102 protein-coding genes, 1 pseudogene and 1 CRISPR repeat array (1 of these 104 cut by a window edge) are annotated in these 109717 nt (G+C 74.2%); of the genes and pseudogenes, 52 read left to right on the forward strand and 51 right to left on the reverse strand.

What is annotated here, in order from left to right; translation table 11 throughout:
• Positions 1-308: 308 nt before the first annotated feature.
• Positions 309-587, reverse strand: a complete 279-nt coding sequence (locus tag ACIQPQ_RS14640; RefSeq protein WP_401303615.1) for a hypothetical protein — start codon at positions 585-587, stop codon at positions 309-311.
• Between the two features lie 38 nt (positions 588-625).
• Entirely contained in the window at positions 626-1426 is an 801-nt protein-coding gene (locus ACIQPQ_RS14645) for an NAD(P)H-binding protein (protein ID WP_401303617.1), read from the reverse strand.
• A gap of 87 nt (positions 1427-1513) precedes the next feature.
• On the opposite strand from ACIQPQ_RS14645, the gene ACIQPQ_RS14650 reads away from it, so the two are divergent.
• Positions 1514-1936 (forward strand): winged helix-turn-helix transcriptional regulator, encoded by a 423-nt coding sequence (locus ACIQPQ_RS14650; protein WP_401303619.1) that lies wholly within the window; start codon positions 1514-1516, stop codon positions 1934-1936.
• A gap of 102 nt (positions 1937-2038) precedes the next feature.
• Here ACIQPQ_RS14650 and ACIQPQ_RS14655 read toward each other — a convergent pair whose 3' ends face one another.
• Both ACIQPQ_RS14655 and ACIQPQ_RS14660 read right to left on the reverse strand, forming a co-directional pair.
• Entirely contained in the window at positions 2039-2605 is a 567-nt protein-coding gene (locus ACIQPQ_RS14655) for a DUF4291 domain-containing protein (RefSeq protein WP_401303621.1), read from the reverse strand.
• A gap of 74 nt (positions 2606-2679) precedes the next feature.
• Entirely contained in the window at positions 2680-3276 is a 597-nt protein-coding gene (locus ACIQPQ_RS14660; RefSeq protein WP_401303623.1) for a hypothetical protein, read from the reverse strand.
• A 213-nt stretch (positions 3277-3489) separates the two neighbouring features.
• On the opposite strand from ACIQPQ_RS14660, the gene ACIQPQ_RS14665 reads away from it, so the two are divergent.
• The 3 genes from ACIQPQ_RS14665 to ACIQPQ_RS14675 all read left to right on the forward strand — a co-directional run bounded on the left by ACIQPQ_RS14665 (position 3490) and on the right by ACIQPQ_RS14675 (position 5602).
• Positions 3490-4077, forward strand: a complete 588-nt coding sequence (locus tag ACIQPQ_RS14665) for a TetR/AcrR family transcriptional regulator (RefSeq protein WP_401303625.1) — start codon at positions 3490-3492, stop codon at positions 4075-4077.
• 72 nt (positions 4078-4149) lie between these two features.
• Positions 4150-4764: an exonuclease domain-containing protein gene (locus ACIQPQ_RS14670; RefSeq protein ID WP_401303626.1), complete on the forward strand. Its 615-nt coding sequence runs from the start codon at positions 4150-4152 to the stop codon at positions 4762-4764.
• A gap of 43 nt (positions 4765-4807) precedes the next feature.
• A complete protein-coding gene (locus ACIQPQ_RS14675; protein ID WP_401303628.1) occupies positions 4808-5602 on the forward strand; it encodes a transglutaminase domain-containing protein in 795 nt (264 codons plus the stop codon).
• Positions 5603-5682: 80 nt separating this feature from the next.
• On the opposite strand, the gene ACIQPQ_RS14680 is transcribed toward ACIQPQ_RS14675, so the two are convergent.
• Positions 5683-6252 (reverse strand): hypothetical protein, encoded by a 570-nt coding sequence (locus tag ACIQPQ_RS14680; RefSeq protein ID WP_401303630.1) that lies wholly within the window; start codon positions 6250-6252, stop codon positions 5683-5685.
• A gap of 100 nt (positions 6253-6352) precedes the next feature.
• Here ACIQPQ_RS14680 and ACIQPQ_RS14685 point away from each other — a divergent pair, with 100 nt between their 5' ends.
• Complete coding sequence (locus ACIQPQ_RS14685; RefSeq protein WP_401303631.1) at positions 6353-7114, forward strand: isocitrate lyase/phosphoenolpyruvate mutase family protein; 762 nt, start codon at positions 6353-6355, stop codon at positions 7112-7114.
• An 83-nt stretch (positions 7115-7197) separates the two neighbouring features.
• Here ACIQPQ_RS14685 and ACIQPQ_RS14690 read toward each other — a convergent pair whose 3' ends face one another.
• Positions 7198-7914 carry a DinB family protein gene (locus tag ACIQPQ_RS14690; protein WP_401303633.1) on the reverse strand — a complete coding sequence of 239 codons (717 nt, stop codon included), beginning with the start codon at positions 7912-7914 and terminating at the stop codon, positions 7198-7200.
• 183 nt (positions 7915-8097) lie between these two features.
• On the opposite strand from ACIQPQ_RS14690, the gene ACIQPQ_RS14695 reads away from it, so the two are divergent.
• The 4 genes from ACIQPQ_RS14695 to ACIQPQ_RS14710 all read left to right on the forward strand — a co-directional run bounded on the left by ACIQPQ_RS14695 (position 8098) and on the right by ACIQPQ_RS14710 (position 10450).
• Entirely contained in the window at positions 8098-8640 is a 543-nt protein-coding gene (locus ACIQPQ_RS14695; RefSeq protein WP_401303635.1) for a MarR family winged helix-turn-helix transcriptional regulator, read from the forward strand.
• Positions 8637-9083: a MarR family transcriptional regulator gene (locus ACIQPQ_RS14700; RefSeq protein WP_401303637.1), complete on the forward strand. Its 447-nt coding sequence runs from the start codon at positions 8637-8639 to the stop codon at positions 9081-9083. Before ACIQPQ_RS14695 ends, ACIQPQ_RS14700 begins: the two co-directional genes overlap by 4 nt.
• A gap of 103 nt (positions 9084-9186) precedes the next feature.
• On the forward strand, positions 9187-9561 hold the full coding sequence (locus ACIQPQ_RS14705; RefSeq protein ID WP_401304501.1) for a tetratricopeptide repeat protein: 375 nt from the start codon (positions 9187-9189) through the stop codon (positions 9559-9561).
• A gap of 244 nt (positions 9562-9805) precedes the next feature.
• On the forward strand, positions 9806-10450 hold the full coding sequence (locus ACIQPQ_RS14710; RefSeq protein WP_401303639.1) for a peptide deformylase: 645 nt from the start codon (positions 9806-9808) through the stop codon (positions 10448-10450).
• A gap of 27 nt (positions 10451-10477) precedes the next feature.
• Here the strand turns inward: ACIQPQ_RS14710 and ACIQPQ_RS14715 are convergent, their stop codons facing one another.
• Positions 10478-11908 carry a dihydrolipoyl dehydrogenase family protein gene (locus tag ACIQPQ_RS14715; RefSeq protein ID WP_401303641.1) on the reverse strand — a complete coding sequence of 477 codons (1431 nt, stop codon included), beginning with the start codon at positions 11906-11908 and terminating at the stop codon, positions 10478-10480.
• A gap of 150 nt (positions 11909-12058) precedes the next feature.
• Between ACIQPQ_RS14715 and trxA the strand changes: the two genes are divergently transcribed.
• Complete coding sequence (gene trxA / locus ACIQPQ_RS14720; RefSeq protein ID WP_401303643.1) at positions 12059-12481, forward strand: thioredoxin; 423 nt, start codon at positions 12059-12061, stop codon at positions 12479-12481.
• A 145-nt stretch (positions 12482-12626) separates the two neighbouring features.
• On the opposite strand, the gene ACIQPQ_RS14725 is transcribed toward trxA, so the two are convergent.
• Entirely contained in the window at positions 12627-13664 is a 1038-nt protein-coding gene (locus tag ACIQPQ_RS14725; RefSeq protein ID WP_401303645.1) for a LacI family DNA-binding transcriptional regulator, read from the reverse strand.
• A gap of 163 nt (positions 13665-13827) precedes the next feature.
• Between ACIQPQ_RS14725 and ACIQPQ_RS14730 the strand changes: the two genes are divergently transcribed.
• Positions 13828-14517: a TetR/AcrR family transcriptional regulator gene (locus tag ACIQPQ_RS14730; RefSeq protein WP_401303647.1), complete on the forward strand. Its 690-nt coding sequence runs from the start codon at positions 13828-13830 to the stop codon at positions 14515-14517.
• Complete coding sequence (locus ACIQPQ_RS14735) at positions 14514-15716, forward strand: FAD-dependent oxidoreductase (RefSeq protein ID WP_401303648.1); 1203 nt, start codon at positions 14514-14516, stop codon at positions 15714-15716. The genes ACIQPQ_RS14730 and ACIQPQ_RS14735 overlap by 4 nt, the downstream gene beginning before the upstream one ends.
• A 91-nt stretch (positions 15717-15807) precedes the next feature.
• Here ACIQPQ_RS14735 and ACIQPQ_RS14740 read toward each other — a convergent pair whose 3' ends face one another.
• Entirely contained in the window at positions 15808-16476 is a 669-nt protein-coding gene (locus tag ACIQPQ_RS14740; RefSeq protein ID WP_401303650.1) for a TetR/AcrR family transcriptional regulator, read from the reverse strand.
• A gap of 119 nt (positions 16477-16595) precedes the next feature.
• Here ACIQPQ_RS14740 and ACIQPQ_RS14745 point away from each other — a divergent pair, with 119 nt between their 5' ends.
• On the forward strand, positions 16596-17159 hold the full coding sequence (locus ACIQPQ_RS14745) for an NAD(P)H-dependent oxidoreductase (protein ID WP_383778697.1): 564 nt from the start codon (positions 16596-16598) through the stop codon (positions 17157-17159).
• Positions 17160-17279: 120 nt separating this feature from the next.
• Here the strand turns inward: ACIQPQ_RS14745 and ACIQPQ_RS14750 are convergent, their stop codons facing one another.
• Positions 17280-18161 carry an LLM class F420-dependent oxidoreductase gene (locus ACIQPQ_RS14750; RefSeq protein WP_401303652.1) on the reverse strand — a complete coding sequence of 294 codons (882 nt, stop codon included), beginning with the start codon at positions 18159-18161 and terminating at the stop codon, positions 17280-17282.
• 292 nt (positions 18162-18453) lie between these two features.
• Between ACIQPQ_RS14750 and ACIQPQ_RS14755 the strand changes: the two genes are divergently transcribed.
• A complete protein-coding gene (locus ACIQPQ_RS14755; RefSeq protein ID WP_401303653.1) occupies positions 18454-19395 on the forward strand; it encodes an FkbM family methyltransferase in 942 nt (313 codons plus the stop codon).
• A gap of 65 nt (positions 19396-19460) precedes the next feature.
• Here ACIQPQ_RS14755 and ACIQPQ_RS14760 read toward each other — a convergent pair whose 3' ends face one another.
• Positions 19461-20912 carry an MFS transporter gene (locus tag ACIQPQ_RS14760; RefSeq protein ID WP_383778700.1) on the reverse strand — a complete coding sequence of 484 codons (1452 nt, stop codon included), beginning with the start codon at positions 20910-20912 and terminating at the stop codon, positions 19461-19463.
• A gap of 305 nt (positions 20913-21217) precedes the next feature.
• On the opposite strand from ACIQPQ_RS14760, the gene ACIQPQ_RS14765 reads away from it, so the two are divergent.
• The 3 genes from ACIQPQ_RS14765 (at position 21218) to ACIQPQ_RS14775 (ending at position 23711) form a co-directional block, all read left to right on the forward strand.
• The gene (locus ACIQPQ_RS14765) at positions 21218-21682 is read left to right on the forward strand and encodes a MarR family winged helix-turn-helix transcriptional regulator (protein WP_401304504.1); all 465 of its coding nucleotides are present in this window, start codon (positions 21218-21220) and stop codon (positions 21680-21682) included.
• 114 nt (positions 21683-21796) lie between these two features.
• Positions 21797-23218: an amidase gene (locus tag ACIQPQ_RS14770; RefSeq protein WP_401303655.1), complete on the forward strand. Its 1422-nt coding sequence runs from the start codon at positions 21797-21799 to the stop codon at positions 23216-23218.
• Between the two features lie 46 nt (positions 23219-23264).
• Positions 23265-23711 carry a type II toxin-antitoxin system PemK/MazF family toxin gene (locus tag ACIQPQ_RS14775; protein WP_383778702.1) on the forward strand — a complete coding sequence of 149 codons (447 nt, stop codon included), beginning with the start codon at positions 23265-23267 and terminating at the stop codon, positions 23709-23711.
• Positions 23712-23741: 30 nt separating this feature from the next.
• Here the strand turns inward: ACIQPQ_RS14775 and ACIQPQ_RS14780 are convergent, their stop codons facing one another.
• Together ACIQPQ_RS14780 and ACIQPQ_RS14785 are read right to left on the reverse strand one after the other, a co-directional pair.
• The gene (locus tag ACIQPQ_RS14780) at positions 23742-24461 is read right to left on the reverse strand and encodes an epimerase (protein ID WP_401303657.1); all 720 of its coding nucleotides are present in this window, start codon (positions 24459-24461) and stop codon (positions 23742-23744) included.
• Between the two features lie 83 nt (positions 24462-24544).
• Positions 24545-25099, reverse strand: coding sequence for a TetR family transcriptional regulator (locus tag ACIQPQ_RS14785; RefSeq protein ID WP_401303659.1), 555 nt, complete (start codon positions 25097-25099; stop codon positions 24545-24547).
• 173 nt (positions 25100-25272) lie between these two features.
• Between ACIQPQ_RS14785 and ACIQPQ_RS14790 the strand changes: the two genes are divergently transcribed.
• Positions 25273-26712, forward strand: coding sequence for an aldehyde dehydrogenase (locus ACIQPQ_RS14790; protein WP_401303660.1), 1440 nt, complete (start codon positions 25273-25275; stop codon positions 26710-26712).
• Between the two features lie 233 nt (positions 26713-26945).
• Positions 26946-28427 (forward strand): aldehyde dehydrogenase family protein, encoded by a 1482-nt coding sequence (locus ACIQPQ_RS14795; RefSeq protein ID WP_401303661.1) that lies wholly within the window; start codon positions 26946-26948, stop codon positions 28425-28427.
• Between the two features lie 106 nt (positions 28428-28533).
• Here ACIQPQ_RS14795 and ACIQPQ_RS14800 read toward each other — a convergent pair whose 3' ends face one another.
• A complete protein-coding gene (locus ACIQPQ_RS14800) occupies positions 28534-29433 on the reverse strand; it encodes a TIGR02452 family protein (protein ID WP_401303663.1) in 900 nt (299 codons plus the stop codon).
• A gap of 346 nt (positions 29434-29779) precedes the next feature.
• On the opposite strand from ACIQPQ_RS14800, the gene egtA reads away from it, so the two are divergent.
• Genes egtA through egtD form a run of 4 tightly spaced genes read left to right on the forward strand, consistent with a single transcriptional unit; the run spans position 29780 to position 34261 of the window.
• Positions 29780-31087, forward strand: coding sequence for an ergothioneine biosynthesis glutamate--cysteine ligase EgtA (gene egtA, locus ACIQPQ_RS14805; RefSeq protein WP_401303665.1), 1308 nt, complete (start codon positions 29780-29782; stop codon positions 31085-31087).
• Positions 31084-32514 (forward strand): ergothioneine biosynthesis protein EgtB, encoded by a 1431-nt coding sequence (gene egtB, locus ACIQPQ_RS14810; RefSeq protein WP_401303666.1) that lies wholly within the window; start codon positions 31084-31086, stop codon positions 32512-32514. The genes egtA and egtB overlap by 4 nt, the downstream gene beginning before the upstream one ends.
• Entirely contained in the window at positions 32514-33302 is a 789-nt protein-coding gene (gene egtC, locus ACIQPQ_RS14815) for an ergothioneine biosynthesis protein EgtC (protein ID WP_401303668.1), read from the forward strand. Before egtB ends, egtC begins: the two co-directional genes overlap by 1 nt.
• Complete coding sequence (gene egtD / locus ACIQPQ_RS14820; RefSeq protein WP_401303670.1) at positions 33299-34261, forward strand: L-histidine N(alpha)-methyltransferase; 963 nt, start codon at positions 33299-33301, stop codon at positions 34259-34261. The genes egtC and egtD overlap by 4 nt, the downstream gene beginning before the upstream one ends.
• 252 nt (positions 34262-34513) lie before the next feature.
• Positions 34514-35337: direct repeats of the CRISPR family, unit length 29 nt; unit sequence GTGCTCCCCGCGCGTGCGGGGGTGGTCCC.
• A 28-nt stretch (positions 35338-35365) separates the two neighbouring features.
• Here the strand turns inward: egtD and ACIQPQ_RS14825 are convergent.
• Positions 35366-36643, reverse strand: coding sequence for an extracellular solute-binding protein (locus tag ACIQPQ_RS14825; protein WP_401303672.1), 1278 nt, complete (start codon positions 36641-36643; stop codon positions 35366-35368).
• 224 nt (positions 36644-36867) lie between these two features.
• Between ACIQPQ_RS14825 and ACIQPQ_RS14830 the strand changes: the two genes are divergently transcribed.
• Positions 36868-37083, forward strand: coding sequence for a dodecin (locus tag ACIQPQ_RS14830; protein WP_383778719.1), 216 nt, complete (start codon positions 36868-36870; stop codon positions 37081-37083).
• Positions 37084-37113: 30 nt separating this feature from the next.
• On the opposite strand, the gene ACIQPQ_RS14835 is transcribed toward ACIQPQ_RS14830, so the two are convergent.
• Positions 37114-37611, reverse strand: a complete 498-nt coding sequence (locus ACIQPQ_RS14835) for a hypothetical protein (protein ID WP_401303674.1) — start codon at positions 37609-37611, stop codon at positions 37114-37116.
• Positions 37612-37739: 128 nt separating this feature from the next.
• On the opposite strand from ACIQPQ_RS14835, the gene rpmF reads away from it, so the two are divergent.
• The 3 genes from rpmF to ACIQPQ_RS14850 all read left to right on the forward strand — a co-directional run bounded on the left by rpmF (position 37740) and on the right by ACIQPQ_RS14850 (position 41577).
• The gene (rpmF, locus tag ACIQPQ_RS14840; protein WP_383778722.1) at positions 37740-37910 is read left to right on the forward strand and encodes a 50S ribosomal protein L32; all 171 of its coding nucleotides are present in this window, start codon (positions 37740-37742) and stop codon (positions 37908-37910) included.
• A 103-nt stretch (positions 37911-38013) separates the two neighbouring features.
• On the forward strand, positions 38014-39048 hold the full coding sequence (locus ACIQPQ_RS14845; protein ID WP_401304507.1) for an MsnO8 family LLM class oxidoreductase: 1035 nt from the start codon (positions 38014-38016) through the stop codon (positions 39046-39048).
• Between the two features lie 186 nt (positions 39049-39234).
• Positions 39235-41577 carry an ATP-binding cassette domain-containing protein gene (locus ACIQPQ_RS14850; RefSeq protein WP_401303676.1) on the forward strand — a complete coding sequence of 781 codons (2343 nt, stop codon included), beginning with the start codon at positions 39235-39237 and terminating at the stop codon, positions 41575-41577.
• Here the strand turns inward: ACIQPQ_RS14850 and ACIQPQ_RS14855 are convergent.
• The 5 genes from ACIQPQ_RS14855 to ACIQPQ_RS14875 all read right to left on the reverse strand — a co-directional run bounded on the left by ACIQPQ_RS14855 (position 41561) and on the right by ACIQPQ_RS14875 (position 47071).
• Positions 41561-42499 carry a lysophospholipid acyltransferase family protein gene (locus ACIQPQ_RS14855; RefSeq protein WP_401303677.1) on the reverse strand — a complete coding sequence of 313 codons (939 nt, stop codon included), beginning with the start codon at positions 42497-42499 and terminating at the stop codon, positions 41561-41563. The two genes, ACIQPQ_RS14850 and ACIQPQ_RS14855, sit on opposite strands and share 17 nt — an antisense overlap.
• A complete protein-coding gene (locus ACIQPQ_RS14860) occupies positions 42499-43308 on the reverse strand; it encodes a GNAT family N-acetyltransferase (protein ID WP_401303679.1) in 810 nt (269 codons plus the stop codon). Before ACIQPQ_RS14860 ends, ACIQPQ_RS14855 begins: the two co-directional genes overlap by 1 nt.
• Positions 43309-43701: 393 nt before the next feature.
• Positions 43702-44451 carry a succinate dehydrogenase/fumarate reductase iron-sulfur subunit gene (locus tag ACIQPQ_RS14865; protein WP_401303681.1) on the reverse strand — a complete coding sequence of 250 codons (750 nt, stop codon included), beginning with the start codon at positions 44449-44451 and terminating at the stop codon, positions 43702-43704.
• Complete coding sequence (locus ACIQPQ_RS14870; protein WP_401303682.1) at positions 44448-46397, reverse strand: fumarate reductase/succinate dehydrogenase flavoprotein subunit; 1950 nt, start codon at positions 46395-46397, stop codon at positions 44448-44450. The genes ACIQPQ_RS14865 and ACIQPQ_RS14870 overlap by 4 nt, the downstream gene beginning before the upstream one ends.
• A gap of 2 nt (positions 46398-46399) precedes the next feature.
• Entirely contained in the window at positions 46400-47071 is a 672-nt protein-coding gene (locus ACIQPQ_RS14875; RefSeq protein WP_401304508.1) for a succinate dehydrogenase, read from the reverse strand.
• 132 nt (positions 47072-47203) lie between these two features.
• Between ACIQPQ_RS14875 and ACIQPQ_RS14880 the strand changes: the two genes are divergently transcribed.
• Positions 47204-48088 (forward strand): LysR family transcriptional regulator, encoded by an 885-nt coding sequence (locus ACIQPQ_RS14880; protein WP_383782111.1) that lies wholly within the window; start codon positions 47204-47206, stop codon positions 48086-48088.
• A gap of 31 nt (positions 48089-48119) precedes the next feature.
• Here the strand turns inward: ACIQPQ_RS14880 and ACIQPQ_RS14885 are convergent, their stop codons facing one another.
• From ACIQPQ_RS14885 to ACIQPQ_RS14900, 4 genes are all read right to left on the reverse strand, one after another.
• Entirely contained in the window at positions 48120-48545 is a 426-nt protein-coding gene (locus ACIQPQ_RS14885; protein WP_401303685.1) for a DUF4440 domain-containing protein, read from the reverse strand.
• A complete protein-coding gene (locus ACIQPQ_RS14890; protein WP_401303686.1) occupies positions 48542-50677 on the reverse strand; it encodes a putative bifunctional diguanylate cyclase/phosphodiesterase in 2136 nt (711 codons plus the stop codon). The genes ACIQPQ_RS14885 and ACIQPQ_RS14890 overlap by 4 nt, the downstream gene beginning before the upstream one ends.
• The gene (locus ACIQPQ_RS14895) at positions 50674-51486 is read right to left on the reverse strand and encodes an SAM-dependent methyltransferase (RefSeq protein ID WP_401303688.1); all 813 of its coding nucleotides are present in this window, start codon (positions 51484-51486) and stop codon (positions 50674-50676) included. Before ACIQPQ_RS14895 ends, ACIQPQ_RS14890 begins: the two co-directional genes overlap by 4 nt.
• Before the next feature lie 309 nt (positions 51487-51795).
• Complete coding sequence (locus ACIQPQ_RS14900) at positions 51796-52782, reverse strand: SCO0930 family lipoprotein (protein WP_401304511.1); 987 nt, start codon at positions 52780-52782, stop codon at positions 51796-51798.
• A 314-nt stretch (positions 52783-53096) separates the two neighbouring features.
• Here ACIQPQ_RS14900 and ACIQPQ_RS14905 point away from each other — a divergent pair, with 314 nt between their 5' ends.
• The 3 genes from ACIQPQ_RS14905 (at position 53097) to ACIQPQ_RS14915 (ending at position 55217) form a co-directional block, all read left to right on the forward strand.
• On the forward strand, positions 53097-53696 hold the full coding sequence (locus ACIQPQ_RS14905) for a hypothetical protein (RefSeq protein WP_401303690.1): 600 nt from the start codon (positions 53097-53099) through the stop codon (positions 53694-53696).
• Between the two features lie 19 nt (positions 53697-53715).
• Positions 53716-54480, forward strand: a complete 765-nt coding sequence (locus ACIQPQ_RS14910) for a hypothetical protein (RefSeq protein WP_401303692.1) — start codon at positions 53716-53718, stop codon at positions 54478-54480.
• A gap of 209 nt (positions 54481-54689) precedes the next feature.
• Positions 54690-55217: a hypothetical protein gene (locus ACIQPQ_RS14915; protein WP_383782099.1), complete on the forward strand. Its 528-nt coding sequence runs from the start codon at positions 54690-54692 to the stop codon at positions 55215-55217.
• Positions 55218-55381: 164 nt separating this feature from the next.
• Here ACIQPQ_RS14915 and ACIQPQ_RS14920 read toward each other — a convergent pair.
• Positions 55382-55777: pseudogene (locus ACIQPQ_RS14920) on the reverse strand (hypothetical protein); the annotation flags it as partial.
• A gap of 622 nt (positions 55778-56399) precedes the next feature.
• On the opposite strand from ACIQPQ_RS14920, the gene ACIQPQ_RS14925 reads away from it, so the two are divergent.
• Positions 56400-57071: a class F sortase gene (locus tag ACIQPQ_RS14925; protein WP_383782718.1), complete on the forward strand. Its 672-nt coding sequence runs from the start codon at positions 56400-56402 to the stop codon at positions 57069-57071.
• Positions 57072-57096: 25 nt separating this feature from the next.
• Here the strand turns inward: ACIQPQ_RS14925 and ACIQPQ_RS14930 are convergent, their stop codons facing one another.
• The gene (locus ACIQPQ_RS14930; protein WP_401303695.1) at positions 57097-57930 is read right to left on the reverse strand and encodes a polysaccharide deacetylase family protein; all 834 of its coding nucleotides are present in this window, start codon (positions 57928-57930) and stop codon (positions 57097-57099) included.
• Positions 57931-58071: 141 nt separating this feature from the next.
• Positions 58072-61341 carry a bifunctional lysylphosphatidylglycerol synthetase/lysine--tRNA ligase LysX gene (lysX, locus tag ACIQPQ_RS14935; protein WP_401303697.1) on the reverse strand — a complete coding sequence of 1090 codons (3270 nt, stop codon included), beginning with the start codon at positions 61339-61341 and terminating at the stop codon, positions 58072-58074.
• Positions 61342-61428: 87 nt separating this feature from the next.
• On the opposite strand from lysX, the gene ACIQPQ_RS14940 reads away from it, so the two are divergent.
• Complete coding sequence (locus tag ACIQPQ_RS14940) at positions 61429-61890, forward strand: universal stress protein (protein ID WP_383780058.1); 462 nt, start codon at positions 61429-61431, stop codon at positions 61888-61890.
• 102 nt (positions 61891-61992) lie between these two features.
• Here ACIQPQ_RS14940 and ACIQPQ_RS14945 read toward each other — a convergent pair whose 3' ends face one another.
• A complete protein-coding gene (locus ACIQPQ_RS14945) occupies positions 61993-63159 on the reverse strand; it encodes a CapA family protein (protein ID WP_401303699.1) in 1167 nt (388 codons plus the stop codon).
• 335 nt (positions 63160-63494) lie between these two features.
• On the opposite strand from ACIQPQ_RS14945, the gene ACIQPQ_RS14950 reads away from it, so the two are divergent.
• The 3 genes from ACIQPQ_RS14950 to ACIQPQ_RS14960 all read left to right on the forward strand — a co-directional run bounded on the left by ACIQPQ_RS14950 (position 63495) and on the right by ACIQPQ_RS14960 (position 65573).
• Positions 63495-64052, forward strand: a complete 558-nt coding sequence (locus ACIQPQ_RS14950; RefSeq protein WP_401303701.1) for a sigma-70 family RNA polymerase sigma factor — start codon at positions 63495-63497, stop codon at positions 64050-64052.
• 241 nt (positions 64053-64293) lie between these two features.
• Complete coding sequence (locus ACIQPQ_RS14955; RefSeq protein ID WP_401304514.1) at positions 64294-64746, forward strand: hypothetical protein; 453 nt, start codon at positions 64294-64296, stop codon at positions 64744-64746.
• A 173-nt stretch (positions 64747-64919) separates the two neighbouring features.
• Positions 64920-65573 carry a zf-HC2 domain-containing protein gene (locus tag ACIQPQ_RS14960; RefSeq protein WP_401303702.1) on the forward strand — a complete coding sequence of 218 codons (654 nt, stop codon included), beginning with the start codon at positions 64920-64922 and terminating at the stop codon, positions 65571-65573.
• A gap of 101 nt (positions 65574-65674) precedes the next feature.
• Here the strand turns inward: ACIQPQ_RS14960 and ACIQPQ_RS14965 are convergent, their stop codons facing one another.
• Together ACIQPQ_RS14965 and ACIQPQ_RS14970 are read right to left on the reverse strand one after the other, a co-directional pair.
• Positions 65675-66538 (reverse strand): Fpg/Nei family DNA glycosylase, encoded by an 864-nt coding sequence (locus tag ACIQPQ_RS14965; RefSeq protein ID WP_401303704.1) that lies wholly within the window; start codon positions 66536-66538, stop codon positions 65675-65677.
• 52 nt (positions 66539-66590) lie between these two features.
• Complete coding sequence (locus ACIQPQ_RS14970; protein WP_401303706.1) at positions 66591-68678, reverse strand: SpoIIE family protein phosphatase; 2088 nt, start codon at positions 68676-68678, stop codon at positions 66591-66593.
• A gap of 123 nt (positions 68679-68801) precedes the next feature.
• On the opposite strand from ACIQPQ_RS14970, the gene ACIQPQ_RS14975 reads away from it, so the two are divergent.
• Positions 68802-70226: a lipase maturation factor family protein gene (locus tag ACIQPQ_RS14975; protein WP_401303707.1), complete on the forward strand. Its 1425-nt coding sequence runs from the start codon at positions 68802-68804 to the stop codon at positions 70224-70226.
• 131 nt (positions 70227-70357) lie between these two features.
• Here ACIQPQ_RS14975 and ACIQPQ_RS14980 read toward each other — a convergent pair whose 3' ends face one another.
• Positions 70358-70519 carry a hypothetical protein gene (locus ACIQPQ_RS14980; RefSeq protein WP_383780125.1) on the reverse strand — a complete coding sequence of 54 codons (162 nt, stop codon included), beginning with the start codon at positions 70517-70519 and terminating at the stop codon, positions 70358-70360.
• Positions 70520-71038: 519 nt separating this feature from the next.
• On the opposite strand from ACIQPQ_RS14980, the gene ACIQPQ_RS14985 reads away from it, so the two are divergent.
• A complete protein-coding gene (locus ACIQPQ_RS14985; protein WP_401303709.1) occupies positions 71039-71524 on the forward strand; it encodes a hypothetical protein in 486 nt (161 codons plus the stop codon).
• A 35-nt stretch (positions 71525-71559) separates the two neighbouring features.
• On the opposite strand, the gene ACIQPQ_RS14990 is transcribed toward ACIQPQ_RS14985, so the two are convergent.
• The 5 genes from ACIQPQ_RS14990 to ACIQPQ_RS15010 form a co-directional block, all read right to left on the reverse strand.
• Positions 71560-73038: an SDR family NAD(P)-dependent oxidoreductase gene (locus ACIQPQ_RS14990; RefSeq protein ID WP_401303710.1), complete on the reverse strand. Its 1479-nt coding sequence runs from the start codon at positions 73036-73038 to the stop codon at positions 71560-71562.
• 144 nt (positions 73039-73182) lie between these two features.
• A complete protein-coding gene (locus ACIQPQ_RS14995) occupies positions 73183-74502 on the reverse strand; it encodes a wax ester/triacylglycerol synthase family O-acyltransferase (protein ID WP_401303712.1) in 1320 nt (439 codons plus the stop codon).
• A 164-nt stretch (positions 74503-74666) separates the two neighbouring features.
• Positions 74667-75887, reverse strand: a complete 1221-nt coding sequence (gene glgC / locus ACIQPQ_RS15000) for a glucose-1-phosphate adenylyltransferase (RefSeq protein ID WP_383780083.1) — start codon at positions 75885-75887, stop codon at positions 74667-74669.
• A gap of 51 nt (positions 75888-75938) precedes the next feature.
• Positions 75939-77108 carry a glycogen synthase gene (glgA, locus tag ACIQPQ_RS15005; protein WP_401303713.1) on the reverse strand — a complete coding sequence of 390 codons (1170 nt, stop codon included), beginning with the start codon at positions 77106-77108 and terminating at the stop codon, positions 75939-75941.
• Between the two features lie 44 nt (positions 77109-77152).
• Positions 77153-78022: a (2Fe-2S)-binding protein gene (locus ACIQPQ_RS15010; protein WP_401303714.1), complete on the reverse strand. Its 870-nt coding sequence runs from the start codon at positions 78020-78022 to the stop codon at positions 77153-77155.
• A gap of 247 nt (positions 78023-78269) precedes the next feature.
• Here ACIQPQ_RS15010 and ACIQPQ_RS15015 point away from each other — a divergent pair, with 247 nt between their 5' ends.
• Positions 78270-79517, forward strand: coding sequence for a DMT family transporter (locus ACIQPQ_RS15015; protein WP_401303716.1), 1248 nt, complete (start codon positions 78270-78272; stop codon positions 79515-79517).
• Positions 79518-79568: 51 nt separating this feature from the next.
• Here the strand turns inward: ACIQPQ_RS15015 and ACIQPQ_RS15020 are convergent, their stop codons facing one another.
• On the reverse strand, positions 79569-80807 hold the full coding sequence (locus ACIQPQ_RS15020; RefSeq protein ID WP_401303718.1) for a transglycosylase family protein: 1239 nt from the start codon (positions 80805-80807) through the stop codon (positions 79569-79571).
• 277 nt (positions 80808-81084) lie between these two features.
• On the opposite strand from ACIQPQ_RS15020, the gene gndA reads away from it, so the two are divergent.
• Entirely contained in the window at positions 81085-82524 is a 1440-nt protein-coding gene (gene gndA / locus ACIQPQ_RS15025; RefSeq protein WP_383780098.1) for an NADP-dependent phosphogluconate dehydrogenase, read from the forward strand.
• A 407-nt stretch (positions 82525-82931) separates the two neighbouring features.
• Here gndA and ACIQPQ_RS15030 read toward each other — a convergent pair whose 3' ends face one another.
• The 3 genes from ACIQPQ_RS15030 to ACIQPQ_RS15040 form a co-directional block, all read right to left on the reverse strand.
• Complete coding sequence (locus ACIQPQ_RS15030) at positions 82932-83285, reverse strand: GNAT family N-acetyltransferase (protein ID WP_401303720.1); 354 nt, start codon at positions 83283-83285, stop codon at positions 82932-82934.
• 86 nt (positions 83286-83371) lie between these two features.
• Positions 83372-83827, reverse strand: coding sequence for an aspartate 1-decarboxylase (gene panD / locus ACIQPQ_RS15035; RefSeq protein WP_401303722.1), 456 nt, complete (start codon positions 83825-83827; stop codon positions 83372-83374).
• A 200-nt stretch (positions 83828-84027) separates the two neighbouring features.
• The gene (locus ACIQPQ_RS15040; protein WP_401303725.1) at positions 84028-85032 is read right to left on the reverse strand and encodes a LysR family transcriptional regulator; all 1005 of its coding nucleotides are present in this window, start codon (positions 85030-85032) and stop codon (positions 84028-84030) included.
• 179 nt (positions 85033-85211) lie between these two features.
• Here ACIQPQ_RS15040 and snpA point away from each other — a divergent pair, with 179 nt between their 5' ends.
• A complete protein-coding gene (snpA, locus tag ACIQPQ_RS15045; protein ID WP_401303727.1) occupies positions 85212-85874 on the forward strand; it encodes a snapalysin in 663 nt (220 codons plus the stop codon).
• Between the two features lie 135 nt (positions 85875-86009).
• Here snpA and ACIQPQ_RS15050 read toward each other — a convergent pair whose 3' ends face one another.
• The gene (locus tag ACIQPQ_RS15050) at positions 86010-87002 is read right to left on the reverse strand and encodes a LysR family transcriptional regulator (RefSeq protein WP_401303730.1); all 993 of its coding nucleotides are present in this window, start codon (positions 87000-87002) and stop codon (positions 86010-86012) included.
• Between the two features lie 165 nt (positions 87003-87167).
• Here ACIQPQ_RS15050 and speB point away from each other — a divergent pair, with 165 nt between their 5' ends.
• Positions 87168-88121, forward strand: coding sequence for an agmatinase (speB, locus tag ACIQPQ_RS15055; RefSeq protein WP_401303732.1), 954 nt, complete (start codon positions 87168-87170; stop codon positions 88119-88121).
• Between the two features lie 121 nt (positions 88122-88242).
• The gene (locus ACIQPQ_RS15060) at positions 88243-88911 is read left to right on the forward strand and encodes a Type 1 glutamine amidotransferase-like domain-containing protein (RefSeq protein ID WP_401303734.1); all 669 of its coding nucleotides are present in this window, start codon (positions 88243-88245) and stop codon (positions 88909-88911) included.
• Between the two features lie 64 nt (positions 88912-88975).
• On the opposite strand, the gene ACIQPQ_RS15065 is transcribed toward ACIQPQ_RS15060, so the two are convergent.
• Complete coding sequence (locus ACIQPQ_RS15065) at positions 88976-89605, reverse strand: TetR family transcriptional regulator (RefSeq protein ID WP_401303737.1); 630 nt, start codon at positions 89603-89605, stop codon at positions 88976-88978.
• 106 nt (positions 89606-89711) lie between these two features.
• Between ACIQPQ_RS15065 and ACIQPQ_RS15070 the strand changes: the two genes are divergently transcribed.
• The 3 genes from ACIQPQ_RS15070 (at position 89712) to ACIQPQ_RS15080 (ending at position 94120) form a co-directional block, all read left to right on the forward strand.
• Positions 89712-90542 (forward strand): SDR family NAD(P)-dependent oxidoreductase, encoded by an 831-nt coding sequence (locus tag ACIQPQ_RS15070; protein ID WP_401303739.1) that lies wholly within the window; start codon positions 89712-89714, stop codon positions 90540-90542.
• A 214-nt stretch (positions 90543-90756) separates the two neighbouring features.
• The gene (locus tag ACIQPQ_RS15075; RefSeq protein WP_401303742.1) at positions 90757-91968 is read left to right on the forward strand and encodes a metallophosphoesterase; all 1212 of its coding nucleotides are present in this window, start codon (positions 90757-90759) and stop codon (positions 91966-91968) included.
• A gap of 172 nt (positions 91969-92140) precedes the next feature.
• Entirely contained in the window at positions 92141-94120 is a 1980-nt protein-coding gene (locus ACIQPQ_RS15080) for a sigma-70 family RNA polymerase sigma factor (RefSeq protein WP_401303745.1), read from the forward strand.
• 356 nt (positions 94121-94476) lie between these two features.
• Here ACIQPQ_RS15080 and ACIQPQ_RS15085 read toward each other — a convergent pair whose 3' ends face one another.
• Genes ACIQPQ_RS15085 through ACIQPQ_RS15095 form a run of 3 tightly spaced genes read right to left on the reverse strand, consistent with a single transcriptional unit; the run spans position 94477 to position 97032 of the window.
• On the reverse strand, positions 94477-95286 hold the full coding sequence (locus ACIQPQ_RS15085; protein WP_383780120.1) for an ABC transporter ATP-binding protein: 810 nt from the start codon (positions 95284-95286) through the stop codon (positions 94477-94479).
• Positions 95279-96193 (reverse strand): ABC transporter permease, encoded by a 915-nt coding sequence (locus tag ACIQPQ_RS15090; RefSeq protein WP_401303748.1) that lies wholly within the window; start codon positions 96191-96193, stop codon positions 95279-95281. Before ACIQPQ_RS15090 ends, ACIQPQ_RS15085 begins: the two co-directional genes overlap by 8 nt.
• Positions 96190-97032 carry an ABC transporter permease gene (locus tag ACIQPQ_RS15095; RefSeq protein ID WP_401303750.1) on the reverse strand — a complete coding sequence of 281 codons (843 nt, stop codon included), beginning with the start codon at positions 97030-97032 and terminating at the stop codon, positions 96190-96192. Before ACIQPQ_RS15095 ends, ACIQPQ_RS15090 begins: the two co-directional genes overlap by 4 nt.
• Before the next feature lie 257 nt (positions 97033-97289).
• Here ACIQPQ_RS15095 and ACIQPQ_RS15100 point away from each other — a divergent pair, with 257 nt between their 5' ends.
• Positions 97290-98942: a CocE/NonD family hydrolase gene (locus ACIQPQ_RS15100; RefSeq protein WP_401303753.1), complete on the forward strand. Its 1653-nt coding sequence runs from the start codon at positions 97290-97292 to the stop codon at positions 98940-98942.
• A 28-nt stretch (positions 98943-98970) separates the two neighbouring features.
• Positions 98971-100167: a thiolase family protein gene (locus ACIQPQ_RS15105; RefSeq protein WP_401303755.1), complete on the forward strand. Its 1197-nt coding sequence runs from the start codon at positions 98971-98973 to the stop codon at positions 100165-100167.
• A 98-nt stretch (positions 100168-100265) separates the two neighbouring features.
• Here ACIQPQ_RS15105 and ACIQPQ_RS15110 read toward each other — a convergent pair whose 3' ends face one another.
• The 3 genes from ACIQPQ_RS15110 to ACIQPQ_RS15120 are packed head-to-tail and all read right to left on the reverse strand — an operon-like array spanning position 100266 to position 103233.
• Positions 100266-101312: an alcohol dehydrogenase catalytic domain-containing protein gene (locus ACIQPQ_RS15110; protein WP_401303757.1), complete on the reverse strand. Its 1047-nt coding sequence runs from the start codon at positions 101310-101312 to the stop codon at positions 100266-100268.
• The gene (locus ACIQPQ_RS15115) at positions 101309-102295 is read right to left on the reverse strand and encodes a VOC family protein (protein WP_401303760.1); all 987 of its coding nucleotides are present in this window, start codon (positions 102293-102295) and stop codon (positions 101309-101311) included. Before ACIQPQ_RS15115 ends, ACIQPQ_RS15110 begins: the two co-directional genes overlap by 4 nt.
• The gene (locus tag ACIQPQ_RS15120) at positions 102286-103233 is read right to left on the reverse strand and encodes a fumarylacetoacetate hydrolase family protein (protein ID WP_401303761.1); all 948 of its coding nucleotides are present in this window, start codon (positions 103231-103233) and stop codon (positions 102286-102288) included. Before ACIQPQ_RS15120 ends, ACIQPQ_RS15115 begins: the two co-directional genes overlap by 10 nt.
• A gap of 143 nt (positions 103234-103376) precedes the next feature.
• Here ACIQPQ_RS15120 and ACIQPQ_RS15125 point away from each other — a divergent pair, with 143 nt between their 5' ends.
• The 4 genes from ACIQPQ_RS15125 (at position 103377) to ACIQPQ_RS15140 (ending at position 107035) form a co-directional block, all read left to right on the forward strand.
• On the forward strand, positions 103377-104219 hold the full coding sequence (locus tag ACIQPQ_RS15125) for an amidohydrolase family protein (protein ID WP_401303763.1): 843 nt from the start codon (positions 103377-103379) through the stop codon (positions 104217-104219).
• A gap of 106 nt (positions 104220-104325) precedes the next feature.
• Positions 104326-105078: an SDR family NAD(P)-dependent oxidoreductase gene (locus tag ACIQPQ_RS15130; RefSeq protein ID WP_401303766.1), complete on the forward strand. Its 753-nt coding sequence runs from the start codon at positions 104326-104328 to the stop codon at positions 105076-105078.
• A gap of 9 nt (positions 105079-105087) precedes the next feature.
• Entirely contained in the window at positions 105088-105900 is an 813-nt protein-coding gene (locus ACIQPQ_RS15135; RefSeq protein WP_401303768.1) for an enoyl-CoA hydratase-related protein, read from the forward strand.
• Between the two features lie 79 nt (positions 105901-105979).
• Positions 105980-107035: a zinc-binding alcohol dehydrogenase family protein gene (locus ACIQPQ_RS15140; protein WP_401303770.1), complete on the forward strand. Its 1056-nt coding sequence runs from the start codon at positions 105980-105982 to the stop codon at positions 107033-107035.
• A 78-nt stretch (positions 107036-107113) separates the two neighbouring features.
• Here the strand turns inward: ACIQPQ_RS15140 and ACIQPQ_RS15145 are convergent, their stop codons facing one another.
• A complete protein-coding gene (locus ACIQPQ_RS15145; protein ID WP_401303771.1) occupies positions 107114-108031 on the reverse strand; it encodes a TrmB family transcriptional regulator in 918 nt (305 codons plus the stop codon).
• Between the two features lie 99 nt (positions 108032-108130).
• On the reverse strand, positions 108131-109717 hold the 3' portion of the coding sequence (locus tag ACIQPQ_RS15150) for a (2,3-dihydroxybenzoyl)adenylate synthase (RefSeq protein WP_401303773.1). It continues 63 nt past the right edge of the window; the window shows 1587 of its 1650 coding nt (coding positions 64-1650); its start codon lies off the right edge, out of view; the stop codon is at positions 108131-108133.

A 109717-nucleotide genomic window follows, 5' to 3' on the forward strand; every position in this document is an offset into this window, starting at 1 on the left:
CACCCCCCAGGTCATGCCTTCGACAGGGGGGAACAGTCATGCCGGGCCCGGAGGCCAGCGGCCCTCTTGCAGGACCGCGGAAAACATAACGGGGGTCACCGCGGCGAGGGGAGCCGTGCCGACGTCCCCCCGCGTCACGGGGCCCGGCGCACGGCGGACCTCCCCGGCGGCGTACGGGGTCCGGTGCGGGTGGAACGGTGGCGCTGCACGTGCGGCTCGTTCAGGGGCCCGTCCGGCGGTCCGGCCCTGGGGCGTGAGGGAACGTAGCACGGAACACACCCGCGGGAAACACATCCGCACGGAATCACTCAGGAACCACCATCGGCGGGGATGCCGCACCGCGCGAAGGCACCGCGCGCCCGTACGCCCGGAGAGGCGACCGCAGCCGACGAGCCCCCCGCCCCGCCCGGTTCCAGAGCCTGCGGTTCCACGACGCCGTCCAGCATGGTCAGGGTCCGCTGGACGGTACGGCCGGTGACGCAGGAGGGGCCGGGGCCGTGCAGGCCGCGCAGGCCGCGCACCGGCTCGTCGCCCTGGAGCAGCAGCCGGACCCGCCGGAGCGTGATCCTGGCGGCGTCCGCCGTCAACTCCGGCGCACCGGTGGTTCCGCCGGTGGTCCGCTCGCTCAGTGCACGGGGACGGCCGCCGCGGCGACGGCGAGCGGGTCCGTGAGCGGGCGGCCGAGCAGGTGCGCGAGGTCGGGACCGGGGGTGCCGAGGAAGCCGTGCCGGACGGCGGTCGCGATCGAGGCGAGCATCGGCGGCTGGAACGGCAGCAGCGTCCGGTCCGCAAGGAGCCGGTCCCGGTACTCGCCCAGGCCGATGGTCCGGTGCGCGACGCCGAGGTGGCGGGCGACGTCGGCGGCGGTGATCGGTTCGCCGACCAGGTCGTAGCTCCGGCCCGCGTGGGCGGCGGGATCGGCGGCCACGACGGCGGCGGCCTCGGCCAGGTCCGCCCGTGCCACGGCGGCGAGCGCTCCCTCGCCGAACGCCGACTCCACACCGTCGGCGGTCCGGGTCAGGAGCGCGCCGAAGAGTTCGGCGTAGAGCCCGTTGCGCAGGACGGTCCACCCGAGTCCGCTCGCCTCGACCAGGCGCTCGGTGGCGCGGTGGGCGAGCGCGAAGGCGAGGTGGTCGCCGCCGCCGGTCAGGCTGGTGTAGACGACGTGGCGCACGCCGTCGCGGACCGCGGCGGTCAGCACGGCCCGGTGCCGGGCCACGACCCGGTCGTCCTCGGCGTATCCCGCCGAGACGAGGACCAGCGTGGACACGCCGACGAGGTCGAGGCTCGCGGGGTCGTCGAAGTCGAGTCGCCGCTGCCCCTCCCCGGGCGATCGGGTGCCTCCCTGGGCGGGCGCGTGGCGCCGGGCCAGTGCCTGGAGCGTGCGAGAGGCGAGGTGTCCGCTCGCCCCGGTGACCATGATCATTGCGGTTCTGTCTCCCACCGTGGTTCTCTTCGGTAACTAGGGTGAGATCCTCGACCGGCCCGGACGGGCCCACAAGGAGGCAGTCCTGTGTCAGTGACGCACACCGAGGTAACCACCGGACCCGCCGCGCTCGAACCCTGCGGACAGCGGGATCACCCCGACTGCGGCATCCGTGACGTCCTCGACCGGGTCGGCGACAAGTGGTCGGTGCTCGTCATCGTCGAACTCGCGGGCGGCCCGCGGCGGTTCAGGCAGCTCCAGCGCGCCGTCGAGGGGATCTCCCAGCGCATGCTGACGCTCACGGTGCGCCGGCTGGAACGGGACGGGCTGGTCCTGCGGACCGTGCACCCGACCGTGCCGGCCCAGGTCGACTACCGGCTGACCGAGACGGGGACGAGCCTGACCCACCTCGTCAAGGCCCTCGCCGACTGGTCGCTCGCCCACCGCGCCCCCATCGCGCAGGCCCGCGCGTCCTACGACCGCGCCCACCCCGACCACGAGATCCGCTGACCGGCGACGCGCCACTGACAGCCCACGCCCCGCCGTCCCGCGCTGCGTTGTGCGGTGCTGTGCGGTGCGGTGAACAGGACGGGGTGCCGGGTGCCGTCGCCCTCACCCGCCCGGCGAGATGACGTTCTCCACCGCACGCGGCACGGGGTAGACCCGCTCCGGCGGGAACAGGCGCCGGGCCTTGTCGGCGTGCCCGGTCCGGATCAGCTCGGCTGCCTTGCGGACCTGGGGTGTGAGGTCGGTGAGACCGACCGTCCACTCGTCGGTGAACGTACGGATGAGGTGGCGGCCGATGCCGACCTGGATGCTGTAGTGGTTCAACGCGGCTCCGCGTGACGAGCGTTCCGGGTCCCACTGGACGTGTACGGCCGCCCGCGCCACGGCCGCCGGATCGGCGGTCGTCAGCACGGCGCGCGACAGGGCCTCCTCCCAGCCCTCGCGGGTGATCCGCACCGCGAGCACCCGCTCCTGGCCGGGCTTGCGGGCCCAGTTGCTGCGGTGCATCAGCCACAGGAACGACGGCTTGATCCACGTCATGCGGTGGAACGAGAACGGGGCGACGAAGCGCCCCGCCCGCAGGGCCGCGTCGGCGATGGCGGGCGCGTACGCCTGGTAGACCACGATCGTGCGCGCGTCGTGGTCGGCACGGATCTGGTGTCGGGGTGTCACCCGCCGCACTCTGTCAGCCGGTCCGGGAGTGCGGCGAGCCGTTTTCGGCCGCACCGCACCGGCCGGGCCGCTGTCTAGCGCGGGGACCTCGCGCCCACGCGGGCCCGCCCCAGCCGGAGTGCCGACACGAGGAAGAACACCCCGCCCAGGAAGGCGTACCCCGCCAGGGAGCCGAGGGAGGCGTCGTCCGCGCCCGCCTGGGCGGCGAAGGACGCTCCGGCGAGGGTGGAGATGGCGCCGCTGGCGATCATCGGCCACTGACCTCCCATGCCGCGCCGCAGGACGCCCACGACCAACTGGACCAGCCCCGCGGTGACGGCCCACGCGCCCCAGACCCGCAGGACGGCCGGGATGCCGGAGGCCGCCGCGGCGGCCAGGCCCGCGGTGGTCAGCGCGCTGAGCACGATGTTCGCGTAGAGCCCGCGGACGGGTCCGCTGCTCGCACGGGCGGACCGGACGTCCACCACCGCGCACGCCAGATCGAAGAGCGGATAGATCACCAGCAGGGTCACGCTCAGCGCGCTAAGGGAGTCGGCGGAGACGAACAGCAGACCGGCCCAGACGGCGGCGAACGCGAAGCGCAGGAAGTACAGGCGGCGCAGCGCCGCGCTCTCGACGGCGGTCGGCGCGGTGGCCGGGGCGGGGGTGGGGGCTGCGAACGAGGTGTCCATGGCGGGCCTTTCGGTGACGGACGGCGGCTGCCTCCCACGAAGCGCCGGAGAGAAGGAGGCAGGTGGAAGGTGGAAGGTGACGAGATCAGGGAGGTTGGGGGATCGAGGAGTCAAGGGAGAACGTTCTGTCTCGTCTCTCGTTCATCTAACGGCGGTCGCCACCCCCCTGTCAAGACCGAACGTTCTCCCTTGCCGGTTTGGTACGGTGGCGGCATGAGCGCGAGTACTGGAGGCCGGGGTCCGTCCGAGGCGCGGGCGAAGCTGCTCGACACGGCGACCCGGATCTTCTACGCCGAGGGAATCCACTCGGTCGGCGTGGACCGGATCATCGCGGAGGCCCAGGGCACACGCGCCACTCTGTACCGGCATTTCAAGGGCAAGGAGGACCTGGTCCTCGCCTACCTGGAGCGGGCCGACCTGGGCATCCGGAGCCAGGTCGGCGCCATCCTGGCCCAGGACCTTCCGGCGGCCGACACGGTGCGCGCCGTCGGCCGGTACGTCGCCGAGGGCATCCGGTCCCCCGGCTTCCGCGGCTGCGCCTTCCTGAACGCGGCGGCCGAGTACCCCGATCCGGCCCACCCGGTCCACCGGGCCGTACTCGCACACCGGCAGTGGTTCCTGGAGACGGTCACGGATCTGATGGAGGGCGCGGGCTGTGCGCCCGCCGATGCGGCGGGCCGCCACTTCGTGATGCTCCGGGACGGCGCGATGGCCGCCGGGTGCCTCTTCGACCCGGAGCTGATCGGCGAGACGCTCCTCCAGGGAGTCGAGGGCCTCCTGCCCGACCGACCGTCCGAATGACCGACTGACCGAGCGTCCGACAGGACGAAATGCGGATGCGGTGACCGGGTGGCCCTCCCTACGCTCGGCCCCATGCGCCCCGCACCCGCCGCCCTGCTGAACGTCATCGATGTGGAAGCCACCTGCTGGGACGGGCAGCCGCCGCCCGGGTCGGTGCACGAGATCATCGAGATCGGTCTCACCGTCGTGGATGTGTCGGCCGGGCGCCGGGTGTCCCGGCACCGTCTCCTGGTCCGCCCCACCCGGTCGAGGGTGAGCGCCTTCTGCACCGAGCTGACGGGACTGACGCAGGCCGAGGTGGACCGCGGCGTCTCCTTCGCCGAGGCCTGCCGGGTCCTCGTCGCCGAGTACGCGGCGGGAGAGCGGCCCTGGACGAGCTGGGGCGAGTACGACCGCCGTCAGTTCGCCCGGCAGAGCCAGGCCGACGGGGTCGCCTACCCGTTCGGCTATCCCACCGAGCGCACCCACACCAACGCCAAGGCCGTCTTCGCCACCGCCCACGGGCTGCGCAGGAAACCCGGCATGGACCAGGCCCTCACGATCGCCGGGCTGCCTCTCGAAGGACGGCACCACCGCGGGGAGGACGACGCGTGGAACATCGCCGCCCTCGTCCTCGATCTGCGGGACCGCGGGGCATGGCCGGAGCCGGTCGCGGACCCCGCCTCCCCGGGTGGTCCGACGGGGTGATCCCGCCCGCGGACCCGCTCGGACGCGGGCGTACGCTCCCCGCATGACCTGCGCGATCCTGACCCCCTGGTGGCGGCGCCGCCTCGGCCGGACCCACGCGGCGGACGCCGCGGGACCGGCGGCCGACGACGCGCGCCTGCTGGCCGACACCCCGATCCTGGACTGGCGGCACGGACGGGTGCGGGCGCTGGCGGACCGGGCCCGCGCGGCGGCGGTGCCGGGCGGCGGCGACCGGGCGTTCCTCGTCGCGGCGCACCGGCTCGTGTCGGCCGGGATCAGCCCGGTCTACGCGATGGACGACGAACAGCCCGTGTCACGGACCCTCGCCCTGGGCCGGGGTTCGTGCAGCCAGCGGCTGGCCGTGCTGGAGGCGGTGGCACGCTCCGGTGGTGTCCCGACGCGCGTGCGCGGCCTGCTGATCGACGGCTCCTTCTGGTACCCGCGCTTCCCCCGGCTGCGTCTCCTCGTCCCCGACCAGGTCGTCCTGGCCTGGCCGGAGTTCCACGTCGACGGGGTGTGGACGGCCGTGTCCGAGCTGTACGCCAGCCTCGACGAGCTGCGGGCGCGGAATCCGCGCGGGTTCACCAACGCAGGCAGCCAGACCCTGTTCGAGGCGCTGTCCTCCACCGCCGTCGACTGGGACGGCACCGCCGGCCTGTGCGGGCCGCAGGGCGCCCCGGACAGCGGCTGCGGAGACCACGACCTGTCGGCCGCCGTACGGGCCGACCTGGGCCGTTTCGCCTCGCGTGACGAACTCTTCGCCCGGCACGGGCAGACCCTGAGCGCGACGGCGCGGGTGGTCGCCGGACCGTTCCTGAACCGGCGCGCAGCGGCCTGAACGACGGCGGGCACCGCCCCCCGTGACGACCGGTCACGGACGCGCCCTCACCCCCCACCCCCCCCCAATCCCCCAGTGCCTCAGTCCCCGACGACGATCGTGCCTATCGTCGATTCCGGGCCGGGCCCGTCCGGGCGGTCGACCGTCCACCAGCCCAGGACGTCCGGGTACTCGGGCTGCGGGACCGCCCGCCCTTCGGGCGTCATGAGGCGCCCCTGGTACGCCTGCGCGTACCGTGCCCGGATCTCGTGGACACCGGGGGCGTCGGGCACGACGATGTCGCAGGCTATCTCGACCCACTCGGCCGGGCCCGGGTTGTCCTCGGCCAACGCCTCCACGGGCGTACCGGAGTTGACCACCCGCAGGCCGCCCCCGCTGCGCTGCTTGCCGTTCCACACCGACGCCTGGGCGCGGTCCTCCCCCGCCAGCCCGACGATCACCTGGTTGATCGCGTTGCCGCATCCCCCGCAGTCGTGGAGCAGCGCGAACCGCACCTCGTACGCGCCGCCTCGCCGCACCGTCACCACGTCGCCCCGGCCGTCGATCCGGACGTCGCGGATCGTGAAACGGGAGGGCTCCGTCATGACGGCACCGGGCGTCCGGGCGGTGGTCGGGCGGTCCTGGCCGTGCCGTGTCTTGTCGTCGTTCATGCGACCAGTGAACAGGGGACCACTGACAATCAGGACGTCGCGGTGGCGCGGTCCCGTCGATGCGTCCTGCCGGACCCGGCCGGGGAGTAGCGTCCTCACCATGGACTCTCGCACCGTCGTCGAGCGCGCTCGACACCTCAGGAAGCTGCACGCCGACCACACGCCGCTCGTCCTGCCGACCGTCTGGGACGTGTGGTCCGCGCGGACGGCCGCCGCCGCGGGCTTCCCGGCGCTGACGATCGGCAGTCATCCGCTCGCCGACTCGCGCGGGGCCGAGGACCACGAGGGACAGACCTTCGAGGAGGTCCTCGCCGCGGTCCGGCCGATCATCGCGGCGGTGGACGTGCCCGTCTCCGTCGACCTGGAGGCGGGGTACGGGCAGGAGCCCGCGGATCTCGTCGCCGGACTCGTCGAGGTCGGCGGCGCCGGACTCAACGTCGAGGACACCGTCCACTCGGACGGCAGGCGGGTGCGCACCACGCAGGAACACGCCGCCTACATCGCCGGGGTGCGCGCGGCGGCCGACGACGCGGGCGTCCCGGTCTGGGTCAACGGGCGCACCGACCTGTTCCTGCACGCGGAGGACGCCTCCGCCGTCCTCGACGAGGCGATCGAGCGGCTGCGCGCCCTGGAGCGGGCGGGCGCCGACAGCGTGTACCCGGTGCGCATCCAGGACGACGACGCCCTGCTCGCCGCGGTGGTCGACGCCGTCTCCGTCCCCGTCAACTCCACGGCCCACCCGGTCCGGCACGACCTGGAACGCTTCCGCCGTCTCGGCGTCGGCCGCATCACCTACGGCCCGCTCCTCCAGCTCGCGGCGACCGACGCGATCAAGGACATGATCCGGCCCTGGGCGCCGTAGTCCGCACCGCCCGGCGCGCAGTCCCCCCAACCCCCTACCCCCTACCCCCTACCGGCTACCGGCTACCGGCTACCGGCTACCGGCTACCGGCCCAGCTCGCCCCGTACCCGCCACAGGTCGCGCAGCAGCGCGATCTCGGCCATGTGGTGCACCAGCTCCAGGTTGGAGCCCCACACCACGGAGACGTACGGGTCGTTCGGGTCGGAGCCGTAGGGGTACTGGGAGAAGCCGACCGTGTCGAGCTGTTCTTCGGTGACGGCACCGACGCTCTCGCGCCAGCGGTCGAGGGTGGACCAGAAGCGGTCCAGGGCCAGGCTCGCGGACGGCGTGAAGTCGATCAGCTGCCGCGGCTCGCGCCGTGCGCCGAAGGTCCACTCCCACTGGCCCGCGAAGCAGGAGTGCAGGTGGGCGAGGCGCCACGCGATGGTGGTGACCGGCGTCGCGTCGGGCTCCGGCTCGCCGGTGTGGGCGAGGACCTCCTCCACCCGTGCCACGCTCACGCTCCAGTCCGCGGCGATCTCCTCGACGGTCATCCCGGAGGCGACCTGCCGGCCGATCTCGGCGTACTCGTTCGCCGGGATGTCCGGGGCGCCCAGGTCCAGCACCCACGCGCCGGGGCCGTAGGCCCGCGGCGTCACCGCTTCCTCCCGCCGCCGCAGCGACCAGCAGCCGGGCACCGGCTCCCACAGGAACTCCTCGTCCCCGAGCCCCTTCAGCCGTACCTCGGCCATCTCCCGGGCCTGGTCGAACTGCTCCATCAGCAGCCCCAGCCGGTCGGTCCTCGGCCCTTCGGTTCCCACGGTCCGCTCCCCTCGTCGCCGCGGGCCGCGCGCCACTGCCCCGACGGAAGGTACTGACTTCCGGCGCGGACCGCGACCGGGTTTCCGCGCCCTGAGAACGGGCTTTCCCGCCCCGCTTCCGGCCCCTCCGGCACCCATTCAAAAATAGTAGCCATGACTACTGTAGCCATGTACGGTATCGACATGAGCAAGGGTCCCGAAGGGCCCACGCCGGGCTATCTGGTGTGGCGCCTGTCCACGAAATGGCGGGTGGCGGTCGACCGGGCCGTGGCGCCGCTCGGTCTCACCCACGCGCAGTACACGCTGGTCGCGTCCCTGTACGGGATGCGGCGCGGCGGCGAGCGGCCGAGCCAGCGCCGCCTCGCCGACCACACCGGCCTCGAACCGCTCTACGTGTCGAAGCTGGCGCGCGCCCTGGAGGCGGCGGGCCTGATCGAACGGGACCGTGACCCGCGCGACCCGCGTGCCGTGCGGCTGACGCTCACCGAGCGGGGCGAGGACGTCACCCGGCGGGCCGTCGAGGTCGTGCACGGTCTACTGGAGCGCCTGACGGAGCCGCTGGGCGGTCTCGACAGCGCCCGCACCCGTGCGTTCGCCGCCGACCTGACCACCCTGCTCGCCGTCCCCCTCGACACCGAACCCGACCCCGCGCCCGGCCCTCCGAGCGGGCGCACGCCCCCTTCCGTCACCGCATCCACGACCGAACCGAAGGAGCCGACGTCATGACAGCCACCACGCCCACGCCTCCGCCCGTCGGCGGGCGGACCATCGGCCTGGCCCACTACGCCGGGCGCGCCGTCCTGGAACGCGTCCTCGCCCGGCACGGACTGACCTTCCCGCAGCAGATCACCCTCCGGCACGCCGTCGTCGCCGGGGCGCCCGTGGACCGGGACACCCTCGTCGCGCGGGTCTCCGGCGAGCTGAAGAACGACCCGGCCGAGACCGCGGCGGCCGTCGCGGACCTCCTCGCCCGCGGACTGCTGTCCACCGACGACGGCCCGCTGACCGTGACCGGCGGCGGGCGCGCGCTGTACGACGCGGTGGGCGTGGAGACGGGCGCGGTGGCGGCCCGGATCTACGCCGGCATCCCCGCCGAGGACCTGGCCGCCACCGCGCGCGTACTGGCGCAGGTGACCCGCCGCGCGGACCAGGAACTCGCCGCCCTCTGAGCCGCACCGCCTCCCCGCGCGGGGTACTGGAATATTCAACCAACCCGGTCGGTTCCGGTGAGCGAAGGAGGCAACAGTGGACACCACGTACGAGACCGGCGAGATCTACGAGAGCTTCGGCACCGGTGACAGCGCGGCGGCCTACTACTCCCACGGCACCCCGGCGGAGCGGTGGGAGCGGGCGGAGCAGTTCTTCGAGGCGAAGGACTACACCGCGGCCGCCCGGGTCCTGGTCGGCCTCGTCGAGGAGGTGCCGGAGCAGACCGGGCCGCGCCTGCTGCTGGCCCGCGCCTACTACCACTCCGCCCAACTGCGCCGCGCCGAGGCGGAGTTGCGGGTCATCGTCGAGCGGGACCCGGTGGAGGGGTACGCCCGGCTGATGCTGGGCCGCACCCTGGAGCGGCAGAGCCGGCACGCGGAGGCGGCGCCGCACCTGCGGCTCGCCTCGGCCCTGGCGGGTGACTTCCCGCAGGACTGACCGGCGCCCGACCCGTCACGCGAACGGCCCCCACCGGCAGCCGACCGGCGGGGGCCGTCCCGCGTGTCACGGTCCGTGAGACCGGGGTCTGACCGTGGCCACGGTCGATGCCTGAGCGGGTTCCGGCCGTGCTGTCATGGCGTTTCAGCGGGGGCGGTCCAGTGGTCGGAGCAGGGCCGTGTCCGGTTGCCGGGCGTCGAAGCGACCCGCGTCGTGCTCGTGGCCGCCGTGGCATCCTGGCCGGATGGCATCTCCCCGTCCCCGTGTCCCCCTCGCCGAGCGGATCGAGGAACTCCTCGCGCCCGGCGGCCCGTTGCCGATCGTCGCGGCGGGCGATCCGGTCCTGCGGGCCGGCACCCCGCGCTACGACGGCGACCTCGACCCCGCCCTGCTGGCCCGTTTCGTGACCGCGCTGCGCGTCACCATGCACGCGGCGCCCGGTGTGGGCCTGGCGGCGCCGCAGGTGGGGGTGGCGCTGCGGATCGCGGTGATCGAGGACCCCGCGCCGGTGCCCGAGGAGGTGCGGGTGGCGCGGGGGCGGGTGCCGCAGCCGTACCGGGTGCTGGTGAACCCGTCGTACACGCCGGTCGGGACGGGGCGCGCGGCCTTCTTCGAGGGCTGCCTCAGTGTGCCGGGGTGGCAGGCGGTGGTGGCCCGGTCCGCGCGGGTGCGGCTGACCGGCGAGGACGAGCACGGGCGGGCGCTGGACGAGGAGTTCGCCGGGTGGCCCGCCCGGATCGTGCAGCACGAGACGGACCACCTCGACGGCCTGCTCTACCTGGACCGGGCCGAACCGCGCTCTCTGTCGGCCAACGCGGCCGTCGCGGAGCGGTGGGCGCAGCCGACCCCGGCGGAGGCGGCCCGGCAGCTCGGCTTCGAGCTGCCGTGACCGCCCCGGACTCCCTCTGGCGGCCGGTCAGTTGTCGCGGAACGCCTCCAGCAGGCGCAGCCACACCTCGCTGAGCGTCGGGTACGACGGGACGGCGTGCCAGAGGCGGGAGAGCGGGACCTGTCCGGCGACGGCGACGGTGGCCGAGTGGATCAGCTCGCCGACGCCGGGGCCGACGAAGGTGACGCCGCGCAGGATCTCCTGCTCCAGGTCGACGACCATGCGGGCGCGGCCCTTGTAGCCGTCGGCGAACAGGCCCGCCCCGGCGACCGAGGAGAAGTCGACGTCGACGGCGCGGACCCGGTGGCCCGCCTGCTCGGCCTCGGCGAGCGAGAGCCCGACGGCGGCGATCTCCGGGTCGGTGAAGACGACCTGGGGCACGGCGTGGTGGTCGGCGGTGGCGACCCGCGGCCCCCACGGGCCGTCCTCGGCGGTGTCGCCCGCCGCGCGCGCGGCGATCGCGGCGCCCGCGATGCGGGCCTGGTACTTGCCCTGGTGGGTGAGGAGCGCGCGATGGTTGACGTCGCCGACGGCGTACAGCCAGTCCGTGCCGGTGACGCGGAGACTGTCGTCGGTCTCCAGCCAGGAGCCGGGCTCCAGGCCGACGCTCTCCAGGCCGATGTCCTCGGTGCGCGGGGCGCGGCCGGTCGCGAAGAGGATCTCGTCGCCCTCGACACGGTCGCCCTGGTCGGTGACGGCGACGACGGTGCCGTTCTCGCGGGTCACCGACTCCACCGACACGCCGACGCGGACGTCGACGCCCGCCTCGGTGAGCGCCTCGGCGAGGAGTTCGCCCGCGAAGGGCTCGTTGCGCGGCAGGAGGCCCTTGCCGCGGACGAGGAGGGTGACGCGGGAGCCGAGGGCCTGCCAGGCGGTGGCCATCTCCACGGCGACGACACCGCCGCCGACCACGATCAGGCGGCCCGGCGCGGCCTGCGCGCTGGTCGCCTCCCGGCTGGTCCAGGGCTTGACCTCGGCGAGGCCCGGCAGGCCGGGCAGCAGGGCGCGGGTGCCGGTGCAGACCGCGACGGCGTGCCGGGCGGTGAGGGTGGTCACGGTGCCGTCGGGGGCGGTGACCGTCACCGCGCGGGGTCCGGCGAGGCGGCCCTGGCCGCGGTACAGGTCGACGCCGATGCCGTCCAGCCAGGCGAGCTGGCCGTCGTCGTGCCAGTCGGAGGTCTCGTAGTTGCGCTTGGCGAGCACGGCCGGGGTGTCGAGGTCGCCCTGGACGAGGGGGGCGAGGCCGGGCACGCGGCGGGCGTCGGCGCGGGCGATGACCGGCCGCAGCAGGGCCTTGCTGGGCATGCAGGCCCAGTAGGAACACTCGCCGCCGACGAGTTCGCTCTCCACGACCGCCGTGGTCAGACCGGCCGCGCGGGCGCGGTCGGCGACGTTCTCCCCCACCGGGCCGGCTCCGAGCACCACGACGTCGTACGTGTTGGTTTCCGTTTCCGTCATGGGGCCAGTCTGGTGGGTGGTGTGCGGGGTGGCCACACGGGTAGGGGCGCGGAATACGGGACCGGCCGCGCGCGTTGTCGCCGACGGTTTCGCCCCCTGCCGGGACGCGCCCGCCAGGAAGCACCGGGAACGGGAAGAGGACATCACGTCATGAGCAGCACCGTGGAGCTGACCAAGGAGAACTTCGACGCGACGGTCACGGACAACGACTTCGTCCTGATCGACTTCTGGGCGTCCTGGTGCGGGCCGTGCCGTCAGTTCGCGCCCGTCTACGAGAAGGCCGCGGAGGCCAACCCCGACCTGGTCTTCGGCAAGGTCGACACGGAGGCGCAGCCCGAGCTGGCCGCCGCCTTCGCCATCCAGTCCATCCCCACGCTGATGATCGTGCGGGAGCGCGTCGCCGTGTTCGCCCAGCCGGGCGCGCTGCCGGAGGCCGCCCTGACGGACCTCATCGAGCAGGCCCGCAAGCTGGACATGGACGAGGTCCGCAAGTCCGTGGAGCAGCAGCAGGCGGAGCAGGGCACGGAGAGCGCCGAGGGCGCGCAGGGTGCTTCGCAGGAGCGCGGCGCGTAGTCCGGCCCGCGGCACACGCACGCGCAGGGCGCCCCGGCGGTGGTACGACGCCGGGGCGCCCTGTCGCGTAGCGGGCGGGTTCGCGGGGCGCCGCTCCGCCTCCGGCGGCCGGAGCGGCCCACCCGCCGGGCCGCGCGGCGGCGGCTCAGCTGGAGTCGCGGTGGATCAGCGTCGCCCCGGAGAGTTCGTGCGACTCGGGGGCGGCGCCGGGGGTGCGGACCGCGCGGTCGACGAGGTCGGCGAGGCGGCGCCCGGAGGGCAGGACGATACGGACCGTGCTGAGGCGGGGGCGCAGCAGGCGGCCCAGCATGAGGTCGTCGGCGCCGACCACCGCGATGTCCTCGGGGACCCGCACGCCCTCGTCGTGGAGGGCGCACATCAGCAGCATCGCGTATTCATCGTTGTAGGCGAAGACCGCGTCGAGCCCGAGCGCGCGGCAGCGGGGCACGAGGGCGGCCGCGGACTCCTCGGTGTAGGCGAGGGGCAGCGGGGTGACGGTGGCGTCGGTGCCGTGCAGGCCCTCGCGGACCCCGGCGAGTCGGGGCTCGGAGAACATGCGCAGGGCGGGCAGTTCGGGCATGAGGACCCCGAAGCGGCGGCGGCCGCGGGCGTACAGGTGGCGGGCGGCGAGACGGCCGACGACGCCGTGGTCGGTGAGCAGGGCGTGCGCGCCCTCGACGGGTTCGGGGCCGATGGTGACCACGGCGCGGGCGCCCGAGCGTTTGAGGACGTCCACGCCCTCCTGCCCTAAGCCGGGGACCGGTGCCAGGACGGCGACGGGCCGCAGTTCGGCCCAGGCGCGGGCCGCCTCGTCGCCGTGCAGTCCGCCCGCGCCGTACTGGACGACCGTGTAGTCGAGGCGGCTGAGGGCGGCCTGGAAGTCGTGCACGAAGTTGTTGTAGAGGGTGCCCGCGTAGGCGGGCGGGGCGGGCATCAGGACCATCCGGCTGTGCCCGGCGCGCAGGCTGCGGGCGGCGGCGTGCGGGACGTATCCGAGGTCCTTGGCGGCCTGGTGGACCCGGCGGCGCGTGGGCTCGCTGATCCGTACGGCGCCGGTGTTGTTCAGCACGTAGGAGACGGTCGCGCGCGAGACGCCCGCCAGACGCGCGACGTCGGCACTGGTGGGCACGGAGCGCGGCGCCGACGGCGGTGTCGGCGCGGGCGTGTTCGGTATCTGCACCATGACGAGGGCATCTTGACAGAAGCGCGGGCCGCGTGGCTCGGCCGGGACGGGAAGGCGCCGCTTGTCGGGAATCTCCTCGCCTCCGGGGCGCGGTCTACGCGCGTTCGACGAACATGTTCGTCACGAACTTGTTCGTAGCGAACATGTTCGTTACGGTGGAGGCATGACAGAGAGCCGTGACACCCCCCGCAGCCGCCGCGAGCGGCCCGCCAAGCCCGCCCTCAGCCGGGCGGCGATCGTGGCGGCGGCGCTCGACGTCCTGAACACGGAGGGGCTGCGCAAGGTCACCATGCGCCGCCTCGCCGAGGAACTGGACACCGGACCCGCCTCGCTCTACGTGTACGTCCGCAACACCGCGGAGCTGCACGCCGCCGTCCTCGACGAGCTGCTCGGCACCGTCGGCCCGGCGCCCGCGGACGGGACCTGGCGCGAGCGGCTGGAGCGGGTGCTCACGGCGTACACCCTGATGCTGGTGCGCCATCCCGAACTGGCCCGGTCCGCGCTCACCGCCCGCCCCAGCGGGCCGCACTACCTGGCGCTGATCGAGACCCTGCTCGGCCTGCTGGACGAGGGCGGCGTACCGCCCGCGCAGGCCGCCTGGGGCGTCGACCTGCTGCTCCAGCACGCCACGGCGGACGCCGCCGAGCACGCCGAGCAGACCCCCGCCGAGGAGTGGGACGCCCTGACCCGCGCCCTGCACGGCGCGGACCCGGCCACCCACCCGCACATCGCCGCGACCGCGGGCGAGTTGCTCTCCGGACACCCGGAGGAGCGGCTGTCCTGGGCGGCGCAGGCACTCATCACCGGCATCGCGCGGACCGCCGTGTCCCGCCGACCCGAGGAGCAGTCATGAACACCGCCACTTCGCACACCCCCGTACCGCACGAGCCCACCCCCGCACCGCACACCCCGCCCGCCGAGAGCGCGCACCACCCGGTGGTGATCGTCGGCGGCGGGCTCGGCGGGCTCACCCTCGCCCGCGTCCTGCACGTCCACGGCATCGCGTCCCTCGTCCTCGACCTGGAGGCCTCGGCCGACGCCCGCACCCAGGGCGGGATGCTCGACATCCACGAGGAGTCCGGGCAGGAGGCGCTGCGCGCCGCCGGGCTGCACGCCGACTTCGAGGCGCTGGTCCTCACCGGCGGCGAGGCCACCCGCGTCCTCGACCGGCACGGCGTCGTCCGCTTCGACGCCCCCGACGACGGCGACGGCGGCCGCCCCGAGGTCGAACGGGGCGCCCTGCGCGACCTGTTGCTCGGCTCCCTCCCCGAGGGCATCGTCCGCTGGGGCGCGAAGGTGACGGGCGCCCGCCCGCCGGGCGGCGGACGCCACGAGGTCGCCCTCGCCGACGGGTCCCGCCTCACCACGGACCTCCTGGTCGGGGCCGACGGCGCCTGGTCGCGTGTGCGGCCGCTGCTGTCCGACGCCCGGCCCGCCTACACCGGGGTGTCCTTCGTCGAGGGCGACCTCCTGGACGCCGAGGTCCGCCACCCGGAGAGCCTGGCCCTGGTCGGCACCGGGTTCTCCTTCGCGCTCGGCCCCGGCAAGGGCTTCCTCGCCCACCGCGAACCCGACGGCAGCCTGCACGTCTACACCGCGCTGCACGTCCCCGAACAGTGGCTCGACGGCATCGACTTCACCGACCCGGCGGCGGCCAAGGCGGCCGTCCTCACCGAGTTCGAGGACTGGGACGGGCGGCTGCGGGCCCTCCTCGCGGACGCCGACGGCCCGCTGGTGCCGCGCCGCATCCACGCCCTGCCGGTCGGCCACCGCTGGGAGCGGACACCGGGCGTGACGCTGCTCGGCGACGCCGCCCATCTGATGTCCCCGTTCGCGGGCGAGGGCGCCAACCTGGCCATGCTGGACGGCGCGGAGCTGGCGCGGGCGCTGGTGGCGCACCCCGGCGACCCCGAGGCCGCGCTCGGCGCGTACGAGGAGCGGCTCTTCCCGCGCAGCGAGCGGGCCGCGGCCGATTCGGCGGGCAACCTCGTGGACCTCTTCCGCGCGGACGCGCCGCAGGCCGTGCTGGACCTCTTCGCCGCCCACGCCTGAGCCCACCGCGCCGCGGGCACGGGAACGCGACCGGCGCCCACCCACCCGGGCGGAACGGCGAGCCAGGGCGAACGGCGAGCCGGGACCGGGCTCAGCCCGCCGCCGTCACCCGCTCGACCAGGTCCGTCCAGCCCGCCTCCAGCCGCGCCGCGGGCATCCCGCACTGGTGGACCAGGTGGTGGACGAGCACCGGGTTGAGATAGCCCAGCAGGGTGTGCGCGAGGAGTTCGGCGTCGCACTCCGGCGCCGCCTGGCGCAGCAGCAGGACCAGATGCCCGTGGTGCAGCCGCCGTACGCCGAGCAGGAACCGGCGGTCCGGGCCGGGCTCGGCGGCGAGCTGGAGGTCGAGTTCGTCGACGCAGCGCCGCAGGAACGCGATGCCGAACGCGCGCAGCCGCTCCAGGGGTTCGGCGCCCGGCCCCATCGGCGGCGGCCCGCTGAGGAACGCCGCCTGGAACTTCTTCTCCGAGTGGTCGAGGAGCGCGGTGAGCAGCCCGGTCCGGTCGCCGAAGCGCCGGAAGACCGTGCCCTTGCCGACGTCGGCCGCCGCCGCGACCGCCTCCATGGTGACCCCCGCCACCCCGTGCTCGGCGATCAGCCGGGCGGCCGCGTCCAGCAGCCGGGCGCGGTTGCGGGCCGCGTCGGCGCGCAGGCAGGGCTCGTCGTCGTCGGCCCCGAACGGGAGCGACCCGAGCTGGAGCAGGTCGGGCTCGCCGAGGGGCACTTCTGGCCGGGGGAAGGGCGGCAGCGCGGCGGACATGAACTCAGCGTAAAGCACGGGAATGAAACTGGACCACGGTCCGGTTAGGGTGCTAGAAAGTTAAACGGACCCCGGTCCGTATTCATGACGGCAATGTTTCAGTCCCCTGGAGTGCACCCATGTCTGTCCGTATCCTCGCCCTCGTCGGCAGCCTTCGCGCCGGTTCGACCAACCGCCAGCTCGCCGAGGCCGCGGTGAAGGTCGCGCCCGAGGGCGCCGAGGTCGACCTCTTCGACGGTCTGGCCGACGTCCCGTTCTACAACGAGGACATCGACGTCGAGGGCAGCGTCCCGGCCGCCGCCGCCCGCCTGCGGGAGGCCGCCGGCTCCGCCGACGCCTTCCTGCTCTTCTCCCCCGAGTACAACGGCACGATCCCGGCCGTGCTGAAGAACGCCATCGACTGGCTGTCCCGCCCGTACGGCGCCGGTGCCTTCGGCGGCAAGCCGGTCGCCGTGGTCGGCACCGCGTTCGGCCAGTTCGGCGGCGTGTGGGCGCAGGACGAGGCCCGCAAGGCCGTGGGCATCGCGGGCGGCAAGGTCATCGAGGACCTCAAGCTCTCCATCCCCGGCTCGCTGACCCGCTTCGCCGAGACCCACCCGTCCGACGACGCCGAGGTCGCCGCCCAGCTGACCGAGGTCGTGTCCCGGCTGCACAGCCACGCCGGTGAGGCCGCCGCCGCCTGAGCCCGGCGGCGTAGCACGGTGTGACGCGCACAGGGGGACCGAAGGGGTCCGGAGCCTTCCGCTCCGGGCCCCTTCGTCATGGTCGCGCCCCCGCCCGCCCAACCCGTCAGCGCAGGTCGGTCAGCGCAGGTCGGCGAGGTGCTGTACCGCGGGGGCGACGAACCGCTCGATCCAGCCGGAGGTCTCCGCGCGGCGCGGTCCGAGGATGACGGTGTCGATGTCCAGCCCGGCGTACCCGGCGATCTCCTTGCGGAAGGCGTCGAGGTCCTCCGCGTCGGCCGCTTCGCCCGAGTAGGTGAGGGTCTTGAGGACGGTGTCGTAGGCGCGGCCCTCCGTCTCGCAGTGGCCGCGCAGCACGTCCAGCTTGTGGCGGACCTCCTCCGGCGTGGAGGCGAACAGGTTGCAGGCGTCGCCGTAGCGGGCGACGAGCCGCAGCGTCTTGCGCTCGCCTCCGCCGCCGATCAGGATCTCGGGGTGCGGTGTGCTGACCGGCGGCGGCACGCACAGCGTCTCGGCGAGCCGGTGATGACGGCCCTCGAAGGGCCCGTTCCGCTCCGGGTCCCACATCTGCCGGACGATCAGCAGGGTCTCCTCCAGCCGTTCGAACCGCTCGGCCAGCGGCGGGAACGGCACGCCGAGGCCCGCGTGCTCACGGTCGTACCAGGCCGCCCCGATGCCCAGCCAGGCCCGGCCGCCGGACAGCACGTCGAGGGTCGTGGCGATCTTGGCGAGCAGGCCGGGGTGGCGGTACGTCACCCCGGTGACCAGCGCGCCGAGCCGGACCGTGGAGGTGTGGGCGGCGAGGAAGCCCAGGGTGGTGTACGCCTCCAGCATGGGTTCCTCGGCGCCGCCGTTGAACTCCATCTGGAAGTAGTGGTCCATCACCGACAGCCGGCTCACGCCCGCCGCCTCGGCGGCCGCCCCGGCGGCGGCGAGTTCGGCGGCGGGGGCGGGTCCGCCGCCGGGACCGCCGAACCGGTTGATGTGTACGCCCACACGCATGTCGGTCTCCGTTCACGGGTTCTGGGGTCGGGGGCACGGGGGTTCCGGCCTCGGGAGCACCGGGTCATGGGGTCGGCACGCCGACGCGCCGGGGTTTCCGGCCACCGGTTCCGGGTTCCGCGCCGACCGCGCTCTCCGACTCCGACGACGCTATGCGTTCGAGTGTTCTCCAGGTCAAGGCGGGGCGCGCGGAGTCGGGGCCGAGAAGGGGACGTAAGAAGCTGGTTACCGGTGTGACGAATGACGTCGAACCCGGCGACCGCACCCCGTCCCGTCTGATAGGGCTGGCCGGATGCAGACCCTCTATCGACGACTCCTGAGGCTGATGCCGCGCCTCGGCGTTCGGGTGACGGACCTCGCTCCGGGCACCGCGCTGGTCTCCCGGTCCCCGCGTCCGCCCGCGGTGACCACCGTGGGCGACAGTGTCTGGGTCGTCCGGCGCGGCAAGGCCGCGGCGCCGGGCGGCGGCCACAGCACCGTACGGCTCGGGCGGACCGGGGCGACACTGCTCCTGGACCGGGCCGCGCGCGGCGACGAGCGCGGGGTGCAGCTGGCGGCGGCCGAGCACCTGTGCTCCTGGCACGTGGCGGCGATGCTCGACCTGTACGGCGTGAACGTCGTCCTGGACGTCGGGGCGAACCACGGCCAGTACGCGCGGCGGCTGCGCCGGGCCGGGTACCGGGGCAGGATCGTGTCGTTCGAGCCGACCTCGGCGGCCTTCGCCCGGCTGGAGGAGGCGGCGGCCGGGGACCCGGACTGGTTCACGTACCGCTACGGGCTCGGCCGGGAGGAGACGACCGCCGAGATCCACACCGGCTGGAACACCATGAACTCCCTGCTGGACGCCAGCGACTACGGCCGCGACCGCTACAGCCGCTTCACCACGCGGGACACCGAGGAGATCCGCGTCCGCCGCCTCGACCAGGTGCTCGACGAGGCGCTGGCCGGCCTGGACGACCCCCGGCCCTTCCTGAAGATGGACACCCAGGGCTACGACCTGGAAGTGTTCGCCGGGGCCGGGAAGCGGATCGGGGAGTTCGCCGGGATGCAGTCCGAGGTCGCCGTGCTGCGGCTCTACGAGGGCAGCCCCGGCATGGGCGAGGCGGTCGCGGCGTACGAGGCGGCCGGGTTCGGCATCACCGGGATGTACCCGGTGACCCGCGAGGCGACCACCGGGCGGGTGATCGAGTTCGACTGCGTGCTGATGCGGGCGGACGCGGCCCCGGCCCCCTGACCGGCCCGCCGCCCCGCTCGGGAGCGGGCGGCGGCGCGGGAGGGCCGGAGGCCGCCTCCGGTGGTTCAGACCGCGGCCTGCTCCGGCTCGTCCGCCGCCCGGTCGCCCACCGGGGCTGCCGGGGCCGGGCGGGCGGCGGGGATCGCGGCGGCGATGGCGGCCGAGACCAGCGCGAGGGCGCCGCCGACCAGCAGCGCGGTGCGGAAGCCGTCCTCGGAGGCGAAGGTCCGGCCGCCGAGCGTGGTGGTCATCTGGGCGAGGATCACGCCGATGACGGCGGCGCCGACCGAGGTGCCGAGGGAACGCATGAGGGTGTTGAAGCCGTTGGCGGCGGCGGTCTCGGAGAGCGGGACCGAGCCCATGATCAGCGCGGGCATGGAGCCGTAGGCGAGGCCGACGCCGCTGTTGATGACGATGCCGACGACCATCAGGCCCCAGGCCGAGCCCATGAGGACCATCGACAGGCCGTACCCGGCGGCGATGACGAGGGCGCCGCTGACGAGGGTGACCTTCGGGCCTCGGGCATTGGTGAGCCGCCCGCCCAGCGGGGAGACGAACATCATCATGATGCCGCCGGGCGCCATCCAGAGACCGGCGGCGAGCATCGACTGGCCGAGGCCGTAGCCGGTGGCCTCGGGGAACTGGAGCAGCTGCGGCATCACCAGCATGCTCGCGTACATGGCGAAGCCGACGAAGACGGACGCCAGGTTGGTGAGGAGCACGCGCGGGCGGGCGGTGGTCCGCAGGTCGGTCAGCGGGTCGGTGGTGCGGATCTCCCAGAAGCCCCAGGCCACGAGGGTCACGACGGCCGCGGCGAACAGGCCGAGCGTGGTGCCCGAACCCCAGCCCCAGTCGGCGCCCTTGGAGACGGCGAGCAGCAGACAGACCAGGCCGACGCCGAGGCCGAGCGCGCCCGGCAGGTCGAAGCGCTGACCCCGGGCGGCGGCGGGCACGTCGGGGATCAGGAACCAGATCAGCGCCGTGACGAGGACGGCGAGGGCGGCGGCGCCCCAGAACAGCGCCCGCCAGTCGGCGTACTGGGCGACCGCGGCGGCGACCGGCAGGCCGAGGCCGCCGCCGATGCCCATGGAGGCGCTGACCAGCGCGATGGAGGGGCTGAGCCGCTCGGCGGGGACGACGTCGCGCAGCAGGGCGATGCCGAGCGGGACCACGCCCATGCCCATGCCCTGGAGGCCGCGCCCGACGATCATCGTGACCACGTCCGAGGCGAGCGCACAGACCACCGAGCCCACGACGAGCGGCACCGCGCAGACCAGGAGCATGGGCCGCTTGCCGACCAGGTCGCCGAGGCGGCCCACGACGGGCACGCAGACGGCGGCGGCGAGCAGGGTGACCGTGATGACCCAGGCGGCGTTCGAGGCCGAGGTGTCCAGGATCTCCGGGAGGTCGGCGATGAGCGGGGTGACCAGGGTCTGCATGATCGCGGCGGTGATGCCGGCGAGCGCGAGCGTGGCGACCACGCCGCCCGCTCGGGAGGCGGGCTGGGGGGCGTCCATGGGCGGACTCCTCGATGTCTCGACGCCGCGGACGGCGGGAGAGGACAGTGGGCGTGCATGACAGTGGATGTGCATCATACATATGGCATGCATCAAGCACGCTGCGCGGTGGCCGCACGGCCGCGTGCAAGGATGGAACGGCCGCCGACCCGAGCCCCGCGCGGCCGTACGGACGGGCGGCTCGTACGGACGGAGGGCGCGGGCGGATGCGGCACACGGGACGGACGGCGGACACGGCGGACACCCGACACACGCGGCGGACGCGGGGCCCGGCGCGGCCCACGGAGCAGGTCGAGTACGAGCAGATGCTGCTCAGCCGCCACACCTTCCTCAGCCGTCGCGGGGGCCGCCGCCTGGACGCCGTGCTGGAGCGCAGCGCCTACATCCTGCTGAGCCGCATCCGGGTCCAGGGGCCCCTGTCCATCGGGGAGTTGAGCGACGCCTTCGCGCTCGACGCCTCCACGCTGAACCGGCAGACCGCGGCGGCGGTGCGCGGCGGCCTGCTGGAGCGCATCCCCGATCCGGCGGGCGGGATGGCCCGCAAGTTCCGGCTCACCGCCGAGGGCGGGCGCCTGCTCGACGAGGAGCGGGAGGGGATCGTCGAGGTCCTGGACCGGGTGATGGCCGACTGGCCGGAGGCGGACATCGCCGCGTTCGCGACCTATCTCCAGCGCTTCAACAACGGCATCGAGGCGATCGGCGGACGCCCGTGGCCCCGCCCGGAGGACGGCCCGCCGGACACCGACGGGGGTCCCACGCACAGCGCCTGACGATGCGTCAGGCGTCGCGGCCGACGGCAACCCGCCGTCGCGCGCGGAACGTTCCCCTGCGGGCCACCAGAGATTACCGTTCGGTAGACAACGTGCTCCCGGAGGTGTCCCGCAATGACGCTCGACCGTTCCGCAGGCCTGACGGAGACCGCGCGGGCGCTGGCCGTCGGTGAGGTGTCCTCCCGCACGCTGGTCGAACGCGCCCTGGCGCGGATCGAGGCGACGCAGGGCACCCTGAACGCCTTCCGAATCGTCCGGGCCGAGGCCGCCCTCGCCGAAGCCGACGCCGCCGACCGGGAGTTGGCGTCCGGTGCCCGCAGGCCCCTGCTGGGGGTGCCGGTCGCGGTGAAGGACGACATGGACGTGGCGGGCGAGCCCACCGCCTTCGGCTGCGCGGGCGCCTATCCCCCGGTCGCGGAGGACGGGGAGGCGGTACGGCGGCTGCGCGCGTCCGGCGCGGTGATCGTCGGCAAGACCAACGCGTGCGAGCTGGGGCAGTGGCCGTTCACCGAGGGCCACGCCTTCGGCGACACCCGCAACCCCTGGCACACCGGGCACACCCCCGGCGGCTCCTCGGGCGGGTCGGCGGCGGCCGTCGCGGCGGGCCTGGTCCCGGCCGCGCTGGGCTCGGACGGCGCCGGTTCGGTCCGTATCCCGGCCTCCTGGACGCACCTGGTCGGCATCAAGCCGCAGCGCGGGCGGGTGTCGACCTGGCCGCGCGGGGAGGCCTTCCAGGGCATCACCGTCAACGGCACCCTGGCCCGTACGGTGGCCGACGCGGCCCTCCTGCTCGACGCGTCCAGCGGCAACCACGCCCTCGACCCGCACCGGCCGCCCGCCGTGGACGCCTCGGCGGCGGTGGGCCGCGACCCCGGCAGGCTGCGGATCGCGCTCGCGCTGAAGCCGCCGTTCACCGCGGTCCCGGCCCGGCTGCACCCCGAGGTGCGCGGCCCGGTCGTCGAACTCGCGGCGAGACTCGCCGCGTTGGGGCACACGGTCGAGGAGGCGAACCCGCCGTACGGGCAGATCGGGCTCACCTTCGTGCCGCGGGCCACCGCCGGGATCGCGGAGTGGGTGGCGGACGCCCCGTTCCCCGAACTCCTCGACCCGCGCACCCGCGAGGCCGCCCGCCTCGGCCGGCTGCTCAGCGGGCCCCCGCTGCGGGCGGCGCGCCGCGCGGAGGCGGTCCTGCACCGCCGGATCGGCCGCTTCTTCGAGACGTACGACGTCGTCCTCGCGCCGACGACGGCCGCTCCCCCGCCCCGGATCGGGGCGATGGCGCACCTCGGCGGGTTCGCGACCGACCGGGCGATCATCGCCGCGTGCCCGTACGCCTGGCCGTGGAACGTCCTCGGCTGGCCCGGCGTCAACGTGCCCGCCGGGTTCACGCCGGACGGCCTGCCGGTCGGGGCGCAGCTCCTCGGCCCGGCGCACAGCGAGCCGCTGCTGATCGCGCTCGCCGCGCGCCTGGAGGACGAACTCCGCTGGTACGAACGCTGGCCGGAGCCCCTGACGACCGACTCCCCGGTGGGCTGAACGGTCCGCGCGGTCGGGTCGCGGGGGCGCGGTCTAGGGTGCCCCCGTGACGACATCGACCGACGGACACGTCCCGGGCCGCTCCGGCCCCTCCGCGACGACCGAGGCGGACCCCCGCGAGGTCGGCCGGGTGCGTACCGAGTACGCGCCCGCGCACGACGGCGACCCCGATCCCGGCGAGATCGTGTGGACGTGGGTTCCTTATGAGGAGAACGACGGGCGGGGCAAGGACCGGCCGGTCCTGGTCGTGGCCCGCGAGGCGGCCGGGACCCTGCTCGCCGTGCAGCTCTCCAGCAGGCGGCACGACGGCGACCGCGAGTGGGTGCCGATCGGCAGCGGCCCCTGGGACCGGTCCGGCCGCGACTCGTGGGTGGCCGTCGACCGGGTCCTGCGGCTGCACGAGCGGGGGATGCGCAGGGAGGCCTGCGCGCTGGACCGCATGCGGTTCAACTCGGTGGTGCTGCGCCTGCGGGAGCGGTACGGCTGGCGGTGAGGCGCGGCCGGGGCGGGCCGCGCCGCCCGCTCAGGGTTCGCCGAGGCGGTTGATGTCCCGGCTGTACAGGACGCGCTCGCTCCGGTCGGCCTGCCCGGGGTGGCGGGCGACGGCGAGCATGGCGCGGCCGAGGTGGTCGGTGGTCGTGGTGTGGCCGGGGGCGAGGCGGTGCAGCAGGGGGTACAGCCAGGACGTCAGGCCGTAGACGACGCGGTAGGCGCGGGTGCGGGAGACGGCGCCGCGGCGGGGCCGGATGTAGCCGGGCCGGAACATCCAGGCGTCCATCGGCAGGGCGAGCAGCGCGTTCTCGGTGCGTCCCTTGACGCGGGCCCACATGGTCCGGCCGCGCTCGGTGCTGTCGGTGCCCTCGCCGGAGACGTAGGTGAAGGTGAGGCCGGGGTTGGCGGCGAGGAGGGTGCGGGCCGCCTCCAGGGTGAAGTCGTGGGTGACGCGGGTGTACGCGGCCTCGGTGTGGCCCGCGGCGGACACGCCGAGGCAGTAGAAGCAGGCGGTCACTCCGGTGAGCCGGTCGGCGACGGGTGACAGGTCCGCGAAGTCCTGGTGGACGATCTCGGTGAGCCGGGGGTGGCTGACGCCCAGCGGGCGGCGGCCCACGGCGATCACGCGGGCGACGCCGGGGTCCTCCAGGCAGGCGTGGAGCACGCCGTGCCCGACCATGCCGGACGCGCCGAACACGACGACGTCCATGGGTGCCGCGGGTTCGGCCGTGGAGGCTCGGGGGTCGGTCATGGGCGCTCCGAAATCGGTCATCGATGCTCCGTTGTCGGTCTTGGGCGCTCCGGAATCGGCACGGGTGGCCCGGTCGGGGCGGATCACATCCGCAGGACGGCGGTGGCGGCGGCGACGACTGTGGCGCGGCGCCGGGCCCGCTCGGCGTCCGTGGCCGCGCCGGGCACCACGGGGGCGTTGCCGAGCGAGAGCAGAACCATGAGGTCGCGCAACTCCTCGGGGGCCAGCGTGCCGGGGACAAGGCCCTCGCGCTGGGCGCGGGCGATGGCGGCGGCCTTCTCCCGCTGGGCGTCCTCGACCACCTGGGGCTGGGCCAGTTCGGGCCGTTCCAGTTGCCGCCACGCCGTGAGGCGGACCACCTGGGGGTGCGCCTCGTAGTAGTCGTAGAGGCGGCCCGCGTAGCCCGGCAGGTCGGCGGGGTCGATGGGGACGGCGTCGACGATCTCCGTGACCAGGCGGCTGTAGACGGTGTCGAACAGGTCCGTCTTGCTGCCGAAGTAGCGGTACAGCAGGGCGTTGTTGACGCCCGCCGTGGTGGTGATCCGGTCGACGCGGGCACCGGCGATGCCGTGCCGGGCGAACTCGTCGGTGGCGGCCTCCAGGATCTTGCGCCGGGTCTCGTCCGCGTTGCGTGCCATGCGCCCACTGTAAGTAAGTAGGCACCCACTTGCAAAGTCACCCGGACGGGCCTACGGTCGAATAAGTAGGTAACCACCTACTTCCTTGATGTCGGGTGTGCGGTCTTCCCCCCCGCCCCGGCCCCTCTCCCCCGGCGGCCCGTCGTGCCGCGGGGCCTGTACGAGAAGGCGTCATGACCGATTACGAGCAGCTCTACATCGGCGGCCACTGGGCCGCCCCCTCCGTCGACGCGCGGATCGAGGTCCGCTCCCCGCACGACGGGTCGCTGGTCGGCCGCGCCGCGCAGGCGGGCCCGGCCGACGTCGACGCGGCGGTCGCCGCGGCGCGGCGCGCGTTCGACGAGGGTCCGTGGCCGCGGCTGTCCCCGGCGGAGCGCCGGGCGGTCGTGGCCCGCTTCGACGCGCTGCACGCGGCGCGCGCCGAGGAGATCGCCGCGCTGATCACGGCGGAGAACGGCACCCCGGCCTGGTTCACCCGCTCGCTCCAGGGCGCGCTCGCCGAGCAGACGGGCGCCTATCTGAGGGCGTCGGAGGGCTTCGGCTGGGAGGAGGAGGTCACGAGCCCGTCCGGTGCCCGTTCGCTGGTCCGGCGGGAGCCGGTCGGGGTCGTCGCCGCGGTCATCCCGTGGAACGCGCCGCACCAGTCGGCGCTGGTCAAGGTGGTTCCGGCGCTGCTGGCGGGCTGCACGGTCGTGCTCAAGCCCGCGCAGGAGACACCGCTGGACGGGCTCCTGCTGGGCGAGCTGTTCACCGAGGCCGGATTCCCCGAGGGCGTCGTCAGCGTGCTGCCCGCCGACCGGGAGACCAGCGAGTACCTGGTCGCCCACCCGGGCGTCGACAAGGTCGCCTTCACGGGCTCGACGCGCGCCGGACGCCGTATCGCGGCGCTCGCCGGTGAGCAGCTCAAGCGGGTCAGTCTGGAGCTGGGCGGCAAGTCGGCGTCGATCGTCCTGGACGACGCCGACCTCGACGCGGTGGTCGCGGCCGTGCCGTTCATGGCGTTCACCAACAACGGGCAGTCCTGCGTGGCCCACACCCGGCTGCTGGTGCCGCGCTCCCGCTACCAGGAGGTCGTCGGCGCGGTCGCGGCGGCCGTGGAGAAACTGACCGTCGGCGACCCGGCCGACACCGCGAACTTCGTCGGACCGCTGGTCACCGCCGCGCAGCGGGACCGGGTGGAGTCCTACATCCGCTCCGGCCTCGACGAGGGCGCCCGCCTGGTCGCGGGCGGCCCCGGCGCGCCGGCCGGGCTGGAGGGGGGCAACTACGTCCGGCCGACCGTCTTCGCCGACGTCGACAACGCGATGCGGATCGCCCGCGAGGAGATCTTCGGCCCGGTTCTCGTCCTCATCCCCTACGAGACCGAGGAGGACGCGGTCCGCATCGCGAACGACTCGCCGTACGGCCTGGGCGGCGGGGTGTGGAGCGGCGACCCGCGGCGCGCGCTGGCCGTGGCCCGGCGGATCAGGACCGGCACCTTCGTGGTCAACGGGGCGCCGTCCGGCTTCGACGCGCCCTTCGGCGGCTACAAGGCCAGCGGGGTCGGCCGCGAGTTCGGCGCCGTCGGCCTCACCCAGTACGTCGAGCACAAGTCGATCGCCGTGGCGGCCTGACGCGTCCCCGGTGGCCGGGGCGGGGCGGGCCGCGCCGCGAGGCCGCGTGACGCACGCCCGCCCACCGGTCCGGACCCCCTGACCACCGCCCCGCAGGCCGACCTCCCACCGCCCCCTGCCCGCTGCCCGCTGCCCGCTGGCACCCTCCGCCCCCACCCCGATCAGCCCGCACCTCCTCTCCCCCCACCCGCCCCGGACGCCGACGCGCCCACCAGTTCACGGAGTTGACGGACATGACGTCTCTCACCACCCTCGCCCTGACCGACCCCGTCGCGGACATCGACCGGATCTTCCGGGCGCAGAAGGCGGCCTGTTCCCCGGCGCACCCGCCGGCCTACGCCGAGCGCATGGACCGGCTCGACCTGCTCGAAGGCATGCTCAGGGCCCACTGGACGAGCATGGTCGACGCGCTGGTCGAGGACTTCGGGCACCGCAGCCGCGACCAGATCCTCAGCGCCGACATCGTGCCGCCGCTGCTCCATCTGCGGCACGTGAAGCGGCACCTCAAGCAGTGGATGAAGCCCCGGCGCCGCTCCTCCGGCGTCCTCGGCCTCACCGGCGTACGCAGTCGTCTGGTGTACGAACCGCTCGGTGTCATCGGGGTGATGTCGCCGTTCAACGCGCCCGTCAGCCTCGCCCTCGATCCCGCGATCGAGGCCCTGGCCGCCGGGAACAGTGTCATGATCAAGCCGTCCGAGTCGACGCCCCGGCTCACCGCGCTGCTCAGGCGGCTCACGGCCGAGGTGTTCGACGAGCGGACCCTGGCCGTCGTCGAGGGCGACGCCCGGGTCTCCGCGCACTTCGCCGCGCTGCCCTGGGACACGTTCGTCTTCACCGGCGGCACCGAGGTCGGCCGACGCGTCCTGGCCGCCGCGGCGCCCCACCTCACGCCCGTCATCCTCGAACTCGGCGGCAAATGCCCCGCGTTCGTCCTCCCGGACGCCGACATCGACGCCGTCGGCGCCAAGATCGCGCAGGGCCGCCTCGGCAACGGGGGCCAGGTCTGCCTCGCCGTCGACTACGCCCTCGTCCCCCGCGCCGCCCTCGAACCGTTCCTCGACGCCGTGCTCCGCAAGAACGCCGCGGACTTCCCCACCCTGCACGGCAACCCCGAGGTCTCGGCCATGATCGACCAGCGGTCCTACGACCGGGTCACCGCCCTGGTCGACGAGGCCCGCGCGAAGGGGTTCCGCGTCGTCCGCCCCGACCTCTACGCCGACGAGCCGCCGACCTCGGTGACCCGCCAGCTCCCCCTGACGATCGTCGTCGACCCCGACGAGAGTCTGCGCCTGCACCGGACGGAGGTCTTCGGGCCGGTCCTGTCCGTCCACACCTACGACACGCTCGACGAGGCCATCGGCATCGTCGACGCCAAGGACAAGCCGCTCGGCCTGTACGTCTTCGGGCACGACCGGCGCGCGATCGACACCGTCGTGCGGCGCACGTCCAGCGGCGGCGTCTCCGTCAACGACCTCGCCCTGCACGCCCTGTCCGACAGCATGGGCTTCGGGGGCGTGGGCCCCAGCGGCATGGGCCGGTACAAGGGCGGCGAGGTCGGCTTCGCGGCGTTCAGCAACCCCAAGTCGGTCGTGTACCAGAGCCGTCTGATGGCGCGGCTCAGCGCGAACGCCGTACCGCCGTGGACGGGCGACCGGCAGCGCAACGCCGTCCTGCGCCTCGTGGGGCTGAAGAATCCGGCGCGGAACGGGGGCTGAGCGGACCTGGCGTCTCTCGGTACGGTCCGCGGCGCTGCGGTCTCCCGGTACGGTTCCGAGGCGCCGGGACCCCTCGTACGGTCCGAGGTCCCCGGGGGCTCGTCGGTCAGGTCCCGGCGCCGTGGCCCTCGGGGACGGGCCGCGCGTCGAACGCCCGCTCGAACGCGCCGCGCACCGTGTTCCCCGGTGTCCGGTCCAGGACGCCGAAGACCACGTGGGTGAAGGTGCCCGCGAAGCGGGCGCCGGGGGCGAGCAGGCCGCGGAAGGCGGCGGCGACCTGGGCCGGGTCGTTGCGGAAGACGCCGCAGCCCCAGGCGCCGAGGACCAGGCGGCGGTAGCCGTGGGCGGCTGCGGTCTCCAGGACGCGCTCGGCGCGGACGGCGAGGACGCCGGGCAGCTCGGCGGCGCGCTCGGGAGCCGTACGGAGCACCACTCCGGCGTTGGGCGCGGCGGCGGTGAGGAAGCCCGCGGCGTACGGCTCGGGCAGGAAGGCGCCGCGGTCGTCGCGGAAGACGGGCACCGCCGGGGAGTGGATCACCCGATCGGTGTAGAACGGGTCCCGGTGCGCGCGGTGGTGGTCGTAGAACTCGGGCGCGCGCAGCAGGCAGGTGTGGAGCGCGGACCCCCGGCAGAGGGCCTCCTCCTGGGCCTGGGCGCCGTTGAGGTAGCCGCCGCCGGGGTTGCGGGCGGAGGCGAAGTTGAGGACGGCGACCGGGTCGGCGGGCCGGTCTCCCGGCGGCGGGGCCGGATGTCCGGTGACGAGTCTGCGGGCGGCGTCCAGGCTGCTCTCGCCGGTGACCTCGATCCGGGCCGGGACGGACGCGGGCCCCGGGACCGGCCCGGCCGACGGCACGGTCACCGGCCCGGGGCCGTGCATCCGTGTCCCCGCCCGCGCGGCCTCGATCGCCGCGGCGAGGGGCACCTCACGGCCGTCGGGGGCGCGGTAGGCGCCCGCCGCGACGGCCGCCTCGGTGTCGCGCGCGACACCGCGCAGCCGCGCGCTCACGGCGCCACCCCCGTGGACGCCGTGCGCGTGCGGGGCGCGGCCCCGCGCACTCCCCCGGACACTCCCGCCGGGCACCGGCCCGGCTCCCCCGTCGTGCTCATGCACGCATCGTCAGCGATGCTGGACGGGCGGTGCAACTGGGTTTCCCCGGACGGGGCAGACGACAGTGACGTACCGGGAACGGCCCGGGACCGACCGGGAAAGGGAGATTACGTGTCCCGAACGCCCCTCATGCGCACCCTTGTGCGAATCGAGGCGAGCGTCTTGGGTGGGATGAGCAAGCCGGTCCGGCACCACCGACGCCGGACCGGTGGCATGGTGGAATCTCAGGAGGATCGATCCCCACATGTCTGACATATCGAGCGACACTTCGGGGAGCGACTGTACGACACCTCGTACGTCACTCTCGGAGGCCGAGGTGGAGGCCCTGGTCAGGGGCATCTGCTTCAAGACCGGCCCGCCCCGCACGGTCGGGGTCGAACTGGAATGGCTCGTCCACGAGCTGCGCGACGCGCGGCTCCCCGTGACACCCGAACGACTCGCCGCGGCCTACGCCGCGCTGGAGACGGTGCCGCTGAACTCGGCGCTCACCGTCGAACCCGGCGGCCAGCTGGAACTCAGCTCGCCGCCCGCCGCCTCCCTCATGGAGTGCGTGACCCTCGTCTCGGACGACCTGGACGCGGTCCGGGCCGTCCTGCGTGAGCGGGGTCTCGCCCTCGCCGGGATCGGCACGGAGCCGTGGCTCCCGCCCCGCCGGTTCCTGCACGAACCGCGCTACGACGCGATGGAGGCGTATCTCGGCCGGACCGGCCCCGCCGGGCGGGCCATGATGTGCACCTCCGCCTCCGTCCAGGTCTGCCTGGACGCCGGGTTCGAGGAGCCCGGCCCGCTCGGTCTCGGGCGGCGCTGGTGGCTCGCGCACACCCTGGGCGCGGTCCTGGTGGCCGCGTTCGCCAACTCGCCCCTGCTCAGCGGCACCGACACCGGGTGGCGGTCCACCCGGCAGCTGCTGTGGGCGGAGATCGGTCCGGGCCGCGCGGGAGCGCCGCCCCTGGACACCGAGCCGCGCACGGCGTGGGCCCGGCACGTCGTGGACGCGCCCGTGATGTGCGTACGGCGCGACAGCGGGCCCTGGGAGGTGCCCGACGACCTGACCTTCCGGGAGTGGACCCGCAGCGGATCGCCCACCCGGGCGGACCTCGACTACCACGTGTCCACGCTGTTCCCGCCGGTCAGACCCCGCGGTCACCTGGAGCTGCGCATGATCGACGCGCAGCCCGGCGAGGACGGCTGGATCGTGCCGCTCGCGGTGACGACGGCCCTGTTCGACGACCCCGAGGCCGCCGAACGCGCCTACCGCGCGGTGAAGCCGCTCGCCGAACGGTCCGGTCCGCACCCGGCGCCGCACAACCCGCTGTGGAGCGACGCCGCCCGCGACGGACTGGCCGACCCGGAACTGCGGGAGGTCGCCGTCACCTGCTTCCGTACGGCGCTGGAGGCCCTGCCGGGGCTCGGCGCCACCGAGGCCGTGACCGACGCCGTCCGCGCCTACCTGGACCGCTACGTCCTGCGGGGCCGCTGCCCCGCCGACGACCAGCTCGACCGCCTGCGCGGGGCCGACGTCCGCGCACACGGGAAGGACATCCGCACATGACCGACCCCACCCCCGACACCCCCCGCACCGCCGACGCCGCCGGCCCGCCCGGCGGACCGGGCGCCGTCGACACCCTCGACACCCGCGAGCCCCTCGACGGGCACACCCCGCTCACCGCGCTCGACGCCGACGCGCTGCGCGAGCGCGCCCTGCGCACCCTCGTCACCGCCCGCGAGCGCACCGCGCTGCTCACCGACTGCGTGGAGGGACCCGACCTCACCGCCCAGCACTCCCCGCTGATGTCGCCCCTGGTCTGGGACCTGGCGCACATCGGCAACCAGGAGGAGCTGTGGCTGCTGCGCACGGTCGGCGGCCGCGAGCCGATGCGCCCCGAGATCGACAGCCTCTACGACGCGTTCGAGCACCCGCGCTCCGAACGGCCCTCGCTGCCGCTGCTGGCGCCCGCCGAGGCGCGCGGCTACGCGGCGGAGGTCCGCGGACGCGTGCTGGACATCCTGGAGTCGGCCGACTTCCACGGCACCCGGCTCACCGAGGCGGGCTTCGCCTTCGGGATGATCGCCCAGCACGAACAGCAGCACGACGAGACGATGCTGATCACCCATCAGCTCCGCAAGGGCCCCGCGGTGCTCTCCGCGCCCGACCCGGAGCCGGTCCCGCTCTTCACCGGACCGGCCGAAGTCCTCGTCCCGGGCGGCCCGTTCACCATGGGCACCTCCACCGAGCCGTGGGCGCTCGACAACGAACAGCCCGCGCACCGGCGTGAGGTGGCCGCCTTCCACATCGACACCACACCGGTCACCAACGCCGCCTACCAGGCGTTCATCGACGACGGCGGCTACGACGACGCCCGCTGGTGGACGCCGGAGGGCTGGGCGCACGTGCGCCGCACCTCGCTGCGGGCACCGCTGTTCTGGCAGCGCGACGGCAAGCAGTGGCTGCGGCGCCGGTTCGGCGTCACCGAGGTCGTCCCACCGGACGAGCCGGTCCTGCACGTGTGCTGGTACGAGGCCGACGCCTACGCCCGCTGGGCCGGGCGGCGGCTGCCCACCGAGGCCGAGTGGGAGAAGGCGGCCCGCTTCGACCCGGCGACCGGCGGCTCCACCCGCTACCCGTGGGGCGACGCCGATCCCGGCCCCGAGCACGCCAACCTGGGCCAGCGGCACCTGCGGCCCGCCCCCGCCGGAAGCTATCCGGCGGGCGCGTCGCCGCTCGGGGTACGCCAGTTGATCGGTGACGTGTGGGAGTGGACGTCGAGCGACCTGGCGCCCTACCCGGGGTTCCGGGCGTTCCCGTACAAGGAGTACTCGGAGGTGTTCTTCGGGCCGGAGCACAAGGTGCTGCGGGGCGGTTCGTTCGCGGTGGACCCGGTGGCCTGCCGGGGCACCTTCCGCAACTGGGACTATCCGATCCGGCGGCAGATCTTCTCCGGGTTCCGCACGGCCCGCACGGCCGCCGGGGCTTCCTGATGTGCCGTCATGTGGCGTACCTGGGCCCGGAGGAGCCGCTCGGGCGGCTGCTGACGGAGCCGCCGCACGCCCTGTACCGGCAGTCGTGGGCGCCCCGGCGGCAGCGGCACGGCACGGTCAACGCCGACGGTTTCGGGGTGGGCTGGTACGCCGACGGCGATCCGGCCCCCGCCCGCTACCGCCGGGCCGGGCCGATCTGGGCGGACCTGTCCTTCGCCGACCTCGCCCGCGTGGTGCGCAGCCGCGCGGTGCTGGCCGCCGTACGGGACGCGACGCTCGCCGGGGCCGACGCGGAGGCCGCGGCGGCGCCGTTCGCGGCCGGGCCCTGGCTGTTCAGCCACAACGGGGCCGTCACCGGCTGGCCCGCGTCCCTCGCGGGCCTCGCCCGGACCCTGCCCGCGGCGGACGTGCTGGCGCTGGAGGCCCGCAACGACTCGGCGCTGGTCTGGGCGCTGCTCCTGGCCCGGCTGCGCGCCGGTGACCCCATGGGGCAGGCCCTCACGGACCTCGTGCCCGAGGTGGCCGCCACGGCGCCCGGGTCCCGGCTCAACCTGCTGCTCACCGACGGTACGGCGATCGCCGCCACGGCCTGGGGCGACAGCCTCTGGTACCTGGCGGAGCCCGGCCGCGCGGTGGTGGCCTCCGAGCCGTACGACGACGATCCGCGCTGGCGGGAGGTCCCCGACCGCACCCTCCTGACGGCGACCCGCACCGAGGTCCTGCTCACCCCCCTCAAGGAGTCGAGCGGGGCCGCGGCCCCCGTACCACCCGAGGAGACCCGCACGTGAGTCCCTTCCAGATCACCCGCACCCTGCCCGAGGACGCCACGGAGGCCGCCCTGCGCTCCGACGTCCTGCGCGGCCTCACCACCGACCCGAAGACGCTGCCGCCCAAGTGGTTCTACGACGCGCACGGCAGCGAACTCTTCGAACGGATCACCGAGTTGCCCGAGTACTACCCGACCCGCGCCGAGCGGGAGATCCTCGTGGACCGGGCCCCCGAGATCGCCGCCGCGTCCGGGGCCCGCACCCTCGTGGAACTCGGCTCCGGCTCCTCCGACAAGACCCGGCACCTCCTCGACGCGCTCACCGACCTGCGGGTCTACGTGCCCGTCGACGTCAGCGAGAGCGCGCTGACCCTGGCCGGACAGGCCCTCGTCGCCGAGCGCCCCGCGCTCGAAGTCCACGCCCTCATCGCCGACTTCACCGCGTCGCTGGCCCTGCCCGAGACACCGGGACCCCGGCTGGTGGCGTTCCTCGGCGGCACGATCGGCAACCTGCTGCCCGCCGAACGGGGCGCGTTCCTCGCCTCGGTCCGGGCGCTGCTGCGGCCCGGTGACGCGCTGCTGCTCGGCACCGACCTGGTGAAGGACGAGGAGGTGCTGGTCCGGGCGTACGACGACGCGGCCGGGGTGACGGCCGCGTTCAACAAGAACGTCCTGGCCGTCGTCAACCGCGAACTCGGCGCCGACTTCGACCCCGGCGCCTTCGACCACGTCGCCCTCTGGGACCCGCGCGCGGAATGGATCGAGATGCGCCTGCGCGCCCGCCGGACCCAGACCGTCAAGGTGCCCGCGCTGGACCTCGCGGTCGACTTCGCGGCGGGCGAGGAACTGCGCACCGAGATCTCCGCGAAGTTCCGCGAGGAGGGCGTCCGCACCGAACTGGCCACGGCGGGCCTGGCCCTGACCCACTGGTGGACCGACCGAGCAGACCGCTTCGCCCTGTCCCTGTCGACGGTCCGCTAAGCCCGACCTGCGCGGCCCTGCCCCTCCGAGTCAGGGGCAGGGCCGCGCGCGTGCCGGGTGAGGGCCCTCGCATTCCCAGAACGGCTTGCCACCCGTCCGGGCCGAAGCTTGGATGGTCTCCGCACCGTGGCGATCCCCTCGATGCGTAGGGCGACCGGACGGAGCGACATTGCCCGAAATGCACGAATTGCCGGACCGATCGAAGGTGGCCCAGAACGGGTTGGGCGTGAGACAAACGCGCAGCTCAGGAAGGTGCTCCCCGCGCGTGCGGGGGTGGTCCCCATAGGGGGTCGCCCGGCTCGACAGCCCGCCCCGTGCTCCCCGCGCGTGCGGGGGTGGTCCCAAGAAGATGGCGTCCAACTCCACCATCTCCAAGTGCTCCCCGCGCGTGCGGGGGTGGTCCCCCGTCGTGGGACTGCTCCGGTCTGGTCTCGGCGTGCTCCCCGCGCGTGCGGGGGTGGTCCCCCCCGGGTGCGCACCACAGGCGATCAATGGCTGTGCTCCCCGCGCGTGCGGGGGTGGTCCCCTCGCGGCTGATCGGCTCCCGATTCCGGGACTGTGCTCCCCGCGCGTGCGGGGGTGGTCCCGGACTTAGCCACCGCAGAGGCCGAACTCGGCCGTGCTCCCCGCGCGTGCGGGGGTGGTCCCCCGCCACCACACCAACACCCGAGGACGCCATGGTGCTCCCCGCCCGTGCGGGGGTGGTCCCGTGCGCAGGCTGGAGGTGATGGTGGTGCGCATGTGCTCCCCGCGTGTGCGGGGGTGGTCCCATGGAGTGGTAGCCGAACCCCGGGTCGCTCGCGTGCTCCCCGCGCGTGCGGGCGGTGGTCCCGGGTCGCTGTACAGGTGGACCCAGCCGGTGGCGTGCTCCCCGCGCGTGCGGGGGTGGTCCCGGACCCGGTACTGGACCGGGACGTAGTAGACGGTGCTCCCCGCGCGTGCGGGGGTGGTCCCGGCAAGACGCTTCGCGTCAAGAACATCTCGCAGTGCTCCCCGCGCGTGCGAGGGTGGTCCCTTCAGCTCTGGTCGCCGCCGGAGTTTCCTTCGGTGCTCCCCGCGCGTGCGGGGGATGGCACCTGGCCAACCTCGAAAAGCGCTCGCCCCTCACCCCACCGTCAAAGCCTTCGTGACCTCCGCCGAAGCCTTGCGGGACTCCTTCTCGGGGTTTGCTCCGGTCAAGACTCTTGTCATGTAGGCCTTGATCGGGTTGTCGGCCTCGACCGCGGCCCATTCGGGGGTGCTGGGGGTGGCGCGGCCTTGGGCGGCGCCCGCGGCCATGGCGGCGACGCCCTCCTCGCTGGCGACGGCGGGGGAGAGTTTCGCCTTGTTGGGGACGTAGTTCATGCTGCGCGCGAGGTCCGTGTTCCACTCGGCCCCGGCGAGGGCGGCGACCACCGCGACGGCGCCCTTGCGGCGGTCGGTGTTGCGGGGGATGACGAGGTCGGAGCCGCCGATGAAGACGGCGCCGGGTTTGGTCGTCGTCTTGCCCGGCACCGGGAAGAAGCCCAACTTGCCCTCCAGTTGCGGGTTCTGCTGGAGGACGACGCGGGCGAGGCCGGGTACGGCGACGATCTGGGCGGCCTCGCCCGCCGCGAACACACCGGACTGCGGCGGGTGTTCCTCGTCGGCGTCGACCGGTCCGTCGCCGAGGGCCTGGAGTTGCCGGTAGAACTCCATGCCGCGCAGCGCGGCCGGGGAGTCGAGGGCGCCCTCCCACCGGCCCACGCCGTCCTCGGTGGCGAGGTCGCCGCCCTCGTCCCAGATGAACCCGGCCAGGGTGTACCAGTCCTGTCCGGCGAGGTAGATCCCCTGGTGTCCGGCCGAGTTGAGCTTCTCGGTGACCGACAGCCACTGTTCACGGGTGCGCGGCGGGGCGGTGATCCCGGCCTGCTGGAACAGGTCCTTGCGGTAGATCACGACGCGGTTGGCGGCGTACCAGGGGATGCCGTACTGGTGGAACCGGCGCTGTCCCGGGTCCGCGAGGCCGGGCAGCCAGTCCTCCTTGCCCCACTTGGCGACCGACTCCAGGGTGAGGTCGAGCAGCCGGTCGCCGTCGACGTACTGCGGCACCTGGGTGTTGCCGACCTCGATGACGTCGGGCCCGCCGTCACCGTCGCCGTCGGCCTCCAGCGCGGTCTGCACCTTCTCGCCGATGCCGGTCCACTCCTGGATGCGGATGTCGAGGTCGAGCCCGGGGTTGTCGCGCTCGAAGTCCGCGGTGAAGCGGTCGAGGAAGTCCTTCGAGGCGCTGTCCTTCATCAGCCACACCGTGACGGTCTCCCGGTCGGAGCCGCCCAGACCGGGCACCGCCCCGCAGGCGGTGACGAGGGAGGCGAGGGGGACGGACGCACAGAGGAGGGCGAGGAGGCGACGACGTCTCACGGGGGTCCTGTTCTGCCTGGTGGACAGGGGTGGGGAACCCGCCGTGGGGGGAACGGGCGCGGTGGCCCGCACGGGTGAGCAGGATTTTGGTATGGACCAATCCATAGGTCAAGAGGGACCAAGCACCCCATCCCGACGCCTCGCGCTCCGCCGCAGCTTGGGGCACGGTGGAGTGACGCGTGACACATCCGACATCTCCCGTCACGCCCGAGAGGAGCACCCGCATGTCGAACCACACGTACCGGGTCACAGAGATCGTCGGCACCTCGCCGGACGGCGTCGACCAGGCGGTCCGCAACGGCGTGGCGCGCGCCGCCCAGACCCTGCGCAACCTGGACTGGTTCGAGGTCACACAGGTGCGGGGCCAGATCGAGGACGGGCAGGTGGCCCACTGGCAGGTGGGCCTGAAGGTGGGCTTCCGCCTGGACGAGCAGGACTGACACGCCGTCGGCGCGGCGAACCGTCGCCCTTCAGGTTCGCCCCTCCCGCCCCTGCGCGGAGCGCAGCGTGGCGGAGGGGGCCGCCCAGCGTGCCCGGACGACGGTGAACCCGGCCGCCTCGGCGTCGTCGCAGACCGTCTCGTCGTCGTCCACGAGGAACCGCACCTCGCGTCCGCGCGCGAGGCGGCGCAGGAGTTCCAGCTTGGTACGGCGGGCCGGCCTGCGGTCGCCGTCCCGGCGCATGAACACGCGACCCTCGGGCAGCCCGTGCCGGGCGAGCCACTCCAGGGTGTCGGTCCGGCAGCGTTCGGGCCGCCCGGTCAGGTAGACGACCTCGCAGGCCCGCGCGCTCTCGCGGGCCAGCGCCACGCCTTCCGGGATCGGCGGGTCGTCCGGCGCGGCGGCGAAGAAGGCGTCCCAGTCGCGAGGCCGCCGCTCCAGGAACGGCTGGCGGTGCGCGGTCGCGGCGAGGGTGTTGTCCAGGTCGAACACGGCGAGCGGCGGCGAGGCCTCACGGGGGTCGGTCACGGACACCACCCTAGGCAGGCCCACCGCCGCCCCCCTCCCGGCTTGAATTGTTAATGGCATCCATTTTCAGATAGCGTCCTCGGTGCCCGTCCGGCTCCGCCGGTACCAGGCTCCCGAGGAGGATCACCATGGCCGTACCCAAGCGGAAGATGTCCCGCAGCAACACCCGCCACCGCCGCGCGCAGTGGAAGGCGAGCACGCCCGCGCTCGTCCCGATCACGGTCGACGGCGTCCGGCACCTCGTCCCCCAGCACCTCGTACGGGCCTACGAGCGCGGCCTGCTGCACCCCGAGAACTGACCCCGCCCCGGCGGCGGCACGCGGACGCGGGCATCGGACGCGGGAATCCCGGCGCGCGTCACGCGTTGAACACCGTGTGGACGGTGTGAGCGGCAGCGACGACATGAGCGGTACGACCGGTGCGGGCGGCGTCTTCGACGGCGTCCGGTTCTCCGTGCTGGACCGGTCCCGCACCCGCGAGGGCCGACCGGCCGGCGAGGCGCTGCGGGACACCGTCGCGTTCGCGCGGGAGGCCGAGGCGCTCGGCTACCACCGTTTCTGGGTCTCGGAGCACCACGGGGTGCCCGGCGTCGCCGGTTCGGCGCCGACCGTCCTCGCGGCGGCCGTCGCCGCCGCCACCGCCACGATCCGGGTCGGCACGGGCGGCGTCATGCTGCCCAACCACCGTCCGCTGGTGGTGGCCGAGCAGTTCGGTGTGCTGGAGTCCCTGTTCCCGGGGCGGATCGACATGGGCCTCGGCCGCTCGGTCGGCTTCACCGACGGCGTCCGCAGGGCGCTGGGCCGCGACCGGGACGACGCCGACGCCGAGGACTTCGCCGCCCAACTCGACGAACTGCTCGGCTGGTTCACCGGCGGCTCACCGACGGGGGTGCGCGCCCGGCCCGCCGAGGGCCTCACCGTGCCGCCGTTCGTGCTGGCGATGAACGAGGGCGCCCGTATCGCGGCGGAGGCGGGCCTGCCGATGGTGATCGGCGACCTGCGCGACCGGGACCGGATGCGGCGCGGCGTCGACGCGTACCGGGCCGCCTTCCGGCCGTCCCCGTGGGCCGCCGAGCCGTACGTCGTGATCTCCGGGACGGTGGCGGTCGCCGCGACCCCCGAGGAGGCGGCGCGGCTGCTGGTCCCCGAGGCCTGGTCGATGGCGTACTCCCGCACGCACGGCACCTTCCCGCCGCTGCCTCCGGCCGAGGACGCCGAGCGGCGGCCGATGACGGCCAAGGAGCGCGGCTTCTACGAGTCGGGGCTGCGCGGCCAGCTCGCCGGGACCGAGGAGCAGGTCGCGCACGAGCTGGCGACGGTGGTGAAGGTGACCGGCACGCAGGAGGTGCTGGTCACCACGAGCACGTACGACCGGGCGGCGCTGCTGGACTCCTACCGGCGCCTCGCCGCGATCGCCCGGCTCGGCGGAGCCGCCTGAGGCACCTCGCCGGACCGGCGGGGCCGGGTGCGCCGGACGGGGCGGTGGCCCGCCGGAAGGCGGACCGGTGCCGTGCCGGAGGGGCGGACCGGCGGCGCGCGTAGGATCGTGGGGTTTGTCCGACCGGCGTGCGCCCTCGTACGGGTGGTCCGCCGCAGCGCCACCGACCGTACGGAGCCGCCTGTCATGCCGAGCCCCCACGACGCGTTCGTCCGGGTCCGCGGTGCCCGCGAGCACAACCTCAAGGGCGTCGACGTCGACATCCCGCGTGACGTGGTCGCCGTGTTCACCGGGGTGTCCGGCTCGGGGAAGTCGTCGCTGGCGTTCGGGACGGTCTACGCGGAGGCGCAGCGCCGCTACTTCGAGTCGGTGGCGCCGTACGCGCGGCGGCTGATCCACCAGGTGGGCACGCCGAAGGTGGCCGGGATCAGCGGGCTGCCGCCCGCCGTGTCGCTCCAGCAGCGGCGGTCCGCGCCGACCTCGCGGTCCTCGGTGGGCACGGTCACCACCCTCTCCAACTCGCTGCGGATGCTGCTGTCCCGCGTGGGCGACTACCCGCCGGGGGCGGAGCGCCTCGACTCGGACTCCTTCTCCCCGAACACCGCGGCGGGCGCCTGCCCGGAGTGCCACGGCCTGGGTGTGGTGCACGGCACGACGGAGGAACTCCTCGTCCCCGACCCGTCGTTGTCGATCCGGGAGGGCGCGATCGCGGCCTGGCCGGGTGCCTGGCAGGGCAAGAACCTGCGGGACGTCCTGGACGCCCTCGGTCACGATGTCGACGTGCCGTGGCGTGAGCTGCCCGCCGCGGAGCGGGAGTGGATTCTGTTCACGGACGAGCAGCCGGTGGTGACGGTGCACCCGGTGCGCGACGCCGACCGTATCCAACGGCCGTACCAGGGAACGTACATGAGTGCCCGGCGGTATGTGCTGAAGACGTTCGCGGACTCGAAGAGCGCGACGCTGCGGGCGAAGGCCGAACGGTTCCTGAGCAGTGCGCCGTGTCCGCTGTGCGGGGGCCGGAGGCTGCGGGCGGAGGCTCTGGCGGTGACCTTCGCGGGCCGGACGATCGCCGAACTGGCCGCGCTGCCGCTGACGGAGCTGGCGGACGCCCTGGACGGCGCGGTCGGCACCGCCCGGGTCCTCACCGACGACCTGCTCGCCCGGATCGGCCCGGTCGTCGAACTCGGCCTCGGCTACCTCAGCCTGGACCGCCCGGCCCCCACCCTGTCGGCCGGCGAACTCCAACGCCTGCGCCTGGCCACGCAGTTGCGGTCCGGCCTGTTCGGCGTGGTGTATGTCCTCGACGAGCCGTCGGCGGGACTGCACCCGGCGGACACCGAGGCCCTGCTGACGGTGCTGACCCGGCTGAAGGAGGCCGGGAACTCGGTGTTCGTGGTCGAGCACCACCTGGACGTGATGCGGGCCGCGGACTGGCTGGTGGACGTCGGCCCGGCCGCGGGCGAGCACGGCGGACGGGTGCTGCACAGCGGCCCGGTCGCGGACCTGGCGTCGGTCACCGCGTCGGAGACGGCCCGCTTCCTGTTCGGCCGGGCGCCCCGCCCGGAGCGCCGACTCCGGGCGCCGCGCGGCTGGTTGACGGTCGGCCCGGTCACCCGGCACAACCTGCGCGGGGTGACGGCCGAGGTCCCGCTCGGCGTGTTCACCGCCGTCACCGGCGTCTCCGGCTCGGGAAAGTCCACCCTCGTCGGCGAGGTCACCGAGCGACTGCCGGGCGTGGAACGGCTGGTGGTCGTCGACCAGCGCCCGATCGGACGCACCCCGCGCTCCAACCTCGCCACCTACACCGGCCTGTTCGACACCGTCCGCCGGGAGTTCGCCGCCACCGAGGAGGCCCGGCGGCGCGGGTACGGCGTCGGCCGCTTCTCCTTCAACGTGGCGGGCGGGCGGTGCGAGACCTGTCAGGGCGAGGGGTTCGTCAGCGTCGAACTCCTCTTCCTGCCCAGCACCTACGCGCCCTGCCCGGACTGCGGCGGCGCCCGCTACCGCCCGGACACGCTGGAGGTGACCTACCGGGGACGGAACGTGGCGGAGGTGCTGGACCTGACCGTGGAGGCGGCGGCCGGGTTCTTCGCCGACGTGCCCGGCGTCGCGCGCAGCCTCGCCGCCCTGCTGGATGTGGGGCTCGGCTATCTCCGGCTCGGCCAGCCCGCCACCGAATTCTCCGGCGGCGAGGCCCAACGCATCAAGCTGGCGGGCGAGTTGCAGCGGACCCGGCGCGGCGACACGGTGTACGTCCTCGACGAGCCGACGACCGGACTGCACCCGGCGGACGTGGCGGTGCTGATGCGGCGGCTGCACGGGCTGGTCGACGCGGGGCACACGGTGATCGCGGTGGAGCACGACATGGCGGTCGTCGCCGACGCGGACTGGGTGATCGACCTCGGCCCCGGCGGCGGCGACCGCGGCGGGCGCGTCGTCGCGGCCGGCACGCCGGCCGAGGTGTCCCGCGCGGCGGACAGCGCCACCGCCCGCCATCTCGAACGCGCCCTCGTCAGCGGGACCGGCTGACCGGACGGGGCCGCGGAAGCGCCGGCCGCGGCCGGACCCGCGGGCCGCGCGCCGGACCCACGGCCGCGGACGGCGGGGCGTGCCCCGCTCCCCCGCCCCCGGCAACCCCCTCGCCCCCCACGGGCGCGTCGCCCCCGCGCGCGTCGCCGCCCTCCCCCGCCGCCTGGGCCGCGCGGGCCAGGGAGCGGCGGTCCGGGTGGGTGCCGGGCGCGAGGGGCGGCCGTACCTCCACCTCGGCGACCAGGCCGCGGGTGGTGACCACCCGCCACAGGGACGCGGCCAGGGAGTCCTCGCCGACGTACGCCGGGGCGGTGCTGGCCGCGCCCGTGGCCCGGAGGTAGCGGATGCGGACCGGCAGGACGGGCACCCCGGCGTCCAGGGCGGCCTGGAACACGGCCCGCCGGAACGTGCCCCGGGCCCGCCCGCACCAGGTGCTGCCCTCGGGGAAGACGCCCACGGCGGTCCCCGCGCGCAGCAGGGCGGTGATGTCGGCGACCGTGTCCGGCAGGGTGCGCAGCCGGTCCCGGTCGAGGAAGACGACCCCGCCGCGCGCCGCCAGCGGGCCCGCGACCGGCCAGCGCCGTATCTCCGCCTTGGCGATCATCCGGGCGGGACGGACCGCCGCCAGGAGCGGGATGTCCAGCCAGGAGATGTGGTTGGCGACCAGCAGCACCCCGCCGGACGGGGCGGCGGGGCCGGTGAGGCGCAGCCGGACCCCGGCCGCCCGCACGATCGCGCGGGCCCACCCGCGCACCGCGCCCGCCGGGACGAAGCGCCCGGCGGGCAGCAGGGCGATCCCGGCCAGCACCAGCGCGACGACCGCCGCGAGGCGCAGCACGCCGCGCGGGACGGCGCCCGCCCGCGCCGCCCGGTCCACGCACGCCTCGGGGGTGCAGGGCGCGCTGGGCAGCCAGCCGCTCATCAGGCCGGGACGAGGGAGAGGAAGTGCTTCAGGTAGCGCGGGTTGACCCGGCGCATCGACAGCAGGACGTAGAGGTCGGCCACCCCGAAGTCCGGGTCGTGGGCGGGCTCGCCGCACACCCAGGCGCCCAGCCGGAGGTAGCCGCGCAGCAGGGCGGGCAGTTCGGTGCGCGCGGCGGGCGACGTGGACGTCCCCGCCGTGGACGTACCGGCCGTGAGCGACCCCGCCGTCGGCGCCCAGGGCAGCAGCGGCCGGACCCGGAACTCCTCCGGCGCGAGGTGCTTGTCACGGACCCGGTCCCAGGTGGCGGCGGCGGTGGCGCCGCCGTCGGCGAGCGGGACGGAGCAGCAGCCCGCGAGCCACTCGTGGCCCCGGTCGACCATGTAGCGGGCGATCCCGGCCCAGATGAGGCCGATGACTGCGCCGTCGCGGTGGTCGGGGTGGACGCAGGACCGGCCCACCTCGACGAGTCCGGGCCGGACCCGGTCCAGCCGGGTGAGGTCGAACTCGCTCTCGGAGTAGAGCCGTCCGGCGACGGCGGCGCGCTCCGGGGGCAGCAGCCGGTAGGTGCCGACGACCTGCCCGCCACCGGTCTCGCGGACCAGGAGGTGGTCGCAGTGGGCGTCGAAGGGGTCGACGTCGAGACCGGGCTGCGGGGAGGCGAGCAGGGCGCCCATCTCCCCGGCGAAGACGTCGTGCCGCAGCCGCTGGGCGGCGCGCACGTCGGCCTCGTCGCGGGCCAGGGTGACGGTGTAGCGGACGGGTGCGGCGGGCTGCGGGGGGCGAGCGAGGGTGGAAACGCCGGTCATGGCTCTCTCCTGGACACACACGCAAGGGGGACGGAGCGGGTACCCCTTGTTTCTGCCGAGCCCGGTTGGCGTGTACGTGACGGGTGCCAGGAGCGCGGGTGTGGGATTGCTGAATGCCAGGAGCGAACGGCTGTACGACCGGAGAACGCGGGCCGCTCCGCCGGGAAATCCCGGGAAGCCGGGGAGCGCCTGGGCCCGACGGCGGCGGGGTCCGGCGGGGCTCCGGAAGCACACCGACGGGCCGGGGCCGGGACACCCTCACAGGGGGGCGTGCCGGAACACACAGACGGGCCGGGGATGAGCACCACTCCCGGCCCGCCCGTCCGCACGGTCGGCGAACGTCTGTGTGTCCCGCGGTTCCCGGACCGCGGGACTTCTCCCTTGCCCGATCGGCTAGCGCCTGCCCGCCTTCCGTGTCGCGCGCAGCCACTCCTTGTTCATGCCGGTGATGGACATGAGGGGGATGCCCTTCGGGCAGGCGGTGGCGCACTCCCCGGCGAGGGTGCAGCCGCCGAAGCCCTCGGCGTCCATCTGGGCCACCATGTCCAGCACCCGGGTCTCCCGTTCGGGCGCGCCCTGCGGCAGGACGTTGAGGTGGTTGACCTTGGCGGAGGTGAACAGCATGGCCGCGCCGTTGGGGCAGGCGGCCACGCAGGCGCCGCAGCCGATGCACTCGGCGTGCTCGAAGGCGAAGTCGGCGTCGGGCTTCGGCACGGGCGTCGCGTGCGCCTCGGGGGCGGCGCCGGTGGGGGCGGTGACGTAGCCGCCGGCCTGCATGATCCGGTCGAAGGCCGACCGGTCGACGACGAGGTCCTTGACGACGGGGAACGCGGACGCCCGCCACGGCTCGATGTCGATGGTGTCGCCGTCCGCGAAGGACCGCATGTGCAGCTGGCAGGTGGTGGTGCGCTCGGGGCCGTGGGCGTCGCCGTTGATGACGAGCGAGCAGGCACCGCAGATGCCCTCGCGGCAGTCGTGGTCGAAGGCGACCGGGTCCTCGCCCTTGAGGATGAGTTCCTCGTTGAGGGTGTCCAGCATCTCCAGGAAGGACATGTCGGAGGAGATCCCGTCGACCTCGTACGTGGACATGGCGCCGTCGGCGTCGGCATTGCGTTGGCGCCAGACGCGCAGGGTGAGCTTCATGCGTAGCTCCGCTGGGTGGGGTGGACGTACTCGAAGACGAGGTCTTCGCGGTGCAGGACGGGCGGCGCGCCGGTCTCGGTGAACTCCCAGGCCGCCGCGTAGGAGAAGTCCTCGTCGCGGCGGGCCGCCTCGCCGTCCGGGGTCTGGGACTCCTCGCGGAAGTGGCCGCCGCAGGACTCGGCGCGGTGCAGCGCGTCGAGGCACATCAGCTCGGCCAGCTCCAGGTAGTCGACGATGCGGTTGGCCTTCTCCAGCGACTGGTTGAACTCCTCGCCGGTGCCGGGCACCTTGATGCGGCGCCAGAACTCCTCGCGGATCTGCGGGATGCGCTCCAGGGCCTTGCGGAGTCCGGCCTCGCCGCGGGCCATCCCGCAGTACTCCCACATGAGTTCGCCGACCTCGCGGTGGAAGGAGTCGGGCGTGCGGTCGCCGTCCACGGACAGCAGCAGGTTCAGCCGGTCCTGGGACTCGGCCACCACCTCCTGCACGACGGGGTGTTCGTCGGTGACGGGGTCCTGGTGGGGGTTGCGGGCGAGGTAGTCGTTGATGGTGGCGGGGAGCACGAAGTAGCCGTCGGCGAGGCCCTGCATCAGGGCGGACGCGCCGAGCCGGTTGGCGCCGTGGTCGGAGAAGTTGGCCTCGCCGATCGCGAACAGGCCGGGGACGGTGGTCTGGAGGTCGTAGTCGACCCACAGTCCGCCCATCGTGTAGTGCACGGCCGGGTAGATCCGCATCGGTGTCTCGTACGGATTCTCGTCGGTGATCCGCTGGTACATGTCGAAGAGGTTGCCGTACTTGGCCTCGACGGCCTTGCGGCCCATCCGCGCGACGGCGTCCGCGAAGTCGAGGTAGACGCCCTGCCCGCCGGGGCCGACGCCGCGGCCCTCGTCGCACACGTTCTTCGCGGCGCGGGAGGCGATGTCGCGGGGGACCAGGTTGCCGAAGGAGGGGTAGATGCGCTCCAGGTAGTAGTCGCGCTCGTCCTCGGGGATGCGGTCGGCGGGGCGGGTGTCGCCCTTGGCCTTCGGCACCCAGATCCGGCCGTCGTTGCGCAGCGACTCGCTCATCAGGGTCAGCTTGGACTGGTGGTCGCCGGTGCGCGGGATGCAGGTGGGGTGGATCTGGGTGAAGCAGGGGTTGGCGAAGAGGGCGCCGCGCCGGTGGGCGCGCCAGACGGCGGTGGCGTTGGAGTTCATGGCGTTCGTCGACAGGTAGAAGACGTTGCCGTAGCCGCCGCTGGCGAGGACGACGGCGTCCGCGAAGTAGGTGTCGATCTTCCCGGTGACGAGGTCGCGGGCGACGATGCCGCGGGCGCGGCCGTCGACGACCACGAGGTCGAGCATCTCGGTGCGGGCGTGCATCTCGATGTTCCCGGCGGCGATCTGCCGGGACAGGGCCTGGTAGGCGCCGAGGAGGAGCTGCTGGCCGGTCTGGCCGCGGGCGTAGAAGGTGCGGGAGACCTGGACGCCGCCGAAGGAGCGGGTGTCGAGCAGGCCGCCGTACTCGCGGGCGAAGGGGACGCCCTGGGCGACGCACTGGTCGATGATCTCGACGGAGATCTGCGCCAGGCGGTGCACGTTGGACTCGCGGGCGCGGAAGTCGCCGCCCTTGACGGTGTCGTAGAACAGGCGGTGGATCGAGTCGCCGTCGTTGCGGTAGTTCTTCGCGGCGTTGATGCCGCCCTGGGCGGCGATGGAGTGGGCGCGGCGCGGGGAGTCCTGGTAGCAGAACTGGACGACGTGGTAGCCCTGTTCGGCGAGGGTGGCGCCGGCCGAGCCGCCCGCGAGGCCGGTGCCGACCACGATGACGGTGTGCTTGCGCCGGTTGGCGGGGTTGACGAGCCTGGCCTCGAAGCGGCGGGTGTCCCAGCGCTCGTGGACCGGCCCGGCGGGGGCCTTGGTGTCGGTGACCGGGGTGCCGGTCGTGTAGTCGGCGTAGGAGGTCATGGTCAGCTCACCACTCCGGTCATGACGCCCACGGGTACGGCGATGAATCCGGCCGTGAGCAGCAGCGCGAGGACGTCGGCACAGGTCTTGAGGGCGCGGTCGCGGGTCCGGCTGCCGACGCCGAGGGTCTGGGCGGCGCTCCAGAAGCCGTGCCGGACGTGCAGGCCGAGGGCGAGCATCGCGGTGATGTAGATCGTGTTGCCGTACCAGGTGGAGAAGGTGTCCACGACGTTCTGGTAGGGCTTGCCCTCCTCGAAGCCGCCGGGGTGTGCCGTGCCGGTGGTCAGGTCGAGGATGTGCCAGACGATGAACAGGGCGAGGATGACGCCGCCCCAGCGCATGGTGCGGGTGGCGTAGCTGGTGCGGGCCTTCTTGTGGACGTATTTGCTCGGGCGGGCCCGCAGGTCGCGGCGGCTGAGCTGGTAGGCGGAGACGATGTGCGCGACGACGGCGACGACCAGGGCGACGCGGATCAGCCAGAGCGTCCACTCGTAGTGCATGAACGGTTCGCCGACGGTGCGCAGCCAGTGCGCGTAGTGGTTGAACTCGCCGGACCCGAAGAAGATCTTCAGGTTGCCGATCATGTGGACGACCAGGTAGAGCAGCATGATCAGGCCGCTGACGGCCATCACGGTCTTCTTGCCGACGGAGGAGTCCCACAGAGTGCGCGCCATGGACGGCCGTCGGTCCGTCCGCGTTGCCAGTGCCATGTCCAGGACGCTAGGGCCGAAGAGCCCCATCAGTCCAAGACATGGTCCGGCTCGTTCCGATAGCCGTCCCCTATCGTGGCTGCCTATGCTGGTCGGATGCAGCTCCAGCAGCTCCAGTACTTCGTGGCCGTCGCCGAGACCCGGCACTTCACCCGGGCCGCCGAGTCGGTGCACGTGGCGCAGCCCTCGCTGTCGCAGCAGATCAAGGCGCTGGAGCGGGAGCTGGGGGCCGGTCTGTTCCTGCGGGCGCGCGGCAACATCACCCTCACCGACGCGGGCGAGGCGCTGCTGCCGCTGGCCCGGCGCATCCTCGCGGACGCCGAGACGGCCCGGTACGAGGTGCAGGAGCTGGTGCAGCTGCGCAGCGGCCGGGTCAGGCTGGGGGCCACGCCGAGCCTCTGCACGGGCCTGCTGCCGGACGTGCTGCGCGCCTTCCACGACCGCTATCCCGGCATCCGGCTGATGGTCGAGGAGGGCGGCTCGCACGACCTGGTGCGCGAACTGGCGCGCGGCGCCCTGGACCTGGCGCTGGTGGTGCTGCCGCTGCCGACGCCGTCCCCGGCGCTGACCACGGTGGAGCTGCTGCGCGAGGACCTGGTGGTGGTGTCCGCGCCGGAGGCCACCCGGCCCGGCCACGGCCGCGGCTCGGTCCGTATCGCCGACCTGGCCGACGAACGGATGGTGATGTTCCGGCACGGCTACGACCTGCGGGAACTCACCGTCGCCGCGTGCCGGGCGGAGGGTTTCGAGCCGGACTTCGCGGTGGAGGGCGGCGAGATGGACGCGGTGCTGGGCTTCGTGCGGGCCGGTCTGGGGGTGGCCGTCGTGCCGCGCATGGTGGCCGCCCGCTCGGGCCACGGCCTGCGCGTCACCCCGCTCGCCCGGCCCGGCCTGCACCGGGCGATCGCGCTCGCCCACCGCAGCGACGTGGCGCCGCCGCGCGCCGCCCGCGAACTCCAGCGGATGCTGCTGGAACGCTGAGGCGCGCCGCGCCGGAAGGGGCCCGGTGGCGCTACGGCATCGGCGTGCCCTGGTGGTAGTACATCCGCCACTCCGTCCCGCCCTCACGCCTGCGCCACAGCGAGCTGTGCCGGGCCCGGCGGCCCTCGAAGTCGGTCTCGTACGTCAGGTGGACCAGGCCGGGGGCGAGCAGCACCCCGGTGATCTCGGAGGGCTCGTAGCGGGGGCCGTCCGCCGAGCCGCCCGGGTGGGAGGCCAGCTCGGCGACCATCTCGGCGTACGTGTAGCGCCTCCCGGAGGCGCCGACCTCCACGAACTCGGGGTCGAGGAGGCGGGCGGGCCCGGTGGCCGAGGCGCGGACGGCGGGGTCCAGGAGGGCCCGTTCGCCCGCGACGGCGGCGGCCACCGCCTCGGCCGCCCCGGCGTCCGCCTCGCCGGCCGTCCCGGAGTCCCCGGGGCCCGGCGCGCCCGTGCTCATCCGGTGGCGTCCACGAGGGCCAGCTCGTGCAGCCGGTCCGGCGGGCCGGGGCGGGCGTAGTACCAGCCCTGGGCCGTGTCGCAGCCGAGGATGCGCAGCTGCTCGGCCTGCGCGCCGGTCTCCACGCCCTCCACGGTGACCGCGAGGTCCAGACTGTGGGCGAGCGAGACGATCCCCTCGACGATCTTGAGGTCGACGGGGTCGGCGGGGAACTGCTGCATGCTCTGGGTGAAGGAGCGGTCCAGCTTGAGGACGCTCACCGGCAGGCGGCGCAGGTTGGCCAGGTTGGAGTAGCCGGTGCCGAAGTCGTCCAGGGCGATGTCGACGCCCATCTCCGCGAGGCGGCGCAGCGGCTTGAGCAGGTCGTCGTCGGCGCCGATGAGCGCGGACTCGGTGACCTCCAGGCAGAGCGCGTCGGGCGACACCCCGGCCCGTTCCAGGATGTCCACGGTGTCCTGCACCAGGCCGGGGTGGGTGAGCTGGCAGGGCGAGAGGTTGACGTTGATCCGCAGCGGGCCGCCGTCGCCGTTGCGCTCGCGCCACTCGCGGGCCTGCCGCACCGACTGCTCCAGCACCCAGCGCCCGAGCGGCACGATCAGCCCGGTGTGCTCGGCGAGCGGGATGAACCGGTCGGGGCCGAGGACGCCGTGCTGCGGGTGCAGCCAGCGCACCAGCGCCTCCGCGCCGCGCACGCTGCCGTCGCCGAGGTGGACCAGCGGCTGGTACTCGATGAAGAACTCGCCCCGGTCCAGGGCCGCCGGGAGGGCGGTGGTCAGGCCGTGCCGGGTGATCGCGCGGGCGTCGGCCTCGGGGTCGGCCAGCTCGTAGCGGTTGCCGCCCGCCGACTTGGCCCGGTACATCGTGATGTCGGCGCTGCGCAGCACCTCCGCCGGGCTGCGCTCGCCCGCCGGGCCCTCGACGATGCCGATGCTGCCGCGCACGGTCAGCTCCCGGCCCTCGATCCGGACCGGCGCCACCAGGACGTTCATGATGCGGGCGGCGAGTTCGTCGACCTCGCGGCGGGTGTCCGGGCCGGTGGTGAGGGCCACGAACTCGTCGCCGCCGAGCCGGGCGACCATCTCGCCGGGCGCGGTCGCGCAGGACTGGAGCCGGTCGGCGATCTCGACGAGCAGCCGGTCGCCGGCGGCGTGGCCGAGGCTGTCGTTGATGGTCTTGAAGCCGTCGAGGTCCAGGTAGCACAGGCCGAACCGCTGCCCCTCGCCCGCCGCGAGGACCTTCTCCAGGCGTTCGAAGAACAGGGTGCGGTTGGGCAGGCCGGTCAGCGCGTCGTGCGTCGCCTCGTACCGCAGCCGCAGGTTGAGCAGCCGCCGCTCGGTGGTGTCCTCCATCAGCGCGAGCTGGTACTCGGGGCGGCCGTCGGGGTCGCGCAGCAGGGAGACGGTGAGGTTGGTCCACAGGGCGGTGCCGTCGGGCCGGTAGAAGGCCTTCTCCACGTGGTAGTGCTCGCGTTCGCCGCGCACCAGCTCCTCGTAGAGCCGCCACACCTGGGGGGCGTCCTCGGGGTGGGTCCACTCGCTGACGTTGTGGCCGCGCAGCGACTGCTCGGCGCCGCCGAACATGCGGGTGAGCGCCCCGTTGACCTGGAGGATCTTCCCGTCGAGGTCGGCGATGGCGATCCCTATCGCCGCGCCCTCGAACACCGCGCGGAAGCGGGCCTCGCTGGCGTGCAGCGCCTGCGCGACGACGCCCTGCGCCTGGAGCGCGGCGCGCGCGATGGACTCCTGCTCGGCGAGGGTGCGTCGGCGCAGCCGCTCGGCGAACCCGGCGGCCAGGGCGTGCTGGAGGCGGGAGCAGCGGGTGCGCAGCTCCTCCTGGGGGCCGTCGCCGCCGCAGTAGAGCACCAGGTAGGCGTCGACGCAGTCGAGGCTGTGGCTGAGGGCGTCCGGGTCGGTGCAGTGCGCGTCGACGAGGGCGGCGCCGACGTCGCGGGCGGCGTGCGGGTCGAACGTCCGGGCGAGCAGCGCCTCGCTCAGCAGCCGGGCCAGCGGCAGGAGTTGGTCCTCGAACTCCGGGCGGGTCAGGGACGTCGAGGTCACCGGGAAGACCGCCCGGCTCCAGATCGTGGCGAACCGCCGCAGTCTGTCCTCCGGCCCGTCCGGCGCGGCGGTCACGATGTACGCCCCACGCCCGCGAACCCGGAGAAGGCGTACGGGTCCTCGTCCTCCGGAGCCGTCTCCGGCCGCCAGCGCGCCATCGGCACCAGTCCCGGTTCCACCATGTCGTACCCCTCGAAGAACCGCGCGATCTCCTCGCGCGAGCGCATGATCAGTGGGTTGCGGATGTCCTTGTAGACGTCCACCAGGCCGTCGGTCCGCTCCGCGGGCAGCGGAATGCCCTCGTACGAGGCGTGCGTGAGCACGAGCAGGCTGCCGGGGGCGAGCGCGGCGCCGAGTTCGGCGACCACGGCGCAGGGGTCGTCCGCGTCTTCCACGAAGTGCAGTATGGCAACGAGGAGCAGGGCCACGGGCCGGTCGAGGTCGAGCAGCCGCTGCACCTCCGGGGCGGCGAGTATCTCGCGCGGCTTGCGCAGGTCGGCGGCGACCACGTCGGCGTCGGCGTTGCCCGCGAGGACGGCGCGGCTGTGCGCGACGGCGACCGGGTCGTGGTCGACGTAGACGACGCGGGCGCCGGGGCGGGTCTCCTGGGCGATCTCGTGGACGTTGCCGAAGGTGGGGATGCCCGAGCCGATGTCGAGGAACTGCGTGATGCCCTCGGCCGCCGCGTACCGCACCGCGCGGCGCATGAACGCCCGGTTCGCCTGCATGATCTTGGGGAGTCCCGGCAGGAACTCCATCGCCTTGCGGGCCGCTTCCCGGTCGACCTCGAAGTTGTGCGAACCGCCCAGGTAGTAGTCGTAGATCCGCGAGACACTGGGCACCGAGATGTCGATGCTCCGTGGAGCCCAGGCAGGACGCTCCATCTGTTCTCTCCAAGGCGTAGGCGATCCGGTGTTCGAGCAGAGGCTACTGATCGCCCGCCAAAGGAGCGAGCAGAAACGGAAATTGACCGTCCGTTCCCGGTCACTGCCTGCGGCACGTGCCGGATCGGCCGCCCCGGCGGGGATCGACGAACCGTACCCGACGCGCTGCGGAGCGTCGCGGCTGCGGGCGCGCGGACCGTCCGGGGGACCACGCACAGGGGTCCGCCCCCTCCGTGCGGCGCGGAGGGGGCGGACCGGGGGCCGGACGTGCCGTCGCAGGTGCGGTGATCTGCCCTGGGGAGGCGATCGCTACTGCTTCGGCGCGCCGACCAGCTTGCCGTCGGGGGCGACGGCGTACCAGGTGCCGCCGACGCCCTGACCGTTGATGTCACCGGGGGCCTTGTCACCGGCGAAGGTGTAGATCGGCGAGCAGTTGACGGTCATCTGCTTGACGCCGTCGGGCCGGGTGAAGCTCATCAGGCCCTTCTTCTGGACGCCCTTGGTGTCGTTGGTGGCGACGGGGGCGACCGCGGGCCACTTCTCGATGCAGGCGCCGAGGCACTCGGTCACCGGCTTCGGCCACGCCTTGTCCTTGACGAAGCGGTAGACCGTCATGCCGTTGCGGTCGACGACGATCTCGCCGAGGTTGGGGTCGGTGCGCACGGAGAGGCCGGGAGCCGCCGCCGTGCCGCCGCCACCGCCACCGCCGCCGGTCGACTTGGCCTTCTTGCCGTCGGGGGCCAGCGCGAACCACTTGCCGCCCACGCCCTGGCCGCTGGTGTCGCCCGCCTTGGCGTCCTTGGCGTAGCGGTACACCGGCCAGCCGTCGACGGTGAGTTGCTTGCTGCCGTCGGTGCGGGTGACCTCGCCGAGCAGCGACTTGTCGATGCCGTCACCGGCGGTGGCGTCGTCGGCGGGCACCGGCGGCCAGGTGGTGGCGCAGTCGCCGTCACAGCTGGACTTGGGGGGTTCCGCGGTGTCCGCGTCGAAGCGGTAGAGCGTGTTGCCCTCGCCGTCGATGAGGATCTTGCCGAGGTCGTCGCTGACGGAGACGGCGAGTTCACCGGCGCCCGTGCCGGTCTGGGTGCCGGTCCCCGCGCCGACGCCGCCGCCGACCGGCGGGGCCTCCGTTCCGGCGCCGACACCGCCGGTGGCGCCCGCGGTACCGGCCGGGGCCGTGATGCCCACGTTCTGGCTGGCCGCCGAGCCGCCGCTCTCCGTCCCGCACGCCGTCGTGAGGGCCAGCACGGACACGGCGCCCGCCGCCAGTGAGGCGCTCCGCCAGGACGTCTTCATCGTCAACTCCCCGATCATCACAAGGGTGTCGCAGCGCCCTGCTGCGCCGCCGCACGGTCCTGAGTACGCACAAAGGCGGTCGTTGTGTTCAACGCGGCGCGGAGAACTTTTTCCGGACCGGCCGGGAGATCCCCTCCTCGCACACCCGTGCGGCGGACCGCGCGCCCGCGTGCTCGGTGCCCAAACCCCGGGCGGCGGACTTCCCCCGATCGGGGCAATCGTCCCGCTCGCGGGCGTGCGCCCGCGCGCAAAGCCCCATGATCGGGCTCGTGCATGGTTCCCGACCGACCCGATCCGCCCTGGTGACACGGGCGTTGGCACTGACCGCCGTGGCATGGCTGCTGGCCGCCGCCCCGGCCGGGACCGCGGTGGCCGACGCCTGCGCGTACGCGTCGACGGGCCCGGACGGGACCGAGGCGGTGGCGGTCGCCGGACACCTGTCCTGGCCGATCCCGCCGGGCTGCCACAGCCCGAAGCCGACACCCCCGCCGAAGCCCACCCCGCCGCCCGAGCCCGAGCCCGAGCCCACGCCGCCGCCGCCGACCCCGAGACCGACTCCGAAGCCCACCCCGCCCGCCGAGCCGACCCCGCCGCCGACACCCACGCCGAAGCCGCCCCCGAAGCCCCGGACCCCGGCCCCGCCGCCGAAGGCCCGCCCCGCTCCCCCGCCCGCCCCGCGTCCCGCGGCCCCGCCGCCGCCCGCCCCGGCGCCGCCCCCGAAGCCCCGGCCCGCGCCGGAGCCGACCCCGGCCCCGACGCCCCCGCCGAGCCCGTCCGCGACGCCCGTGAGCTATCCGGAGTACCGGGCCCAGCCTCGCCGGGCGCCCACCCGGAACGGCCCCTCGCCGGTCACCTACGTCCTGCTGATCACCTTGCCCGCCGTGGTCGCCGTCGCGGCGCTGCGGCCCCGCTGACGCCTCCAGGAGGCATCTCTTGCCGGAATGGCTTGTTCTCACCCTCGCGATGGTCGCCGCCTGCTCGGTGGTGATCGCCGTCACCCTGGTCCGGCACCGCGCCGCGTCCGACGACGAGGACCCGACCGAGACCCCGGACGTCATCGAGTACATGACGATGTGGATCGGCGTCGTCTACGCCATCGTCCTGGGTCTGGCCATCGCGGGCGTGTGGGAGGCCCGCAGCGTCGCGCAGGACCACGTGCAGGCCGAGGCCCAGTCGCTGCACGAGATCTCGGAGCGGGTGCGGGTGTACCCGCCCGCCGTCCGTGACCGCATTCGGGACGACGTCAACGCCTATGTCGGACACGTCGTGACCACCGAGTGGAAGGCGATGGCGGACCGGGACGAGGTGACCGACCGCGGCGACGCGCTGCTGGAGCGGGTCCGGGTGGACCTCACCGACTACGAGCCCGCCTCCGACTTCGAGGCGCAGGCCTACCAGCCGCTGCTGGACCAGATGGCCGCCGCCGACCAGGCCCGCACCAACCGGGCGAACTCGACGGGGGCGACCATGCCGGGCGTGGTGTGGTTCGGGCTGCTGGCGGGGGCGGTGATCACCATCGGCATGGTGTTCGCCCTCCAGATCCGGCGCACGGCCCGGGAGCTGATCCTCGCCGGGCTGTTCTCCGCGCTCATCGCCTTCCTGCTCTTCCTCATCTGGGACTTCGACGCCCCCTACAGCCGGGGCGTCACCGCTTCGGCCGAACCCTTCCTGCATCTTTTCCCGGGCGTCGACCGCTGAGCCCGCGCCCGGCCCGGAGCGCACGCCGCCACGCCGTACGGGTCCCCCGGACGCCCCGCGAGGGTCCCCCGTGCGGCCCTCCGGGGGCTTCGGGCGGCGCGGTACGGATCGCGGGCGGACGGAGCTGTTCCTAGCGTCTCGGTCATCGAGGTGCCGGCGTCCCCCCTGCGGAAACGGTCCGCGGCCGCCCCTCGGGACCGGAGGAAACCATGCACGCGATACGTGTCGCGTCGGCCGCGGTGCTGGGTGTCGGCGCCCTGGCCCTGTCCACGGCCCTCTCCGCGCCGGCCTCCGCCGCCGAGGGCGACGTGACCCCGTTCGGCTACAGCGTGTCCCCGACCACGATCGCCGCGGGCGGTCAGGTCACCCTCCGGATCGACCGCGAGCGCGGCGGCTGCAAGGGCGCGGCCACCATCACCTCGGGCATCTTCGCGTCGGTGCGGATCGCCGCCGACCGCTCCACGGCGACCACCAGCATCGACTACGACGTCCGGGCGGGCACGGCCTACCGGGTCAACTTCAGCTGTGACGGGGTCAGCGGCTCGACGGACGTGACGGTCGCCGGGGACCGCCCCGCCACCACCGCCCCGGTCCCGCGAGGGGTGCACGCCGGTGAGGGCGGCAGCCTCGGCGGGTTCGACGCGAAGGAGATCGGCCTCGGTGCCGCGCTCATCGCCGGATCGCTGGGCACCGCGTACCACTTCACCCGGCGGCGCTCCGGCGAGGACGGCGCCTGACGGGCCCGCGGGTGCGTCCGGTGCGCGCGGTGTCCGGCGCGGACGACGCCTTCGCCCCGGCTCCTCCTGCGAGGAGCCGGGGCGAAGGCGGGTGCGGTGCGGGCCGCCGGGCCGGGGCCACGAGGGTTCCCGGCCCGGCGTCGGGCCGGGAGCCGGACGGGCTGTCAGGCGCGGCGCTCCGCGCGGCGGCGCATCCAGAAGACGCCGCCGCCGATCGCCGCCGCGGCCACGAGCCCGCCGCCGATGGCCACGTCGGTCGGGGTGGCGCCGCTGGTGGTGCTGCCGCCGAGACCGCCGCGGACACCGCCGATGACACGGAAGGCGGTGGCGTTGGTGAGGGTCCGGCCGTTGCAGTGGGCGGTGATGCTGTGCGTGCCGGGACGCGCGTCGCTGTTGACCGTGACGGTGGCCTCGGCGGTGTTGTGGGAGCCGAGCAGCGCCCGGAGGTTGGTGGTGCGGAAGGCGTCGGAGCTGACGGTGCCGCCGTTGCGGCAGCCGTCGACGGTGACGGTGAGCTGACCGCCGCGGGGGACGACGCCGGGCATCGCGACGATGTTGCTCAGGAAGTCGCCGCCGTTCCCTCCGTTGCCACCGCCGTTCCCGCCGTTGTTGCCGCCGTTGTTGCCTCCGTTCCCGCCGCCGTTGCCTCCGTTGTTGTTGCCGTTGCCCCCGTTGTTGTTGCCGGTGTTGTTGCCCCAGTCGGTGTTCCCGTTGCCGTTCCCGGACCAGGCGGTGTCGCTCTGGCTGCCGGGGTTGGGCGGCATGCCGTCGGCGACGGCGGCGGGGGCGGCGAGCCCGAGGACGGCGGCCGCGGTGGCCGCGGCCGCCAGGGCGCGTGAGTTTCGCATGTGATCCTCCGCGGAAGGCGCCCCGGGGCCCGTCCCCGGTCTGTCGGCGAGAGAGCACCTCCCGGCTCGACCCTCAGGGGCCCCTCCCGGCCCCGCATGTCGGGGCTGGTCCGTCCCGGTGAGCCGACACGCCGACAGCGGTCACCGCGCGGCGCCATCACCGCAGGTCACGGACCGTCAGAAATTTCCTGGGGATGCCGACTCGGATGGCGCACCGGACGCCGGAGGGGCCACCCGTTCGCCCCCTTCCCCGTCGCCGCATCGCGGCGGGGCGCTTAGCGTTCTCGTAGGCGCGAAAGGACGGGGCGACGGCCGCGTCGGAAGGGGATGGCGAATGTCTGGCTACGAGCTGTCCGGCACGGCGGAAGAGGAGGAGCGGCCGAGGAAGCGCGCCCCGTGGGGGGTGATAGCGCTGGTGCTGCTCACCGGACTCGCGCTCATCCGCAACGGTTCGGGCGAGTTCGACTCCGGCCCGCCCCAGCCCGCCTCGGCGGCGGCGGCCGACGGCCGCGTCACGCAGGACACCTTCGGCCGGACCCCGCAGGCACTGCCGTTCGCGGAGCCGGACCGGGTCCGTATCCCGGCGATCCAGGTGGACGCCCCGGTCACCCAGGTCGGCCTCGACGCGGACGGCTGGGTCGGTGCCCCGCCCCCGGAGGACCCGAACCTTGCGGGCTGGTTCACCGGCGCCGTCTCCCCCGGTGAGAAGGGCACGGCGGTCGTCGTCGGCCACGTCGACAACACACAGGGCCCCGCGGTCTTCTACGGCCTGGGCGCCCTGAAGAAGGGCAACCACGTCGAGGTGGCCCGCCGGGACGGGAAGACCGCGGTGTTCGAGATCTACGGCGTCGAGGTCTTCGAGAAGAACAACTTCCCCGGCGACCGCGTGTACGCCTCCAAGGGCGCGCCCGAACTGCGGGTCATCACCTGCGGCGGCGGGTTCTCCCAGGCGAACGGCTACGACGGCAACGTGGTCGCGTTCGCCCGCCTGACCGAGGTCCGCTGACCGGACCCCGGCCGGGCGGGGCGTCTCAGGCGTCCTGGCGGCGCGGGACGGTGAGGTGGTAGCCGGAGTCGAGGAGCCGCGGGAGGTAGCGGCGCAGGGCCTGGACGGACTGGGAGCGGTCGCCCCCGGCGTCGTGGGAGAGGACCACGACACCGGGGGCGGCGCCGTTCTCGACCCGGTCGACGATGGTCTTCGTGCCGGGGGTGGTCCAGTCGAGGGTGTCGACGGTCCAGGCCAGCGGCTCCATGCCGAGTTCGGCGCCGAGCTGGAAGGCGGTCCGGTTCCAGGCGCCGTAGGGGGCGCGGAACCAGCGGGGGCGTTCCCCGCAGCCGTCCTCGACGGCGTCACTGGTGCGGGTCATCTCGGAGCGGATCTGGCGGCGGCTCAGGTCGGTGAGGAGGGGGTGGGACCAGGTGTGGTTGCCGATGACGTGGCCCTCGTCGGCCATCCGGGCCAGGAGGCGGGGGTTGTAGGACGCCATCTCGCCGCAGACGAAGAACATCGCCCGTACGTCGTAGGCGGCGAGGGTGTCGAGAATGCCCGGCGTGTAGCGGGGGTCGGGTCCGTCGTCGAAGGTGAGGACCATGGTCCGGCCGCGGCCGGAGATCCGCAGCAGGGGCTCGTGGCGCACGGGGAGGCGCTCGGCGGTGCGCGGGGGGCCGTAGCCGGTGAGCGGCTGGAGGCGGTAGGCGGAGGGCTTCTCGGCGGCGCGGGCGGGGGCTCCGGCGGCGGGGGCGGCCGGGCGGGCCGGGGCATCGCCGGTGCCGCGGGCGAGCAGACCGGCCGTGACCGCCGCGCCGGCGGTGGCGACGCCGGCGGCGAGCGCCCCGCGCCGCGTGAACAACTGATCCTTCTGCATGTGTCATCAGTCGCCCGGCACCGGCCCGACGCACCACGGCGACACCGGGGCGGCGGCACGATTCCACCCGCACGGCGCAGCCGGGAGGGTCCCCGGCGCGCCCGGTCGGGCCGGGGTGGGCGCGTCACCCGGTGTCCCGTCTCAGCGGCGGCGGACCAGCGGGAAGGGAAGGGTCTCGCGGATCGTCAGGCCGGTGAGGAACATGACGAGGCGGTCGACGCCGATGCCGAGTCCGCCGGTGGGCGGCATGCCGTACTCCAGGGCGTCGAGGAAGTCCTCGTCGAGTTCCATCGCCTCCGGGTCGCCGCCCGCCGCGAGCAGGGACTGTTCGGTGAGGCGGCGGCGCTGCTCGACGGGGTCGGTCAGTTCCGAGTAGGCGGTGCCGAGTTCGGTGCCGAAGGCGACGAGGTCCCAGCGTTCGGCGAGCCGGGGGTCGGCGCGGTGCCGGCGGGTCAGCGGGGAGACCTCGGTGGGGAAGTCCTTGTAGAAGGTGGGGAGTCGAGTGCGTTCCTCGACAAGCCGCTCGTACATCTCCAGGACGACGTCGCCGCGCCCGTCGTCGGGGGTGTAGGGGACGCCCGCGCGGTCGCAGTGGCGGTGCAGGACGGCGAGGTGGGTGTCGGCGTCGACCTCCTCGCCGAGCGCCGCCGAGATCGCGCCGTAGACCGTGCGGACCGGCCACGGCCCGGAGATGTCGTGTTCCTGGCCGTCGCGGACGATGCGGGGGCTGCCGTGGGCGGCGGTGGCGGCGGACTGGATCAGTTCGCGGGTGAGGTCGAGCATCACGTCATAGTCGGCGTAGGCCTGGTAGGCCTCCAGGACGGTGAACTCGGGGTTGTGCTTGAAGGAGACGCCCTCGTTGCGGAAGGTGCGGCCCAGTTCGAAGACCTTCTCCAGGCCGCCGACGCAGAGCCGCTTGAGGTACAGCTCGGGGGCGATGCGGAGGTAGAGGTCGAGGTCGTAGGCGTTGATGTGGGTGACGAAGGGGCGGGCGTTGGCGCCGCCGTGGATCTGCTGGAGCACCGGGGTCTCGACCTCCAGGTAGCCGCGGTCCAGGAGGTGGTCGCGGACGGCGCGGATCGCGGTGGAGCGGGCCCGGACGACGTCGCGGGCGGCGGGGCTCGCGATCAGGTCGAGGTGGCGCAGCCGCACCTTGGTCTCGGGGTCGGTGAGGCCGCGGCGTTTGTCGGGCAGCGGGCGCAGGCACTTGGCGGTGAGCTGCCAGGAGGTGACGAAGACGGTGGGTTCGCCCCGGTCGCTCGGGGCGGCGTCGCCGGTGGCGCAGATCTGGTCGCCGAGGTCGGTGTCGGCGCGGAACCGGCCGAGGCCGCCGCGGTCGCGGGTGAGGGCGAGCTGGTGGTCGCCGGACCAGTCGCGCAGGGTGACGAAGATGATCCCGCCGAAGTCGCGGACGCGCAGGACGCGTCCCGCGACGGTGACGTGGTCGCCGGGGCGGACGTCGGCGAGGGCGTGGGTGGGGGCGGGGACGCCGACCGGGTAGGGGTCGGTGCCGTCGGCGCGCAGCCGGTCGAGGGTGCGGTGGCGGACGCGGACCTGCTCGGGCGGCCCGCCGACGGTGCGTTGCGGCCCGGTCGGCGCGTCGGGCGCGGGCGCCGCGAGGACCGGCGGGGCCGCTCCGGCGGCGGCCCGTTCCCCGCCCTTCGGCCGCCGCTTGCCCCACAGCGTGCGCAGGGACGGTACGGAGACGAAGCCCTCCGCGATGCCGGAGGCGAGGCCGACGCGGGCGAGGGACCCGGCGTCGGCGTAGCACAGGAAGCGGGGGTACCACTCGGGGCGGTACTTGGCGTTGGAGCGGTAGAGGGCCTCCAGCTGCCACCACTTGGAGAAGAACAGCAGCAGGCGGCGCCAGAGCCGCAGCACGGGTCCGGCGCCGATGCGGGCGCCCTCCTCGAACGCGGAGCGGAACACGGCGAAGTTCAGGGAGATCCGGCGCACGCCCAGCTTGCCCGCGGCGGCGCACAGCTCGGCGACCATGAACTCCATGACGCCGTTGGGGGCGCCCCGGTCACGGCGCATCAGGTCGAGGGAGACGCCGTCGGTGCCCCAGGGGACGAAGGAGAGCACGGCGAGCAGGCGCCCGTCGCCGTCGAGGGCCTCGACGAGGAGGCAGTCGCCGTCGGCGGGATCGCCGAGGCGGTCCAGGGCCATGGAGAAGCCGCGTTCGGTCTCGGTGTCGCGCCAGGCGTCGGCGCGGTCGATCAGCTCCTCCATCTCGGCGTCGGTGAGCGTGGCGTGGCGGCGGACCCGGCAGGTGGCGCCGGAGCGGCGGACGCGGTGGACGGCCTGCCGGGTGACGCGCATCTCGCGGCCGGACAGGTCGAAGGAGGCCACGTGCAGGATCGCCTCGTCGCCGAGCTGGAGGGCGCCGAGCCCGGCGCGGGCGTAGGCGCGGGCGCCGTCCTCGGAGGCGCCCATCACGGCGGGCGCCCACGCGTGCCGGCGGGCCACGTCGAGCCAGGCGGCGATGGCGTGCGGCCATGCCTCGCGGTCGCCGACGGGGTCGCCGCTGGCCAGGCAGACACCGGCCTCGACGCGGTAGGTGACGGCGGCCTTGCCGCTGGGCGAGAAGACGACGGCCTTGTCGCGGCGGGTGGCGAAGTAGCCCAGGGAGTCCTGGGCGCCGTAGGAGGTCAGCAGGGCGCGGATGCGGGGTTCCTCGTCGCCGTGCAGGGCCGCTTCCATGCGCTGGGAGCGGAAGAGGGTCGCGGCGGCGTTCAGCAGGGCGAGCGCGCCGAAGAGGCCGAGCAGGAAGTACAGGGGGTGGGGCGGGCGGCCGTCGAAGGAGCCGGTGGAGACCAGGCCGCCGAGGACCCGGTTGGCGGCCCAGCCGAGGCGCTGTCCGGCGGGCAGGGTGCCGGGGAAGAGGGCGACGAGGCCCCAGCCGACGAGGACCGCGAGGACCAGCCCGGCGGCGAGGACGGCGAGGGCGCGCCGTACGGCGGCGCGGCGGGACGCGGCGTAGAACTCGCCGCGGGCGAGGATCAGCGCGCCCAGCGCGAGCGCGCACACGACGAGGGAGGGGATCGAGTCGACGTACAGTCCGGCGACGACGCCGAGGACGTCGGCGAGGACGCACAGGCCGAGGTAGACGACCACCAGCCACCAGGCGACCTTCTTGCGGGCGGCGGTGGCGGCGGCGAGGAGGAACAGGAAGACGGCGTACGCGAGGTTGGCGCTGACCGGGACGATCAGCAGGTCGAGCCAGCGCACGACCGGGCGCAGCAGGGAGCGCAGCGGCGGGATGATCGCGAGCAGCACACAGAGCGTGCCGAGGGCGCCGAGGAATCCGGCGAAGATCTCGGGCACCCGGGCGAGGAGTCCGGAGCCGGGCGGCGGCCGGGTGGGGCCGGTGCTCTCCCTGGCCGGGGCGGTGTCCGCGCGGGCGCTCATGTTCCGACTGTAGGAAGAGCCCGGCGGTCGCGCCCGTCGAGCGGCCCGCCCGGCGGGCGCGGCGGGGTGTTCGATAGCCTCGGCGCCGTGACGGAACAGCACGCGACCCCGTTCGAACGGGGTACGGACGGCCCGAAGGTGATCCTCGTCGGGGTGGACGGCTCCGACTCCTCGATGCGGGCCGCGGCCTACGCGGCGGGGCTGGCCCGGCGCCAGCACGCCCTGCTGGCCGTCGTGTACGTGCAGCCGCCGATCTCGGGCGGCGCCGTGCTGGGCGCGCCGATCGCGGAGACCACCGGGGAGATCGCCGACGACCTCCAGGCGCAGATCCGCGAGTCGGCGGAGCAGTTGCGCGGCACGTTCGACGTGCGCTGGGAGTTCCACACCTTCCGCGGCGACCCCTACGGCGGGCTGGCGCAGGCCGCCGACCGGCTCAAGGCCGACGCGGTGGTGGTGGGCGCCTCCGAGCAGGCGGGGCACCGGATCGTCGGCTCGGTGGCGGTACGGCTGGTCAAGGCGGGGAAGTGGCCGGTGACGGTGGTGCCGTAGCCGTCGGCGGCTGACGGTCTTGCCGTAGCCGCCGACGGCACCCGCGGGCCGGGTGGCGGGTGCCGGAACACGGGTGCCAGTGTGGCGGGTGCCGGGGCGGTGCTACTCCCCCATCACCAGCCCGTCCTTCGCCGCTCCCCGGCTGAGGACGACGTCGCGGATGCGGTCGCGGACGCCCTGGACCCCGGCGCCCTGGGCGAGGGCCTTGTTCAGGTCCACGACGCGTCCGGCGTCCACGTCGAAGAGCTGCGGAAGGAACTCGGCCCGGCGGACCTGCCAGCGACCGCCCTCCTCGGCGGGCGGGGCGAAGGTGAAGCGGGCGACGGTGGACTGGTTGCCGCGCGGGTCGAGCGCACCGGCGGTGTTCGTCGTCTGCCCGGCGACCTGGTCGCCCAGCCCGTAGACGACCCAGGTCCCGTTCACCTTCTCGTACGCCTGCGGCACATGGGCGTGGGTGCCGAGGACGAGGTCGATGTCCGGGCGGCCGTCGGTGCGGGAGGCGGTGAGCGTGCGGGCGAGGCCGAGCTGGCGGTCGTCGGGGGCGTCCTGCCAGGCGGTGCCCCAGTGCAGGGACACGACGACCACGTCGGCCCCCCGCTGCCGGGCCAGCCGGGCGTCGCCGAGGACGCGGTTCTCGTCGATGAGACCGACCGCCCAGGGCTGCCCCTCGGGCAGCGGCAGCCCGCCCGTGTCGTAGGTGTAGGCGAGGTGGGCGACCTTGGCGGGGCCCGCGCGCAGCAGGGTGACGGTGGCGGCCTCGGCGGCGGTGTGGGCGGTGCCCGCGTGCCGGACGCCCGCGCCGTCGAGGGCGTCCAGGGTGCGGCGCACGCCGTCGGGCCCGGCGTCGAGGCTGTGGTCGGAGGCGGTGGAGCAGCCGTCGTAGCCGGTCGCGGCGAGGGCGTCGGCGAGCGGGGGCGGCGCCGTGAGGGCGGGGGTGCCGGTGGACGCGGGGGTGCCGGTGGGGGTGGTCTCGGTGCCGACGACGGCGTCCAGGTGGCAGAGGGCGAGGTCGGCGCCGGAGACGACGGGCCGGACGCCGTCGAGCATCGGACGGAAGTCGTGGCCCGTGCCGCCCGCGTCGAACTGGGCCCGGTCGAGGACGGAGGTGTGCGGCAGGACGTCGCCGGAGGCGACGAGGGTGAAGCCGCGGGCCGCCGCCGGGGCCGCGTGGCCCGGCGGGCTCTCGGGTCTCCGGTCGGCCTGGCACGCGGCGGCGGCGCCGAGGACGACCGTCAGGGCCAGCGCCACCTGGTGTCTGCGAGCGAGCACCGGATCACCCCGTCTCATCTGATTTGTCATATTTGCGCACATCCCACTCCTAGCGGATGGCGCGGCGCGCACGGACCCGGCGCTCCCGCCGACGGCCCCGGATGCCCGCGATCGGCGTAGCCGGACCCGCCGGCACCGCTCCGGCGGCACCCGCCCCGCCCCGACCGCTCGGGGCGACGGGCCGCCCCGTTCCCCGCCGGTCCCGACCGCTCGCGGCGACGGCCGCCTCGCCGCCCCGACCGTTCGTCGTACCGTTCACCGACGCGTTCGACCGTCCGTCGCAGACCCGTGTGCGCGACCTGTCCGAAAGGGGCGGGCTGGGGTGCCATACGCGCATGACCGCCGGAACCACGCTCAGGACACCGACGACCGGGTCGACGACCGCCGAACACGAACTCGCCGCGCTCCAGCGCGAGCACGGCAGGCCGCTCTTCGCGCTGCTGCTGCGGCTGTGCGACGGCGACCGGCAGCGCGCCGAGGACCTGGTCCAGGAGACGCTGGTGCGGGCCTGGCAGCACCCCGAGGCACTGCGCGCCGACGCCTTCGAGTCGGTGCGGCCCTGGCTGCTCACCGTGGGGCGGCGGCTGGCCATCGACGCGCGGCGGGCCCGGCAGGCCCGGCCCGCCGAGGTCGGGGACGCGGTGCTGGAGAACGCGCCGGTCTGCGGCGACCACGCCGACCGGGCCACCGCCGCCCTGGACGTGCGCGAGGCGGTGAAGACCCTCACGCCGGAACACCGCGACGTCCTGGTGCTCGTGTACTTCCAGGGGGCCAGTACGGCGGAGGCCGCCGAGGTCCTGGGCATCCCGCCCGGCACCGTCAAGTCCCGCGCGTTCTACGCCCTGCGCGCCCTGCGCCGGGTCCTTCCGGGGTACGCGCCCGACCTGGACTGAAACCGACACTCAGGTCAAGCCTCCGTAAAGCCCCTTGCCGAGTAGCCCTGTTGAGTAATCGGGTGTCCTTATCCGTGTTCCGGATGAGGGGTCCGGCGGCGGGTCACAGGCACGCACCGGAGGAGGGCGGAAAGGGATGCCGCACAGAGGTGGACAGGGCGAGCACGGTGCCGACGGCACGGACGGGACCGACGGCGGTGACGGCACCGGCCGTGCCGACGGCGCCGAACTCGTCGTGCCGATGGCCTGGTTGTACGCCGAGTACATCGCCGACGAACTGCTGCGCACCGGCGATCTGATGCCGCCGACGTCCTTCGAGTTCCGGGCGGGCCGCGACGCGCTGGCGCTCACCATCTTCCTCTCCGACACCGACGGGGAACTCCCCGGCATCCGGGTGGTGACCCAGCTGGACACCTGGCTGTCGCTGACCGCCTACGACCAGCCGTGGCAGGACTGGGTGGCCGAGCGGATGGACCAACTCACCGCGGAGACGGCCGAGTCGGGGGGTACCGGCCCGGATCTGGAGCTGGCCGCGGCGGCCTGGCGCTGGCTGGAGGAGACCGAACTGCTGGCGCCGGACCTCGACGCGGTGCCCGGCGGTGTGCCGCCCGGGGAGAGCGAGGGGAACGAGGTCTGGACCCCGGCCTGGCAGCTCGGCCTGCCGCTGGGGCACCTCGCGATCCATCTCTTCTAGGCCGTCCGGGATTTCTTTCGAGGTCGCGCGGAATCCGACCAATCCGCGGGCCCGACGGCTCCGAACGTCTCCGGTCACGATTCGGTACGTGACTTGAGTGATTCGACGGCCCGGTGCGTACCGGTGGGAGCAAGGAGTAACCCCACTGGCACTCAACGGCACGAGGTTTCGGCATGAGGTCCCTGGAGAGGCATCGCGACGTCGGCGCGTACGCGCTGGGCGTGCTGGACGAGGCGGAGGCCTTCCGATTCGAGGACCACCTCATGGAATGTCCTCAATGCACCGCGCACGTCACGGAGTTCGGGGCCACCACCCGCCAGATGATGCTGTACCGGCGGGCCACCCCGCGCACCGTGCACCCGTTCGCCGGTCCCGGACCGCACCTGCTCGACCGGCTGCTGGCCGAGGTCGCCGCCCGGCGCCGCCGGGTCGGCCGCCGCCTGCTGTACGCGGTGGCGGCGGCCGTGGTCGTCGCCGTGGGCGGCCCCGTGCTGGCGATGGCGGCGGGCGGGGGCGGTGACGAACCGGTCCGCCTCACCGCGACCGACCCGAAGTCGGGGGTGTGGGCGCAGGTGACCACCGAGGACCGGGTGTGGGGCAGCTCGGTGGAGCTGAAGGTCAAGGACGGTGCCGGACCCCGGCCCTGCCGCCTGGTGATCATCGGCCACGACGGCTCGGAGCAGACCGTCACCAGTTTCACCGTGCCCGACCACGACGCCCGCCCCAACACGATGATGGGCGGCGCCGCCAAGCACGCCGACGAGATCGCCCGCTACGAGGTCCGCACCAGCACCGGCGAGACCCTGGTCGCCCTCGACCCGAAGTGACCCGCCCGGCCGGACACCGCCGGCGTGCGCGGCTCCGCGGCCACGTCCCCACGGATCACCGGCCCCCGTCGGCCCGCCTCTCCCCTGACTTCTGACTTCCCCTACTTCAGCAGCCGTGACATCCGCCGGTCCGCCAGGGGCTTGCCGCCGGTCTGGCAGGTCGGGCAGTACTGGAGCGAGGAGTCGCTGAAGGAGACCTCGCGGACGGTGTCGCCACAGACCGGGCAGGCCTCGCCGGTCCGCCCGTGGACGCGCAGCCCGCTCTTCTTCTCGGCCTTGAGCCGCCCGGCCGCGACGCCGCGCGAGCGTTCCACCGCCTGGGTGAGGGTGTCGCGCAGCGCCGCGTACAGCGTGTGCGTCTCCTCGGGCGTGAGGGAGGCGGCGAGCTTGAACGGTGACATCCGGGCCGCGTGCAGGATCTCGTCGCTGTAGGCGTTGCCGACGCCCGCGATCAGGGACTGGTCGCGCAGGGCGCCCTTCAGCTGCCGCCGCTCGTTCTTGAGCAGCGCCGCGAACCGCTCCTCGTCGAAGCCGTCGGCGAGCGGGTCCGGACCGAGCCGCGCCACGCCGGGGATCTCCCCCGGATCGCGTACGAGGTACACGGCGAGCCGTTTCTGGGTGCCGGCCTCGGTCAGGTCGAAGCCCTCGCCGGTCTCCAGGGCGACCCGCAGCGCGAGGGGACCCTTGCCGGGGCGGGGCGGCCCGTCGGGGAGCCGGTCGCGCCAGTGCAGCCAGCCCGCGCGGGCCAGGTGGGTGACGAGGTGGAGTCCGTCGGCGGTCTCCAGGTCGAGGAACTTGCCGTGCCGGTGCACGGCGGTGACCTCGCCGCCCTCGACGGCTGTGAGGGGCGGGTCGTAGGTCTTCAGGACGCTGATCGCGACCGGGAGGACGCGCACAATCTCGTGGCCGGTCAGGTGCTCGGTGAGGAAGTCCTTGAGCGCCTCGACCTCGGGGAGTTCCGGCATACGTCCAGGGTGCCACCCGGCGGCCCGGCCATCAGGTCGGCCGCGGCGCGCCTCAGGTCGGCTCGGGCACCACGAACTCGCACCACACGCACTTGCCGCCGCCGCGCGCCTCCACGCCCCACGCGTCGGTCAGCAGGTCGACCAGGAGCAGTCCGCGGCCGGAGACCCCGGACTCCCCGGCCTCCCGACGGCGGGGCAGCGCGCTGGAGGAGTCCTCGACCTCGACCCGCAGCCGCCGGTCGGCGCCGCCCAGCACCCGCAGGGTGACGATCGCGGCGCCCTCGGTGTGCATGAGGGCGTTGGTGATCAGCTCGTCGGCGACCAGTTCGATCTCGTCGGCGCGGTCCCGGGCACCCCAGGAGCGGACGGCGGTGCGGATCAGGTGGCGGGCCTCGGTGAGGGCCTCCGGGTCGCCGGGCGCGACGTGCTGCTGGAGGCGGCCCCCGGCCCGCGCGGGCTCCAGTCCGGGGCGGCGCAGCAGCAGGAGGGCGACGTCGTCGTCGCCGCCGCGCTCCTCGGCCACCTCGATCAGCCGGTCGGCGAGGGCGCGGACGTCCTGGGGGGCGTCGGCGATCAGGTCGGTGAGGGCGCGCATGCCGTCGTCGAGGTCGGCGCCGGGGGTCTCGACGAGTCCGTCGGTGCACAGCAGGAGGGTGTGGCCGGGGTCGATCTCCAGGGTGGCGACCGGGTACTCCAGGCTGCCGAACTCGGCGGACAGGCCGAGCGGCAGGCCGCCGGGGACGCAGACGCGGCGGCAGGTGCCGTCGGTGGAGCGCACCAGCGGGTCGATGTGCCCGGCGCGGACGACCTGGACGACGCCGGTGGCGAGGTCGGCCTCCGCGTACAGGCAGGTGGCGAAGCGGTCGGTGTCGAGTTCGTGGAGGAAGACGGAGGCGCGGGCCATCACGGTGGCCGGGGTGTGGCCCTCGGAGGCGTAGGCGCGCAGCACGATGCGGAGCTGGCCCATGACGGCGGCGGCGTGCGTGTCGTGGCCCTGGACGTCGCCGATGACGGCGCCGACCCGGCCGCCGGGCAGCGGGATGAGGTCGTACCAGTCGCCGCCGATGTCGCGGCCGTGGAGGCCGCCGATGGGGGCGGCGCGGTAGCGGACGGCGACGTCGGCACCGGCCACGCTGGGGATGGTGCGCGGCAGCATCGCCTGCTGGAGGGTCTGCGCGACGTCCTTCTCCTGCTCGTAGAACATGGCGCGCTGGAGGCTCTGGGCGATGCTGCTGCCGAGGGCGACGAGGATGTTGCGTTCCTCCGGGGTGAAGCCGTGCCGGTCGCTGTAGAGGAGGCCCATGGCGCCGATCGGGTTGGCCTGCACGATCAGCGGGAGGTAGGCGGCGGAGGTGATCCTGAGGTCGGTGAGGTGCGGCCACAGGACGGGGTAGCCGTCGGCGAACTCCTCGGCCGACTCGATGAAGCGGGGGGTGAGGGTGCGGACCACCTCGCTCATCGGGTAGGGCTCGTCGATGCGGGTGATGTCGGTGCCGGGCACGAAGCTGCCCGCGGGGCCCTCGGCGATCAGCCGGATGCGGCCCGCCTCCACCAGGCCCATGACAAGGCTGGTCGCGCCGAGGTGGGTGAGCCCGCGGGTGTCCTTGAGGACGTCGATGACGTCCCGGACGGTCCGGGCGTGGGCCAGGGCGGCGGTGGTGAGCTGGACGACGTTGGTCTGTTCGCGGCGGGCGATGTCGAGGGCGTCCTCGTCGCGGCGGGCGGCGAGGTCGGCGAGTTCCTCGGTGGCGTCGCGGATGATGCCGATGATGCGGCGGGGCAGTCCGGAGTCGTCGCGGTGGATGTGGCCCTGGGTGTGGGTCCAGTAGAGGCTGCCGTCGCGGCGGCGGACGCGGAAGTAGCAGCCGTAGTGCTCGCTGCCGTCCTTGATGGCCTGGGCGACGAGGGCGTCGAGGCGGACGCCCTCGGCGGGCGGCACCCGCATCGCCAGGGTCTCCGGGTCGCCGTCGTACTCGTCGGGGCGGACGTCGAAGATCTCGTACGCGCGGGGGTCCATGGCGAAGACCCCGGAGTCCAGGTCCCAGTCGAAGCTGCCCATGCCGTTGAGCGCCAGGATCGGGTCCGGATCGCGGGGCCAGTCGTCCGGGAGGGACAGCGCGCTCGCTCCCCGATCAACCATGGGGCCACCTTGCCAGGAAATATCCGATTCTTCGACCGGGAGGGGACAGGGGGGTGACCGGGGCCGGGCGTGGAACACGGAGGGGGAGCACCGAGAGGGACAGGGACCTGGAGAGGCAGGGGCGTGGAGTGGTTCGCGGCACCCGGTGACTGGCTGGGACGGCTGCTGTTCCAGCGGGCGCTGGCGGCGGTGTACGGGGTGGCGTTCCTGACGGCGGCGCTCCAGTTCCGGCCGCTGATCGGGGAGCGCGGGCTGCTGCCGGTGCCCGCGTTCGTGGCGCGGACGCCGTTTCGGCGGGGGCCGAGCCTGTTCCGGCTGCGGTACTCGGACCGGTTCTTCGCGGGCTGCGCCTGGGCGGGGTGCGCGGTGGCGGTGGCGCTGCTCGCGGGGGTGGACGGGCTGGTGCCGCTGTGGGCGGCGATGCTGCTGTGGCTGCTGCCGTGGGCGCTGTACGTGTCGGTGGTGAACGTGGGGCAGACCTGGTACGGCTTCGGCTGGGAGTCGCTGCTGCTGGAGGCGGGGTTCGTCGCCGTGCTGCTCGGCAACGACGAGGTGGCCCCGCCGGTGGTCGTCCTCTTCCTGCTGCGCTGGGTGCTGTTCCGGGTGGAGTTCGGGGCGGGCCTGATCAAGCTGCGCGGCGATCCCTGCTGGCGGAACCTCACCTGCCTCGACCACCATCACGAGACGCAGCCGATGCCGGGCCCGCTGAGCTGGTTCTTCCACCGTCTGCCCCGGCCCGTGCACCGGGTGGAGGTGGCGGCCAACCACGTCACCCAGCTCGTGGTGCCGTTCCTGCTGTTCGCGCCGCAGCCGCTCGCCACGTGGGCGGCGGCGCTGATGATCGTCACGCAGCTGTGGCTGGTCCTGTCGGGCAACTTCTCCTGGCTGAACTGGCTGACCGTGGCGCTGGCCCTGTCGGCGGTGCGCCCGCCGGGCGTCTCCGGACGGCCCGCTCCCCCGGCGCCGCTCTGGTACGAGGTGGTGGTCCTGGCGGTGTCGGCGCTGCTGGTCGTCCTGTCGTACCGGCCGGTGGTGAACATGGTCTCGCCGCGGCAGGTGATGAACCGCTCGTACGACCCGCTGCACCTGGTGAACACCTACGGCGCCTTCGGCAGCGTCGGCCGGGTCCGTCACGAGGTGGTGCTGGAGGGCAGCCGGGACGAGGTGCCGCGCGCGGACGGGGACTGGGAGGCGTACGAGTTCCGGGGCAAGCCGGGCGATCCGGGGCGCTGGCCGCGCCAGTGGGCGCCCTACCATCTGCGGCTGGACTGGATGATGTGGTTCGCGGCGCTCTCCCCCGCCTACGCGGGGCCGTGGTTCGGGACGCTGGTGGAGCGGCTGCTGGAGGGCGATCCGGCCACGCTGCGGCTGCTGCGCCGCTCCCCGTTCCCGCCCGGCGCTCCGCCGCGGTGGGTCCGGGCCCGGCTGTTCCGCTACCGGTACACGACCTGGCGGGAGCTGCGGGAGACGGGCGCCTGCTGGGAGCGGACGGTGGTGTGGGAGTATCTGCCGCCGACCCGGCTGAGCGGGCCGCGCGGGGATCAGTAGCCCGGCCAGGCGGTCGGCGCGCCGCGAGGGCGCGGGAGCGCGACGGTGCGGTCCGGGGTTTGCATGGGCGTGGCCGGGGCGGGTGCCGGGGCGACGCCCACGCGTCCTGCGATCGCGCGAGATCCTGGGCGTCAGTCGACGCTGGGCAGGATGTGGGGCTCGTTGAGGTCGTCCTCGTATCCGGCGAGGCGGATGGGGGCGGACCGGGCCCACACGTCGAGGCTGCCGATCTCTCCGGGCCTGCGGCCCGCGCGCTCCGTGCGTTCCTTGGGGCGCTGATCGCGATTCGTCATCTCCGGTGTCACCGCGCACTCCTTATGTGTCGGTCACCCTCGGGGCGGGCCGGTCGGTCTGCCGATCCGGCGCGTGACGCCCCACAGGGTCTGGCTCGAGGGCTGTTCGGACGCGGTGGCGCCGGTGTCTCTTGCAGGAGCGGGCCGTTGTGAACCGGCTTGTCCCATGACGGACAGTGGGTGGGGGTGGCACTCCGTCCTGCGGTCCGTCGGCAACAGACTAACCAAATGAGCGGGTGGTCGCTCGATAGCGCTGAAAATTTGAGGTAACCATGGCACGTCACCTAGATGTCCCCGCAGGTGAATTGAACCCTTTCGGCGGTTCTGGCACCCCTTGACCTTCACTCGGACGGCGTAGCGCCCCGCCCCCCCGACCTCCCCTCGGCACCGGCCCGCCCCCCTTCCGGCGGGTGGCCGCCGACCCCATCGCCGCGCAGTTCAGGTGCCGTTGGCCCGGCCGCAAGGTGACCGTGCTGAGCTGACGTGCCGCTGGGACCGACGCGCGGGGAGGACGGACGCATGGAGCTGCGCAGCGTCGAGGAGCTGATGGACCTGCTCTCCACGGGGCAGGGCGTACGGGACGCTCCGGGCCGGAGAGCGCCGGGCCGGGGCGCGCCGGGGGTCGATGTGCACGAGCACGCGCTGCGGACGGCCGCGCTGCTGCGCCGAAGTCGCCCCGCTGACAAGGAACTCCAGGTGACGGGTCTGGTGCATCCCGTCGGGCGGCTGCTGCGTCCGGCCGACCCGGCGGGCGGCGCGGCACGGGCCGCCGACGCCGTACGGCCGCTGCTGGGCGCGCGGGTGGCGTGGCTGGTGGGGCGGCAGCCCTGGCCGGGGCCCGCCGAGCACGACGATCTGGTGCGGCTGCGGCAGGCGGCCGAGGACGCGCGGACCGGGGCCTTCGACGCGGGCGTGCTGGAGGACTGGCGCACGGTGCTGGAGCTGGTGGCGGCGCGGGTCTCCCCGCTCGGGACGGCGGGCCGGGACGCGTACGGCGGCCGGTGACCGGGCCGCCCTACCCCCGAAGTCGCCTCAGCGGCCTACCACTTGCCGGGCGCGTAGTCCTTGAGGAAGACGCCGTACAGGTCCTCGCCCTGCTCGCCGCGGACGATCGGGTCGTAGACGCGGGCGGCGCCGTCGACCAGGTCGAGCGGGGCGTGGAATCCGGCCTCGGCGAGGCGGACCTTGTCCGGGTGGGGGCGCTCGTCGGTGATCCAGCCGGTGTCGACGGCCGTCATCAGGATGCGGTCCTTCTCGAACATCTCCTGGGCGCTGGTGCGCGTCAGCATGTTCAGGGCGGCCTTCGCCATGTTGGTGTGCGGGTGCCCGGCGCCCTTGTAGCCGCGGTTGAACACCCCTTCCATCGCGGACACGTTGACGATGTAGGTGCGGTCGGCGGCGGCCGCGGCCATCGAGGCGCGCAGGCGGCTGATGAGGATGAACGGCGCGGTGGAGTTGCAGAGCTGGACCTCCAGCAGCTCGACCGGCGTGACCTCCTCCACCGACTGGATCCAGCTGTTGGTGTCGTGCAGGTCGGGCACGAGGCCGCCCGCGTCGATCGCCGTCCCGGCCGCGATCCGCTCCAGGGACGCCGAACCCGACACCAGCGCCAGGTCGGTGACCTCCTGCGCGGTCAGCGCGCCGCCCCCGGCGACCGGCAGCGCGGCGACGGCGCCGGAGCCGAAGGTGCCGATCACCTCGGCGGCGGGCAGCTCCCCGGCGGGCAGCGGGCCGGACTCGGCGGTCAGCAGCTCGCTGTAGGCCTCGGGCGAACGGCGTACGGTCTGGGCCGCGTTGTTGATCAGGATGTCGAGCGGGCCCTCGGCGGCGACGGACTCGGCGAGCGCGACCACCTGGGCCGGGTCGCGCAGGTCGATGCCGACGATCTTCAGCCGGTGGATCCAGTCGGCGCTGTCGGGCTGGGCCTTGAAGCGGCGGATCGCGTCGTTGGGGAAGCGGGTGGTGACGGTGGTGTGGGCGCCGTCGCGCAGCAGCCGCAGCGCGATGTACATGCCGATCTTGGCGCGGCCCCCGGTGAGCAGGGCGCGGCGGCCGGTGAGGTCGGCGCGGGCGTCGCGGCGGGCCCGGTTCTCGGCGGCGCAGTTCTGGCAGAGCTGGTGGTAGAAGTAGTCGACCTCGACGTAGCGGGTCTTGCAGGTGTAGCAGGAGCGGGGCCGCTGGAGTATCCCCGCGATCTGGCCCTGCTCGGTGACCGACGACGGCAGGATGCCCTCGGTCTCGTCGTCGATGCGCTGGGCGGAGCCGGTCGCGGTGGCCTCGGTGACCGCCTTGTCGTGGGCGGTCTTCGCGGCGCGGCGGTCCTGGCGGCGGCGCTGCTTGACCGTGCGGTAGATGCCCGCGGTGGCCCGGCGCACCGCGATCGCGTCGGGGTGGTCGACGTCGATCGTGTCGAGTTCCGCGAGCACGGCGAGGCAGACCGCGAGCCGCTCCGGGTCGATGCCCGGCCCGTACACGACCTCGTCCGTGATCGTCGCCGAGCCGTCCTCTGTCACCGTCATCGCGCTGCCGTTTCCCTGCTGACCCGAGCGGCGCTCCGACCGCGCCCGCCTTCGAACGGGGAAGTGTACGGAGCGGCGGGCCCGTCCTCCAAACCCGTCCCGGTCGGCGGTCGCGGGCCGGGCGGCGGCGTACGGCCCCGCCGGTCAGCAGTCGCAGGCCGCGCGGAGCGTCTCCACCTCGGTGGTGAGCGCGCGGGCGAACCGGTCGAGGTCGGGGACGGCCTCGGCGTCGGCGACCAGCCCGAAGTGGACGCGGCCCCGGTAGGTGGAGATCGCGACGGCGAGGGACTGCCCGCGGGCGAGGGGGGCGTAGGGGTAGACCTCGGTGACCGGGTGGCCGCCGAGGGTGAGGCCGATGCCGGGCAGCGGGACGCTGGTGACGAGGATGTCGAACCAGAGCCGGGCGGCCTGGCCGACGAGGGGGCCGCCGATGCGGTGGCCGAGGGCGGGCACGTGGTCGGCGAGGAGGGCGACGGCGCCCGCGCCCCGGCCGGGTCCGGCGTCCTTGTTGCGGTCCATGGCGGTGCGGACGGCGGCGAGGCGGCCGAGCGGGTCGGGCTCGTCGACGGGCAGCCGCATCAGGTAGCCGGAGAGCCGGTTGCCCTGGGGGTGGGCGGTGCGCGGGCGGCGCTGGGAGACCGGGATGAGGGCGCGCGGGCTGACCCCGGCGCTGCCGTCGCCGCGCTCGTCGAGCCAGCTCCGCAGGGCGCCCGCGACGACGGCGATCACGACGTCGTTGACGGTGCCGCCGACCGCCTTGCGCACCCGGTGCACGTCGTCGAGGTCGACGGCCACCCCGGCGGTGCGGCGGGTGCCGGTGGGTGCGGCGGTGAGGGCGCCCGTGGAGCGCATGCCGAGGGTGTGCACGGCGACCGAGGCGCCGATGTCGAGGGCGCGGCCGACGTCGGAGAGCGCCCCGCGCAGCAGACCGGGCAGGCGCCGTACGTCGGGGAGCCGGGAGGGGGCGGGCGCGGCGGGCCGGGGGCGGCGCGGGGGGAGGTCCATCGGGTCGAGGACGGCGGCGGCCAGGGTCAGGGCGCGCAGCCCGTCGGCGAGGGCGTGGTGGAACTTGAACAGGACGGCGAAGGAGTCGCCGTCGGCGGCGGGCAGGACGTGCGCCTCCCACGGGGGACGGCCGCGCAGGAGGGGCTGCTCCATGAGGCGTCCGGCCGCGTCCTGGAAGTCGTCGGTGGGCAGGTGCAGCCGGACGTGGTGGCGGGGGTCGAACGCGGGGGCCGGTTCGCGGACCGCGCCCCCGAAGGCGGTCGGCTGCCAGACGTCGCGGATGCGCATGCGCAGGCCGGGGACGGCGGCGGAGCGCCCGGCGAGCAGGTCGGCCGCGTGCGCGGCGGCGGTGGCCGCAGGTGCGGCGAACACGCCGAGCGCGCCGAGGTGCATGGGGTGCGCGGGGGACTCGATGTTCCAGAACGCCAGGTCGAGTGGTGCGAGCGGATCAGCAGTCACGGCCTTGCCTCGCGTCGGCGACGGGATGGACCTGCCAGTCAATCCCGTCCGGACGATCACGGTCAAGCACGCTCGTGCTACGCACAGTTAACAGCGGATTACGGGTGCGCCGGACGGAGCAACCCGGCCCGGCGGCCCGCCCCGGCGGACTCCGCGGCCCGCCGTCAGGTCACGCGCTGGCCCTTGCCGAGCGCGATCACCCCGTTCGCCGACACCGAGTACAGCTCGGCGTCCCGCTCCGGGTTGACGCCGATGGTGGCGCCGGGCGGCACCTCGACGTTCTTGTCGAGGATCGCGTTGCGCACCACCGCGCCCCGCCCGATGTGGACGTTGTCGTGGAGGATCGAGCCTTGGACGACCGCGCCCGGGTCGACCAGCACCCCCGGCGAGAGCACCGAACGGGTGACCTGCCCCCGGATGAGGCATCCCGCGCTGATGATCGACTCGCCCGCGATGCCGCCCGCGTTGAACCGGGCCGGGGAGAGCTGGTTGGAGTGGGTGTAGATGGGCCAGGTGCGGTTGTACAGGTTGAACGCGGGCCGCTCGGCGATCAGGTCCATGTGGGCGTCGTAGTACGCGTCGAGGGTGCCGACGTCGCGCCAGTACCCCTGGTCGCGGCTGGTCTCGCCGGGCACGTGGTTGCCGCTGAAGTCGTACAGCTGGGCCTCGCCGCGCGCGGTGAGCTGGGGCAGGATCGAGCCGCCCATGTCGTGCACGGAGTCCTCGTCCTCGGCGTCGCGCTGGAGCGCCTCGATGAGGGCCTTCGTGGTGAAGAGGTAGTTGCCCATCGACGCGAACACGGAGTCCGGGGCGTCCGCGAGGCCGGGCGGGTCGGCGGGCTTCTCCAGGAAGCCCTCGACGGTCTGCCCGTCCGAGCCGGGGGTGATCACGCCGAACGAGGAGGACTCGGTGCGCGGGACCCGGATACCGGCCACGGTGACCCCGGCGCCGCTGTCGATGTGCTGGGCCAGCATCTGGCGCGGGTCCATGCGGTACACGTGGTCGGCGCCGAACACGGCCACGTACTCGGGGCGCTCGTCGTAGATCAGGTTGAGCGACTGGAGGATGGCGTCCGCGCTGCCCAGGTACCAGCGCGGGCCGAGCCGCTGCTGCGCCGGGACGGGCGTGACGTAGTTGCCGAGCAGGCTCGACATCCGCCAGGTGGTGGTGATGTGCCGGTCCAGCGAGTGCGACTTGTACTGCGTGAGCACGCAGATGCGCAGGATGTCGGCGTTCACCAGGTTGGACAGCACGAAGTCGACCAGGCGGTACGTCCCGCCGAAGGTGACCGCGGGTTTGGCGCGGTCCGCGGTCAGGGGCATCAGCCGTTTGCCCTCGCCGCCCGCGAGCACGATTCCGAGGACCGAAGGCCCACCACGACGCATGGCCGCTCCCCTCACCCAGTTGTGATCCATGCCTGCCCCGCCCGGGGCGTACTACGCCTGTTTGACGATCTCCTCGTACAGACGGGCGGTCCGGCGGGCCACCGCGTCCCAGCCGAACTCGGCCGCCGCCCGCTGCCGGCCCGTCTCGCCCATGCGGCGCGCGGTGGCCGGATCGCCGAGGACGGTGTCCAGGGCGCGGGTGAGGCCGGCCTCGAAGGCGGCGGCCGCGCCGTCGCCGTCGCCGAGGGGTACGAGCAGTCCGGTGACGCCGTCCTCGACCACCTCGGGGATGCCGCCGACGCGGGAGGCGACGACGGGCGTGCCGCAGGCCATCGCCTCCAGGTTGACGATGCCGAGCGGCTCGTACACGGAGGGGCAGACGAAGACCGCGGCGTGCGTGAGGAGCTGGACGACCTCGGAACGGGGCAGCATCCGGGGAATCCAGTGCACGCCGTCGCGGGCCCGGCTCAGTTCCTCGAACAGCTCGCGGAACTCGCGGTCGATCTCGGGGGTGTCGGGGGCGCCCGCGCAGAGCACGACCTGGACGCCGGGGTCGATGTCCCGCACGGCGCGCAGCAGGTGCGGGACGCCCTTCTGGCGGGTGATGCGGCCGACGAAGAGCACGTACGGGCGGGCGGGGTCGACGCCGAGCCGGTCGAGGACGTCGGTGCCGGGGTCGGGCCGGTACAGGGCGGTGTCGATGCCGTTGTGCACGACGTGCACGCGGGCCGGATCGAGCGTGGGGTAGCAGGCGAGGACGTCGTCGCGCATGGCGCCGGAGACGGCGATCACGGCGTCGGCGGCCTCGACGGCGGTGCGTTCGGCCCAGCTCGACAGGGCGTAGCCGCCGCCGAGCTGCTCCGCCTTCCAGGGGCGCAGCGGCTCCAGGGAGTGGGCGGTGAGGACGTGCGGGACGCCGTACAGCTCCTTGGCGAGGTGCCCGGCGAGGTTGGCGTACCAGGTGTGGGAGTGGACCAGTTCGCGGCCTTCGAGGGCGGCGGCCATGGCGAGGTCCACGGAGAAGGTGCGCAGCGCGTCGTTGGCGCCGTCGAGGGCCTGCCAGGGCCGGTGGCGCAGAACGCCGTCGGCGCGGCCCTCGCCCCAGCAGTGCACGTCGAGGTCGACCAGCTCGCGCAGTTCGCGGGCGAGGAACTCGACGTGGACGCCCGCTCCTCCGTACACGTCCGGGGGGTACTCCCGGGTCAGCAGTCCCACACGCACCCGGAACCCCCTGGTCTCGCACGACGGTCGTTCCCCTTCATGATTCACCCGGAGAGGGGCCGGGGGGAAGAGCGCGGGGGTGTGGAGAAGCAGCAGTCGCCGCAGACCCCGCCGCCGGGCACCCGGTAGTAGAGGCAGCAGCTGTGGCGGCGGAAGGCGGTGCCGGTGAGGCGGCCGGTGTCCGCGAGGAGGGGGTGGGCGAGCAGGTCGGCGGTGAGCGCGCGGGTCCGGGCGACGAGGTCGGGGCGGCCGTGGGCGCGCGCGTGGGCCTCCAGTTGGCGGGCGGTCCCGGCCAGCGCGGAGGCGGCGTTGCCCCGCAGCAGGCCGGGCGCGACCGGCAGGCGGCGGCGCAGGGCCGCGGAGAGGGGTTCCAGGTGGCCGTCGAGGACGGTGGCGGCCAGGGTCGCCGCGTCACCCGGTCCGGCCGCGCGGACCTCCGCCAGCAGGAGGTCGTCGGGGGCGCTGCCCTCGGGGTCCCAGCGCAGCCGGGACGGCGCCAGGTCGGGGACGCGGCCGTAGAGCACGGCGCAGCCGAGCGCGACCGACCAGAGGCGGGCGGCGAGCCCCTGCTGCGCCACGGAGGCGGCCACCCGGGCCTCGGGGGTGCGCAGCGCGGCGGCGACCCGGCGGACGCGGCGGGTCAGGGGGTCGGTGGAGGCGCGGGGGGCGGCGGGGGTGCGGGGGTCACCGGGGGCCTCCAGTGTGCCTGGGTGCGCCGGGGTGCCGGGGTCGTGGTCGGGGCCGTCCGGTGCAGGGGGCAGGTAAGCGGTGGCCAGGGTGGGCGGCAGGGGCCCCGGGGGCGGGTCCGCCTGGGCCGTCCCGGACCGGTTCGCGGGCCCGGTGCGCAGGGCGAAGTAGGCACCGAGGGGGCGCAGCGCGGCGAGTTCGGGGTCGAGGCCGACGGGTGAGTCCACGGGTGAGTAGTACCAGGCTTCTCGGGGCCGGATCAGGGGTGTCCCCGACGGGAGGTCCCCCCGGACGTCCACCCGGACGCCCACCCGGGGGAGGACAGTGGTCCCTTCGTACTCCATCGGCAGTAGGACCCATTGGGTGCTCAGGGACGACGACGGGAACAGATCCACAAGGCATCGTGTTGGTCATGAGAGCCGACCGTTCGCCGCGCCGGGCCCCGGAGCCCCGCCCCACGCAGAGGAGCAGCACATGAGTGCCCTCGCGTTGTCCGTGGTCCTGTCGCTGGTGTCGGCCGTCGCCTACGCGGGCGGAGCAATCGTCCAGGAGCGGGTCGCGGAGTCCTCCCCGGACGAGCAGTACGCGCCGCTGCGCCGCCCCGGCTGGTGGGCGGCGGTCGCGCTGAACGGCCTCGGCGGTCTGCTGCACGTGGTGGCGCTGGCCTACGGCCCGCTGAGCCTGGTGCAGCCGCTGGGCGCTCTCACCATCGTCTTCGCGCTGCCCATGGCGGCGCTCTTCGTGGGCCGCCGGGCCGGGGCGACCGCCTGGCGCGGCGCGATCATGGCCACGGTCGGTCTGGCCGGTCTGCTCTCCCTGGTCGGCGCCTCCGACGCGCAGTCGCTGAGCACCCCGCAGCGGGTGGGCGCGGCCGTCGTCACCGGGGGCGCGATCGTCGCGCTGATGGTGGCCGGGCGGGCCGCGCACCGGCATCCGGCGGTGCGCAGCATGCTGCTGGCGACGGCGTCCGGCATCGCGTTCGGCATGTCGTCGGTGTTCACCAAGACCGTGGCGGTCGACTGGACCGGCGGGGTGTCGGCGGGCGACGTGCCGTCCCTGGCCGTGATCGGCGTGCTGGCCACGGCCGGGATGCTGCTGTCGCAGGCCTCCTACCGGGGCGCGGGCCTCGCCGCCCCGCTGGCCACGCTCACCGTGGTGAACCCGGTGGTGGCGGCCGCGGTCGGCATCACGATGTTCGGCGAGACGTTCCGCTACGGCACCACGGGCACCGCGCTCGCGCTGAGCTGCGGGGTGGTGGCGGCCGGCGGGCTGATCCTGCTGACGACCGAGCGGCTGGCGCGGGACACCTCGCGCGAGGCCGGTGCGGCGGCGGAGCGGGGTGAGCAGAAGACGGCGGCCGTCCCGACCGGGGGCGTGTCCGGCGTCACGGCCGATCTGATCGCCGCCTTTCCGGAGCAGCAGGCGGCGTCCGGGCAGGCGCTGGACGCGGGCCCGGTCCCGGCGGGACGAGCGGCGGGCGCGCTTCCGGAGACGTTCCGGGCCGCGGGCCCGGTGGCGGCGCGGACGGCGCCGGACACCCTTCTGATCCCGGCGCCGGACCGCACCCGGGACGCGGCCCCGGCGACGGCGCCCGCGGCGGTCCTGCCGGGCTCGGCGCTCCAGGACTCGGCCGCCCCGCTGCCGCTGTTCGGCCCGTTCTACGGCGGCCCGTACGTGCCGATGCCGGTGGTGAACCGGCACCGGGTCCGCGTCAAATCCTGAGCACCGGGCGGCGGCGCGGTCGCGCGCCGGACCGCCCGGTGGGCGGGCCGGTCAGAGCCGTACGCCGCCCGCGCGCAGATAGGCCACCGGATCGACGTCCGATCCGAAACCGGGCCCGGTCCGCACCTCGAAGTGCAGATGCGGGCCCGTGCTGTTGCCCGTGGAGCCGGATCTGCCGAGCCGCTGCCCGGCCGCCACGGACTGGCCGTCGCGGACCGAGATCGCCGACAGGTGCGCGTACTGCGAGTAGTGGCCGTCGGGGTGCCGGACGACGACCTGGTAGCCGAAGGAGCCGCCCCAGCCCGCGCTGACGACCTCGCCCGAGCCGATCGCCTTCACCGAGGTCCCGGTGGCGACCGGGAAGTCGACCCCGGTGTGGTAGCCCTTCGACCAGGAGGAGCCCGACGCGTGGTACGGGGTGCCCGTCCCGGCGTCGACGGGCGCGACCAGCGAGCCGCCGGAGGTGGCCTTCCGCTCGGTGCTCCGCTTCTTCTCCGGGGCCCGCGCCTTGGTCTCCTTGCGCTCCGTCCGTTCGGCGGCCTTCTCCTTGGCGGGCGCCTTCGCGGGGGCCTTGACGGCGCCCGAGGCGTGCACGGAGAGCCGCTGGCCGGGCACGATCAGGTCGGGGTCGGCGCCGACGGTCGCCCGGTTCGCGGCGTAGAGCCGCGCCCAGCCGCCGCGGACGTCCTGGTCGTCGGCTATGCCGGAGAGGGTGTCGCCGCGCACCACGGTGTACATCTCGGCCTTGCCCGCCCGCGACTGGGGCGTGCTCTGCGGCTGGACGTCCTTCAGGGAGGTCTTCGCGCTCTTGGCGCTCTCGCCCTTGCTGCTCTTGCTCGCGGCGGCGCTCTTCCCGCCGGTGTCCTTGCGGGTCTCCGACCGGCCGCCCGGGTCGATGTCCGGTTCGCCGCCGCCCCGCGTGAGGCCCGCGCGGACCGAGCAGGCGGGCCAGGCGCCGGGCCCCTGACCGTCGAGCACCTTCTCGGCGATCGCGATCTGCTGGTCCTTGCTGGCGAGGTCGGCGCGCGGCGCGTACCGGGTGCCGCCGAACGCCTCCCACGTGGACTGGGTGAACTGGAGCCCGCCGTAGTAGCCGTTGCCCGTGTTGATGTCCCAGTCGTTGGTCGACTCGCAGGCGGCGACCTTGTCCCAGGTGTCCACGTCGGCCGCCTGGGCGGCTCCGGTGCCGATCAGAGGGAGCGCGATCCCGGCACCTCCCGCGGTCACGGTGAGCGAGGCCCGGTTGATCCTGTTCGGCTGGTACCGGCGGTGCCGGCCGCGTACGGCCATGGGAGATCCCCCTCGACATGCGTCAGGAGCGGCAAAAGTAAGGGCTGCTCACTGCCCGTGACAAGACGACTATCGGCCGCACTGGCTCAACCCCGGCGGTTCACGGGTCCGTTGGGCGACGGGTGAGGCGGGTGGGGCTCCTGGTGCGTATCTGTGTACGCGACTTCACGCGCGTAGCACGTGCGGTCGGCGTACCGGCGCGCCAGGATGGTCCGCAGGACGGGACCGGCGGACGCGACCGGCGCCAGTGAGCACAGATTTCGAGGAGCCAAACCGGATGACTACTTCAGCCCAGATCGGTGTCACGGGACTCGCGGTGATGGGCCGCAACCTGGCCCGCAACTTCGCCCGAAACGGCTACACGGTGGCCCTGCACAACCGGACGGCGGCGAAGACGCACGCCCTGGTGGAGGAGTTCGGTGACGAGGGCTCCTTCGTGGCCGCCGAGACGGCCAAGGAGTTCGTGGCCGCGCTGGAGCGCCCCCGCCGCCTGGTGATCATGGTGAAGGCGGGCGAGCCGACGGACGCGGTGATCAAGGAGTTCGCGCCGCTGCTGGAGCCCGGCGACATGATCATCGACGGGGGCAACGCGCACTTCGCTGACACCCGCCGCCGGGAGCGGGAACTGCGCGAGCAGGGCCTGCACTTCGTCGGCGCGGGCATCTCCGGCGGCGAGGAGGGCGCGCTGCACGGCCCGAGCATCATGCCGGGCGGCTCGGTGGAGTCGTACGGCTCGCTGGGCCCGATGCTGGAGAAGATCTCCGCGAAGGCGAAGGACGGCGCGCCGTGCGTGACGCACGTCGGTCCCGACGGCGCCGGCCACTTCGTGAAGATGGTCCACAACGGCATCGAGTACGCCGACATGCAGCTGATCGGCGAGGCGTACCAGCTGCTGCGGGACGTGGCCGGGTACTCCCCCGCCGAGATCGCGGACATCTTCCGCACCTGGAACACCGGGCGGCTGGACTCGTACCTGATCGAGATCACCGCCGAGGTGCTGTCGCACGTGGACGCGGCGACGGGCAAGCCGTTCGTGGACGTGGTGACCGACCAGGCGGAGCAGAAGGGCACCGGCCGCTGGACCGTGCAGATCGCGCTGGACCTCGGCGTGCCGGTGTCGGGCATCGCGGAGGCGGTCTTCGCCCGCTCCCTGTCCGGTCACGCGGGCCTGCGGGAGGCCTCGCGGGGTCTGCCGGGCCCGACGCCGAAGGCGCTGGACAAGGCGGAGGCGCAGGCCTTCGCGGACCGCGTCGAGCAGGCGCTGTACGCGTCGAAGATCGTGTCGTACACCCAGGGCTTCCACGAGATCGCGGCGGGCAGCGAGGAGTACGACTGGGACATCGACCTCGGCGCGGTCTCCGCGCTGTGGCGGGGCGGCTGCATCATCCGGGCCGCGTTCCTGGACCGCATCCGCGCCGCCTACGACGCCCGCCCGGACCTGCCGAGCCTGCTCTCCGACGAGACGTTCGCCGCCGAGATCGGGGCGGCGCAGGACGCCTGGCGCGAGGTGCTGGTCGCGGCGACCCTCCAGGGCGTGGCCACGCCGGGCTTCGCGGCGGCGCTCGCCTACTACGACGCGCTGCGCGCCGAGCGGCTGCCCGCGGCGCTCACGCAGGGCCAGCGGGACTTCTTCGGGGCGCACACCTACCGGCGCGTCGACCGCGACGGCTCGTTCCACACGCTGTGGGGCGGTGACCGCTCGGAGGTGACCGCGTAGCGGAGACCGGGCGTCGGGACGGCAGACGGAAGGCGGGCGGTGTCGTGGCGGACACCGCCCGCCTTCCGTGCGTGTGCGCCGGGTGGCGCCCGGTGGCCTACGACAGCGGGGGTCCCGGCTCCGGGGACGGCACGGGCTCGGGGTCCGGCGGGACCGGCGACGGGTCGGGGACCGGGGTCGGTGGCATCGGCGGGGGCGTGGGGTCCGGGCCCGGCGGCGGCTCGGGGGGCGGTACCGGGGTGGGGTACGGGTCCGGGCCGGGCACGGGCGAGGGGGGTGTCGGTTCGGGGTACGGCTGAGTCATCGGGTCCTCCGGGCCAGTGGCGGTTCTCTCGGCTCTGGATCACTCCCCCGCCTACCCGGCGGGACGAGGGACACTCGCCCCGCCGGACCCCCGCTCCCCTGGCTCAGAAGCGGCCGGGATGGGCGCGCAGCCAGTCCTTGGCGGCGGTCAGCAGCGCCGGGTCGGCGGCCGGGGCCTCCTCGGGGTGGCGGGCGGCCCACTTCACGACGTACGGGCAGAGCGGCGCCACGGGCACGCCGTCGCGGGCGGCGAGGGCGTACAGCTCGCGGGCCAGGGCTCCGGCGATGCCCTGGCCCTCGTGGGCGGGTTCGACGACGGTGTGCACGGGGACGAGGGCCGCGGCGGGCTCCTCCAGCACGAAGTACTCGATCCGCCCGACGACCTCACCACCACCGTCCCCGCCCAGCGCCTCCAGCCGTCCGGCCGGGCGGTCGTCACGAATCCGGATGTCACTCATGGGCGCGCTCCTCGTGGTGGCGGTGTCGTCTGGGTGCCGTACCGGTGCGGGTGCGGGTAGGGCGGTCGGTGGAGGCGTGCGGTCGCTCAGCCGGCGGCCGCGGCCGACCGCACGGGCGGGACGGTCCGGACGACCGCCTGCGGGCCGCGCTCCTGGTCGGACCCCGGCACCGGCTCCCCCGGGTCGGCGCCGAGGGCCACGACACGGTTGTCGCGGTCCACGTGCACGATCCGGGGCTCCAGGGCACGCGCCTCGGCGTCGGTCACCTGAGCGTAACTGATGATGATCACCAGGTCCCCGGGGTGCACGAGGTGCGCGGCGGCCCCGTTGATCCCCACCACCCCGGACCCGCGCTCCCCCTCGATCACATACGTCTCCAGCCGCGCCCCGTTGTCGACGTCGACGATGTGCACCAGCTCCCCCGGCAGCAGATCGGCGGCGTCCAGCAGGTCGGCGTCGATGGTCACCGATCCCACGTAGTGCAGGTCGGCCTGGGTGACGGTGGCGCGATGGATCTTGGACTTGAACATGGTGCGCAGCATGAAGGAACTCCCACAAGTAGGCTCCCTGCCCGCGTCCTCGCAGGTCAAGGGCTGTCTCATAGTCACGACGCCCCAAGCCTACGCAGCGTTCCCGGAGGAACGGCCGTGATCACGGTCACGCGGACGGGCTGGGCGGGGGTCGGGAGCCGGGGCGCCGGGCCGGAAGCCGGACCGTGCATCGCCGCGCGCCGACCGCGTCGTCAGGCCCCCACCACCGCCGCCCCGCCGCCTCCGGCCTCCTCCGGGGTCCACGTCTCCTCGCTTCCGGCCGACAGGGACTGTTCGCGGGCGAGCCAGGCCAGGTAGGGCGGGGACTGGCGGGCCGCTTCCCAGTAGGCGGCCTCCAGTTCGGGGTAGGTCTCGTCGAGTTCTGTCTCGGTGCGGGCGGCCAGGAGGAGGCGGACGCCGATGGGGTCGCCCGCCAGGGGGCGGACGGCGAGGTCGGGGCGGGGGCCCGTGGTGGGCTGGCTGACGGTGACCACCTCGCCCGTCGCGGCCAGCGAGTACGCGGTCAGGTAGTCGCCGTGCAGGAGGTCGGCGTCGAGGCCCGCCTCGCGCAGCACCCGGGACACGCCGTCCCACTCGCCGTCCACCGAGGCGTCCACCATCCACCGGTCCCCGGCCAGGTCGCGCAGCGCCACCACCGGGCCCGAGGCCGCCGGATGGTCGGCGGCGAGCGTCACGAACTGGGGCTCGCGCTCCATGAGGACCCGTACGCACAGCCCGGCCGGGACGCGCAGCGGGCTGCCCTCCACCTCGTGGACGAACGCCAGGTCGAGCCGTCCTTCGGCCAGCAGCCGCAGCAGCGAGTTCGCGGACACGTCCACGGACAGGCTGGGCTCCACCGCCGGCACCCGGCCGCGCAGGCGCCGCAGCCAGCCCGGCAGGGCCCGGCTCGCCGTGGCACCGATCCGCAGCCTCGGCCCCTCCGCCGCGCGGGCGGCGGCGGCCCTCGTCTCGGAGACGATCGCGGTCAGCTCCGCGACCAGCGGCCGGGCCCTGCTCAACACCAGCCGCCCGAGCGGAGTGGGCCTGCTGCCGGTGCGGTCACGGCTGAACAGGGCGCCGCCGAGGGTCTGCTCGATGCGCCGCAACTGGGTGCTCAACGAGGGCTGAGCCATGCCGAGTTCACGCGCCGCCCGGTGCAGGCTCCCGGCGTCGGCGACGGCACACAGCACCCGCAGGTGCCTCACCTCCAACTCCATGCGCAGAGCGTACGGGCGTCATCCGGGCCGTACCAGATGTTCAAACACCAACGAAACAGTACGAGTTGGGGGCCGATAGCTCGGCGCTATCCCCACTTGGCATCATTCCGGGGCGCTCCCGCTGACCCACACTCATGGCGTCCGGTCGTTCACACCCCACACGAACGAGGAACCCCCACATGACCATGTCCCGGATTCCCCAGAGACTGGTGGCGCTCGCCCTCGGCGTCGGCCTGGCCTCCGCCGCGCTGGGCACCGCGGTCCCCGCCAGCGCCCAGACCCCCACCGACGCCCCGGTCTCCCGCTACGCGGGCTCCGCCGAGGAGGCCAAGAACAACAAGGCGTTCTTCGAGGCCGTGCTCGCCTCGGCCGCCCAGAAGAAGGCGGCCGACCCCAGCCTGCGGGTCGTCACCGTCTACTACAACGCCGCCCAGGCGCCGAGCTTCCGCTCCCAGATATCGAGTTCCACCTCGATCTGGAACAGCTCCGTCTCCAACGTCAAGCTGGCCGCCACCTCGGGCACCGGCGACTTCTCCTACTACGAGGGCAACGACTCGCGCGGCTCCTACGCCTCCACCAACGGCCACGGCAGGGGCTACATCTTCCTCGACTACGCGCAGAACCGGCAGTACGACTCGGTCCGCGTCACCGCGCACGAGACCGGTCACGTCCTCGGTCTCCCGGACCACTACAGCGGCCCGTGCAGCGAGCTGATGTCGGGCGGCGGTCCCGGCACGTCCTGCACCAACCGCTACCCGAACGCGGCCGAGCGCTCCCGCGTCAACCAGCTCTGGGTCAACGGCCTCGCCGCCGCCGTCAAGAAGCTGAACGCCGCTCGCTGATCCCCCCACGGCACCACACACGGAGCGGGTCGTGCCCACCGGCACGGCCCGCTCCCGTGCGTGCAGGAGGCGGCGGGACCGGGACACCGCGATGGGGGCAGGGCGACCGGGGACACGGCGACCGGGACACGGCGGTCAGGGGCCCAGTGGTCGGCCCTGCGCCGGGTCGCCAGCGCGAACGCCACCGCCACCTCCACCGGCACCGGCACCGGCACCGGCACCGGCCGGAAGTGTCACGCTCCGTTCGACCAGCAGCGCGGCCATCGCCTCGACCGCGGGTGAGGTGTCCGCGGCGCGGGTGGTGAGGTGGATGTCGTGGGTGAGACCGCCGGGTTCGGACACCTCGACGAAGGCGACTCCGGGGTGGGGCACGGCGGCCAGTCCGGGGACGAGGGCGACGCCGAGGTCGGCGGCGACCATCCGGAGGACGAGTTCGTAGCGGTCGGAGCGGTAGGCGATGTCGGGCTCGAACCCCTCGGCGCGGCACAGGAGTTCGGTCGCGGCCTGGAAGCCCGTCTCGGCCAGCGAGCCCAGCCAGGTCGCCCCGGCGAAGTCCCGCAGCCGGGCCCTCGTGCGGCCGGACCGCTGGAGGTGGGGCGGTACGGCGAGCACCATCCGGTCGCGGTGCAGGAGGAGTTGGCGCAGTCCCGCGTCCGCGTCGGGCCGGGGCAGCCGGCCGTACCGGTGGGTGACGGCGAGGTCCAGGTCGCCCGAGGCGACGGCCGGGAGGGAGTCCTCCGGTTCGGCCTCGGTGAACGTGAGGCGGACATCGCCGTACCGTCGCCGGAAGGCCGTCATCGCGGGGAGGACGAGGTCGGCGGCCACGCTGGGGAACGACGCGACACGGAGCCTGCCGCCGCGCAGCCCGGACACGGCGTGGACGGCCGCCTCGGCGGCGTCGAGTGCGGCGAGGACCCGGTGGGCGTGTTCGATGAGGACCCGGCCCGCCTCGGTGGGGCGCACGCTGCGCGGCGTCCGTTCCAGCAGGGCGACGCCGAGGTCCTGTTCGAGTGCCGCGAGCTGCTGCGAGGCGGCGGAGGGCGTGCAGCCCGCGCGCTGGGCCGCCCCGGCGATGGAACCGGTCCTCGCGACGTCGCGGAGCAGGCTGAGCCGTCGGGCACTGAGCATCGGCCCACGCTACCCCAGACCGTACAAGCATCAGTTCTTCTTGCGCTCAGAGGAAGGCGTACGGGGTTCTTCCGGCGGCCGGTTCCGGTGAGGCTGGCGGTCCGTCGTCCGGCGGGAACAGCGGCGGCGTGCCGCCCGTCGGCGGACGAGAGAGGAAGGACCCCGATGTCTCATCCGACTCCTGTCGGTCAGCGCGACACCTCCGTCGTGCCTCGCTACGCCGGTCCCGGCACGTTCGCCCTGCTGCCCCGCCTGGACGAGGTGGGCGGGGCGGACGTGGCCGTCCTCGGCATCCCCTTCGACGGCGGGACGAGTTTCCGTCCGGGGGCGCGGTTCGGGCCCGCCCACATCCGCGAGTGCTCCCGCCAGCTCCACCCCTACCACCAGGTCCTCGACGTCTTCCCCTTCGCCTCCCAGCAGGTGGCCGACGCGGGGGACGTCGCGGTCGGCCCGTACGACATCGGCCGGGCCGTCTCCGCGATCGAGGCGGCGGCCCGCGACCTCACCGGCGGCGGGACCCGGATCGTCGCGCTGGGCGGCGACCACACCGTCGCGCTGCCCCTGCTGCGCGCGGCGGCCGCGGTCCACGGCCCCCTCGCGGTGCTGCACTTCGACGCGCACCTCGACACCTGGGACACCTGCCACGGCGCCCGCCTCTGGCACGGATCGCCGTTCCGCCGGGCCGCCGAGGAGGGGCTTCTCGCGGCGGGCCACTGCCAGCACGTCGGCACCCGGGGCGGCGTCCACCACCCCGGCGAACTCGACGACGACCGCGCGGCCGGGTTCGACATCATCGACAGCGAGGCGTTCCAGCAACGGCCCGTCGCCGACGTCGTCGACCGCATCCGGCGGCGCCTGGGTGACCGGCCGGTCTACGTCTCCGTGGACATCGACGTCCTGGACCCCGCGCACGCCCCGGGAACCGGTACGCCGGAGGTGGCGGGTCTCACCACCCGCGAACTCTTCCGCACGCTGCGCGGGCTGGCCGGTCTGGACATCGTCGGCTGCGACGTCGTGGAGGTCGCCCCGGCCTACGACCACGCGGACCTCACCGGCCTGGCCGCGGCCCACACCGCCTGGGAACTGATCACGCTGATCGCCCGCGGCGAGCCCCGGTGAGCACGCCTGACCGACTCCGTCACGGCGGGCCGTACGCGGGCGGCCGGAGAGGGTCGGGTCTCGCCCGGCGCCCGGCGCGAAAACGTTTGCGCGTGCTGTTCGGGCGTGTTTGGGTCGTGCGATGAACCTTCTGCTGACGGCGAGCGGCCTGCGCAACGAGACACTGCGGGACGCGCTGCGGGACATGGTGGGCAAGCCGCTCGGGTCGGCGAACGTCGTGTTCGTCCCCACCGCCTCGGTCGCCGAGAGCGGGGACCACGGCTGGGTCCTCCAGGACATGAACCGGCTGCACGGGCTCGGCTGGCGGGAGTTCGACATCCTGGAGCTGAACGGCCTGCCCCGCCACCTGGTGCTCGACCGGCTGCGCCACGCCGACGTCGTCCACGTCGAGGGCGGCAGCCACTACCACCTCGCGCGCAGCATCACCGGCAACGGCCTCGCCGAGGACTTCCGGGAACTGCTGGAGAGCCGGGTCTACGTCGGTGTCAGCGCCGGTTCGATGATCTTCAGCCGCCATCTCACCGCGCACTCCGCCGAGGTCATCGGGGACGCCGCGGACCTCCACGTGCTGGGCGCGACCGACGTGGAGCCGCCGTTCGGCCTGTTCGACTGGTATCTCAAGCCGCATCTCGACTCGCCCGACTTCCCCGAGCGGAACGACGCCTGGGCCGACCGCATCGTCGAACGGGCGGACTTCCCGATCTACTTCATCGACGACGAGACGGCCGTCCGCGTCCGGGACGGCGAGGTGGACGTCGTGTCGGAGGGCCGCTGGCGGTTCCACCCGTAGCCACCGGGTCACCGGAGCGTTCTGTACGTTCGGGGCCCTCAGGAACAAGGAGACGCAGGCCGCCCTACGCGTGCGGCGCGCCCTGGGTGCGGGGGACGACGGTCGCCATGGCGCGGTCGACGGCCTGGGCGAAGCTCGCCCGCGGAGCGGAGGCGAGCCACGCGTGCTGCCCGGCCACGAGGCAGCCGAACGCGGCGGCGGTCAGGGCGCGGGGCGTCGGGTCGTCGGCGGCGTACGGGCTGCCGGACGCCTCGGCGCGGGCCAGGAGTTCGGTGACCACGGCGTCCTGAAGCTGCTGGAGCTTCTGGAGGTAGCCCGCGAGTAGGGCGGGGGTCTCGAAGACCATCCGGTGGACCGGCTCCACCATCTCCTCGTGGCCCGGCGTCTGCGCGAGGGTCACCAGGACGTCGAACACCCGGCGCAGGGACGTCCAGACGGGCTCGTCGGCCGGGCGGGCGCGCAGCGCGTCGAGCAGGTCGTCGACGACGAGGTCGAACTTGCCCAGGACGATGTGTTCCTTGGTGGCGAAGTAGCGGAACACGCTGCGCTGCGACATGCCCACCGCCGCCGCGATGTCGTCCACCGTCGTGGCCTCGAAGCCGCGCTCGACGAACAGCGCGTTGGCGGTCTCGGCGATCTCCTTCTGCACGGCCCTGCGGGTGCGCTCGCGGAGATCGGGCTGCTGGTCGCTCATGATGCGCCGATCCTAGCAGCGACAGGCGCACGTGACAGCGACTGACAGACCAGGCGTATGCTGACGCCGTCATCCTCCGGGACCGTTTCCGCAGCAGGGGCAGACCATGGACCAGCAGAAGACCGTCGTCATCACCGGTGCCAGCGACGGCATCGGCGCCGCCGCGGCCCGGCGGCTGCACGCGGAGGGACACCGCGTCGTCGTCGTGGGCCGCTCCCCGCAGAAGACACGGGCCGTCGCCCGGGAGATCGGCGCGGACCACCACGTCGCCGACTTCACCCGCCTCGACGAGGTACGCGCGCTCGCCGCCGCTCTGGACTCCGCGTGTCCCCGGATCGACGTGCTCGCCAACAACGCGGGCGGTGTCTTCGGCGACCGGGTCAGGACCGCCGACGGGTTCGAGACGACGTTCCAGGTCAACCATCTGGCGCCGTTCCTGCTGACCCGGCTGCTCCTGGCGAAACTGGCCGCCTCCCGTGCGACGGTCCTCCAGACGTCGAGCGTCGGCGCGCGCCTGGCCGGGAAACTGGACGTCGACGACCTGAACCACGACCGGAACTTCACCCCGGTACGGGCCTACAACGCCGCGAAGCTGATGAACATCCTCTTCACGCGGGAACTGCACCGCCGCCACCACGGGGACGGCATCTCCGCCGCCGCGTTCCATCCGGGGAACGTCGCCACGAGTTTCGGCACCCGCTCCGAGAGCAGGCTGATGCGGTTCGTCACCACCAACCCGCTCACCCGGTCCCTGCTCATCGCCCCGGAGAAGGGCGCAGAATCCCTGTTCTGGCTCGCCACGAGCCGCCCCGGCGTCGACTGGGAGCCCGGCGCCTACTACGAGAAGCGCAAGCCCGCCCGGCGCGTCAGCGCCCAGGCCCGCGACACCGACCTGGCCCGCCGCCTGTGGGACCGCTCCGAGGAACTCCTCGCGTGACGCGGGAAAAGCCGGGCCGCACCCGGAGGGCCACCGCCACTGCCACCGCCTCCGGCTGACCCCCACCGCCGTACGCGCGGCGGCACACTGGACAGCAGACGCGCGCCCGGTCCGCCGGGCGCGGGCCCCGGTCCGGTCGGCGGGACTCCGGTCGGCCGGTCCGAGGGGACCGGATACAGTGCGCCGGACGGCAGCCCGGCCCGGGAAGGTACACGTGACCGACACCAGCGACACCCATCCCGGTGACAGCCGGGCCCCCGCGGCGGAGCCGAGCCCGCTGCTGCGGCGCGCGATGCGCCTCCTCCCCCTGGTCGCGCCCCTCCTGCTGTGGGCCGTGCCCTGCTGGGTCCTGCTGCACGGCGGCCAGCACTGGCCGCTGCCCGTGACGCTGGCCGGCACCGCCGTGTTCGCGCTCGGCCTCGTCGCCATGCCGCTCGCGATGGTGCGCGGCCACGGCAGGCGCCAGCAGGACGGGGCGGCGATCCTCGGTGACACCCTGCTGGGCGCGAGTTGGGTGCTGTTCACCTGGTCCGTGCTGCTCGGTGTGCTGCTGCGGCTCGCCCTGACCCTCGCCGGGGTCGGGGAGGCCGAGGACCGGGCCCGGATCGTCGCCTGGGCCGTCATCGGCGTCAGCGCCGTCCTGCTCGGCTGGGGGTACGCCGAGGCCCGCCGGGTGCCCCGCGTACGGCGGCTCGACGTGGAACTCCCGCGCCTGGGCGCCGGGTTGGACGGCCTGCGGGTCGCCCTGATCACGGATACCCACTACGGGCCGCTCGACCGGGCCCGCTGGTCGGAGCGGGTGTGCGAGACGGTGAACACGCTCGACGCCGACGTGGTCTGCCACACCGGTGACATCGCCGACGGCACGGCCGAGCGGCGCCGCGCCCAGGCCGCTCCCCTCGGCACCGTGCGCGCCACCCGGGCGCGGGTCTACGTCACCGGCAACCACGAGTACTACAGCGAGGCGCAGGGCTGGGTCGACCTGATGGACGAGCTGGGCTGGGAGCCGCTGCGCAACCGGCACCTGCTGCTGGAGCGCGGCGGCGACACCCTGGTGGTCGCGGGCGTGGACGACGTCACCGCCGAGGCGTCCGGCCTGGCGGGGCACCGCGCCCACCTGGCCGGGGCCCTGGCCGGCGCCGATCCGGACCTTCCCGTGCTGCTCCTGGCGCACCAGCCCGCGTTCGTCGGCCGGGCGGCGGCGGCCGGGGTGGACCTCCAGCTGTCCGGCCACACCCACGGCGGCCAGATCTGGCCCTTCCACCACCTGGTCCGGCTGGACCAGCCCGCCCTCGCCGGGCTCAGCCGCCACGGCGCCCGCACCCTCCTCTACACCAGCCGCGGCACCGGCTTCTGGGGCCCGCCGTTCCGTGTCTTCGCCCCGAGCGAGATCACCTTGCTCGTGCTCCGCGCCCCGCGCCGGTGACCGGAGCGGACCGATAGCCGTAGGGTCTCCGGCGATCCGTGCGCGGGATTTTCGTTGTCGCGCCCGTGTACGGACGTCTCCCATAGTGGACGGGCACTGCTCGGCCCGTCCGCGCCCGTCCCGCAGGGGGCGTGGCGCCTCCAGGGGTTCGACTTGAGGGAGTCGTCGGTTCATGCGCCAAGACCACGGACCCGGCCCCGGCACCGCGCTGGTGTCGGCCGCCCGTTCCGGTGATCCACGGGCGGTCGAGGAGCTGGTCGCCCAGTCCCTGCCGCTCGTCTACAACCTCGTCGGCCGTGCCCTGGACGGGCACCAGGACGTGGACGACGTCGTGCAGGAGACGCTGCTGCGGGTGGTGCGCAGCCTCGACGGGCTGGAACGGCCGGAATCGTACCGATCGTGGATGGTGGCCATCACTGTGCGGCGGATACGCGACTGGATGAGGGACCGGAGCCAGGAGCGCCGCACGCGCGAGCCGATGGAGGCGGCGGCCCTGCTCGCCGACCCCGCCTCGGACTTCGCGTCCCTCACCGTGCTGCGGCTCGCGCTGGACGACGACCGCCGGGAGGTCGCCGAGGCGACCCGCTGGCTGGACGGGGACAGCGGGGAGCTGCTGTCCCTGTGGTGGCTGGAGGAGAGCGGGCAGCTGAGCCGGGCGGAGGTGTGCGAGGCGCTCGGGCTGTCCGGGCGGCACACGGCGGTACGCGTCCAGCGGCTGAAGGAACAGCTCGACGTGGCCCGTACGGTCGTGCGGGCGCTGGCGGTCCAGCCGCCCTGCCCGGAGCTGGCCGAGCTGACGCGCCCCTGGGACGCCGTGCCGAGCCCGCTGTGGCGCAAGCGGATCGCCCGGCACATACGGGGCTGCCGCCGCTGCGGCGCGGCCCAGGGGCGGCTGCTGCCGGTGGCGCGGCTGCTGACGGGGCTGCCGCTGCTGGTGCCGCCCGCGGGTCTTCACCGGGCGGTGCTGGAGGCCGTCGTACGGGACACGGCGACGGCCGCCGCGGCGGGACCGGCGGCGCACGGCGGCGGGGACGTCACGCCGGGGACCGGCCGGAGCGGTGGGCGGCACTCGGCGGGGCGGCACCACCGTGCGCCCCGGACCGGGGCGGCCCGGCACGCCCGTACCGTCGTGGCGGCCGTCGCGACCGCGACCGTGGTGCTCGGGGCGTGGGCCCTGCTGCCGTCGCGGGACGGCGGGAGCGGCGCGGACACCGCGGCGGCCGACCGGCTGCCCCGGTCGGCGCCCGGCACGCTCACCCCCTCCCCCACCCCGGGCACGGCCTCCCCGTCGCCGTCGGCGAGCCCGTCGGCGAGCAAGGGCACGCCGAAGGCGTCGCCGTCGTCACGGGCGAAGGCCACCCCGTCGGCGGCCGGTACGCGCGCGGCGGCGGTGCCGGAGGCCGCGACGCCCGTGGTGTCCACCCGGCGCAAGGGCGTGGGCGTCTGGTCCTTCCCCGGCGCGCGGAGCGCGCTCGACCGGTCCGGCGCGGGCTGGTACTACACCTGGTCCACCGACCACCCCCAAGTGGCGGGCGGCAGCGCCGAGTTCGTGCCGATGATCTGGGGTGCCGACAACGTCACCCCGCAGGCCCTGGCGCGTGCGAAGGCGGCGGGCCCGTACCTTCTCGGGTTCAACGAACCGGACTTCGCGTCCCAGGCGAACATGTCCGTCGAGCAGGCCCTCGACCTGTGGCCGCGCCTGGAGTCGACCGGCAGCAAGCTCGGCAGCCCGGCCGTGGCGTTCGGCGGGGACCGGTCGGGGAGTTGGCTGGACCGTTTCATGACCGGCGCCGAACAGCGCGGCCTGCGCGTCGACTTCATCACCCTGCACTGGTACGGCGGCGACTTCCGCACCGAGGCGGCCGTCAGCCAGCTGCGCGGCTACCTCGACGCCGTCCACCAGCGCTACCACAAGCCCATCTGGCTCACCGAGTTCGCCTTGATCGACTTCTCGCAGGGCACCCGGTACCCGACCGACGGCGAACAGGCGGCGTTCCTGACCTCCGCGACGAAGATGCTCGCCGGGCTGCCCTACCTCCAGCGGTACGCCTGGTTCGGTCTCGGCACCGACGAACAGGGCCCCGGCACCACCCTGTTCCGCGGCGACGGCGCGCTCACCCCGCAGGGGAGAGCGTTCCGCTCGGCGCGGTGACCGCCCGCGCCACCCCCCGGTCACGCGGCGGGCGCGGCTCAGGAGGTGGCCAGGAGTCCGCCCGCCGCGCGGTCGTGGCGCGTGGCCAGGAAGCCGGGAACGGAAGGGGACGACGGCGGCCGCCCTCACGCCCGCCGTCGTCCCCGTCCCACCCGGCCCCGTACGCCGCGCGCCCCACGGCGCGCGGCGTCCCGCGGGCGGCGGCGCGCCCACACCCGCACCGCGCAACCCACGGCGCGCGGCGTCCCGCGGGCGGCGGCGCGCCCACACCCGCGCCGCGCCCGCGTCCGGGACGTCCTCGGCCGGCCCGGAGGCGGCCGGCCCGGAGGCGGCCGGCCCGGAGGCGGCCGGGGTCTTCAGCGGACGGCGGTTCCCGCGTCCACGGCGTCGCCCACGATCAGTCCGTGGACCTGCCTGCGGTAGCGCTGGTAGGCGGCGGTGGCCTTGACCTCGACCTCCTCGCGGGGGCGGGGCAGGTCGACGGTGATGTCGGCGACGATCTCGCTGGGGCGGGCCGACAGGACGAGGACACGGTCGGCGAGGAAGATCGCCTCGTCGATGTCGTGGGTGATCAGCAGGGTGGCCAGGCCGAGTTCGGCGCTGATCGAGGCGGTCATGGCCTCCAGGGCGATACGGGTCTGCGCGTCGACGGAGGCGAAGGGCTCGTCCATCAGCAGCAGCCGGGGGCGGGTGGCGATGGCGCGCGCCACGGCGACCCGCTGCTGCATGCCGCCGGAGAGCTGCCACGGCGCGTGCTGCATGACGTCGGCGAGGCGGACCCGTTCCAGGGCGGCGGTGGCGCGGGCGGCGCGCTCGGACTTGGGCAGGGCGCTCAGTCCGAACTCGACGTTCTGGCGGACCGTCAGCCAGGGCAGCAGGCTGCGGTTGTACTCCTGGAACACCACGGACAGCCCCTCGGGCACCCCGTCGACCGGTTTCCCCGCGTAGTGGAGCGTGCCGCGGTCCGGGGCGAGGAGGCCCGCCAGGCAGCGCAGCAGCGTGGTCTTGCCGCAGCCGGAGGGGCCCACCACGGCGATGAACTCGCCGTCGGCCATGGTGAAGGAGATGTCGCCGACCGCCGGGGTGCTCGTCCCGGAGCGGTGCGTGAAGCTCTTGCCCAGTCCGGAGACGGCCAGCAGGTCCCGGCTCCCGGTGGCGTCAGTCATGGTCGCGCCCTTTCATTCCGTCGAACCACGACAGAGCACGGCGCTCCACCGCGGAGAAGGTCAGCGTGAGCAGCCAGCCCGCGAGGGCCAGCAGGAGGACACCCGCGTACATCGGCGTCATGGCGTACATCCGCTGGCTCTGGAGGATCAGGAAGCCGAGGCCGGACGAGGAGGCGACCATCTCGCTGATCACCATCACGATCAGGGAGACCGCGAGGCCGATCCGCAGACCGTTCATGATCTGGGGCAGGGCCGCGGGGACCACGACGCGACGCAGCACGGTGAGGCTGCCGCCCGGCGTGTAGACGCGGGCCGTCTCCACGAAGCCCGGCTCGACCCGGCGGACACCGTCGGTGGTGCTCAGCAGCACCGGCCAGCAGGTTCCGGCGGCGATCACGGCGATCCGCAGCGGGGTGCTGGCGCCGAACGCGACGACGGCCAGCGGGACGAGGGCGGGCGGCGGGACCGCGCGCAGGAACTCCAGCGACGGCCGCAGCCAGGGGTCGAGCCACCGCCACCAGCCGAGGGCCACCCCGAGGAGGATGCCGACGACGGAGCCCGCGGCGAACCCGGCGAGGGCGCGGGCGATCGACGGCAGGACGTCGCGGGTGAGTCCGTCGCCGGTGACGATGGTGCCGACCTCCTTCAGGACGTCCCCGACGGGCGGCAGCAGGCCCGTGGTGTCCTGGCGGCCGGCGATCTCCCACAGCACCAGCAGCAGGGCGAGGAAGCCCCAGCCCCGCAGGCGGCGGGCGAGCCGTCCGCGGGCCCGGAGCCCGAGCCGCCCGCGCAGCCGGGCGAGCCCGCCCGGCGGTGCGGCGGGCGGCGGGGGCGGGGCGGCGGCGCGGGCCGGGGCCGGGCCGTCGTGGGCGCGGGCCCGCACGGGCTGACTGGGCGATATGTTCATCGGCGTTCCTCTGTGCTGTGCTGCTGCCATCCGGCGAGGCGGAGTTCGGCGGCGGCGAAGACGGCGTTGACGATGAGCCCGAGGACGCCCGAGACGAGGACCGCGGCGAAGGCGGCGGCGGTGTGGCCGCCCTGCTGGGCGTCGACCAGATAGCGGCCGAGTCCCGGGGTGCCCGCCACGATCTCGGCGGCGACGGCCACCACCACGCCGAGGGACGCGGCCGTCCGCAGGCCGGTCAGGATGGCGGGGGTGGCGGCCGGGACCACCACGCGGACGAGGAGGGCGCCGGGCGACAGCCGGAAGGTGCGGGCGCTGTCGAGCATCACGGGGTCGAGCGCGCGGACGCTGTAGCGGGTCTGGATCAGGACGGGCCAGACGCAGGCGAACGCGACGAGGAAGACCTGCATGGTGAGGTCGAGGCCGAACAGGACGACGGCGACGGGGACGAGGGCGACGGACGGCACCGGTCGCAGGAACTCGACCACGACCTCGGTCAGGGTGAACGCCGTCCACGACTTCCCGACGAGGATGCCGAGGGGGACGGCGATCACCGCCGCCACCGCCAGCCCGAGCGACCAGGCGTGCAGGGTCTCCAGGGTGGCGCGGGTGAGCGAGCCGTCGCCCACGCCGTCCGCCACCGCGGCCAGCACGCTCCCCACGCCGGCCGTGTCGGCGGCGGGCAGGACGCCCGTGGCCCGCAGGATCTCGTAGACGCCCGCCAGGGCGGCGAACCCGGCCGCTCCCCGGGCGGCCGCCAGGACCGTCCGGGCCGGGCGCCGCCGCCCGGAGGGGTCCGCTCCGCCGGGGCGTCCCGACGGCACCGCGGTGATCGATGTCATGTGTGACGGCTCCCTTCGTACACGGGCATGTGCCCGACCCGTCTTCTACCTACCAACTCCGGTAGGTAGCTTCGGGCACTCCTCATCTTGCGTCACAATCGCGGAGACCACCAGAGGCAGGCCCGGATTCAGCCGAACAGGCGACGTGAAGCGACCGGCCATGACACACGACGGACACACGATGGACCATTCCCTACCTACTCACGTAGTGTGCAGGCAGCGTCTGGTTGGGCGAAGGCACGGCGAAGGGAAACACGATGCACGCACCCGTCGAACTCATCCACATGACGGACGTTCCGGTGCCGATGCGCGACGGGACCGTCCTGCGGGCGGACGTCTTCCGGCCCGCGGGCCCCGGCCCCGCGCCCGTGATCATGACGCACGGCCCGTACGGCAAGGACATCCACTTCGAGGACTTCAACGCGCACGCCTACTCCCTGGTGACCGAGCGCGGCCGGTACATGAACTGGGAGACCGTCAACCCGGAGTGGTGGGTGCCGCGCGGGTACGCGGTGGTCCGGGTCGACCAGCGCGGCACCGGGAAGTCGCCCGGCCGGATGGAGTTGCAGGGCCCCGGCGAGCACCGGGACTACTACGACGCGATCGAGTGGGCGGGCACCCAGGACTGGAGCACCGGCCGGGTCGGCCTGCTCGGCATCTCGTACTACGCGATCGGGCAGTGGCACGTCGCCGCGCTCCGCCCGCCGCACCTCGCGGCGATCGTGCCGTGGGAGGGCGCCTGCGACCTGTACCGGGAGTGGGCACGCCACGGCGGCATCCTCAGCAACTCCTTCACCGACGCTTGGTGGCCCCGGCAGATCACCGGCAACCAGCAGGCCCTGGACCCCGGCGACGACAACCCCGGGCGGGCGGTCGCGGGCAACGCCGAGCTGCCGCGGGAGCTGCGCGAGCACCCGTTCGCCGACGCCTACTTCCAGGAGCGGGAGGTGGACCTGTCCCGGATCGAGGTGCCCGTCCTGTCCTGCGGGAACTGGGGCGGCTACTCCCTGCACCTGCGCGGGAACATCGAGGGCTATCTCGGCGCGGGCTCGGCGCACAAGTGGCTGGAGGTGCACCAGGGCAACCACTTCACGCCCTTCTACGCCGAGGAGTCCCGCGAGTACCAGAAGCGGTTCCTCGACCGGTGGCTCAAGGACGACGCCGACGCCTGGCCCGACGACGAACCGCCGGTGCGGCTGTTCGTGCGCACCGCCGACGGCGGCGCCTTCCGCGCCGAGCGGGAGTGGCCGCTCGCCCGGACCCGGTGGCAGCCCTTCCACCTGGACGCCCGCACCGGCTCGCTCTCCCCCGAGGGCGACGGGCCGCGGGAGAACGCCGAGACCTCCTACCCGGCGCCGGACGGGGCGGTCACCTTCCTCACCGCACCCTTCACCGAGGACACCGAGGTCACCGGCCCGCTCGCGCTCCACCTGTGGGCCGAGACCGACACCGCCGACGACATGGACCTGTTCGTCACCGTCATCAACCTCGACCCCAGCGGGCGGGAGGTGCCCTGCGAGGACGCCTCCGGGCGGCCCGGACCGGTCACCAAGGGGTGGCTGCGCATGTCGCACCGGGCGCTGGACGAGGACCGCTCGCTCCCCCACCGGCCCTTCCACCCGCACACCGGGGCCGAGCCGGTGAAGCCCGGGGAGCCGTTCCGGGCCGCGGTGGAGATCATGCCGACCAGCATGGTGTTCGCCCGCGGCCACCGGCTCGGCCTCGTCCTCGGCGCCGCCGACCGCGCGGAGGGGCTGCGGTTCCTGCACGACGACCCCGAGGACCGGGCCGCCTCGGCCGCGCCGGGCCGCAACATCGTCCACACCGGGCCCGGCCGGGAGTCGTACCTCCTGCTGCCCGTCATCCCCGCCGGCCCCACCCGCCCCGCCGACCCCTCCCCCGCCGCGTGAGCGGGACCGGGACAGGAGGCGGGCGGCGATGACACGGAGCACGACGGCGCACGGCGACGTGCACGTGGTGGACACGGTCCGCACCCCGCTGGGGAAGTTCGGCGGCGGGCTGCGGGCGGTGCGCCCCGACGACCTGGCGGCCACCGTCCTGGCCGCGCTGGCGGAGCGTCACCCGGAGGCCGTGGCGGAGACGGACGACGTGATCCTCGGCAACGCCAACGGCGCCGGGGAGGAGAACCGCAACGTGGCCCGGATGGCGGTCCTGCTGGCCGGGCTGCCGGTCCGCGTCCCCGGCGCCACCGTCAACCGGCTCTGCGCCTCCGGGCTGGAGGCCGTCGTCTGCGGCTACCGGGCGATCGCGCTCGGCGAGGCGGACCTGGTGATCGCAGGGGGCGTGGAGTCGATGACCCGCGCGCCCTTCGTGCTGCCCAAGTCCGACCGGCCGTTCCCGCACGCCGAACAGACGCTGTGGTCGACGTCGATCGGCTGGCGCATGGTCAACCCCGCCCACGACCCCGCCCACACCCTCCCGATGGGCGAGGGCGCGGAGATCCTCGCCGAGCTGTACGGCGTCGACCGGGAGCGGCAGGACGCGTACGCCCTGGACAGCCACCGCAAGGCGGCCGCCGCCTGGGCCGACGGACGGCTGGCGGAGGAGGTGGTCCCCGGCCCCTGGGACCTCGCCCGCGACGAGTCCGTACGGCCGGACAGCACGGCGGCGGACCTCGCGCGGCTGCGGCCCGCGTTCCGCGCCGAGGGCGGCACCGTGACCGCGGGCAACTCCTCGCCGCTCAACGACGGGGCCGCCGCCGTGCTCCTCGCCGGGGACCGGGCGGTGCGCCGGTGGGGCCTGCCGAGTCTGGCCCGGATCACCGCCACCGGGGTCAGCGCGGGCGAGCCCCGGCTGTTCGGCCTCGGCCCGGTCGAGGCCACCGAGCGGGCACTGCGCCGCCGGGGCCGGAGCGTGGACGAGGTCGGGGTGATGGAGATCAACGAGGCGTTCGCCGCCCAGGTCCTCGCCTGCCTCGGGCACTGGCCCGGCCTCGACCCGGACGCCGTCAACCCGCAGGGCGGGGCGATCGCGCTGGGCCACCCCCTGGGCTGCACCGGCGCCCGCCTCGTCGGCACCCTGGCCCGCCAGCTCGACCGGGGCGGCGCCTCGCTCGGGGTGGCGTCGGCCTGCATCGGCGTCGGGCAGGGACTGGCGGTCGTCCTGGAACGGTGAGCACCCACGGCCGCGGCCCGGCACCGGGGATCTCCCCCTGGTGCCGGGCCGCTCCCGTACCCCGCCCGATCCTGTACCCCGCCCGTGTCCGGTGCGGGTCACTCCACGCTCAGTACCGCCTGGCCGAGGGAGGTGCCCTCCTCGTTGGCGCGGTGGGCGCGGGCCACCTCGTTCCACGGGAGGGTGTGGACGAAGGCGCCGGGGACCAGGAAGCCCTTCGCCACGTCGGCCCAGAGTCCGGCGATGGCCCGCCGGTTGCCGGTGCGGACGCCGATCAGGGACTGGCTGCGCAGGTAGAAGGGCAGCAGCCGCAGCTCCACGGGCGTGTGGTCGATGGCGCCGGAGGTGATGATCCGGCCCAGCGGCGCGAGGGTGTCGCGGTAGCCGTGCCAGAGCGCGGACAGGCCGAGGTTGTCGACGACGACGTCGACGCCGTGGCCGTCGGTGCGGTCGAGGATCTGCCGCCCGAGGTCGGGCGCGGCGCCGTCGAGGGCGGCGGCCAGCGGCAGTCCGTCCAGCCGGTCGGGCCGGTCGGCGAGCCGGTCGACGCCGATGACCGTGGCGCCGCGGAACGCGGCCAGGGCCGCCGCGGTCGAGCCGAGCGCCCCGGCGGCGCCGACGACCAGGACGGTGTCCCCCGGTCCCGCCTCCCCGGCGTCGAGCTGGGCGGCGGCCACACCGCCGTTGGCGGCGAGGGCGGCGCCCTGGGCGAAGCCGACGCCGTCGGGGAGTTCCTGGACGTTGGCCTCGGGGACCACGCAGTACTCGGCGTAGCTGCCCTGCCGGTGGACGCCGATCAGGCGGAAGGCGTCGCACGCCTCCTCCCGGCCGCGGGCGCAGACCCGGCAGGTGCCGCAGGTGAGGACGGCGGAGACCGCGACCCGGCGGCCGGTCAGCTCCGGGTCGGCGCCCGGTCCGACGGCGTCGACGGTGCCCGCGTGCTCGGTGCCGAGGACGTGCGGCAGTCCGGGCAGCTGGGCGGCGAAGGGCGGGCGGCCCGCGCGGGTGGCGACGTCCTTGGTGCGGGCGACCACCACCGACGCCACCCGGACCCGGACCTCTCCGGGGCCGGGCACCGGGTCGGGGATCTCGGCGAACTCCAGGACCTCGGGGCCGCCGTGGCGGCGCAGGACGACGGCCCTCACCGGCCGGACTCCGTGCGGGGCGGGTTGCTCATCGCGGCGATGACGTCGGGGGTGATGCCGCCGCTGGTGCCCCACACGTCCGCGTTCTCGGGGGTGCGTTCCCAGGACCTGGCCTCCCAGGTGTCGTCGACCTCCAGGAGTTCCGCGGTGTACTCGATGACGTTGCCGACCGGGTCGGTGAAGTAGCAGAAGACGTTGCCGCCGGGGCCGTGCCGTCCGGGGCCCCACACGGTGTCGAACCCGGCGGCGCGCATCCGGCCGAGGGCGCGCATGACCTCGTCCGCCGAGGCCACCTCGAAGGCGACGTGGTTGAGCGAGGTCCAGCGTCCGGGGGCGAGCACGATGCAGTGGTGCAGTTCGTTGCAGCGCAGGAAGACCATCTGGTCGTTCTCGTACCAGTCGGAGACCTGGAAGCCGAGCACCTCGGTGTAGAAGCTCTTGGACGCCGGGAGGTCGACGGAGTTGAGGACGATGTGACTGAGCCGGTCGGGGCCGTACGCGTGCGGAGCGGCACCCTCGCCGCCCTCGACACCCTGGCCGCCCCCGGCGCCCCCGGCACCCCCGGCCTCGGTGGCCTCGTCCCCGGTCTCGCCGGGCGGCCCGTCCGTGTGCTCGGTCAGCCCGCAGCTGACCTCGACGAGGCGGCCCTCCGGGTCGCGGAAGGCGACGGCGTATCCGCCGCCGGGCGCGGTGCGCGGGCCGGGGCCGTCCGTGACGGTGTGGCCCGCGGCGCGCACGCGGGCGGCCACGGCGTCCACCGCGGCCGGGTCCGCGGCGGCGAGGGCGATGCGCTCCAGGGAGTGCCCCACGCCGGGCGTGAGGGTGAGGACGTGGTGCTCGGCGCCCCGGGCCCGCAGCTGCACCGCGCCGTCGTCGGTGACGGCGACCCGGCGCAGCCCCCAGGTGCGTTCGTAGAAGTCGAGCAGTGCCGACGGGTCGGCCGCCGAGAGGTCGATGCTGCGCAGCCGTGTGATCAGGCCCATGACGTCGGTCCTTTCTGCCGGAGACGGACCGCGTTGCGCAGTGTGCCGACTCCGGGGATGTCCACTTCGACGGAGTCCCCCGGCTCCAGGAACGTGCCCCGCGCGGCGCCGACCCCGGCGGGGGTGCCCGTGACGACGAGGTCGCCCGGTTCGAGTGTGACCAGTGCGCTCGCCTGGGAGACGAGCGTGGGGATGTCGAGCACCATGTCGGCGGTGGTGCCGTCCTGCGTCCGCTCGCCGTTCACGTGCGTACGGATGCGCAGGTCCTGGGGGTCGGGGACCTGCCAGGCGGGGACCACGAGGGGGCCCACGGGGAGGGACGAGTCGGCGCCCTTGGAGGCGAGCCAGTCCCAGACGAAGGGCGCCGCCGGGGTGGTCCGGCGGTGCGGGCCGCGCAGCGAGATGTCGTTGGCGACCGTGTATCCGGCGATGTGGTCGGCGGCCCGCGCGACGGGGATGTCCCGGCCGCCGCGGCCGACGACCACGGCGAGTTCGCCCTCCCAGTCCACCCGGTCGCCCGGGTCGCCGCCGATCTCGACGGGGTCCTCGGGCCCGATGACCGTGGTGGTCGGGGGCTTGAGGAAGAAGTACGCGGTCCAGTCCTCGCCGAGTCCCGACTCCCCCATCTCGGCGAGGTGGTCGCGGAAGTTGGGGCCGGAGCAGAGGACCTTGCGCGGGTAGCGCAGCGGGCTGAGGACGGAGACGGCCGTGACGCGCTCGCCGTCGTACGGGTCGAGGCCGCGCAGGATCTCCGCGTACGTGTCCCAGCGCTCCATGACGTCCATGACGCCGGTGAGGTCGCGCAGCGCGTCCGGGACGACGAAGGTGCCGCCCGCGCGGGCCGCGTCGACCGGGGCGACGGCGACGCGTCCGCCGGGCCGGCCGGCGGTGGTGACGGTCGCCAGCCCCCACGGGGGTTCCTGTGGTGGGTGTGTCATACGTCCCGCTTCCTCCCCCGCCGACGGCCGTCCTTCGTACCGTCCTTCATGCCGTCATCTTGCCACCTACGACGGTAGGTAGCAAGATGAGGGAGCCATGTGGCCGACCATCCGGAACCCACCGACCCCTGACGAGGTTCACCATGCGCCGAATCGACCTGCACTGCTATCCCGGGACCCAGGAGTGGGTCGAGTCCCAGGGACCGTTCGCCGACGCCCTGGCCCGCTACTGGAACAAGCCCTGGACGGGGCGGCGGGAGGAGGACGTCGTCGAGGACATCCGCGCCGCGGGCCTCCAGTCCCTGCTCGTCGCCTTCGACATCGAGTCGCTGACCGGGGCGCCGCCCTGCGGGAACACCTCCGTCGCGCAGATGCGCGACCGTCACCCCGACGTCTTCCTCGGCGCCTGGGGCGCGGTCGACCCGCTCAAGGGCGGGGAGGCGCTGACGGAGGCGGTCCGGGCGGCCGAGGAGGACAAGGTCATCGGGTTCCACTTCCACCCGATCATGGGGCACTTCCGGGTCGACGCCCCCGAGCTGAAGCCCCTGTTCGAGTGCATCAGCGGCCTCGGGCTGCCCGTGATGATCGACGTCGGCTCCACCGGCATGGGCGCGGGCCTGCCGGGCGGCCTGGGCTCCCGGATCGAGGACGCGCACCCGATGGCGGTGGACCGCCTCGCCGCCGACTTCCCCGATCTCACCATCATCGCGTCCCACCCCGGCTTCCCCTGGGTCGACGAGATGACGGCCGTCGCCCTGCACAAGGGCAACGTCTTCTGGGAGCTGTCCGGCTGGGCCCCCAAGCACTTCCCGCCGGGCCTGAAGGTCGACATCCGGGCCCGCCTCCAGGACAAGATCATGTTCGGCACGGACCATCCGAGCATCCCGCTCGACCGCATCCTGCGCGAATGGGACGACCTCGGCTACAAGGAGGAGATCATGCACAAGGTCTTCCACGAGAACGCCGAACGCGTCCTCGGCCTGTGACCCCGTCCCCTCCCCGCCCCCCGCGCCCCCGGCGCCCCTCCCCCACCCGCGCGTCCTCCGCGCGCACCGCACCCTCCGCCGTACGACCTTCGGGAGCACACCGCACATGAACGGAACCGCACTGGTCACGGGCTCGGCGAGCGGCATCGGCCGGGCCGCCGCGCTGCGCCTGGCCCGCGCCGGGTACGACGTGACCATCAACTACAGCCGCTCCGGGGACCGGGCCGGACGCACCCTGGACGAGCTGCACGCCCTCGGCGGGAAGCACCGAGCCGTCCGGGCCGACGTCAGCGACGACGCGTCCGTGCGCGCGCTGGTGGCGGAGGTGACCGCCGAGACGGGCCGGCTGGACGTCCTGGTGAACAACGCGGGCACCACCAGCGAGACCCCGCCGGACGACCTCGACGGCATCGACCTCGACGCGTGGGACCGGGTCTTCGCCGTCAACGTGCGCGGCCTGGTCCAGGTGACCCGCGCCTGCGCGCCCGCCCTGCGCGAGGCGGGCGGCTCGGTCGTGAACGTGGCGAGCATCGTGGGCCTGCGCCCCGGCCCGCAGCCGCTGGCGTACGCGGCGAGCAAGGCCGCCGTGGTCAGCCTGACGAAGACGCTGTCGCGGGTGCTGGGCCCGCAGGTGCGGGTGAACGCGGTCGCGCCCGGCTGGATCTCCGGCGAGTGGATGGAGCGCACCCTCGGCGAGCACTACGAACGCCTCATGGACCGCCGGGCGCGCCAGACACCCCTGGGCCGGAACGTGACGGTGGAGGACGTGGCGGAGAGCATCTACTCGCTGGCCGCGCACCACCCGTTCGTCACGGGCGAGGTGGTCGTGATCGACGGCGGCTTCACCGCCACGACCTGAGGACGGACCATGACGACACGAGCAGCGGACGGACCGGAGCCCACGGAACCGGTCCGGGTGGAACGGCACGGCCGGACGGCGGTCGTCACCCTGGACGCGCCGGAGCGGCGCAACGTGCTGTCGGCGGCGGCCGTCGACGCGATCGGCGCGGCCTACGACGCCCTGGAGGCGGACCCGGAGATCGCCTGCGTGGTGCTGACCGGGGCCGGGTCCGCGTTCTGCGCGGGGGCGGAGCTGTCGGTGCTGGAGGCGGCGGCGGACGGCGACTTCGCGCCGGTCCGCCAGGTGTACGACGGGTTCCTGCGGGTGCTGCGCTCCCCGCTGGTGACGATCGCCGCGGTGAACGGGCCCGCGGTGGGCGCCGGGTTCAACCTGGCGCTCGCCTGCGACGTCCGGCTGGCCGCCGCGTCCGCCGTCTTCGACACCCGGTTCGCGGCGCTCGGCCTGCACCCGGGCGGCGGCCACACCTGGCTGCTGACGCGGGTGGTCGGCGGCCAGCGGGCCACGCTGGCGACGCTCTTCGGGGAGACCTGGGACGCGCACGCGGCCCGCGAGCACGGCCTGGTCGCCGCCGTCCACGCCGACGACACGCTCCTCGCGGAGGCGATCGCCCTCGGCCGCCGCCTCGACGTCCACGAACCGGCGTACGTGCGGCGCCTCACCACCGGTCTGCGGCTCGCCGCCGGGCCGGTGGGCCACGCGGAGGTGCTGGCGTACGAGGAACGCGCCCAGGCCTGGTCGCTGACGCGGCCCGCCTTCCTCGGGCGGCTGCGGGAGCTGCGGGAGCGCATCGCGCGCCGGGCCGCGCAGCGGTCCCGCTGACCCGGCGGTTCACGAACCCCCCTTCTTCTCACCGGCGCCCGCCCCGGGACGGGCGGCGCCGTCGCCCCAGGGAGGCACCATGAAGGCAGTCCGTTTCGACGCGTACGGCGGACCGGAGGTGCTCCGGTACGGCGATCATCCGCTGCCGGAGGTCGGCCGGTCCGACGTGCTGGTGCGGGTCCTCGCGTCCTGCGTCACGGGCTGGGACCTGAAGCTCCGCTCGGGGGTCTTCCCGAAGCTGCCGGGGCGCAGGACGTGGCCGCTGCCGATGCAGCCGGGCCGCAACGCCGCCGGCGTCGTGGAGGCGGTCGGCGAGGACGTGCGGGCCTTCCGGCCCGGCGACCGGGTGGCCGGACTCGTCCACCCGGCGAACCCGCACTCCCCGCTGGCGATCCGGGGCCTCGGGAACCTCTCCACGGGCGTCGACTATCCGGGGCACACCATGTTCGGCGGGAACGCGCAGTACGTGTCCCGGCCCGACACGTACTGGCTGCCGCTGCCCGACACGGTCGGCTTCCAGGACGCGGCGGCGGCCCTGTGGTCGTACGCCACCTCGCACCGGGTCCTCACCGACCGGCTCGGGGCGCGGCTCGGAGACTGCGTGCTGGTGACGGGGGCCTCCGGGGGGATGGGGACGGCGACCCTCGACCTGGCCCGGCTGATGGGCGTACGGACGGTCGCGGTCACCCGGTCGCGGGCCAAGGAGGCGTTCCTGCGGGAGCGGGGCGCGTCCGAGGTGCTGGTGCTGCCGCGGGACGACGCCCCGGCCGCCGTGCGCGCGGCCCACGACCCGCTGGGGCTCGACGGCGCCGTGGACTACACGGGGCAGCACGCGATGGTGCGGCTGGGCCTGGACTGTCTGCGGCCGGGCGGGACCATGGTCGTGCTCGCCGGGGAGGGGTCGAAGGAGCCGCTGCCGGTGACCACGCAGGACTGCATCGCGCTGGAGCTGAACCTGCGCGGGGCCCGCGCCTCCACCGTCCACGACCAGCGGACGGTGCTGCGGCTGCTCGCGGAGGGCGGCATCCGCCCCGCGATCCACGCGGTCGTCCCGCTGTCCGGGATCAGGGAGGCCCATGTCCTGCTCGCGAAGGGCGAGGTGACCGGCCGTCTGATCGTCGACCCCTGGGCCTGAACCGGGTGTGCGCGCGGCCCCGGGCACGGCAAGTGCCCGGGGCCGCGCGGTCGGCGGGAGAGTCGCCGCGGGGTGGCCTCAGCCGGCCTGGGACACCTGGCCCGGCCGCCCGTCGCCGTCCGCTCCGGGCGCCTCCGCGGACGCCGGGGTCTGGGCGGCGGGCGTCTCCCCGGTCTGCGCGGCGCGGTAGCTCTCCAGGCCCTGGAGGCCGGGGCCGTAGGCGGCGACGAGTTCGGACTCGAAGTCGTTGAAGACCTGCTGCATGTCGATGTCGTGCCGGATGTAGCCCTTGACGGCGGCGATGACGGCCTCGCTGGCGCTCTGGATGCCGGTCCAGCTCTGGCCGTCGGCGGCCAGGCCGAAGAGGGTCTCGCGCGAGTCGGTCACCAGCCCGAGGTGGCGGGCCTGGTGGGCGCGGTAGAGGACGCCGTCGGTGCTGGCGTGGCGGAAGACGCGCATGCCCGGCGTGGAGAACGGCACCCGGCCGAAGCAGAGCGCGACGACGTCGACGCCCCGGCCGGTGGCCCGCTCCACGGGTTCGCGGAGCATCCGCAGCTCACCGGGGCTGGAGGAGACGTAGACGCGCTGCTCGGAGGCGTCGATCATCGCGGAGGCCGCCGTGATGATGCGGGCCCGGTCGCGGAAGCGGTAGACCAGCTCGTGCTCGGGCGGCGGCTCCGAGGTGGTCAGGTGGACGGAGCGGCTGCGGGCCAGGGTCAGATGGTCCTCGAAGGTGGACTCCAGACCGTCCAGGACCTCCCGCGGCGGCACCGCGACGAACCGGACGGGCTCGCTGCCGAGCTGCCGGGCGGCGCCGCGCGCCACCAGCCGCCGCAGCGCCTCGTACACCTTGGGCTGCGGCACGCCGGTGGCCTTGGCGACGGCGTACCCGGTCTGGGGCTCGGGGCCGAGCAGACCGACGTAGCAGCGGGCCTCGTACGACGAGAAACCGAGGGCCAGGAGGGATTCGGTGAACTCTTCTGCCTGCTGCTGCATGCTCGCTCTCCTGTCGACAGTGTGTACCTGCAAGATACTACCGCAGTAGGTACTAACGACAGGACGGAACGCGGTCCCGCCGCGACCGGAGGCGCCGCCTCACGCCTCCCGCAACTGCTCCACGAGTGCCTTCTTGGAGACCTTCCCCACGGGCGAGAGGGGCAGGGAGCCGAACACGCGCAGCCGCTCGGGCAGCTTGTGCCTGGCCAGCTCGAACAGGGTCAGGTGGTCGACGAGGCCGGGCAGGTCGAGGTCGGAGCCGTCCCGCAGGACGACGCAGGCGCACATCCGCTCGCCGAGCACGGGGTCCTCGACGGGCACGCAGGCGACGTTCTGGACGGCCGGATGGGTGAGGATCAGGTTCTCGACCTCCTCGGCGGAGATCTTCTCGCCGCCGCGGTTGATGAGGTCCTTGGTGCGTCCGGCGACGACGTAGTTGCCGCTGGGGTGGCGCCACATCAGGTCACCGGACATGTAGAAGCCGTCCGGGGAGAAGGCGCGCGCGTTGTGCTCGGGCGCCTGGTAGTAGCCGCGCAGGGTGTACGGGCCGCGGGCCCACAGTTCGCCGGTCTCGCCGTCGGGGACGTCGTCGCCGTTCTCGTCGACGAGGCGGACCTCGTCGTCGGGGCAGACGGGGCGTCCGACCGTCTCCAGCCGGACCTCGTCGGGGTCGTCGAGGCGGACGAACATCAGCAGCCCCTCGGCCATGCCGAAGTTCTCCTGGACGGTGGCCGAGGCGAAGACCCGTTCGGCGCGCAGCCGGGTCTCGGGCTGGAGGCGCTGGCCGCCGCTCTGGATGACGCGGACCGTGCCGAGGCCGGCCTTCTCGGCGCCGGGGTCGTTGATGAGCTTGATCAGCAGCGCGGGCACGACGTGCAGGTGGGTGACGGCGTCGCGCGCAATGCGGGTGAACACGGAGTCGGCGCGGGTGGAGGCGCTGAGGGCGACGGTGGCGCCGCGGAAGAGGAAGCCCTGGAGGCCGGGACAGGCCAGCGGGAGGTTATGGGAGACGGGCAGGATGTCGAGGAGGACGTCGCCCTCGCGCACGTCGCACACGGACACGGCCAGTTCGGAGTTGAACGCGTAGTCGTTGTGGCTGCGCGGGATCAGCTTGGGGATGCCGGTGGTGCCGCCGGAGAGCTGGAGGACGGCCGGGTCCTCGGGGTCGATCGAGGCCCGTGCGCGGGCCAGGTCCCCGGCCGTGCTGCGCGGTTCCCGCCGGTGCAGCTCGCGCAGGCCGACCGCGCCGGGCGGCGCCTCCTCGTCGGGCCGGGTGTCGACGACGTGCAGCCGCAGATCGGGGTGGAGGTCGCCGACCCGGCGGTAGACGGAGGTGAAGTCGACGTCCTTGGCCCGGTGCGGCGAGGCCAGCGCGACCGCGCCGGAGAGCCGGGCGAACTGCTCGACCTCGCGGTAGCGGTGGGACGGCAGGGCCATGATCGGGATGGCGCCGAGGTGCTGGAGGGCGAGGAAGAAGGAGACGAAGCGGGCGGTGTTGGGGAGCTGGACGATCACCCGGTCGCGGGGGCGCAGTCCCAGGTCCAGCAGGACCCGCGCGACCCGCTCGGAGCGCTCCGCCAGCTCCGCGTAGGTGACGCTCTCCTCGTCGTCGACGAGCGCGGTGCGGTCCGGCCAGCGCGCGAAGGCCTCCTCGTAGTGCGAGATCAGCGGCCTGTCCCGCCAGTA

Source organism: Streptomyces sp. NPDC091281 (assembly GCF_044757425.1).
Taxonomy (GTDB): Bacteria; Actinomycetota; Actinomycetes; order Streptomycetales; family Streptomycetaceae; genus Streptomyces.

Excerpts from the sequence above, each read along its gene's own strand:
- ACIQPQ_RS14765 (WP_401304504.1), top strand. The coding sequence starts at position 21,218 with ATGCTGCTCAGCCGCCACACCTTCCTCAGCCGTCGCGGGGGCCGCCGC.
- panD (WP_401303722.1), bottom strand. The coding sequence starts at position 83,827 with ATGCTGCGCACCATGTTCAAGTCCAAGATCCATCGCGCCACCGTCACC.
- ACIQPQ_RS14855 (WP_401303677.1), bottom strand. The coding sequence starts at position 42,499 with ATGAGCGGCTGGCTGCCCAGCGCGCCCTGCACCCCCGAGGCGTGCGTG.
- ACIQPQ_RS14680 (WP_401303630.1), bottom strand. The coding sequence starts at position 6,252 with ATGAACGACGACAAGACACGGCACGGCCAGGACCGCCCGACCACCGCC.
- egtB (WP_401303666.1), top strand. The coding sequence starts at position 31,084 with ATGACCGACCCCACCCCCGACACCCCCCGCACCGCCGACGCCGCCGGC.
- rpmF (WP_383778722.1), top strand. The coding sequence starts at position 37,740 with ATGGCCGTACCCAAGCGGAAGATGTCCCGCAGCAACACCCGCCACCGC.
- egtC (WP_401303668.1), top strand. The coding sequence starts at position 32,514 with ATGTGCCGTCATGTGGCGTACCTGGGCCCGGAGGAGCCGCTCGGGCGG.
- ACIQPQ_RS14670 (WP_401303626.1), top strand. The coding sequence starts at position 4,150 with ATGCGCCCCGCACCCGCCGCCCTGCTGAACGTCATCGATGTGGAAGCC.
- ACIQPQ_RS15030 (WP_401303720.1), bottom strand. The coding sequence starts at position 83,285 with ATGAGTGACATCCGGATTCGTGACGACCGCCCGGCCGGACGGCTGGAG.
- ACIQPQ_RS15050 (WP_401303730.1), bottom strand. The coding sequence starts at position 87,002 with ATGCTCAGTGCCCGACGGCTCAGCCTGCTCCGCGACGTCGCGAGGACC.
- ACIQPQ_RS14725 (WP_401303645.1), bottom strand. The coding sequence starts at position 13,664 with ATGGTGCAGATACCGAACACGCCCGCGCCGACACCGCCGTCGGCGCCG.
- ACIQPQ_RS15080 (WP_401303745.1), top strand. The coding sequence starts at position 92,141 with ATGCGCCAAGACCACGGACCCGGCCCCGGCACCGCGCTGGTGTCGGCC.
- ACIQPQ_RS14870 (WP_401303682.1), bottom strand. The coding sequence starts at position 46,397 with ATGACCTCCTACGCCGACTACACGACCGGCACCCCGGTCACCGACACC.
- ACIQPQ_RS14985 (WP_401303709.1), top strand. The coding sequence starts at position 71,039 with ATGGAGCTGCGCAGCGTCGAGGAGCTGATGGACCTGCTCTCCACGGGG.
- ACIQPQ_RS14645 (WP_401303617.1), bottom strand. The coding sequence starts at position 1,426 with ATGATCATGGTCACCGGGGCGAGCGGACACCTCGCCTCTCGCACGCTC.
- ACIQPQ_RS15105 (WP_401303755.1), top strand. The coding sequence starts at position 98,971 with ATGACACGGAGCACGACGGCGCACGGCGACGTGCACGTGGTGGACACG.
- ACIQPQ_RS14960 (WP_401303702.1), top strand. The coding sequence starts at position 64,920 with ATGAGGTCCCTGGAGAGGCATCGCGACGTCGGCGCGTACGCGCTGGGC.
- ACIQPQ_RS15140 (WP_401303770.1), top strand. The coding sequence starts at position 105,980 with ATGAAGGCAGTCCGTTTCGACGCGTACGGCGGACCGGAGGTGCTCCGG.
- ACIQPQ_RS15135 (WP_401303768.1), top strand. The coding sequence starts at position 105,088 with ATGACGACACGAGCAGCGGACGGACCGGAGCCCACGGAACCGGTCCGG.
- ACIQPQ_RS14695 (WP_401303635.1), top strand. The coding sequence starts at position 8,098 with ATGAGCAAGGGTCCCGAAGGGCCCACGCCGGGCTATCTGGTGTGGCGC.
- ACIQPQ_RS14865 (WP_401303681.1), bottom strand. The coding sequence starts at position 44,451 with ATGAAGCTCACCCTGCGCGTCTGGCGCCAACGCAATGCCGACGCCGAC.
- ACIQPQ_RS14885 (WP_401303685.1), bottom strand. The coding sequence starts at position 48,545 with ATGAGCACGGGCGCGCCGGGCCCCGGGGACTCCGGGACGGCCGGCGAG.
- glgC (WP_383780083.1), bottom strand. The coding sequence starts at position 75,887 with ATGCGTCGTGGTGGGCCTTCGGTCCTCGGAATCGTGCTCGCGGGCGGC.
- ACIQPQ_RS14750 (WP_401303652.1), bottom strand. The coding sequence starts at position 18,161 with ATGCGTGTGGGCGTACACATCAACCGGTTCGGCGGTCCCGGCGGCGGA.
- ACIQPQ_RS15095 (WP_401303750.1), bottom strand. The coding sequence starts at position 97,032 with ATGACATCGATCACCGCGGTGCCGTCGGGACGCCCCGGCGGAGCGGAC.
- ACIQPQ_RS14845 (WP_401304507.1), top strand. The coding sequence starts at position 38,014 with ATGAGCGGTACGACCGGTGCGGGCGGCGTCTTCGACGGCGTCCGGTTC.
- ACIQPQ_RS14785 (WP_401303659.1), bottom strand. The coding sequence starts at position 25,099 with ATGGCACGCAACGCGGACGAGACCCGGCGCAAGATCCTGGAGGCCGCC.
- trxA (WP_401303643.1), top strand. The coding sequence starts at position 12,059 with ATGAGCAGCACCGTGGAGCTGACCAAGGAGAACTTCGACGCGACGGTC.
- ACIQPQ_RS14790 (WP_401303660.1), top strand. The coding sequence starts at position 25,273 with ATGACCGATTACGAGCAGCTCTACATCGGCGGCCACTGGGCCGCCCCC.
- ACIQPQ_RS15060 (WP_401303734.1), top strand. The coding sequence starts at position 88,243 with ATGAACCTTCTGCTGACGGCGAGCGGCCTGCGCAACGAGACACTGCGG.
- ACIQPQ_RS15065 (WP_401303737.1), bottom strand. The coding sequence starts at position 89,605 with ATGAGCGACCAGCAGCCCGATCTCCGCGAGCGCACCCGCAGGGCCGTG.
- ACIQPQ_RS15125 (WP_401303763.1), top strand. The coding sequence starts at position 103,377 with ATGCGCCGAATCGACCTGCACTGCTATCCCGGGACCCAGGAGTGGGTC.
- snpA (WP_401303727.1), top strand. The coding sequence starts at position 85,212 with ATGACCATGTCCCGGATTCCCCAGAGACTGGTGGCGCTCGCCCTCGGC.
- ACIQPQ_RS14735 (WP_401303648.1), top strand. The coding sequence starts at position 14,514 with ATGAACACCGCCACTTCGCACACCCCCGTACCGCACGAGCCCACCCCC.
- ACIQPQ_RS14830 (WP_383778719.1), top strand. The coding sequence starts at position 36,868 with ATGTCGAACCACACGTACCGGGTCACAGAGATCGTCGGCACCTCGCCG.
- ACIQPQ_RS14760 (WP_383778700.1), bottom strand. The coding sequence starts at position 20,912 with ATGGACGCCCCCCAGCCCGCCTCCCGAGCGGGCGGCGTGGTCGCCACG.
- ACIQPQ_RS14970 (WP_401303706.1), bottom strand. The coding sequence starts at position 68,678 with ATGGTTGATCGGGGAGCGAGCGCGCTGTCCCTCCCGGACGACTGGCCC.
- ACIQPQ_RS14700 (WP_401303637.1), top strand. The coding sequence starts at position 8,637 with ATGACAGCCACCACGCCCACGCCTCCGCCCGTCGGCGGGCGGACCATC.
- ACIQPQ_RS14860 (WP_401303679.1), bottom strand. The coding sequence starts at position 43,308 with ATGACCGGCGTTTCCACCCTCGCTCGCCCCCCGCAGCCCGCCGCACCC.
- ACIQPQ_RS14900 (WP_401304511.1), bottom strand. The coding sequence starts at position 52,782 with ATGAAGACGTCCTGGCGGAGCGCCTCACTGGCGGCGGGCGCCGTGTCC.
- ACIQPQ_RS15100 (WP_401303753.1), top strand. The coding sequence starts at position 97,290 with ATGCACGCACCCGTCGAACTCATCCACATGACGGACGTTCCGGTGCCG.
- ACIQPQ_RS14990 (WP_401303710.1), bottom strand. The coding sequence starts at position 73,038 with ATGACGGTGACAGAGGACGGCTCGGCGACGATCACGGACGAGGTCGTG.
- ACIQPQ_RS14925 (WP_383782718.1), top strand. The coding sequence starts at position 56,400 with ATGTCTGGCTACGAGCTGTCCGGCACGGCGGAAGAGGAGGAGCGGCCG.
- ACIQPQ_RS14740 (WP_401303650.1), bottom strand. The coding sequence starts at position 16,476 with ATGTCCGCCGCGCTGCCGCCCTTCCCCCGGCCAGAAGTGCCCCTCGGC.
- ACIQPQ_RS15070 (WP_401303739.1), top strand. The coding sequence starts at position 89,712 with ATGGACCAGCAGAAGACCGTCGTCATCACCGGTGCCAGCGACGGCATC.
- ACIQPQ_RS14660 (WP_401303623.1), bottom strand. The coding sequence starts at position 3,276 with ATGGACACCTCGTTCGCAGCCCCCACCCCCGCCCCGGCCACCGCGCCG.
- ACIQPQ_RS14675 (WP_401303628.1), top strand. The coding sequence starts at position 4,808 with ATGACCTGCGCGATCCTGACCCCCTGGTGGCGGCGCCGCCTCGGCCGG.
- lysX (WP_401303697.1), bottom strand. The coding sequence starts at position 61,341 with ATGAGCGCCCGCGCGGACACCGCCCCGGCCAGGGAGAGCACCGGCCCC.
- ACIQPQ_RS14880 (WP_383782111.1), top strand. The coding sequence starts at position 47,204 with ATGCAGCTCCAGCAGCTCCAGTACTTCGTGGCCGTCGCCGAGACCCGG.
- ACIQPQ_RS14665 (WP_401303625.1), top strand. The coding sequence starts at position 3,490 with ATGAGCGCGAGTACTGGAGGCCGGGGTCCGTCCGAGGCGCGGGCGAAG.
- ACIQPQ_RS15130 (WP_401303766.1), top strand. The coding sequence starts at position 104,326 with ATGAACGGAACCGCACTGGTCACGGGCTCGGCGAGCGGCATCGGCCGG.
- ACIQPQ_RS14915 (WP_383782099.1), top strand. The coding sequence starts at position 54,690 with ATGCACGCGATACGTGTCGCGTCGGCCGCGGTGCTGGGTGTCGGCGCC.
- ACIQPQ_RS14755 (WP_401303653.1), top strand. The coding sequence starts at position 18,454 with ATGCAGACCCTCTATCGACGACTCCTGAGGCTGATGCCGCGCCTCGGC.
- ACIQPQ_RS14850 (WP_401303676.1), top strand. The coding sequence starts at position 39,235 with ATGCCGAGCCCCCACGACGCGTTCGTCCGGGTCCGCGGTGCCCGCGAG.
- ACIQPQ_RS14745 (WP_383778697.1), top strand. The coding sequence starts at position 16,596 with ATGTCTGTCCGTATCCTCGCCCTCGTCGGCAGCCTTCGCGCCGGTTCG.
- ACIQPQ_RS14980 (WP_383780125.1), bottom strand. The coding sequence starts at position 70,519 with ATGACGAATCGCGATCAGCGCCCCAAGGAACGCACGGAGCGCGCGGGC.
- ACIQPQ_RS14770 (WP_401303655.1), top strand. The coding sequence starts at position 21,797 with ATGACGCTCGACCGTTCCGCAGGCCTGACGGAGACCGCGCGGGCGCTG.
- ACIQPQ_RS14780 (WP_401303657.1), bottom strand. The coding sequence starts at position 24,461 with ATGACCGACCCCCGAGCCTCCACGGCCGAACCCGCGGCACCCATGGAC.
- ACIQPQ_RS14965 (WP_401303704.1), bottom strand. The coding sequence starts at position 66,538 with ATGCCGGAACTCCCCGAGGTCGAGGCGCTCAAGGACTTCCTCACCGAG.
- ACIQPQ_RS15145 (WP_401303771.1), bottom strand. The coding sequence starts at position 108,031 with ATGCAGCAGCAGGCAGAAGAGTTCACCGAATCCCTCCTGGCCCTCGGT.
- ACIQPQ_RS14950 (WP_401303701.1), top strand. The coding sequence starts at position 63,495 with ATGACCGCCGGAACCACGCTCAGGACACCGACGACCGGGTCGACGACC.
- ACIQPQ_RS15120 (WP_401303761.1), bottom strand. The coding sequence starts at position 103,233 with ATGACACACCCACCACAGGAACCCCCGTGGGGGCTGGCGACCGTCACC.
- ACIQPQ_RS15020 (WP_401303718.1), bottom strand. The coding sequence starts at position 80,807 with ATGGCCGTACGCGGCCGGCACCGCCGGTACCAGCCGAACAGGATCAAC.
- ACIQPQ_RS14685 (WP_401303631.1), top strand. The coding sequence starts at position 6,353 with ATGGACTCTCGCACCGTCGTCGAGCGCGCTCGACACCTCAGGAAGCTG.
- ACIQPQ_RS14930 (WP_401303695.1), bottom strand. The coding sequence starts at position 57,930 with ATGCAGAAGGATCAGTTGTTCACGCGGCGCGGGGCGCTCGCCGCCGGC.
- egtA (WP_401303665.1), top strand. The coding sequence starts at position 29,780 with ATGTCTGACATATCGAGCGACACTTCGGGGAGCGACTGTACGACACCT.
- ACIQPQ_RS15040 (WP_401303725.1), bottom strand. The coding sequence starts at position 85,032 with ATGGAGTTGGAGGTGAGGCACCTGCGGGTGCTGTGTGCCGTCGCCGAC.
- gndA (WP_383780098.1), top strand. The coding sequence starts at position 81,085 with ATGACTACTTCAGCCCAGATCGGTGTCACGGGACTCGCGGTGATGGGC.
- ACIQPQ_RS14710 (WP_401303639.1), top strand. The coding sequence starts at position 9,806 with ATGGCATCTCCCCGTCCCCGTGTCCCCCTCGCCGAGCGGATCGAGGAA.
- speB (WP_401303732.1), top strand. The coding sequence starts at position 87,168 with ATGTCTCATCCGACTCCTGTCGGTCAGCGCGACACCTCCGTCGTGCCT.
- ACIQPQ_RS15085 (WP_383780120.1), bottom strand. The coding sequence starts at position 95,286 with ATGACTGACGCCACCGGGAGCCGGGACCTGCTGGCCGTCTCCGGACTG.
- ACIQPQ_RS14795 (WP_401303661.1), top strand. The coding sequence starts at position 26,946 with ATGACGTCTCTCACCACCCTCGCCCTGACCGACCCCGTCGCGGACATC.
- ACIQPQ_RS14955 (WP_401304514.1), top strand. The coding sequence starts at position 64,294 with ATGGCCTGGTTGTACGCCGAGTACATCGCCGACGAACTGCTGCGCACC.
- ACIQPQ_RS15015 (WP_401303716.1), top strand. The coding sequence starts at position 78,270 with ATGAGTGCCCTCGCGTTGTCCGTGGTCCTGTCGCTGGTGTCGGCCGTC.
- ACIQPQ_RS14730 (WP_401303647.1), top strand. The coding sequence starts at position 13,828 with ATGACAGAGAGCCGTGACACCCCCCGCAGCCGCCGCGAGCGGCCCGCC.
- ACIQPQ_RS15115 (WP_401303760.1), bottom strand. The coding sequence starts at position 102,295 with ATGGGCCTGATCACACGGCTGCGCAGCATCGACCTCTCGGCGGCCGAC.
- ACIQPQ_RS14895 (WP_401303688.1), bottom strand. The coding sequence starts at position 51,486 with ATGGAGCGTCCTGCCTGGGCTCCACGGAGCATCGACATCTCGGTGCCC.
- ACIQPQ_RS14875 (WP_401304508.1), bottom strand. The coding sequence starts at position 47,071 with ATGGCGCGCACTCTGTGGGACTCCTCCGTCGGCAAGAAGACCGTGATG.
- ACIQPQ_RS14715 (WP_401303641.1), bottom strand. The coding sequence starts at position 11,908 with ATGACGGAAACGGAAACCAACACGTACGACGTCGTGGTGCTCGGAGCC.
- ACIQPQ_RS15090 (WP_401303748.1), bottom strand. The coding sequence starts at position 96,193 with ATGAACATATCGCCCAGTCAGCCCGTGCGGGCCCGCGCCCACGACGGC.